The organism is Granulicatella sp. 20925_1_28, from assembly GCF_041433575.1.
Taxonomy (GTDB): domain Bacteria; phylum Bacillota; class Bacilli; order Lactobacillales; family Aerococcaceae; genus Granulicatella.
The window spans coordinates 1-115,343 of sequence record NZ_JAPWBS010000003.1 but is presented as its reverse complement, the minus strand read 5'-3'; the positions used below and the strand labels follow the sequence as shown (position 1 = coordinate 115,343).

General features: G+C 40.5%; 110 protein-coding genes, 1 other RNA gene, 1 pseudogene and 1 other annotated feature (1 of these 113 running past the window's edge). Of the genes and pseudogenes, 29 read left to right on the top strand and 83 right to left on the bottom strand.

Translation table 11 applies throughout. The annotated features are described in order from the left end of the window. Positions 1-1,860, bottom strand: the 5' portion of a protein-coding gene (gene mfd / locus O3793_RS03130) for a transcription-repair coupling factor (protein ID WP_371445566.1). Its footprint begins 1,680 nt before the window's first position; 1,860 of the gene's 3,540 nt are visible here — the first part of the coding sequence; the start codon lies at positions 1,858-1,860; its stop codon lies off the left edge, out of view. A 70-nt stretch (positions 1,861-1,930) separates the two neighbouring features. Further along, positions 1,931-2,491, bottom strand: a complete 561-nt coding sequence (pth, locus tag O3793_RS03125) for an aminoacyl-tRNA hydrolase (RefSeq protein ID WP_371445564.1) — start codon at positions 2,489-2,491, stop codon at positions 1,931-1,933. A gap of 200 nt (positions 2,492-2,691) precedes the next feature. On the opposite strand from pth, the gene O3793_RS03120 reads away from it, so the two are divergent. Beyond that, positions 2,692-3,666, top strand: a complete 975-nt coding sequence (locus tag O3793_RS03120; protein ID WP_371445563.1) for an L-lactate dehydrogenase — start codon at positions 2,692-2,694, stop codon at positions 3,664-3,666. Between the two features lie 57 nt (positions 3,667-3,723). Here the strand turns inward: O3793_RS03120 and O3793_RS03115 are convergent, their stop codons facing one another. The 19 genes from O3793_RS03115 to O3793_RS03025 all read right to left on the bottom strand — a co-directional run bounded on the left by O3793_RS03115 (position 3,724) and on the right by O3793_RS03025 (position 24,983). Further along, the gene (locus O3793_RS03115) at positions 3,724-4,413 is read right to left on the bottom strand and encodes a DUF554 domain-containing protein (RefSeq protein WP_371445561.1); all 690 of its coding nucleotides are present in this window, start codon (positions 4,411-4,413) and stop codon (positions 3,724-3,726) included. Positions 4,414-4,465: 52 nt separating this feature from the next. Beyond that, positions 4,466-4,846: a single-stranded DNA-binding protein gene (locus O3793_RS03110; RefSeq protein WP_048712365.1), complete on the bottom strand. Its 381-nt coding sequence runs from the start codon at positions 4,844-4,846 to the stop codon at positions 4,466-4,468. 50 nt (positions 4,847-4,896) lie between these two features. Further along, positions 4,897-5,847, bottom strand: coding sequence for a DNA-binding protein WhiA (whiA, locus tag O3793_RS03105; RefSeq protein WP_285251531.1), 951 nt, complete (start codon positions 5,845-5,847; stop codon positions 4,897-4,899). Positions 5,848-5,919: 72 nt separating this feature from the next. Further along, a complete protein-coding gene (yvcK, locus tag O3793_RS03100) occupies positions 5,920-6,951 on the bottom strand; it encodes a uridine diphosphate-N-acetylglucosamine-binding protein YvcK (protein WP_371445558.1) in 1,032 nt (343 codons plus the stop codon). Continuing rightward, positions 6,948-7,844 carry an RNase adapter RapZ gene (gene rapZ, locus O3793_RS03095; RefSeq protein ID WP_285251529.1) on the bottom strand — a complete coding sequence of 299 codons (897 nt, stop codon included), beginning with the start codon at positions 7,842-7,844 and terminating at the stop codon, positions 6,948-6,950. The genes yvcK and rapZ overlap by 4 nt, the downstream gene beginning before the upstream one ends. Positions 7,845-7,968: 124 nt before the next feature. Continuing rightward, complete coding sequence (locus tag O3793_RS03090; protein WP_371445556.1) at positions 7,969-8,967, bottom strand: sensor histidine kinase; 999 nt, start codon at positions 8,965-8,967, stop codon at positions 7,969-7,971. Next, positions 8,964-9,647 (bottom strand): response regulator transcription factor, encoded by a 684-nt coding sequence (locus tag O3793_RS03085; protein ID WP_048712357.1) that lies wholly within the window; start codon positions 9,645-9,647, stop codon positions 8,964-8,966. The genes O3793_RS03090 and O3793_RS03085 overlap by 4 nt, the downstream gene beginning before the upstream one ends. A 50-nt stretch (positions 9,648-9,697) precedes the next feature. Beyond that, entirely contained in the window at positions 9,698-10,369 is a 672-nt protein-coding gene (locus O3793_RS03080; protein ID WP_371445555.1) for a hypothetical protein, read from the bottom strand. A gap of 384 nt (positions 10,370-10,753) precedes the next feature. Further along, positions 10,754-12,310, bottom strand: coding sequence for a bifunctional UDP-sugar hydrolase/5'-nucleotidase (locus tag O3793_RS03075; RefSeq protein ID WP_371445553.1), 1,557 nt, complete (start codon positions 12,308-12,310; stop codon positions 10,754-10,756). A gap of 54 nt (positions 12,311-12,364) precedes the next feature. Next, entirely contained in the window at positions 12,365-12,916 is a 552-nt protein-coding gene (locus O3793_RS03070) for a DUF1697 domain-containing protein (protein WP_371445551.1), read from the bottom strand. Between the two features lie 827 nt (positions 12,917-13,743). Then, the gene (locus tag O3793_RS03065) at positions 13,744-15,045 is read right to left on the bottom strand and encodes an extracellular solute-binding protein (protein WP_048711377.1); all 1,302 of its coding nucleotides are present in this window, start codon (positions 15,043-15,045) and stop codon (positions 13,744-13,746) included. A 27-nt stretch (positions 15,046-15,072) separates the two neighbouring features. Next, positions 15,073-16,365, bottom strand: a complete 1,293-nt coding sequence (locus O3793_RS03060) for an MBL fold metallo-hydrolase (protein WP_371445550.1) — start codon at positions 16,363-16,365, stop codon at positions 15,073-15,075. After that, complete coding sequence (locus tag O3793_RS03055; RefSeq protein WP_371445548.1) at positions 16,349-17,167, bottom strand: carbohydrate ABC transporter permease; 819 nt, start codon at positions 17,165-17,167, stop codon at positions 16,349-16,351. Before O3793_RS03055 ends, O3793_RS03060 begins: the two co-directional genes overlap by 17 nt. Before the next feature lie 4 nt (positions 17,168-17,171). Next, positions 17,172-18,047, bottom strand: coding sequence for a carbohydrate ABC transporter permease (locus O3793_RS03050; protein WP_048782190.1), 876 nt, complete (start codon positions 18,045-18,047; stop codon positions 17,172-17,174). Beyond that, positions 18,047-19,126, bottom strand: a complete 1,080-nt coding sequence (locus tag O3793_RS03045) for an ABC transporter ATP-binding protein (RefSeq protein ID WP_371445546.1) — start codon at positions 19,124-19,126, stop codon at positions 18,047-18,049. Before O3793_RS03045 ends, O3793_RS03050 begins: the two co-directional genes overlap by 1 nt. A 238-nt stretch (positions 19,127-19,364) precedes the next feature. Beyond that, complete coding sequence (locus tag O3793_RS03040; protein WP_371445545.1) at positions 19,365-21,326, bottom strand: FtsX-like permease family protein; 1,962 nt, start codon at positions 21,324-21,326, stop codon at positions 19,365-19,367. Then, complete coding sequence (locus O3793_RS03035; RefSeq protein WP_371445544.1) at positions 21,319-22,086, bottom strand: ABC transporter ATP-binding protein; 768 nt, start codon at positions 22,084-22,086, stop codon at positions 21,319-21,321. Before O3793_RS03035 ends, O3793_RS03040 begins: the two co-directional genes overlap by 8 nt. A gap of 166 nt (positions 22,087-22,252) precedes the next feature. Then, complete coding sequence (locus O3793_RS03030; RefSeq protein WP_371445542.1) at positions 22,253-24,223, bottom strand: FtsX-like permease family protein; 1,971 nt, start codon at positions 24,221-24,223, stop codon at positions 22,253-22,255. Next, positions 24,216-24,983 carry an ABC transporter ATP-binding protein gene (locus O3793_RS03025; protein WP_048782198.1) on the bottom strand — a complete coding sequence of 256 codons (768 nt, stop codon included), beginning with the start codon at positions 24,981-24,983 and terminating at the stop codon, positions 24,216-24,218. Before O3793_RS03025 ends, O3793_RS03030 begins: the two co-directional genes overlap by 8 nt. A 289-nt stretch (positions 24,984-25,272) precedes the next feature. Then, positions 25,273-25,493 (top strand) — a binding site (T-box leader). 66 nt (positions 25,494-25,559) lie between these two features. Between O3793_RS03025 and O3793_RS03020 the strand changes: the two genes are divergently transcribed. Genes O3793_RS03020 through O3793_RS03010 form a run of 3 tightly spaced genes read left to right on the top strand, consistent with a single transcriptional unit; the run spans position 25,560 to position 27,668 of the window. Then, positions 25,560-26,033: an S-ribosylhomocysteine lyase gene (locus O3793_RS03020; protein ID WP_371445540.1), complete on the top strand. Its 474-nt coding sequence runs from the start codon at positions 25,560-25,562 to the stop codon at positions 26,031-26,033. Between the two features lie 54 nt (positions 26,034-26,087). Beyond that, a complete protein-coding gene (locus tag O3793_RS03015) occupies positions 26,088-26,972 on the top strand; it encodes a MetQ/NlpA family ABC transporter substrate-binding protein (protein ID WP_371445538.1) in 885 nt (294 codons plus the stop codon). A gap of 3 nt (positions 26,973-26,975) precedes the next feature. Further along, complete coding sequence (locus O3793_RS03010; RefSeq protein WP_371445536.1) at positions 26,976-27,668, top strand: 5'-methylthioadenosine/adenosylhomocysteine nucleosidase; 693 nt, start codon at positions 26,976-26,978, stop codon at positions 27,666-27,668. A gap of 201 nt (positions 27,669-27,869) precedes the next feature. Here O3793_RS03010 and O3793_RS03005 read toward each other — a convergent pair whose 3' ends face one another. The 4 genes from O3793_RS03005 to O3793_RS02990 form a co-directional block, all read right to left on the bottom strand. Continuing rightward, positions 27,870-28,796, bottom strand: a complete 927-nt coding sequence (locus O3793_RS03005; RefSeq protein ID WP_371445533.1) for a 2-dehydropantoate 2-reductase — start codon at positions 28,794-28,796, stop codon at positions 27,870-27,872. Positions 28,797-28,814: 18 nt separating this feature from the next. After that, positions 28,815-29,873, bottom strand: coding sequence for a PTS transporter subunit IIC (locus O3793_RS03000; protein WP_371445531.1), 1,059 nt, complete (start codon positions 29,871-29,873; stop codon positions 28,815-28,817). 634 nt (positions 29,874-30,507) lie between these two features. Then, positions 30,508-30,969 (bottom strand): DNA starvation/stationary phase protection protein, encoded by a 462-nt coding sequence (locus O3793_RS02995; protein ID WP_371445529.1) that lies wholly within the window; start codon positions 30,967-30,969, stop codon positions 30,508-30,510. A 125-nt stretch (positions 30,970-31,094) separates the two neighbouring features. Beyond that, entirely contained in the window at positions 31,095-32,033 is a 939-nt protein-coding gene (locus O3793_RS02990) for a nucleoside hydrolase (protein ID WP_371445527.1), read from the bottom strand. Positions 32,034-32,201: 168 nt separating this feature from the next. On the opposite strand from O3793_RS02990, the gene brnQ reads away from it, so the two are divergent. Both brnQ and O3793_RS02980 read left to right on the top strand, forming a co-directional pair. Then, positions 32,202-33,518: a branched-chain amino acid transport system II carrier protein gene (gene brnQ, locus O3793_RS02985; RefSeq protein WP_371445525.1), complete on the top strand. Its 1,317-nt coding sequence runs from the start codon at positions 32,202-32,204 to the stop codon at positions 33,516-33,518. A gap of 435 nt (positions 33,519-33,953) precedes the next feature. Continuing rightward, positions 33,954-34,562 (top strand): class I SAM-dependent methyltransferase, encoded by a 609-nt coding sequence (locus tag O3793_RS02980; protein ID WP_048782208.1) that lies wholly within the window; start codon positions 33,954-33,956, stop codon positions 34,560-34,562. Between the two features lie 734 nt (positions 34,563-35,296). On the opposite strand, the gene O3793_RS02975 is transcribed toward O3793_RS02980, so the two are convergent. Both O3793_RS02975 and O3793_RS02970 read right to left on the bottom strand, forming a co-directional pair. Next, positions 35,297-38,752: an FtsX-like permease family protein gene (locus O3793_RS02975; RefSeq protein WP_371445523.1), complete on the bottom strand. Its 3,456-nt coding sequence runs from the start codon at positions 38,750-38,752 to the stop codon at positions 35,297-35,299. A 14-nt stretch (positions 38,753-38,766) separates the two neighbouring features. Beyond that, positions 38,767-39,468: an ABC transporter ATP-binding protein gene (locus O3793_RS02970; RefSeq protein WP_371445521.1), complete on the bottom strand. Its 702-nt coding sequence runs from the start codon at positions 39,466-39,468 to the stop codon at positions 38,767-38,769. 137 nt (positions 39,469-39,605) lie between these two features. On the opposite strand from O3793_RS02970, the gene O3793_RS02965 reads away from it, so the two are divergent. The 3 genes from O3793_RS02965 (at position 39,606) to O3793_RS02955 (ending at position 41,714) form a co-directional block, all read left to right on the top strand. Next, positions 39,606-40,151 carry a TetR/AcrR family transcriptional regulator gene (locus tag O3793_RS02965; RefSeq protein WP_371445519.1) on the top strand — a complete coding sequence of 182 codons (546 nt, stop codon included), beginning with the start codon at positions 39,606-39,608 and terminating at the stop codon, positions 40,149-40,151. Positions 40,152-40,163: 12 nt separating this feature from the next. Continuing rightward, positions 40,164-40,577, top strand: a complete 414-nt coding sequence (locus O3793_RS02960; protein WP_371445517.1) for a peptide deformylase — start codon at positions 40,164-40,166, stop codon at positions 40,575-40,577. A gap of 396 nt (positions 40,578-40,973) precedes the next feature. Then, a complete protein-coding gene (locus O3793_RS02955) occupies positions 40,974-41,714 on the top strand; it encodes a MerR family transcriptional regulator (protein WP_371445515.1) in 741 nt (246 codons plus the stop codon). 39 nt (positions 41,715-41,753) lie between these two features. Here O3793_RS02955 and O3793_RS02950 read toward each other — a convergent pair whose 3' ends face one another. Next, positions 41,754-42,467, bottom strand: coding sequence for a YaaA family protein (locus tag O3793_RS02950; protein ID WP_371445514.1), 714 nt, complete (start codon positions 42,465-42,467; stop codon positions 41,754-41,756). Positions 42,468-42,574: 107 nt separating this feature from the next. On the opposite strand from O3793_RS02950, the gene O3793_RS02945 reads away from it, so the two are divergent. Genes O3793_RS02945 through O3793_RS02925 form a run of 5 tightly spaced genes read left to right on the top strand, consistent with a single transcriptional unit; the run spans position 42,575 to position 44,417 of the window. Then, positions 42,575-42,955, top strand: coding sequence for a hypothetical protein (locus O3793_RS02945; protein WP_371445512.1), 381 nt, complete (start codon positions 42,575-42,577; stop codon positions 42,953-42,955). 15 nt (positions 42,956-42,970) lie between these two features. Next, positions 42,971-43,303 carry a glucuronide permease gene (locus O3793_RS02940; RefSeq protein WP_371445511.1) on the top strand — a complete coding sequence of 111 codons (333 nt, stop codon included), beginning with the start codon at positions 42,971-42,973 and terminating at the stop codon, positions 43,301-43,303. Positions 43,304-43,333: 30 nt separating this feature from the next. Continuing rightward, positions 43,334-43,660 carry a hypothetical protein gene (locus O3793_RS02935; RefSeq protein ID WP_371445509.1) on the top strand — a complete coding sequence of 109 codons (327 nt, stop codon included), beginning with the start codon at positions 43,334-43,336 and terminating at the stop codon, positions 43,658-43,660. A 23-nt stretch (positions 43,661-43,683) separates the two neighbouring features. Beyond that, positions 43,684-44,034, top strand: coding sequence for a hypothetical protein (locus O3793_RS02930; protein ID WP_371445508.1), 351 nt, complete (start codon positions 43,684-43,686; stop codon positions 44,032-44,034). Between the two features lie 35 nt (positions 44,035-44,069). Further along, positions 44,070-44,417, top strand: a complete 348-nt coding sequence (locus O3793_RS02925) for a hypothetical protein (protein WP_371445506.1) — start codon at positions 44,070-44,072, stop codon at positions 44,415-44,417. Positions 44,418-45,589: 1,172 nt separating this feature from the next. On the opposite strand, the gene mscL is transcribed toward O3793_RS02925, so the two are convergent. The 3 genes from mscL to O3793_RS02910 all read right to left on the bottom strand — a co-directional run bounded on the left by mscL (position 45,590) and on the right by O3793_RS02910 (position 48,663). Beyond that, positions 45,590-45,970, bottom strand: a complete 381-nt coding sequence (gene mscL, locus O3793_RS02920; RefSeq protein WP_371445505.1) for a large conductance mechanosensitive channel protein MscL — start codon at positions 45,968-45,970, stop codon at positions 45,590-45,592. A gap of 93 nt (positions 45,971-46,063) precedes the next feature. Further along, positions 46,064-47,185 carry an NAD(P)/FAD-dependent oxidoreductase gene (locus O3793_RS02915; RefSeq protein ID WP_371445503.1) on the bottom strand — a complete coding sequence of 374 codons (1,122 nt, stop codon included), beginning with the start codon at positions 47,183-47,185 and terminating at the stop codon, positions 46,064-46,066. An 11-nt stretch (positions 47,186-47,196) separates the two neighbouring features. After that, positions 47,197-48,663 (bottom strand): amidase, encoded by a 1,467-nt coding sequence (locus O3793_RS02910; RefSeq protein ID WP_371445501.1) that lies wholly within the window; start codon positions 48,661-48,663, stop codon positions 47,197-47,199. A 347-nt stretch (positions 48,664-49,010) separates the two neighbouring features. On the opposite strand from O3793_RS02910, the gene O3793_RS02905 reads away from it, so the two are divergent. Further along, entirely contained in the window at positions 49,011-50,765 is a 1,755-nt protein-coding gene (locus tag O3793_RS02905) for an LPXTG cell wall anchor domain-containing protein (protein WP_371445500.1), read from the top strand. Positions 50,766-51,209: 444 nt separating this feature from the next. Beyond that, positions 51,210-51,572 (top strand): lipopolysaccharide assembly LapA domain-containing protein, encoded by a 363-nt coding sequence (locus O3793_RS02900; protein WP_371445498.1) that lies wholly within the window; start codon positions 51,210-51,212, stop codon positions 51,570-51,572. Positions 51,573-51,579: 7 nt separating this feature from the next. Here O3793_RS02900 and O3793_RS02895 read toward each other — a convergent pair whose 3' ends face one another. Then, entirely contained in the window at positions 51,580-52,896 is a 1,317-nt protein-coding gene (locus tag O3793_RS02895; RefSeq protein ID WP_371445496.1) for an ISL3 family transposase, read from the bottom strand. A 206-nt stretch (positions 52,897-53,102) separates the two neighbouring features. Then, complete coding sequence (locus O3793_RS02890) at positions 53,103-54,149, bottom strand: Fic family protein (protein WP_371445494.1); 1,047 nt, start codon at positions 54,147-54,149, stop codon at positions 53,103-53,105. Between the two features lie 433 nt (positions 54,150-54,582). Between O3793_RS02890 and O3793_RS02885 the strand changes: the two genes are divergently transcribed. Both O3793_RS02885 and O3793_RS02880 read left to right on the top strand, forming a co-directional pair. Beyond that, positions 54,583-55,935 carry an MATE family efflux transporter gene (locus O3793_RS02885; RefSeq protein WP_371445492.1) on the top strand — a complete coding sequence of 451 codons (1,353 nt, stop codon included), beginning with the start codon at positions 54,583-54,585 and terminating at the stop codon, positions 55,933-55,935. Between the two features lie 429 nt (positions 55,936-56,364). Continuing rightward, positions 56,365-57,528, top strand: a complete 1,164-nt coding sequence (locus O3793_RS02880; protein ID WP_371445490.1) for a galactokinase — start codon at positions 56,365-56,367, stop codon at positions 57,526-57,528. A gap of 194 nt (positions 57,529-57,722) precedes the next feature. Here the strand turns inward: O3793_RS02880 and O3793_RS02875 are convergent, their stop codons facing one another. Beyond that, the gene (locus tag O3793_RS02875) at positions 57,723-58,313 is read right to left on the bottom strand and encodes a hypothetical protein (protein ID WP_371445488.1); all 591 of its coding nucleotides are present in this window, start codon (positions 58,311-58,313) and stop codon (positions 57,723-57,725) included. Positions 58,314-58,327: 14 nt separating this feature from the next. Further along, entirely contained in the window at positions 58,328-59,047 is a 720-nt protein-coding gene (locus O3793_RS02870; RefSeq protein WP_371445486.1) for a hypothetical protein, read from the bottom strand. Between the two features lie 142 nt (positions 59,048-59,189). On the opposite strand from O3793_RS02870, the gene O3793_RS02865 reads away from it, so the two are divergent. Continuing rightward, positions 59,190-59,954 carry a class I SAM-dependent methyltransferase gene (locus O3793_RS02865; protein ID WP_371445485.1) on the top strand — a complete coding sequence of 255 codons (765 nt, stop codon included), beginning with the start codon at positions 59,190-59,192 and terminating at the stop codon, positions 59,952-59,954. Between the two features lie 645 nt (positions 59,955-60,599). Here the strand turns inward: O3793_RS02865 and O3793_RS02860 are convergent. The 18 genes from O3793_RS02860 to O3793_RS02775 all read right to left on the bottom strand — a co-directional run bounded on the left by O3793_RS02860 (position 60,600) and on the right by O3793_RS02775 (position 81,351). Continuing rightward, positions 60,600-61,409 (bottom strand): hypothetical protein, encoded by an 810-nt coding sequence (locus O3793_RS02860; protein ID WP_371445483.1) that lies wholly within the window; start codon positions 61,407-61,409, stop codon positions 60,600-60,602. Between the two features lie 381 nt (positions 61,410-61,790). Then, positions 61,791-62,795 carry a hypothetical protein gene (locus O3793_RS02855; RefSeq protein ID WP_371445482.1) on the bottom strand — a complete coding sequence of 335 codons (1,005 nt, stop codon included), beginning with the start codon at positions 62,793-62,795 and terminating at the stop codon, positions 61,791-61,793. Positions 62,796-63,041: 246 nt separating this feature from the next. Beyond that, positions 63,042-67,406, bottom strand: a complete 4,365-nt coding sequence (locus O3793_RS02850; RefSeq protein WP_371445480.1) for an Eco57I restriction-modification methylase domain-containing protein — start codon at positions 67,404-67,406, stop codon at positions 63,042-63,044. A gap of 3 nt (positions 67,407-67,409) precedes the next feature. Beyond that, positions 67,410-68,102, bottom strand: coding sequence for a methylase (locus tag O3793_RS02845; RefSeq protein ID WP_371445478.1), 693 nt, complete (start codon positions 68,100-68,102; stop codon positions 67,410-67,412). Between the two features lie 242 nt (positions 68,103-68,344). Continuing rightward, positions 68,345-68,578 (bottom strand): DUF2922 domain-containing protein, encoded by a 234-nt coding sequence (locus O3793_RS02840; protein WP_371445476.1) that lies wholly within the window; start codon positions 68,576-68,578, stop codon positions 68,345-68,347. 121 nt (positions 68,579-68,699) lie between these two features. Continuing rightward, positions 68,700-68,915: a multiprotein-bridging factor 1 family protein gene (locus tag O3793_RS02835; RefSeq protein WP_371445474.1), complete on the bottom strand. Its 216-nt coding sequence runs from the start codon at positions 68,913-68,915 to the stop codon at positions 68,700-68,702. A 22-nt stretch (positions 68,916-68,937) separates the two neighbouring features. Then, positions 68,938-69,204 (bottom strand): tryptophan synthase alpha chain, encoded by a 267-nt coding sequence (locus tag O3793_RS02830; RefSeq protein WP_371445473.1) that lies wholly within the window; start codon positions 69,202-69,204, stop codon positions 68,938-68,940. Positions 69,205-69,347: 143 nt separating this feature from the next. Continuing rightward, entirely contained in the window at positions 69,348-70,466 is a 1,119-nt protein-coding gene (locus O3793_RS02825; RefSeq protein ID WP_371445472.1) for a glycoside hydrolase family 38 C-terminal domain-containing protein, read from the bottom strand. Continuing rightward, complete coding sequence (locus O3793_RS02820; protein ID WP_371445471.1) at positions 70,459-71,928, bottom strand: hypothetical protein; 1,470 nt, start codon at positions 71,926-71,928, stop codon at positions 70,459-70,461. Before O3793_RS02820 ends, O3793_RS02825 begins: the two co-directional genes overlap by 8 nt. A 12-nt stretch (positions 71,929-71,940) precedes the next feature. Continuing rightward, positions 71,941-73,176, bottom strand: a complete 1,236-nt coding sequence (locus O3793_RS02815; RefSeq protein WP_371445469.1) for a PTS fructose transporter subunit IIC — start codon at positions 73,174-73,176, stop codon at positions 71,941-71,943. Between the two features lie 16 nt (positions 73,177-73,192). Continuing rightward, positions 73,193-73,510, bottom strand: a complete 318-nt coding sequence (locus O3793_RS02810; RefSeq protein ID WP_371445467.1) for a PTS fructose transporter subunit IIB — start codon at positions 73,508-73,510, stop codon at positions 73,193-73,195. 12 nt (positions 73,511-73,522) lie between these two features. Beyond that, entirely contained in the window at positions 73,523-73,948 is a 426-nt protein-coding gene (locus tag O3793_RS02805; protein WP_371445465.1) for a PTS sugar transporter subunit IIA, read from the bottom strand. Continuing rightward, positions 73,935-75,725: a transcription antiterminator gene (locus tag O3793_RS02800; protein ID WP_371445463.1), complete on the bottom strand. Its 1,791-nt coding sequence runs from the start codon at positions 75,723-75,725 to the stop codon at positions 73,935-73,937. Before O3793_RS02800 ends, O3793_RS02805 begins: the two co-directional genes overlap by 14 nt. Before the next feature lie 430 nt (positions 75,726-76,155). Then, on the bottom strand, positions 76,156-76,527 hold the full coding sequence (locus O3793_RS02795) for a Rid family detoxifying hydrolase (RefSeq protein WP_371445461.1): 372 nt from the start codon (positions 76,525-76,527) through the stop codon (positions 76,156-76,158). 1 nt (position 76,528) lies between these two features. Next, entirely contained in the window at positions 76,529-77,731 is a 1,203-nt protein-coding gene (ilvA, locus tag O3793_RS02790) for a threonine ammonia-lyase (RefSeq protein WP_371445459.1), read from the bottom strand. 15 nt (positions 77,732-77,746) lie between these two features. Further along, a complete protein-coding gene (locus tag O3793_RS02785; RefSeq protein WP_371445457.1) occupies positions 77,747-79,174 on the bottom strand; it encodes an amidohydrolase in 1,428 nt (475 codons plus the stop codon). A 1-nt stretch (position 79,175) separates the two neighbouring features. After that, on the bottom strand, positions 79,176-80,615 hold the full coding sequence (locus O3793_RS02780; protein ID WP_371445455.1) for an MFS transporter: 1,440 nt from the start codon (positions 80,613-80,615) through the stop codon (positions 79,176-79,178). A gap of 22 nt (positions 80,616-80,637) precedes the next feature. Continuing rightward, positions 80,638-81,351, bottom strand: coding sequence for an alpha/beta hydrolase (locus O3793_RS02775; protein WP_371445453.1), 714 nt, complete (start codon positions 81,349-81,351; stop codon positions 80,638-80,640). 205 nt (positions 81,352-81,556) lie between these two features. Here O3793_RS02775 and O3793_RS02770 point away from each other — a divergent pair, with 205 nt between their 5' ends. Then, the gene (locus tag O3793_RS02770) at positions 81,557-82,390 is read left to right on the top strand and encodes an AraC family transcriptional regulator (protein WP_371445452.1); all 834 of its coding nucleotides are present in this window, start codon (positions 81,557-81,559) and stop codon (positions 82,388-82,390) included. Between the two features lie 95 nt (positions 82,391-82,485). Here O3793_RS02770 and O3793_RS02765 read toward each other — a convergent pair whose 3' ends face one another. The 15 genes from O3793_RS02765 to O3793_RS02695 form a co-directional block, all read right to left on the bottom strand. Beyond that, entirely contained in the window at positions 82,486-83,388 is a 903-nt protein-coding gene (locus O3793_RS02765; RefSeq protein ID WP_371445450.1) for an alpha/beta hydrolase family protein, read from the bottom strand. A 123-nt stretch (positions 83,389-83,511) separates the two neighbouring features. After that, the gene (locus O3793_RS02760; protein WP_371445448.1) at positions 83,512-84,198 is read right to left on the bottom strand and encodes a YjjG family noncanonical pyrimidine nucleotidase; all 687 of its coding nucleotides are present in this window, start codon (positions 84,196-84,198) and stop codon (positions 83,512-83,514) included. 24 nt (positions 84,199-84,222) lie between these two features. Beyond that, positions 84,223-84,687 (bottom strand): hypothetical protein, encoded by a 465-nt coding sequence (locus O3793_RS02755; RefSeq protein ID WP_371445446.1) that lies wholly within the window; start codon positions 84,685-84,687, stop codon positions 84,223-84,225. Between the two features lie 11 nt (positions 84,688-84,698). Beyond that, positions 84,699-85,205, bottom strand: coding sequence for a hypothetical protein (locus tag O3793_RS02750; RefSeq protein WP_371445445.1), 507 nt, complete (start codon positions 85,203-85,205; stop codon positions 84,699-84,701). A gap of 11 nt (positions 85,206-85,216) precedes the next feature. Continuing rightward, a complete protein-coding gene (locus O3793_RS02745; protein WP_371445443.1) occupies positions 85,217-85,690 on the bottom strand; it encodes a hypothetical protein in 474 nt (157 codons plus the stop codon). 9 nt (positions 85,691-85,699) lie between these two features. Then, positions 85,700-86,728: a hypothetical protein gene (locus tag O3793_RS02740; RefSeq protein WP_371445442.1), complete on the bottom strand. Its 1,029-nt coding sequence runs from the start codon at positions 86,726-86,728 to the stop codon at positions 85,700-85,702. Positions 86,729-86,781: 53 nt separating this feature from the next. Beyond that, positions 86,782-87,738, bottom strand: a complete 957-nt coding sequence (locus O3793_RS02735; RefSeq protein ID WP_371445441.1) for a hypothetical protein — start codon at positions 87,736-87,738, stop codon at positions 86,782-86,784. A 28-nt stretch (positions 87,739-87,766) separates the two neighbouring features. Then, positions 87,767-88,246, bottom strand: coding sequence for a hypothetical protein (locus O3793_RS02730; protein ID WP_371445439.1), 480 nt, complete (start codon positions 88,244-88,246; stop codon positions 87,767-87,769). Between the two features lie 20 nt (positions 88,247-88,266). After that, entirely contained in the window at positions 88,267-88,752 is a 486-nt protein-coding gene (locus tag O3793_RS02725) for a hypothetical protein (RefSeq protein WP_371445438.1), read from the bottom strand. Continuing rightward, on the bottom strand, positions 88,749-89,714 hold the full coding sequence (locus O3793_RS02720) for a hypothetical protein (RefSeq protein ID WP_371445437.1): 966 nt from the start codon (positions 89,712-89,714) through the stop codon (positions 88,749-88,751). Before O3793_RS02720 ends, O3793_RS02725 begins: the two co-directional genes overlap by 4 nt. Before the next feature lie 34 nt (positions 89,715-89,748). Beyond that, positions 89,749-90,237: a hypothetical protein gene (locus tag O3793_RS02715; protein ID WP_371445435.1), complete on the bottom strand. Its 489-nt coding sequence runs from the start codon at positions 90,235-90,237 to the stop codon at positions 89,749-89,751. Between the two features lie 12 nt (positions 90,238-90,249). Beyond that, complete coding sequence (locus O3793_RS02710; protein ID WP_371445433.1) at positions 90,250-91,185, bottom strand: hypothetical protein; 936 nt, start codon at positions 91,183-91,185, stop codon at positions 90,250-90,252. 12 nt (positions 91,186-91,197) lie between these two features. After that, on the bottom strand, positions 91,198-91,665 hold the full coding sequence (locus tag O3793_RS02705; protein ID WP_371445431.1) for a hypothetical protein: 468 nt from the start codon (positions 91,663-91,665) through the stop codon (positions 91,198-91,200). Beyond that, complete coding sequence (locus tag O3793_RS02700; protein WP_371445430.1) at positions 91,658-92,038, bottom strand: TIGR02328 family protein; 381 nt, start codon at positions 92,036-92,038, stop codon at positions 91,658-91,660. Before O3793_RS02700 ends, O3793_RS02705 begins: the two co-directional genes overlap by 8 nt. A 10-nt stretch (positions 92,039-92,048) precedes the next feature. Then, complete coding sequence (locus O3793_RS02695) at positions 92,049-92,495, bottom strand: hypothetical protein (protein ID WP_371445429.1); 447 nt, start codon at positions 92,493-92,495, stop codon at positions 92,049-92,051. Positions 92,496-93,310: 815 nt separating this feature from the next. Between O3793_RS02695 and O3793_RS02690 the strand changes: the two genes are divergently transcribed. The 8 genes and pseudogenes from O3793_RS02690 (at position 93,311) to O3793_RS02655 (ending at position 97,083) form a co-directional block, all read left to right on the top strand. Beyond that, positions 93,311-93,745: a hypothetical protein gene (locus tag O3793_RS02690; protein ID WP_371445427.1), complete on the top strand. Its 435-nt coding sequence runs from the start codon at positions 93,311-93,313 to the stop codon at positions 93,743-93,745. 270 nt (positions 93,746-94,015) lie between these two features. After that, entirely contained in the window at positions 94,016-94,468 is a 453-nt protein-coding gene (locus tag O3793_RS02685) for a tetratricopeptide repeat protein (protein WP_371445425.1), read from the top strand. 92 nt (positions 94,469-94,560) lie between these two features. Continuing rightward, positions 94,561-94,872, top strand: a complete 312-nt coding sequence (locus O3793_RS02680; protein ID WP_371445424.1) for a hypothetical protein — start codon at positions 94,561-94,563, stop codon at positions 94,870-94,872. 295 nt (positions 94,873-95,167) lie between these two features. Further along, entirely contained in the window at positions 95,168-95,644 is a 477-nt protein-coding gene (locus tag O3793_RS02675) for a hypothetical protein (RefSeq protein ID WP_371445422.1), read from the top strand. Positions 95,645-95,712: 68 nt separating this feature from the next. After that, complete coding sequence (locus O3793_RS02670) at positions 95,713-96,030, top strand: hypothetical protein (RefSeq protein WP_048713494.1); 318 nt, start codon at positions 95,713-95,715, stop codon at positions 96,028-96,030. Positions 96,031-96,143: 113 nt separating this feature from the next. Beyond that, on the top strand, positions 96,144-96,494 hold the full coding sequence (locus O3793_RS02665) for a hypothetical protein (protein WP_048713496.1): 351 nt from the start codon (positions 96,144-96,146) through the stop codon (positions 96,492-96,494). 35 nt (positions 96,495-96,529) lie between these two features. Then, positions 96,530-96,628, top strand: a pseudogene (locus tag O3793_RS02660) (RHS repeat-associated core domain-containing protein); the annotation flags it as partial. A 152-nt stretch (positions 96,629-96,780) separates the two neighbouring features. Further along, positions 96,781-97,083, top strand: a complete 303-nt coding sequence (locus tag O3793_RS02655; RefSeq protein ID WP_371445421.1) for a hypothetical protein — start codon at positions 96,781-96,783, stop codon at positions 97,081-97,083. Positions 97,084-97,692: 609 nt separating this feature from the next. On the opposite strand, the gene recR is transcribed toward O3793_RS02655, so the two are convergent. The 15 genes from recR to guaB all read right to left on the bottom strand — a co-directional run bounded on the left by recR (position 97,693) and on the right by guaB (position 114,085). After that, positions 97,693-98,289 (bottom strand): recombination mediator RecR, encoded by a 597-nt coding sequence (gene recR, locus O3793_RS02650; RefSeq protein WP_371445420.1) that lies wholly within the window; start codon positions 98,287-98,289, stop codon positions 97,693-97,695. An 18-nt stretch (positions 98,290-98,307) separates the two neighbouring features. Beyond that, a complete protein-coding gene (locus tag O3793_RS02645; RefSeq protein WP_048713938.1) occupies positions 98,308-98,625 on the bottom strand; it encodes a YbaB/EbfC family nucleoid-associated protein in 318 nt (105 codons plus the stop codon). 17 nt (positions 98,626-98,642) lie between these two features. Continuing rightward, positions 98,643-100,367, bottom strand: a complete 1,725-nt coding sequence (gene dnaX / locus O3793_RS02640) for a DNA polymerase III subunit gamma/tau (RefSeq protein WP_371445418.1) — start codon at positions 100,365-100,367, stop codon at positions 98,643-98,645. 62 nt (positions 100,368-100,429) lie between these two features. Further along, positions 100,430-102,574, bottom strand: coding sequence for a UvrD-helicase domain-containing protein (locus tag O3793_RS02635; protein ID WP_371445416.1), 2,145 nt, complete (start codon positions 102,572-102,574; stop codon positions 100,430-100,432). A 69-nt stretch (positions 102,575-102,643) separates the two neighbouring features. Next, an RNA gene (gene ffs, locus O3793_RS02630) (signal recognition particle sRNA small type) lies at positions 102,644-102,743 on the bottom strand. A gap of 559 nt (positions 102,744-103,302) precedes the next feature. Beyond that, the gene (locus tag O3793_RS02625) at positions 103,303-103,527 is read right to left on the bottom strand and encodes a hypothetical protein (protein ID WP_371445414.1); all 225 of its coding nucleotides are present in this window, start codon (positions 103,525-103,527) and stop codon (positions 103,303-103,305) included. 347 nt (positions 103,528-103,874) lie between these two features. Next, positions 103,875-104,420, bottom strand: a complete 546-nt coding sequence (locus O3793_RS02620) for a DUF6609 family protein (protein WP_371445413.1) — start codon at positions 104,418-104,420, stop codon at positions 103,875-103,877. A gap of 349 nt (positions 104,421-104,769) precedes the next feature. Beyond that, positions 104,770-105,036, bottom strand: a complete 267-nt coding sequence (locus O3793_RS02615; RefSeq protein WP_371445412.1) for a SemiSWEET family transporter — start codon at positions 105,034-105,036, stop codon at positions 104,770-104,772. A gap of 122 nt (positions 105,037-105,158) precedes the next feature. Continuing rightward, the gene (tadA, locus tag O3793_RS02610) at positions 105,159-105,653 is read right to left on the bottom strand and encodes a tRNA adenosine(34) deaminase TadA (RefSeq protein ID WP_371445411.1); all 495 of its coding nucleotides are present in this window, start codon (positions 105,651-105,653) and stop codon (positions 105,159-105,161) included. 4 nt (positions 105,654-105,657) lie between these two features. Further along, positions 105,658-106,953 (bottom strand): hypothetical protein, encoded by a 1,296-nt coding sequence (locus O3793_RS02605; RefSeq protein ID WP_371445409.1) that lies wholly within the window; start codon positions 106,951-106,953, stop codon positions 105,658-105,660. Next, on the bottom strand, positions 106,940-108,061 hold the full coding sequence (locus O3793_RS02600) for an AI-2E family transporter (RefSeq protein WP_371445408.1): 1,122 nt from the start codon (positions 108,059-108,061) through the stop codon (positions 106,940-106,942). Before O3793_RS02600 ends, O3793_RS02605 begins: the two co-directional genes overlap by 14 nt. Position 108,062: 1 nt before the next feature. Next, positions 108,063-108,515: a low molecular weight protein-tyrosine-phosphatase gene (locus tag O3793_RS02595; RefSeq protein WP_048711039.1), complete on the bottom strand. Its 453-nt coding sequence runs from the start codon at positions 108,513-108,515 to the stop codon at positions 108,063-108,065. Positions 108,516-109,039: 524 nt separating this feature from the next. After that, complete coding sequence (locus O3793_RS02590) at positions 109,040-109,552, bottom strand: hypothetical protein (protein WP_070438454.1); 513 nt, start codon at positions 109,550-109,552, stop codon at positions 109,040-109,042. Positions 109,553-110,010: 458 nt separating this feature from the next. Further along, entirely contained in the window at positions 110,011-111,819 is a 1,809-nt protein-coding gene (glmS, locus tag O3793_RS02585; RefSeq protein WP_288294778.1) for a glutamine--fructose-6-phosphate transaminase (isomerizing), read from the bottom strand. A gap of 787 nt (positions 111,820-112,606) precedes the next feature. Then, positions 112,607-114,085: an IMP dehydrogenase gene (gene guaB / locus O3793_RS02580; RefSeq protein WP_371445406.1), complete on the bottom strand. Its 1,479-nt coding sequence runs from the start codon at positions 114,083-114,085 to the stop codon at positions 112,607-112,609. Positions 114,086-114,285: 200 nt separating this feature from the next. Here guaB and O3793_RS02575 point away from each other — a divergent pair, with 200 nt between their 5' ends. Next, positions 114,286-115,038 carry a D-alanyl-D-alanine carboxypeptidase family protein gene (locus O3793_RS02575; RefSeq protein ID WP_371445404.1) on the top strand — a complete coding sequence of 251 codons (753 nt, stop codon included), beginning with the start codon at positions 114,286-114,288 and terminating at the stop codon, positions 115,036-115,038. The last annotated feature ends 305 nt before the right edge of the window (positions 115,039-115,343 follow it).

Below are 115,343 nucleotides of genomic sequence, written 5' to 3'. Positions count from 1 at the left end.
GTATGGGAAGGCTTGTTCGAATTCTTGTTGTTCCACCGTATCACGGCTAAACGCATATCCTTTTTCGGCGTCACGTTTGGCATATAATTCGATGAGTTCATCGGCGATATCTTCAATCTTAGCAGTAACTTTACGTTTCGTCTTCGCCCATTCCGTACCGCCCAATTTATTGAGTTTTGGAACTTTAGCATCAGACGACACATATTTTTGAACGAGCTTAATTTGAGAAACTGGGACAAATAGATTCCCACCATCTTGGTAGTGAATCGACATGTAGTCTTGGTGGATGCCACCGATTTCGAGCGTCTCCATTCCTTGGTACACACCGACCCCGTGATTCACGTGAACCACATAGTCTCCAACAGCTAATTCGGTATAACTCTTCAAACGTTCTGCGTTCGAGATTTTTTGATTTCGTGGCGCACGTTTTGTGAGTTTATTGAATAATTCGCGTTCTGTTAAAATGGCAAATTTATCTTCTGGCAGTTCAAATCCATTGTGCATCTTGCCGACCATGATTTGCAGTTGCCCTTCCAGTACCGTCCCGTTTGAAATCACTCTCTTGATTTCAAAATCGGCAAAGGTTTGTTCGACCTTTTGCGCGCGTTTCGCATCATCAACTAAAACGATAACTGTTGCGCCTTGTTTTTTCCAGCGGTCCGCTTCGACTTTCACCATCGGCATTTGCGAGAAGAACTGTGTCATCGTGCGCGTCGTAATCGGATGAATCGCATCGAGCGCGAGTCTTCCGAGCCCTTTTTGGAAAATCGCTAAATACGTTCTCGAGAGCGGACTTTCTTTTAACACTTTTCGTCCATCTTGAACAAGAGACAATCCCGAAGCAATCGCACCCGTTTCGATATGGTGCGTCTTCCAATAGCCTGCCTCTTCTTCTAAGGTTTTACTCTTTTCGATAAAACGAGCGTAGTCATCAATAATGAGGTACGCATCTTTAGCAACATAATCTAATAAGCTAGTCTTCTCAGGATAAATACATTCCAAGAAGTATGTTAAGTTTGATGGGATTTCCCCATTTTCTAATTGCGCATCGATGGCTTGTTGAATATTTTTAACTTGATCTTTTCGTTCTTCACTTTGAGCCGCCTTCACGTCCTTTTCATAAAGCGCATGAATTTTGGCTTGCGCCTTCCAGACAGCTTCCTTTTGCAGTGGTAAGTCTGTGGCTGGTAAAATGCGCACCTCTTGAATCACATCCATTGAACGTTGTGTTTCCGCATTAAACGTACGAATCGAATCCACTTCTGTATCAAAGAAGTCCAGACGTAGTGGATATTCTTGGTCTAATGGATAAATATCGACGATACTTCCACGAAGCGCAAATTCACCAGGAGTCGCGACCATATTTTCACGGCGATACCCTAATTCCACTAACTGCTCTACAAAGGCATCCATCGATTCGATTTCAGACCCCATTGCGAGTTCAATCGAGCTCTTCTTCCATACCGCTGCTGGCACTAAGAGCTTTTGAACCCCAGAGAGCGGCACGATGACAATCCCTTTTTCTCCACGACTTAAGAAATCGAGCGTGCGAATACGTTGGCTCACCACATCTGGCGACACTACAGAGAAATCCGCCGCAAGTGACTCTTCTACCGGGAAGAGATGGACAACCTCATCGTCATACCACTCTGATAACTCTTCGTAGGTTTGCGTTGCTTGTAAGAGCGTTGGCGTCACAATCACTAATTGCTTGTCTAATTTCTCAAATGCGCATGACTCGGCCAAATGTTTTACAGACCCACTAAGCCCTATCACAAGTTGACTCTCGTGAAGCGAAAGTGTATCCAACCACCCTTTAAATCCTTTCAGTTTACTAATGGTTTGGTGCAATAATTGCATAATGTTCTCCTTTTTCCAACGACAAAAAGAGACCGCAAAAAAATTTGCAGCATCTCTTTTCCTCTATTTGTTAATTAAATTGATTCATTGTTTTGACGAAATCGCTCGTTTCAATCCACGAACGAATCGCATCGACACTCTTTTGCACTGCAAAAATAATGTCGTCTTCTTCCTCTTTTTCAAAACGGTTGAGCACATGTCCTACGACCGTACGCCCATCTTTTGGACGACCAACCCCAACCTTAATACGGTTAAACTCGCTAGTACCCAGGCACGAAATAATACTCTTAATTCCGTTATGTCCTCCTGCACTTCCTTTTTGACGAAGACGAATCTTTCCAACTGGCAGATCCATATCATCATAAACAACCAGCAAATCTTCAATTCCAATTTTAAAATAATTCATCAGCGGACGAATCGCTTCCCCCGATAAGTTCATAAACGTCAACGGCTTCATGAAGATGACTTTTTCGCCACCGATTTGTACCTGCGCAAAAACTGCATCGAAGAGTGCCTTATCAAAATCAAACTTCTCTTGATAGGCCACTTCATCCATTGTCATGAATCCGACATTATGTCTTGTCCCTTTATACTTTGCTCCAGGATTCCCTAGACCAACGACTAATTTCATACTTTCACCTATTCTTTTTTCTTCTATCTTGCTATTATACCATACCCCTACACCGTCCCGTTATTAATTCACTTTTTCACGAAATTGTGTTTTTTATGTATTATTTGTCATAAAAAGAGCCTTCTGAAAATCAATTTTCGAAAAATCGTGCTATACTTATTTATGGATATTCCATCACTAATTTTTTAGGAGGTATGAATATGGAAAAATCTCAAAAACATGGTAATAAAGTAATTTTAGTCGGTGACGGTGCCGTTGGTTCTAGTTATGCATACGCACTTGTATTACAAGGGATTGCAGAAGAACTAGGAATTATCGACATCAATTTCGAGAAAACAGAAGGCGATGCGTTAGACTTATCACATGCCTTAGCTTTCAATGCCCCTAAAAAGATTTATGCAGCAACATATGAAGACTGCCACGACGCAGATATCGTATGTATCACAGCAGGTGCTCCTCAAAAACCAGGAGAAACTCGCTTGGACTTAGTTTCTAAAAACTTAAAAATCTTGAAAAACATCGTAGACTCTATTATGGCGAGCGGATTCAACGGAATCTTCCTAATGGCGACTAACCCAGTAGATATCTTAACTTACGCAACTTGGAAATTCTCAGGACTTCCAAAAGAACGCGTTATCGGATCTGGTACTTCTTTAGATAGTGCTCGTTTCCGTCAAACAATCGCTGAATTAGTCGGCGTTGACGCTCGTAACGTTCACGGATATATCATGGGTGAACACGGGGATACTGAATTCCCAGTTTGGTCACATACAAACGTCGGCGGTTTACAAATTTATGAATGGGTTCGTCAAAATCCACACGTAGATGAAGAAAAATTAGTCGAAGTATTCTTCCAAGTACGTGACGCTGCTTATGAAATCATCGCTAAAAAAGGTGCGACTTACTACGGTATCGGTGCTACTCTAGCGCGTATTACAAAAGCAATCTTAAATAACGAACAAGCCATCTTCCCATTATCGGTATATCTTGAAGGTCAATACGGACAAAACGATATTTTTATCGGAGCTCCAGCCGTTATCGGACGTGAAGGAATTCGTCAAATCATCGAAATTCCTCTAGCTGACTCTGAACAAGAAAAAATGGACTTATCTGCAAAAACATTGAAATCCATCTTACACGATGCTTTCGAAAAATTAGAAGCAGAAAACAACTAATGAAATCACAAAAACACCGTACCAAGAAAATTTCTTGGTACGGTGTTTTTCATTTTCTTAAAATAACGCAAATAGCGGTACAAGTAGAATCGGCATAAAAATGGCTGGCAAGAAGTTTAATACTTTAATCTTCGTAATCCCTAGTAAGTTCATCGCTAAACCAACTAAAAGAACCGACCCAACCGCGGACATCGATACGGTTACCACATCATTCAAATGAGGAGCCACTAGTTGAGACAAGCCCACTAAAATTAACTCATATGCAATGACCGCCACTGCAGAAAGCCCTACTCCAATCCCTTCCGTTGCCGCAAGGAAAATTGAAGTAATCCCATCTAATACCGACTTCGTTTGAAGCAATGCTGGATCTCCAGTAATTCCTAACTGGATAGACCCCATTGTGGCAAGTGCCCCCACGCAGAAAATCATCACTGCCGCAACGAACCCTTCTCCGATATTTAAATTGTTTTCTTTGCCTTTTGAACCCTTCTCTTGAAGCCAGTCTGAGAACTTACGTACTCGCTCCTCCATTTGAAGCCCTTCTCCGACAACTCCACCGCATACAAGCGATAAAATCATAATCAAGCTATTCGGGATTTGAATCGCGCCTTTAATTCCAACTAGGAATACACATAGCGCTAACCCTTGCATGATATGTTGCGCAAAACGCTCTGAAATAATGTGTCGTAAAAACACACCCGCAAGCGCTCCGATGACAATTGCTGTTCCATTTATTAATATAATCACTCGAAAAACTCCTTCATTTAAACTGTCACGTGAAGGAATTTCTCTCCTTACACTATTCCACAAACAAACTTTGCGGATCTTCAAAAGGACTTGCCCCGTCCTCTTCAGTCTCGTGTTTTCTCTCTAAGAAGTACACTTCCTCAATCACCACTTCAGTCACATACACCTCTTGATGATTCTTGTTAGTGTAGCGACGGGTATTGAGTCGCCCTTCCACGCCAATGCGGTCCCCTTTTTTGACAAACTTGCCAATCCGTTCCGCAATTTTGCCCCAGGCGACCACTTGGATAAAGTGTGAATGATAGGAATCATCGCTGTTACGGTACACATTTTGCACCGCGATGGTATTATTAAACACACTCTTTCCGGAAGGTTGAAGCTGTTGCACCTCTACCTCTTTGACAACACGACCAATTAAAGATACTAAGTTCATAAGACGAACCTCCTATAGTTTTTTCTATGGTAAGCTACGCCCCACATCCTCTAATTGGCTTTTCCTTCTTCTCTTAATTTTTGAGAAAATTCTGAAATCTTACGCAGTCTGTGGTTTACTCCTGATTTTGAGATAGGGCCAGAAGGTAACATTTCGCCTAACTCTTTCAAACTAATTTCTGGATTCTCTAAACGGATTTTTGCAATATCCGATAATTTATCCGGCAAGGCATCTAGTCCCACCGTATCTTCAATATATTGAATCTCTTCGATTTGACGAGTGGCTGCGTTCACCACTTTATTAATATTGGCATTCTCGCAGTTCACTAAACGATTCGCCGTATTTCTCATATCGCGAATGATTCGGATATCTTCAAAATGCAGCATCGCCTTGGAAGCATGAATCACGGCAAGGAAGTCCGCGATTTTCTCGGCTTCTTTCAAGTACGTGATATACCCCTTACGACGCTCAATCGTTCTGGCATTCAACCCAAACGCATTCATCATCTGACAAATATCGTCGTTATGTTCTTCGTAAATCGAATAAATCTCTAAGTGATAACGGCTTGTTTTCGGGTCATTAATCGAACCGCCCGCCAGAAACGCCCCACGAAGGTAGGCACGCATCTTCTCTTCGTCTTCACGAACATTTTCTGGAACGCGCATATTAAATAAGCCGCTCGACTTGATATTCAAGTCTTCCAGAATCTCTTCTGTTCCGTGTTTTAAACGTACGATATACACATTGTTCTTCTTCAGTTTCATCTTACGGCGAACTAAGAGTTCACTTTCCACTTGATAATACTTCTTCAAGAGCACATAAATCCGTCTGGCAATCGTCGCGTTTTCCGTTTGGATATTTAAAATCAATTGACGATTCAAAATCCCAACCGCCCCATTCATTCGAATGAGCGCCGCAAGTTCATATTTTGAATAATCATATTGCACTTCTAGTTGCGTTAGTTCTTGTTTTGTTTCTGCAGCAAATGATAATAAGGACACAGGCCTCCTCCTTTCTCTTCTAGTCATGTTGAAGGAGCCAAGAGGAAGTCTTGGCTCCTATTTTATTTGTTATTATTCAATTCGTGCACTTTGTAGGAGTCGGAATAATTCATCGATGACTTTTTCACCATCATGGTATACGCCTTTTTCGCGTAATTTAATAAAGTCAGACGACACTACTCGGCATCCCTCATCGCGCAATCCTTGGAAGTCGTACTTCACTTGGTAAAGATACTCTTCGTTCTTTTGTTGATTTAAGTACTCTTCTGGCACTGCCTCTGTATTCACAAGAACAGTGTCAATAAATTTAGTTCCTAAATGGTCATGCAGCACGCGTACATGATCTGCATCGGTAAAGTGTTCCGTTTCACCAAGTTGCGTCATGATGTTACAGATGTACACCACTTCCGCTTTCGTTTCACAAACGGCTTGACCGATATCGCTAATCATTAAGTTTGGCAAGATACTAGTATAAAGACTACCAGGTCCTAGTACAACCATATCGGCTTCCATAATCGCATTGATGACTTCACGTGCCGCCATTGGAGTTTGGCTTTCATCGGGTTTACGATTTTCATCGTAACAATGCACGGAAACTCGCTTAATCTTCTTGCGATATTTAACAAGTTCCGCTTCCCCGTCCACAATCGTTCCATCTTGGAATTCAGCACGTAATAATAATGGCTCTTCAGCGGCAGGATACACATGTCCTTCCACCGCCATCATACGGCTTAGGAGACGAATCGCATCGAAAATATTTCCACGCATCTCTGTTAAGGCCGCAATAATTAAGTTTCCAATCGCATGTCCGGCGAAGAATTGATCGTCGGAATTGAAACGATATTGGAAAATTTCTTTTTGTAAAGCGTTCATCGGAGAAAGAGCAATCATACAGTTTCGAATATCTCCTGGTGGCACAACGTTCATATAATCTCGAATGATTCCTGAACTTCCACCATCATCGGCAACCGTTACAATCGCAGTCACATCCGCATCTCTCTTACGAAGATTTCTCAGTAGAACTGGAAGCCCTGTTCCTCCACCAATAACGGTGATTTTCGGGCCTTTCTTCCTCGGAGGGTTCGGTGTTACCTCGAACATCATGAGCGTCCATTCCCTTCTTTACGACGGTCTTTGTCACGATGAGAGATTTTCACGTTATAAGAGTCTGATAATAATTCGCGTCCGATACGTTCCGCAAAAGCTACAGAACGGTGTTGACCACCAGTACATCCGATGGCAATCGTCACGCTAGATTTTCCTTCTTTTTTGTAGCCAGGAATTGAGAAGTCGAGTAAGTCCATCAATTTGTGATAGAACGTCTTCGCTTCTGGTTGGCTCATGACATAATCATACACAGGTTCATCTAATCCAGTTAATGGACGTAACTCTGCAATATAGTGTGGATTTGGTAAGAAACGTACATCCATCACGACATCCGCATCGATTGGAAGTCCGTATTTAAATCCAAATGACATCACTTGAATTGTGAAAATTCCTTCGCTGCCTGTAGAGAAAGCTTGCATGATTTCTTCACGTAATTTACGAGGTGAAAGATTTGTTGTATCAATCACTTTTTGCGCACGTGTCTTAATGTCTTGCAATAAACGACGTTCCGCAATAATGCCATCGTAAATACGACCATCACTTGCTAGAGGGTGCGTTCTTCTTGTTTCTTTGTAACGAGAAACAAGCGCGTCATCGCTCGCTTCTAAGAATAAAATTTTTGTTGTAATAAATGATGTGTTATCAAGGCCTGCAATAGCGGACATGATTTCATCAAAGAATGCGCGTGAACGTAAGTCGATTACGAGCGCAATTTTTGTAATTTTTCCTGATTCTTTTACTAATTCCCAAAATTTTGGTAGAAGACTTGGTGGCATATTATCGACACAGAAATATCCCATGTCTTCGAAACTTTGCATTGCAACAGTTTTCCCTGCCCCACTCATACCTGTAATGACGACTAATTCTAGTTGATCTACTGCCATTGTCATTCTCCTATCTCAAACGATATTGTTATCTTTACAATTATAACACATCCGGGCGTGTCATTGTTAACTTTTTAGCGAAAACACCCCTTTTATCGCACAAAAAAACGAGGGTTCCCCCTCGCTTTCATTAATCTTTCACTTGCATCACTTCAGACGGAATCTGAATATGAACCGTTGTCCCTTCTCCAACAGTCGAGTCTACACTGAGTTTAACGCCTAATCGCTTGGCAATCTCTGCAGATAAGTAGAGGCCTAGCCCCGTCGATTGGTGGTTCACACGACCATTGTAGCCACTAAATCCACGTTCAAAAATCCGTTTAATGTCGTAAGGAGCAATCCCGATTCCCGTATCTTCAATCGTTAACGTATCTTCTTCAAAAAGAATACGAATCGTTCCCTCTTCAGGTGTATACTTCACCGCATTCGATAATACTTGCTCTGTGATAACGCCTAACCACTTTGAGTCGGTCACCACTTTTTTCCCTGTAGGATTATAGTCCAAATGCAATTTCTTCGAAATAAAGAAGGTCGCATATTTCTTCAATAGTGGACGAATCACTTCATCGATAGAAATCGTTGAAATCGATAAGTCTTGATGGAAACTTTCCATCCGAACATAATGTAGTGCTAGTTCTGTATAGGTCGTAATCCGAACGAGTTCTTGACTCAATAAAGATTTCTCTGACGTTTGCGGCAACTCACGAATCAGCAACTGACTCGCAGCGATACTCGTTTTAATTTGATGCGCCCATAAAGTATAATAGTCCACATCTTCCTTGCGAAGTTGCTTCATCTTTGTACTTAACCCTCGCATATCCGACTTTTCTTGTTGGATGGCCTCATATAAATGACTCACAACGGGCGAAAATCCATCCTCTAGCGTCGTCACTTCCTGCTGCAAACTTCGAACGACTTCTTTATACTTTCTCCAATCATGCCACAAAAGTGCACCCGCGACTACCAAAAGAAAAAAGGCTAGTAAAAATAAATAATAGCCGACTTCTGAACTTAGCCAATTAAAGACGAAGAAGAACCCAATCGAAAACACTTCGATGAAGACCAGCGCTCCAAGTAAGAAGGCATGCGATTTGAACCAAGTCATACTAAATTCCACTTTTGTTTTCATTCAATCACTTCCGCCAATCCATACCCGACGCCTTTTTTCGTCGTGATTAATTTTTCTAACCCGATTTCTCCCAGACGTTTTCGCAAACGAGCAACCGTCACGGACAAGGTATTATCATCGACAAACACATCACTATTCCACAATGCATTCATTAAATCTTCTCTTGGCGCAATGTCCCCTTGCTTTTCAAACAATACGCGCAAAATAATAAATTCATTCTTCGACAATTCAATAACATTGCCCTCATACGAAACTTTTCCGCTTCCCAGTTGCAAGGCAATCCCCTTATATTCCAGCCAGTCTTTTTGCTGAACGAACTCATAACTACGACGCATCATCCCTTGGATTTTTGCGACTAATACACTCGGCTCAAATGGTTTTGTCATATAATCATCCGCGCCCATATTGATCGACATCACAATATCCATCGCTTGATCCCTGGACGACAAGAACATAATCGGCACCTGAGACACCTTACGAATCTCTTGGCACCAATAATAGCCATTATAAAACGGCAATGTAATATCCAAAATCACCAACTGCGGATTAACTGCTAAAAATTGAGTGTACACTTGCGAAAAGTCTTCCACAGCAACGACTTCATAATTCCATTTTTCTAATTCTTGTACAATTGCATCTCGAATGACTTTTTCATCTTCGACAATCATTATTGTTTGCATACACTCACCTCGTTTTCATTGTAACATCTTTCCAATCCACAGAAAACCATCTATTTCCTAATTTCTCGTATCATTTCCCATAAAGTCGTTTGATTCTCTTGCTCTGTTCCAATTTCATATACGAAGCCATCGGACTCGTCACGACCAAAGATAAAGAGCTCTACCGGCTGCGACTCGTCGATCCCCAAAATCCGACTGACCACTGGAAGTTGAATGTTATATTTCAGATAAAATGTATTATCCCCAGTAGAACTTTCTTCTTTCTTTGTATAATTCTTATTTACCAATTTTGCCTTTGCCAAAATATCTTTATTCAATTGCAATTCCTGGAATACGAACTTTCCTTGTGGCCAGAGTTTTTTCGCCTCTTCTTCGTTTTCAAAAACAAACTGCCCATCCACATATTGGAACGGTATACTTTTCTCTTCTTCCTTAGTTTTAGAATTGAGCTGCTTAATCGTTCCAACTAGCAGCTTCCCTTTTTCCCTAGCCTCAAGATAAACAAATACATTCGTGTCATCGACTACACGCATCTGACTTACAGTAAATCCATTCGGAAACTGCTCAAATAAATCTTCAATATTTTTCGTCGGATAAACACGACTCAATTCTTTCCCCGCTAGCTCTTCAAGATACCCACGACTTTCGTGACCCTGGCATCCCACTAACATCGTCACGCATAACATCAATAGCCCAATCCACGACCATTTCTTTAACTTCACACACAAAACCTCACTTTGCAATTCAGTGCCTTCATCATACCATATCCCGCCTATACCGTAACATTCCCTAACAAAATCCTAAACTTTTAAAATTCTAACATAAGAATCTCCAATCCCTTTTAAGCACTTTCCCATTTCGAATGAAGGAATATTTGTTCTAACTTCATCGAATCAACACAACAACTTAAGCGCTAATAACACGGAAAACTCCTCAGAGGTTATAGAAAGCATTATAGGGAATCATAACCAATGTGAATTACAGTCTCTAGAAATTCATTTCGTAGAGACTGTTTGAAGCTTGGTAGGTTTGAGACCTAAGACTCAAACCGGTATCCTATAATGCTTTTCTATAACAAACTCTGAGGAGTTTGAAGTGTCTTTATATTATTTCACCACAGTCTTAAAGTTGTTGTTGACTGTTGCTTCGATGACTGGATGTTTGCGCAAGTATTCCGCAATGAGCTCCGTCATGTCAATCTGCACCTCACGCACAATCTTCTCTGGCTTAAACATACTATAGTTTCCGCCACCAACTGCACGATATTGGTTTGTCACTACTTCTAATTCATCCGTATCTTGAACAGGTTTGCCATGATACTCTAAGCGAGTTACACGGTCGCCGAATGGTCTAGTGAAGTCTAATGTGTACTCGATTCCTTCGTACATATCGTAGTTATAGAATTGAGGTTTTGGTTCCACATATTTAGGATTGAAGACCGCTTGTCCGTTTTCGACGATGAAATAAGTCGCCACACGCTCAAGTGCCGCTTTCAAGTCCGCACCGCTCACTTTTAGAACGGCTAAAGTATTTGGATAAATGTAGTTCGTAATCACGTCACGCATACGGATTTCTGAGTTGAATCCACGTCCGTCATTGTTGAATAATGCAGTTCCTGAGATATCCGCACCACTGGCTTCCATTTGAACCTTATTGATAAATTCAATATATGGATGCTCGCTTAAACGTGCTGCATGTGGATCTTTAATTGTCATATCTCCAACAACTTTTCCAACTGGAGTATCTAACCAATCTTCCACTTCCGCTTGTAAATCGCTAAACATTTCTAATACGACTGGATCTGCTGGCACATCTTCTGTTGGGTGAAGTTTTGCTTCGCTTGAGATGACTGTATACTTCCCGTCTACTTTTTCCACTTCTAAGCTGATTTCACCTACATATGCGCCGCGGTATCCTGGTTGAATCACTGGCACGCCATTCACTTTTTGTGCAATCACACGGTGTTGGTGTCCTGTCACTAACGCATCGATTCCTTCTACTTGCGTCGCAATCGCATACCCTTCGTTTTCTCCTGTTAAGAGTTCTGTTGGGTCACCGCATGAAAGGTCGCACTCGAATCCTCCGTGGTAAGTTACAACGACAACGTCCGCCACTTTACGCATTTCTGGAACGTATTTCTTCGCTGTTTCCAACGCGCTCACGAATACTAAATCTTTCACCGTTGCAGGTTGTTCCCAATTTGGAATATATGGCGTTGTAATTCCTAAAACTGCGATTTTCACGCCGTCTTTCTCGAACACTTTGTAAGGTTCGCCAAACGCTGGCTTGCCATCTTTTGTTAAAATGTTTGAGCAAAGAATTGGGTGGTTATAAGACGCAATCGCTTCTCTTAAGTAGTCCAACCCATAGTTAAACTCGTGATTTCCTAGAATTCCTAAGTCATAGTTTAAATAGTTCAATACTTTTGTTAAATCACTTGCTACTTTTGAATCTTGTTTACGAACATAGTAGCTTAATGGTGATCCTTGAATGAAGTCCCCATTTTCGATTTGAATCACAGGCCCGTTCGCTTCTTCTTTTAATCGACGAATCACAGTCGCAGCCTTCGCCGTACTGAATCCTAAGTCCATGTTTCTTTCTGTATAGTTTGTCGGTAACACGTACCCATGCATATCACTAGTTTCAATAATTTTAATTTCCATAATGCGCCTCACTTTCTACAAATTCACACACTATTGTACCATAAAAAAGCCCTATCACAAAGGTTTCTCTGTCTGCAGTATTTCTGCGATTTTATCAAATGTCTTCCCATTTCTAATCGTAATCGTCTTATAAAATGGTTGCTTCAAAATCTTTTTATGGTAAGTCGTTTTTTGATACTCTGCCTCATCGATTTTCGCCCAAAAGACTGCACATTTCCCGACATAGACTCTCTCGTTATAAAACTCAGACTCTCCTACAAATCGGATAACCTCACTCGCATCTGTCCCCCGTGAGAAAAACAAAATATCTTTTCTGGCAAACTCATCCTTCCACCAATCCGGAAGCCCCGCCATTTCTTCTAAGTATTCCTCTTTTGAAAGCAGCACAAACGGAATCGTAAAGTCGTAATTCTCTTCTAGCATCTTTTCAACCTTCAAAACGATATTTTCTACACTCTCATCGCTTGCAAAAAATAAGTTCCCGCTATTAATGTACGAATCCACATCGCTGAACCCTTCACGTCTGAGCAATTCCTTCAATTCGCTCATCACGACTTTATTTTTTCCACCAACATTGATGCCTCTTAATAAAAGCACATACCGCATCCGACTCACCTCTCTTGTCGCCCCATTATAGCACACTCTCCATGAAACGCGTTCACCCTATCCCCGCACCGGTCCTTCGTGAATGAGGAACACAATCTAAAGAAAGCCTCTCAACTTTCCTCAGCTTTGTTGTGTGGAAATCACTTCAGGAGGCTTTTAGGTGTACGCCTTGTACATCGATTGCGACGGAAACAGCGGTTTTGTTGAAAGATTAGTGAGAACATCCATTGAATGCGAATTAGAGACACTTACGAATCCATTCGTTAGTGTCTCTTTGAGGCTTCAAAGACGAGAGACTCAAGGCTCGAGTCGGTGGCTCACTAATTCTCTTTCAACAAGTAAAACCGCTTGTTTCTAAAGCAATCCCCCCCTCACCCTGCACCGGTCCGTCGTGAATGAGAAACACAATCTAAAGAAAGCCCCCAACTTTCCTCAGCTTTGTTGTGTGTAATCCCCTCAGGAGACTTTTAGGTGAATACCGAAACGTCCATTGCGACGGAAACAGCGGTTTTGTTGAAAGATTAGTGAGAATATCCATTGAATGCGAATTAGAGACACTTACGAATCCATTCGTTAGTGTCTCTTTGAGGCTTCAAAGACAAGAGACCCTAGGCTCGAGTCGGTGGCTCACTAATCCTCTTTCAACAATTAAAACCACATGTTTCTAAAGCAATCCACCACCTCACCCCATACACCTAAAAGCCTCCCCCGAAGGGGCCTTCCAGCACCTACTCACTATACAGCAATACACTCATCCCACACAAAAAGCCTGAGGAAAATTCCCCAGGCTTTCGTTGTGATTGTGTTGTGAATGAACTTATATGTGATTATTGATTCCACGCAGCATCAAATTGTGCTTTAGAATCTGTAACTAATTGATCTACATTTCCATTTTCAGTCTTGAAGATTTTTTCTAAAATCGTACGAACTTCTGAGTATGCAGGATCAGAGTTTTCAACTACAGGAATTGAGAATAAATTCTTAGTAGCATCTGCTAAGATTTTAGGAACTTTAGAACCTGAATTCTTGTATGCATCTTGTTCTAACACTGAAGCAATTGTTGGCATGTAACCAGTTTGTTGTGCCCAGTATAATTGAGATTCAGCTGAAGATAAGAATTTCAAGTATAAGAATGCTGCTGTACGTTGTTCTTCAGTTGTAGAACCTTCGAACATGTAAATATCAGTACCTTGTTGTAGGTCGTATTTTTCAGGACGAACAGCTACTCCGTATTCGAAACCAGCTTCTTTAGCACCTTTAGCTACGAATGATTCACCAGCTGTTGAACCAACATACATAGCTACTTTTTTGTTTTGGAATGGTGCTGATAAGTATTTATCTGAACCAGCAGTACGGAAGTATCCATCACGGATTCCGTCTGCATAGTATTTAACAACTTCTTTTGAAGCGTCACTTGCGAAGTCTAATTCTTTAGTGAAGTCAATGCCTTTGTTCTTCATACCAATTGCATAGTAGTTGTTTAATGAGTCGAAACCAGCACCAACAACTTCGTGGTTAGATTTTTCGTAAATTGTTTTAGCTGCTTCTTTTAATTCATCTAAAGTAGTTGGAACTTTAACACCGTATTGTTTCAATAAATCTGCATTGTAGAATAATACTTCTGTAGATTTGTTGAATGGAATACCGTATTGTACTCCTTTGATTTTAGCACCTTCCATTAATTCTGGACGGATTTCTTCACCTTTCTTGAATCCGATTGTTTCGTTTTCAATATATGGTTTGAAGTCTACCAATGCATCTTGCTCAGCAGCATTGTATAACCAGTTTGGATATGCTTGAGTGATTGTTGGTAAGTCTTTTGGTGAAGTTAAAGTTGCGTTAATTTTTGCTTGTAAATCTTTGTATTGAGATTGGTTTTGTAACTCTACTTTGATATTTGGGTTAGCTTTCATGAAGTCTTCTGTTAATTTTTGAAGAGCTTTTTCCTGCTGACCGTTCATAGCATGCCAGAAAGTGATTGTAGTTTCTGATTTAACCTCTGTTACGATGTCTTTTTTAGTTTCAGCTTGTTGTGAAGAGCCGTTGTTTGATGAGTTAGCTCCACACGCTGTTAACGCCACAACTGATGCTGTTGCTAGTGTCGCTTTTACTAAAGATTTGAATTTCATTTTTCTTCTCCTTTTGTTATATAGTTTTTACAACACAATTTTTTCGCCGCGGTACGGCAATATTCTGTCACCATACGGATTCACCAGAAGTTCTGGTTTTAACGTATGAATTGGAACCAAACATTTAGGCTCAATCATCGCAATAATGCGGTCTAAGTCGTCCGGTTTTGCGTGACCTGAGCAAGATAGGCGTACAAACTCAATGTGTTTTTCCGCCAATAAATCTAGAAACGGTTGATAGTTCGGATCAAAGTCCCCCAAAGGCTGCGCATCGCTGTGGATGTATAAGCTTCCCTCTTGCAAACGTTCGAAATGGTCGACGGCTTGCCATAGGTACTTCGAAGTATCCTCTAACAACGTTTGATATGAAATTTCTAAAGTAGGATCAAGTTCGTCGAGTTTTGGAGCGCCTTCTCTATAGTAGTAATGAGCATCCTTTTGGAATACTTCTTTAAGAAGTGCAGCCATCGTTGCTTCAAGAACAACAGTACGGCTTGTTCCTTCGACGATTTTTTCAAAACGACGCACATTCGCTGGATAGCCATTAAATGTGATTTGTCGATTTGGATTTTCTTGTTCGAGGCGAGCGATATGACGAATCACATCTTCCTCGTTTTCAGGTTTAATTTCGTCTTCAACCTCTTTACGGTCCCCGAAGCTAATCGATACACCTTCCATCATTAAGATGTCCGTATGTTTTGCCTTCTTACAAAACTCAATTGTATCTTCAGCGTTATGCCCGTGAAGTCGTAAGTCCCCTGTATACGTAATATGATGTCCAGGTGTTTTAATGATTAAAGCAGCAGCCCCATACGCATCATGGTCGACACGCACGATTTCTACTTCGATTTCTCCAACTTTAATCACGTCGCCTGCATCTAACCCAATCATCTCTCTTGTAAATGTATCGTCTTCAAACGGCGATGGTAGTAAGAACACACCATTGCGGTTGAGCGAATTTACAATCATTTTTGTTTCCTTCAATGTATATAAAGGAATACTTGGGTCTAAATAATTCAACATTCTTGTATGATCCAAATGCGCATGTGAGATAAAGACCGCCGTATTGGCATAGTCTTTATCTTCATCCCCTTCGTATTTGTAAGGGATACGTGCATCGTACATATTTTTTAAATGTGGAATCACTTTATGATCTGTGAGTGTTTGCACCGATTCATCGGGCAATTCTAATTCTGGTAAAAACTCAGTCCCGAAGTCGAAGAAGATATGACTATCTTTATAGGCTACTTCGATGACCGTTCCACCAATCGTTAAAATACCGCTATGAAAGGTAATCGATGTTTTATCCTTTGATACCATTCTTCGCAACCCCTCTAATAATTTCTTTTCTGAATACAAAGTAAATTAACAGAATTGGGATAACCGTTAGAGTTGCTGCGGCCATTTGTAAGTGAACATCACTTCCGGATTCTGTCGTGAAGGCAGAAAGTCCGTTGTTTAATAGACGGAATTCTTTCGTGTTTGTAACCAATAATGGCCATAGGAATGAATTCCAGCTTTGGATGAATGTTAAAATCCCTACTGTTACCAATGCCGGTTTACACATTGGCACTAAAATACGGCGGATGTATTCTAAATCACTCGCACCATCAATTTTAGCGGCTTTGTAGAATGTACTTGGGATTCCTTTTAAGTATCCGTTCAAGTAGTAAATATAGAAGATACTTGTTAAGAACGGAATGATTAACGCTAGATAAGTGTTTAATAACCCTAATTGAGCGATTGTTTGGTAGTTTGTAAAGATGATTGATTCGTAAGGAACCATTAATAGAGAAACTAAAATCATCATTACGATGTTTTTCCCTTTGAACTGTAAGCTTGTTACGGCAAAGGCTGCTAGTAATGAAGTAATTACTGTTGCCACTGTTGTAAATAGAGACACGAATAATGTGTTTCCGAAGTAACGTAGGAATGGCGCACGGCTAAATACTTCTAAGTAGTTACTAAATTTGAATTCGCTTGGGATGAATGACGGTGGAATACTTGTCGCTTCTGCGTATGTCATTAACCCGGTCAACACCATGTAAATGAATGGGAATACTGTAATCAACGCTAAGAAAATTAAAAGCGTGATTGAAAATACGTTAAATACTTTTTTCATCTTCTTATCCCTCCGCCTTTCTCAAGAATTTATTTTGGAGGAATGTTGCAAAAAGAATGATTGCAAACAAGATTACAGTTGCTGCCATGGCAACCCCTGGTCTTCCTGCCACATGGAACTTGTCGTAAATATAGTACACAGCTGTTGTTGCTGAGTTTGCTGGACCAGCAGTTCCGCCAAATAATGCGTACACTTGTGTATACACTTTGAATGCCCCGATTAAGTTAACCGTTGAAAGGAAGGCAATTGTTGGAACTAATTGCGGGAATGTAATACGCCAGAAGATTTCACGGTCTGTCGCACCAAACATTTTCGCAATCTTGAAGTGCTCAGGATCAATATTACGTAATCCTGCTAAGAGGATAATGATATTGAACGCTAAACTTGTCCAAACCCCGAAGATAATCAGTGTTGGCATACTCATGTTTACGTTATCCAACCAGTTCACAGCTGGAATACCAATCAAGCCAAGGAAGAAGTTGATAATTCCGTAGTCCCCATTGAAGAAGTAACGGAACACAATCCCGATAGCGATTGTACTTGTAACGTAAGGCATGAAGAAGATTGTTTCGAAGAAGCTTTTACGTTTAATCTTCTCGAAAATAATCCATGCAATGATGACTGAGATTAATAACGCTACTGGCACTACTGCGAATGCATACAATGCTGTGTTGAGTAACGCTTTATGGAATACAGGGTCTGCAATTACTTTTTGGTAGTTGTCTAAACCAGTGTATTGTAATTTTAATAGTGACCCTTTTTGGAAACTCATCCAGAACGAACGAAGTAATGGATAAATGTTAAAGAGAAGAATCACTCCTAAAGATGGGAGAAGGAATAACCAAGCTTTAGGTTGGTTCTCTGGGTTATATTTTCTCATTAGTAAACACGCGCTCCATCTTTATCGAATAAGAAGATTTTGTGTTTTAGTAATTGGAATGAAAGTGTGTCTCCTTCTTCAATCTTATGCTCCACACTTACAATTGATTTCAAGAATTGTTCGCCTAATGGGAAGTGAAGAATACGTTCACGTCCGATTAATTCTACGCCGCTAATGGTTGTTGAGAATAGCCCTTGTTCACCTTCAGCTACTGGAACCACGTCTTCAGGACGCATTCCTAAGTAGTAGTGACCATCTGCTAATTCTTGGCGTTTGCGGTCTTGTGATAATTCAGAAGTTGGTAAGTTAAATGCTGGGTGAGTAATCACGCCGTCTTTAATTTCCACTTCTGTAATGTTGATGATTGGGTTACCGATGAATTTCGCAACGAATAAGTTACTTGGCTCTAGGTATAAGTTTTGTGGGTCATCATGTTGTTGAATGTACCCTTCGTTTAAAAGAATGATTTTATCTGAGATTGATAAAGCTTCTTCTTGGTCGTGCGTTACGAAGATTGTTGTGATTCCTACTTCTTTTACAAGACGACGGATTTCTTCACGGATTTTCAAACGTAAACGAGCGTCCAAGTTACTTAATGGTTCATCAAGTAGAAGTACTTCAGGTTTTTGAACAAGCGCACGAGTGATGGCCACACGTTGTTGTTGCCCCCCTGATAAAGTACCAGGTTTTTTGCCTGCTAGCTCTTCAATGTTTGTTAATTGCATATATTCTTCTGCAATCTTTTGAGCTTCTTCTTTAGAGATTTTGTTTTTACCAACTGTCAGTGGGAACATGATGTTCTCTAACACTGTCATATGCGGATATAACGCATAGTTTTGGAATACAAATCCGATGTTACGGTCTTTAGGTTCTGTCGTAACAACTGATGATCCTTTAAATTGGATGTCTCCTCCTGTTGGTGTTAATAATCCTGCGATTAAGTTTAAAATTGTTGATTTCCCGCAACCACTAGGTCCTAGTAAACATACTAAGTCTCCTTGTTCAATTGAGAAATTTACTGACTTTAATGCTTCAAAGCCGTTATCGAATACTTTGTTTAAGTCAATAACATCGATCATGACGAATCCTCCAGTTTTTCTTTTACTTCAATACATTCTATTCTACCATGTTTTTTAGAAACTGAAAACTGAAAAAGTAAAATTTATGAAAGCTTTTTATTGTGGACAGTTATCCCGTTTTTGAGCACAAAAAAAGGACGAGAAAACCTCGCCCTTTTTACGAATTTTCGAACTTATACAAACCTTTTTAAAGTAGGGTTTCCTACTAAAACACTTCATGGTTTGTGAACAAAATCTATTAACGTTTAATAATTTTATAGTAGCTACGTGACGTGATTTGGTACACGATGAGATACACCACTACGAAGATGGCACCAATCACAATTGTCGCGTTTAGCGTTACGTTACCGTCAACCCCAAAGAGCTGAATAATCTTACGATACATCTTGAAGGCAAATGCGGTATGGATAAACGCTGTCACAAGCGGCAAGAAGAATACGATTAGCACTTGACGGTTGATGGATTTCTTGATCGTCTTTTGGTCGATACCGAGTTTTTGTAGGATTACGAAACGATCACGGTCTTCGTACCCTTCAGAAATTTGTTTGTAGTAAATGACAAGAACTGCACCGATGAAGAACGCAACGGAAAGAAGTGCCCCTACAAAGAGTAAACTTCCCATAAATCCGTAGATGTCTTTGGCCGCATCCTCTCTACTTCCAACCGTGATGGAATCGTCATTGCTTGCTTCAATCACGTTGGCGTAGGCCTCAAACTCTTCTGTTTTAGCCGATGTATCTGTCGATGTATTCCACAATGCATAATAGAATCCACGGCCAAGTTTACCGTCTATCATCTTTGTCGGATCCTTTACAACGGCTACATAAACGTTGTCCGCAACATATGGCAATTGTGGCAATTTTTCTTTAAAGTCGCTAGTAGCCATCATCTCTTTGACTTGAAGCGTTAATTGTCCGTTCACACGGATTGCCGAAACATTTTTGTCGTCTCCTTTGACAAGACCTAGAACGGCTTCGTTGTCATTTGGATGATAGTTCGTTCCAAAAATACGATTGTAATCATCCGCAGAGAGGAAAGTAATGAACGCAGCTGGGCTATCTCCCGGATATACCCCCTCGATGTCCACACCGCCCTCCATACTCTTTGCAGCACGAAGCACGCTAAGATAATTCATTTCATTGGTAACGGTGCCTTTCGATTGCGCCTTCATCTTGCTGATTTGTTCTGAAAGTTGGCGAATCGTAGAAGCATCTTCGACGAATGCCGTTGCCGAATAATCTGTTGGATAGCTTTTCTTTAATAAATCGGCTGTCCCTGTTTGCAAAGCGACCGTTGTAGCTAATGTGACAAGTACCATCGTTGATAAAATACAAATACTTGCAAGACCCGCCGCATTTTTACGCATACGGAATTTTAAATTCGAAATCGAAATAAAATTCGTTGGTTGATAAAAGAGACGTTTGTTCTTCTGCAAAAGAGTTAGGAGCGCGATCGACCCTGCGTCAAATAAAATATACGTTGCTAAAACAACTAATAGAACCGCTACGAAGAAGGAATATAGCGCTGCAACAGGTGCTTCAATCGTTTGCGACATATAATACGCGCCCCCGAGAAGCCCTGCACCAATGAGTGCGCGAAGAAGGATAAAGCGTCCCTTCGTTTCTCCTTTTTTCTTTTCAGAAAGCATTTCTAACGGACGGCTCATGTACATCTTTGTCGCATTTAAGAAGAAGACAACTCCGAAAATAAACGCCATCGAAACCAGTACAAAACCGACGCTACCGAGTTGCATCGAATACTCGATGCCGATTGGAATTCGAATGAGCTTCAATAAAACGGCAAACGAGAAGCGATGGAACACGATTCCAAGCACAATCCCTAGCCCCACGCTGACCACTGAGAATAGAAGCAATTCAATGAAACTTAACAATTGAATGTTTTTTCGGTCGAGTCCAAGGATGCTATATAGGCCGTATTCTTTTAATCGATTTTTCGTCACGAAGGCATTCGCGTAAAGAATCGTTAAGAGTGCCACGAGCTGAACCACGATAACCCCAAAGCCCAATGTTTGCGCAATGGCTCCCCCTCCACGAAGAGTGGAAAGTTCCGGCATCGCAGATAAGGCGTGTGTGATATAGAGAATCATCGTTACCATTATGGTCGTCAGTGCATACGGCAAATATAACGAATGATTCTTTTTTAGATTCGATGTCGCCATCGAAAAAATGAGTTTAAACATGGATTTCACCTCTATTTGCCATCGCAGTTAATGTTTCTGAGATCAACTCGAACATTTGTTGATCACTTCTTCCTTCACGGTATAACTGATTATAAATCAAGCCGTCTTTAATGAAAAGAACTCGTTTGGCACGACTAGCAGCAACCGTACTGTGCGTTACCATTAAAATCGTTTGTCCGTTTTGATTAATTTTATCAAATAAATCGAGAGTATTGCTAGCTGATTTTGAGTCAAGCGCTCCAGTTGGTTCATCGGCTAATAACAAACTTGGATCTGTGATCATCGCACGGCCAATCGCCACACGTTGTTGTTGCCCGCCTGATAGTTCATAAGGATATTTCTTCAGTAAATCTTTAATCCCTAGCATTTGCGCAATCGGTTCGACCTTTTGCTTCATTTCTGAAATCGGACGACGAGCGAGTACGAGCGGCAACACCATATTATCATAGACCGATAAAGTTTCTAATAAGTTGAAGTCTTGGAACACGAACCCTAAATGGTCGCGGCGGAATTCCGTAAGAACTTTAGAAGAGATATTTTGAATATTTTCTCCGTTTAAAAAGACTGTGCCAGAAGTTGGACGGTCAAGTGTCGCTAAAATATTTAAGAGCGTTGTTTTCCCTGAACCCGATTCCCCCATCACGGCTACATATTCGCCTTCTTCAACCGAGAAGCTGATGTCTTTGAGCGCTGTTACTTCAGCTGCTCCAAAGCGCGTTTGATAGTTCTTTTGTAAATGTTGTACATCTAATAATGTCATTGTTTTCACCCTTTACTTTGATTTGTTGACCTTAGTATAGTCCACTCGTAAAGGGAAATCATGACACTATCCTATCATTTTATCCCCGTTTCTTACATTTTTGTCACTTTGAAAAAAACACAAAAAAGAGGCTTCGCACGGAAACCTCTTTTGGAGTTGGAATTGATTAACGTTTAATAATTCTGTAGTAACTACGTGAAGTGATTTGGTACACGATGAGATAGACGACTACGAAAATCGCACCAATCACAATTGTCGCGTTTAATGTGACGCTGCCGTCAACCCCGAAGAGTTCGATAATCTTACGATACATCTTGAAGGCAAACGCTGTATGGATAAACGCTGTGACAAGCGGTAAGAAGAATACAATTAACACTTGACGGTTGATCGATTTCTTGATGGTCTTTTGATCGATACCGAGTTTTTGTAGGATAACGAAACGGTCACGGTCTTCGTATCCTTCAGAAATTTGTTTGTAGTAAATGACAAGTACTGCACCGATGAAGAATGCGATAGAAAGAAGTGCCCCTACTAAGAGCAAGCTTCCCATGAAGGCATATAGCGTTTTAGCCTCTTCATTCTTACTGCTTAACGACATGGCATCTGCCTTGTATTGACTCTTCACGCTCTTATACGCAGCCCATTCAGCATCACGTAACTCAAATGGCGTATTGGTATTCCAAGTAAAGTAATACATCGCTTGCCCAGCCACTGGGTTTAAGTACTGCATTGGATCTTTTACAATCCCCACATACTGATTATCCGCCACATAAGGTAATTGCGGCATCACTTTTGCGTATGGAGTCCCATCAATCATCTCTTTGACGGTAATCGTCGCGTTATACACAACCGAATACGTCTTTACTTCTGAAATTTGTTTAACGTCCCCTTTAATATGGCCGACAATCATTTCTTTATCGCCAACCGTGTAGTTCGTCCCAAACATCTTATTATATTGGTCCACTGAAACAAGGGTGAACATCGCTGCAGGACTATCTCCTGAGTTCACATTCGCAAAGTCGAATCCATTCTCCGTACGTTGACCGAAACGAAGCACGTTTAAGAATGTCTTCTCGTCTTTCAATTGACCTTTCGTTTGTTCCTTAATCTTTTGAACGATTGGAGGATATTGATCCATATCCTTTTCTAAAACAAAGTAAGCAACAGCAGAGTAATCTGTTGGATAGTTGCTATCGAGTCTGGCTGTTGTCCCACGTTGAAGCGCTACGGTTGTCGCCATTGTAACAAGTACCATTGTAGAAAGGATACACACGCTGGCAAGTCCGGCAGCATTTTTACGCATACGGAATTGCAAGTTTGAAATCGAAATAAAGTTCGTTGGTTTATAGAATAACTTCTTATTCTTTTGCAAGATGGATAGAAGCGCAATCGAACCCGCGTCGAATAAAATATAAGTCGCAATCACTACTAATAATACGGCTAAGAAGAAGTATAAAAGAGCTTTAACCGGAGACTCGATGGATTGAGACATATAGTATGCATACCCTAGAAGTCCTAGACCGATAATGGCACGAACCGTAACGGCGCGGCCTTTCTTCTCCCCTTTTTTCTTTTCTTTTAATAACTCAAGCGGACGGCTCATGTAAATCTTCGCTGCATTTAAAAAGAACACAAGAACGAAGATGGCCACCATCGTTAACAGAACGGCAATAATACTTCCGAATTGGAACGAATATTTAATACCGATATCGTATTGAATGAGTTTCAATAGAATCGCAAATGATGCCGCATGGAAAATCACACCAAGGATTAACCCTAGACCGATGCTTAAAGCGGCAAAGACAACTAACTCAATCAAACTGAGCAATTGAATATTCTTACGGTCAAGACCGAGAATGCCGTATAAACCGAATTCTTTCGCACGGTTTTTCATCACGAAGGCATTCGCATAAAGTACGACCACAAGGGAGACGATTTGAACAATCACGAACCCAAAGCTAAGTGTTTTGGCCATCGCTGACCCACCTTCTAGATGAGCGAACTCTGGCGTTGCAGCAAGGGCGTTCGTTACATATAGCACCACCGTTACCATTACGGTTGCGAGTGCAAATGGTACATAGAGAGCACGGTTCTTACGTAAGTTCGTAATCGCCATGGAACGCAGTAGATTAAACATGTTCCTCACCTCTGTTTGCCATCGCAGTTAATGTTTCTGAGATTAATTCAAACATTTGTTGGTCCGTTCTTCCTTCACGGTATAATTGGTTGTAAATTAAACCGTCTTTAATGAAAAGAACGCGTTTGGCACGACTTGCGGCAACTGTACTGTGTGTTACCATTAAAATCGTTTGTCCGTTTTGATTGATTTTATCGAATAAGTCTAATGTATTGCTGGCTGATTTTGAGTCCAACGCCCCTGTTGGTTCATCGGCTAACAGTAAGCTTGGGTCTGTAATCATCGCACGGCCGATTGCCACACGTTGTTGTTGACCTCCAGATAATTCATATGGATATTTCTTCAATAAGTCCTCGATGCCTAGCATTTCAGCGATTGGTTGAACTTTCTTTTCCATTTCGTCGATTGGACGACGTGCTAACACAAGTGGCAATACCATATTGTCATACACGGATAATGTTTCTAATAAGTTGAAGTCTTGGAATACGAACCCTAAGTGGTCACGACGGAATTCCGTTAATACTTTATCAGAAATCTTTTGGATGTCTTCCCCGTTTAGAAGCACAGTTCCATCTGTTGGACGGTCTAGTGTCGCTAAAATATTTAATAGCGTTGTTTTACCAGAACCAGATTCCCCCATGACTGCCACATATTCGCCTTCTTCTACTGAGAAGTTAATGTCTTTTAACGCAGTCACTTCAGCGGCTCCAAAACGTGTTTGATAAACTTTTTGTACGTGTTGTACATCTAATAATGTCATTGTTGTCACCCTTCATTGTTTTATAGATAGCTTCATTATACTGTATAGCGTGAAACTTTTCACTCTATTCTATAATCTTTCCAATCTAGAGATTTTTTTTGCGTAAAAATTAATAAAATTGACAGCACGCCAACCAAACTCAACCAAAACACGAACAAAACAATTTTTAAATCTAGTTTTTCGTTATAAAAATTAAGAATAGCGAACTATAAATAATAAATATACCAAAAAGTATGTTTTTCACATTGACTTTTCACCCAGATACCAGTATCCTGTTTTTATAACATATCGAAACGCAATGAAAAGAAGAGTAAAAAATAAAACTTCATAGAGAGCTTACGGTTGGTGCGAGTAAGCAAGTCGTTATTTTTGAACATAATCTTTGAGCAGCTTGTCCGAAACTTTAAGACAATCCGGGTACTCCCGTTATCAACTATCCGTCTAGACGGAAAAGGTCTTCTCCCCCGAAGACGAACAAAGGTGGTACCACGACTGCAACTCGTCCTTTTAGCAAGCGCTAGAAGTACGGGCTTTTTTATTTTCGTTTCATGAAAACACACTTAGGAGGAAATCAACATGGCTGAAGTAGAAAGCTTTACACTAGACCATAACAAGGTGATTGCACCTTACGTTCGCTTAATCGCAAACGAACATGGTAAGAAAGGCGACGTCATCTCAAACTTTGACATCCGATTCTTACAACCAAATAAACAAGAAATGCCAACAGGTGTCGTTCATACATTCGAACACCTACTAGCGGACCTCTTACGTGACCGCTTAGAAGGCATCATCGATATCTCTCCATTTGGATGCCGTACTGGTTTCCATTTAATCCTTTGGGAAGAACGTTCTCCTGAAGATATCGCACGCGCATTGAAATCAACACTTGAAGAAATCGTCGAAAAGATTCAATTCGAAGATATTCAAGGCGTCTCTGCCGTACAATGCGGAAACTACCGCGACCACTCATTATTCGGTGCGAAAGAATATGCTAAACAAGTCTTAGAACAAGGCATCAGCATTGACCCATTCGTTCGCAAAGTTATTTAATCAATTGTCATTCAGTAAGAAACATTAGACACCTAGACTGGAGGAACCCCCAATATGAAATTAAAAACTATCGCTAAATCACTAATCGCCCTTTCTACTGCATTCGTCTTAGGCGCTTGCGGAAACAACGCTTCAAGTTCACAAAGCTCACAAAGTTCGCAAGCTTCTGAGTCAGGACTTAAAACAGTCAAAATCGCTTCTGTAGGCTCTGATGCAGACATCTGGAGATACATCGCTGAGTCTGAACAAGCGAAAAAAGCAGGTCTAAAAATCGAAGTCCAAGAAATTAACGGCGGTGTGCCATTAAACGAAAGCGTGGCTGACGGAACAGTTGACGCCAACGCCTTCCAATCTATCGGTTACTTAAAAGGATTTAACGAAGCCAACTCAAACAAAGTCGTTCCAGTTGGCACTACGTATATTGAACCAATGGGGCTTTACTCTAAAAAGGTAAAATCACTAAACGACCTACCAAACGGTGCGAAAGTGGCTTTACCAGACAGTCCATATAACACTACTCGTGCGCTACGCTTATTAGAAAGCGCTGGTTTAATTAAATTACCAAGTGACTTCAAAGATGGCACTGGCACTCCTAGCGACATCGTAGAAAACAAGAAAAATCTTGAATTCTTACTGATCGATGACACTACAAGCGTACGTGTATTAGACGACACTGATTTAATCGCTATCGGAAACACCATCGCCCTTGAAGGTGGTTTAAACGTATTGAAAGACTCCCTTTTCTATGAAAAAGCAGACGCATCTACGATCACAAGCATCAACGTGATTGCCGTGAAAGCAGAAAATGCCGATAAAGAAGAATACAAAAAATTAGTGGACCTCTACCACGACCCAGAAATCCAAAAATACATTTCTGAGAAGTTTGCAGGAACAAAAGTGGAAGTGAAGAAACCTGTTTCTGAAGTGTGGGGTAAATAATTCATGAAGATTGCTATCGTTGCAGCGATGAAAGAAGAGTTGCATCCGTTCGACGAACATTTCGCACCAGGCAAAGTGGTCTTTGAAAAAGGCCCTATCCGACTCCTAGAAGTACACGAGAACTTATATCTTGTACAGTCAGGTATTGGAAAAGCCAATGCCGCTGCCGCTGCTGCATGGTTATGCGACAAAATTCATCCTGACATCATTATTAACACTGGGACAACAGGAAGCTTTAATCCAGCATTCGACTTGGCCGATGTCATCGTTTCTACAAAATTCGCCTATAGCGACGTGGATGCAACTGGCTTCGACTACGCGTGGGGACAAGTCCCTCAGATGCCAGCCGACTATCCTGTAGATACTTATTTACACGGAAAAATTGTAGAACTTCTGCGCGAAAAAGTGAGTGGATTTAACATCCAAACTGGCTTTATCGCAACAAGTGACTCGTTTATGAGTTCGGTAGACGCCGTTACTACGATTCGCGAAAAATTACCAGACATCGTCGCAAGCGATATGGAGGCTGCTCCTATTGCACAAGTGGCTAGCTTCTATAACATTCCCGTACTAAACGTGCGTGGTGTGAGCGACCATGTGGGAGGAGATGCCCCTGATACCTTCGAGGAAACACTCGAAAAAGCATCTCAAAACGCATTCGAAGCAGTGCGTATTATCGTTGAACATTTCCTATAAATCTCCCTAGATTTACGCAACTGCTAAACATAAAAAGGAGCGCAGGCTAATCCTCGCTCCTTTTTGTGTGTTCTTTGTCTTACTGTAAGTTGATGCAAAAAAAAGAATCAGTTGATTGAAAGAACGGGAGGCCCTGGCCGGTGCCCACTATGACTCTTTCAATAACAAACTGATTCTTTGAGTTGTTCTTTTATTTCTCTACTATTTTACTTTCAAAATATCTTCTTTTGCGTGGATAAGCTCTGTAATCAATTGACAGTAAGGTGTTGGAATACCATATTCCTTCCCTTTTCTAGCCACAAATCCATTCAAGAAGTCCACTTCAGTATAGCGGTGGTTTTGAATTAAATCTTGGTGCATTGAAGGATAGTGTCCGCGAACTTTATTAGAAGCCGTATACACATAATCTTTCATCGCAGCTGGATCAAGATGCACGCCTTCTTTTTCCGCAACGGCAACGAATTCACTGATGATTTGCGTTACGATAGCTTCGGCAGTTGAAGTATCGAATACTTCGCCGATATTTGCATCTAAGATGGCACATGTCGCGTTCATCGTACCGTTCACGCACGCTTTACGCCATGTTGAGAAATGAACGTCTTCGCTGTAGCTTGCGTTCAAGCCTGCTTTGTCCATCACTTCTACTAATTCTTTAGCAATCGCAACACCACTTGGGTCCGCCGCTTGCATTTCCACCGTACCAGTTCCGCCTAGACGCGCTACCCCTGGTTCGATTAGCCCCGCAGTCCAAATCGTTACCCCCATAATAATGTTTTTACGAGGAACGTATTTCGCCATAGTGTCTTCGTGTCCTAGACCATTTAAAAGACAAAGCACTTTTGTATCTTCATGGATAATTGCTTTAATCTTTTCAAGCATTTCGCCTAGTTTCATTGATTTTGTAAATGCTATGACTACATCAACTTCTTCAGTTGCTTCTTCTGGACGAATAATTTTGATATCAATCGTATCCGTGTTTTCTCCATCAACGACTTTCAATCCATTCTTTTGGATGGCTTCGATATGCGCTGGCCATTCGTCAATCAACGTCACCTCTTGCCCTGTTTTTGTTAACATGTACCCGAAACGGCACCCCATTGCTCCTGCACCCGCAATTGCGATTTTCATTTTAACTCCCCTTTTCTATTAAACGGTTAATTTGTAATCTTCTGGTTGAATCCATTTTAACACTTTTTCGAATAAATGAACGAATACGATGTTCAACGCGATTGGCGCTACGACGAAAATGAGTATCACGATAACGATATTCATCACACTCCATCCACCCTCTGCTAAGTTCAACGCATTGATGGGCCCTACTAGTCCGCTGAAACCGAACCCTGCACTTTGAGGTGTTCCTTGGATGTTAAATAAAGCTGCTAACACACCAAGTACGGCAGATGTACACATCATTGGTAATAAGATTTTTGGCTTTGCCAACACATTCGCCATTGACATTTTTGGTGAACCGATGAAATGCGCAATCGCCGTTCCTTTTGAATTCACTTTCCATCCAGCAATCGCAAGACCGAACCCAGCTGCACAGATTCCAAGGTTTGCTGCCCCTGAACCTACACCGCTAAGACTAATTGCCACGGCAATCCCTACTGTTGTAAACGGAGAAACAATTAACATACAGAAAATAACGGCTAATAATAAACACATAATAACTGGTTGTAATGTTAATAATGTTGCGATTCCTTGTCCTAATAATGTTGTTAAAGTTTTGATGTATGGTAAAGCAAGACGTCCCGCCCCACCAACAACGACTAATAACACCGTTGGAATCACGATAATAGAGTACGCTTTGGCTTTATTGCCAATCCATAAAATGACTGCTGCTCCTAATGCTGCAGTAAGCCCCATCGTAATGATGTCCCCTGTACCGCTAAAGATGATTCCTTTAACGTCAGGATTGAAAGTTGCTACACCACCAGCAAATAAAACGGCTAGTGCAAGTGCTCCTGTTTGAATTGGGGTGAATTTGAAGAATTGGCCGACCATCAATCCGATGATTGCCCCCATTAATGTATTGGCCACTTGGGTTGCTTGGATGATTAATTGGCCTTGTGGGAATACTGGTAATAATGCCTTCACTAATTCACCAAGTAATGCTCCTGGGATAAGTGTAACGACCACGCCTAATGCAAGTGCGTTAAGGACGTTCATCGTGAACTCTTTCCCGCTGTATTTCTTTTGTTCCATAAACCTTCCACCTTTCATAAGATTGGCTTTATTATAGCATACCACCCCGCTTCTATTGTGATATTTTTAGCTAAAAATGCAAAATAAAACAAAAGACCGTAGGTCGTTACATTTTTCTGCAAAAAATAAAGTTAGTATTCATAAAAGAAGATTTCGATTACTACGAATCAGTACGGATGTTTCCATAATCGCTGTAGTGAGGTACCGGTTCGAGCCTTAGGTCTCTCACCTTCAAAGCCTCAAAAAGGGAGTAAGGAATAAATTCCTAACTCCCTTTAGTTCGCATTTGATACGATTCCCCACCACTGCGATTATAGGATCCGTATGATTCTTCGTAATCTCTGTTTAGTGAATTTATATTCGTAAAACGCCTACGGTCTTTTATCTTGATTCTTCTGAAAATATCACTGTGCTGCGAAGGATGTTAAAGCCAAGCTTATAAAAGCTTCGTTATGGTGGGATAAGTTCCAAGAGAAAGAGTGCTTTCTAACGATTTGCTGATTAGGTGGGGTTACACTTCGGAACATTACGTTGGTGAATTTATCATATATGGTAATTATCATATATGATAATTTTCAAAATTTGGGCAAAAGAAAAAGGCTGGACAAATTGTCCAGCCATGGATTCTTTAGAATTATAATCCTGGTGCTTCGTTGATTGTTGCTGAAAGCATCCAAACTAATTTTTCTAATGCGCCTTTTGCACCAATGAAGATATCTTGTGTTACATCGTCGCCTTCTTCACCTGTTACGTCGATACCTTTTTGGTAAAGGTCGATTAAGTAACGGTAACCTACTAATAAATGACGGATGCGGTCTTCCATACTGTCGCTGTAGTTTCCTTTGGCATCGGCAATCTTAGTGTTATCGGCAAATTCACGTAAAGTTGAATAAGGAGCTCCACCTAATGTGATTAAACGTTCTGAAACTTCATCTAATTGAGCGTCTAATAATTCCATGTGTTGATCCATTAATGGATGCATTGTTATGAATGTTGCACCGCGCATGTACCAGTGAGCTTGGTGTACGATTACTGATTGTTGGCTTAAATCAGCCACTAATTGATTTAATACTTGTTTTGTTTGTTCTTTTGACATATTTATTACCTCCTGTTTCTAATTTAGAATTATTCTAAACTATGAATATAGTATACTCCCGTTTTGGAACGTTGTCAATAGAAATACATGAAAAAGTACAGGAAATTTTCCCTGCACTTTCATCATTATTTTTTCGCTAAATCAGTGATGTAGTCGAAGAAGGCATCGCGGTCGACGTGGTAGACAAGGTCGACTGGACGGCCATTTTCGGCTTTGACGGTACGGCCACGGCTAGCACCTGCCACAATTACGTCGCTGTTCACAACAGAACGTTTTACAAGGTCTTCTTTACCGAATGAAGCGGTTGTTAATACGTCCCATAAGAAATAAGTTGAGTTCGTTACGTAGTGAGTGAGCGGCGGAACGATGGCGTAACATTGACCTAAGAAGTCAACACCTTCGATGGCACGTTCTTTTGCCCAGCGGTCGCGAACATCTAGAGACAATGGCACCATGTTTGTACTTTCAAGCGCCACAAGTTCGATTTGGATGCCTGATTCCCAAACGCGTTTTGCCGCAAATGGATCCCAGTACACGTTCCACTCTGCAGTGCCGTCGTGTTCAGGGTCTTCCACGTTCCCCATATCAAGGAAAGTTCCACCCATCCAGTACAGTTTACCGATGTTTTCTTCGATGGTTGGGTCTTGGTCTAACGCACGTGCCAAGTCTGTTAATGGTCCTACGAATACAAGGTCCACTTTCTCGTTGGATTCTTTTAAGGCACGGATTAAATCTTCGTGCGCTTTTAATGGTGAATCTTGCACCGTAATTGGTTTATGTTCGTTTAAGATTGGAAGTGCGTCCACTGTGAAGGCATGCATTCTCCACTCTTTCGGGAATGGGTTCACAGGGCGTGAGTCTGAAGAAGCGACTTTCAATTGTTTGTCCTTTTCAGAACCGAACTTATGAATAATCTTCTTGCTGGCTTCCACCGCTGGTAATAAATAGCAGTCTGCTTCGATAACGCCGACTCCTACTAATTCCACGTCTTCCATTTTTAATAGTAAATATAATGATACTAAATCATCTACGCCACCATCGTGGTTTAAATAAACTTTACGCATTTATGAGTTACGCTCCTTTAAAATGGTTTTCTTGCACGCTTTATTATACCTAAAAACGAACGATAAATAAACTATTTAACATAATGTTTGGTTTTATTTTTTAGTGCATTCGAGAGAAGTTTATGGTACACTGTTTCTAATCATTTTTTAATGTTAGGCTGTGACTCAATGAAAAAGAAATTATTAGATACGATTATTATAGGATTTGCCCTGTTCGCCATCTTCTTTGGTGCCGGAAACTTAATCTTCCCACCTTACCTCGGCGTAACAGCTGGAGAAAACTGGGGAATTGCGACCCTTGCCTTCCTCATTAGCGACCCACTATTATCGATTATTGCCGTGATGGTTGTGGCGGCTCTTGGCGGAAGTGCACTAAACGTCGGACGCAGAGTTCATCCACTTTTTGCTAGCGCCCTTGCTGCAATTTGTGTCCTCCTCATCGGACCGATTTTCGCCGTTCCACGTACCGGAGCATCCACGCACGAAATCTTCGTACAATCGTATTTCCCAAGCGCACCACAATGGATCACTTCGCTCGTATTCTTCGGGATTGTCCTCTGGATCACGTATAAGGAAAACTCCGTAATGGATGCTATCGGAAAATACTTAACACCGATACTTCTATTTATCCTCTTCTGTATTTTCGTGGCCGCTATCGTTCAACCAGATGCAACATTTGCCACAACAGACGGAACTGGATTATTTGCTCAAGGATTTAAAGAAGGATATCAAACCATGGATGTACTCGGAGCGCCCCTCTTAGCCGGAGTCGTGATGAAAGATATTACGCGCCGTGGGTATTTAAACAAAAAAGAACAATTCAGAATGATGTTCGGCGTTGGAATCGTGGCGTTCATCTTACTCGCATTAGTGTACTCAACACTGGCATACAGCGGAGCCAGCATGAGCACTGTCATCGATTCAACTGCGCAACGTGCCGCAATGCTGACAACCATCGTGAAGAACTTACTCGGATCATGGGGACAACTCGCGATGGGACTGGCTGTCTGCTTCGCCTGCCTCACAACTGCGATTGGACTGACAACCACTTGCGGTCAGTATTTCGAAGAAGTGTCTAAAGGAAAAATCTCCTACAAGAAAACGATTCTTGTCACTGTAGCAGTGGAATTCATCATCTCACTTGTCGGGGTGGATTCACTCATCAACTTAGCTGTTCCAGTGTTGACATTTATCTTCCCGATTATGATTGCCTTGATTCTCTTCTCTGCCTTCGACCAATACATCCCATACGATTGGACGTATCTTGGAGCAGTAGTTGGAGCCGGAATCGTCGGCCTCGTACAAGGAATCAACACCCTCTCACAACTTTTAGGTGGAAAACTACTAGGAGACGCAGTCAAATTAATTGGCACCTTCCCACTAGCCACATATGGCCTAGAGTGGATTGTCCCAACCTTTGTCGGCGCCCTTATCTTTACAATTCTAGCCGCCATCCTAAAACCAAAACAACTTGAATTTGATTAAAAAACGGAGCCTCTCAGCTCCGTTTTTTTACTATTTGTATAGAATTTTCAAAAAAATAATGCTCCCACTACAAACTGTAGTATTTTTTCATAAAAAAAGTTTATAATAGTTTCTATGAAGATTATTAAATGACTAAAGGAACTAGGAAAAATATTATTAACGCATTTTTGAGACTGGCTTTTAAATTTCCAAATCAATCGCTTTTTTCGTTTCCTGAGATTGCAACTGAGGCATGTATCGCAAGATAAACAATTTATAAAAAGCATTTTAATAACCCAGAAGAATTAAAATCATATCATTTAACATTACCTAAAGAAATGTTAAATGATATATTTGTGACCATGATTTTAGCAACTATACAAGAACTACTATCTACATATTTTGAATTTTATCTAATATTCTTTCAAAAATCCCCCTAAAGGAGAGGTATCTAAAATGTTCATTCAATATCTTATTAATCAATCTAAAAAACCTAGTGGTATTGTAGGCCAGGTGATTGCGAAAATTTGGACTTCCTATTTTAAAAAGCTTAGCCTTTGGACAATAAAACAAACTACAATTATAGATAATAGTCGAGTTTTAGAAATCGGCTATGGAGGTGGCAGCACCATCAAAAATCTCCTTGCTTTGAATAAGCATCTTGAAATTCATGGCATTGACATTTCTAAGGAATCTTATCAAGTTGCAAAACGAATTAATTCAGATGCTATACAAAATGGTGATGTTCATCTTAGGATTGGAAATGTAGACGCGCTACCTTATCAAAATGACTACTTTGACCTTGTATTTGCCATTCAAACACATATTTTCTGGGATGATTTAAAAAAAGGCTTTCTGGAGATCTATCGGGTCATGTCTAGCCACTCCACTTTAATTATTGCTTGCGAAAAAGAAAAAATAAATTATCATATGCCAGAATATACTGCAACTCATGCGTTGGATAATATTTTAAAAAATGTTGGCTTTGCAAAAATTGAAGTGAGGCAGAATCAAAATTGGGTTTTATACATTGTGTATAAAGCTATCAGCGTTGATGCTGATTAATTTATAGTTATTTAATAGAGTTATTTTCTTCCATTTGTCAAGTCTATCAAGGCTTTAAGTAAAGAAAGAGATAAGACAGTAGCTATTCTGGCTCTCTGTCAACTGTAGCGGGTGACGAAAAGCTAACATCTAGATAGGTACTGATAGGGAGCCCACTGAGAAAGTCATCAATCGATGGCTTCTTTTATTATACTAAACTCGAGGTGATTATACGCTTGATAATCTGTCAGCTTGATTGGGATATGGGAATTATCATACGCAACACCTTCAAGTCTGTGGAAGCTTTGCGGTGACGAACGGAATCCACAGCCGCCCCTCTCTTTAAAAAGGACGGTTTGTATATCGTTGCCTTGCAGTATATGCGAACCCTGCTCCAAATGCAGAACCCCAAGTCTGTGGCATAAAAAGAAGCAAAGAAAAAAATCTACAGCTCTCCTCTTAAAAAAAGGAGGATTTGTATCTGTCAACTTGATTGGGATGTGGGAATTATCATACGCTGTGCCTTCAAGTCTGTGGAAGCTTTGCAGTGACGAACGGAAAAACTTGCGGATCAATCATAGTAGTTGTACGGAAAAGCAACCAATGCGAAATAGAGCCACAAGGCAATTGATTGCCCTGTGGCTCTTTGAGGCTTGGTAGGATTGAGACCTAGGCTCAATCCGGTGCCCGACTAACTACTATAATTGAAATATCCGCAAGGATTTTTGACGTTCGTCACAAAAGCAAAGCTTTCCCTAGTCCACAGACTTGAGGGCTTCTAGCATATCGATGCGTTGGAGGAGATGGTTCACCATATACCCTAGCGCAACCAAGATGACAATCACAATCACACATGGCAACACATATACAAACCATCCGACAGCGGGATTGAACATGACAAACCCCGGTGCCACCGTCTCAATAATCACCCTATGCAGCACTCGCCCAAACAAAATGCCAACACCCATCCCGATGACCGATAATAAAATCGTTTCGCGGTAAATATACATCGTCACTTCTTTGTTCAAGAACCCGAGCACCTTAATCGTCGAGAGCTCGCGGATTCGTTCAGCAACGTTGATGTTGGTTAAGTTATATAGGATAACGACTGCTAATAAAATCGATACGGCCGTTAAAATCATCATCACACGGCTTAATGAAGCGACAATCGTATCAATACGACTCACCATGGACGTATTTTGCACGACGGCTTTCACACCGCCTAGGCCCATTAAGTCCGCGGCTGCCTTTTGTACGCTAGCAGCGTCTTTGTCTATAAACTGTACGAAAATCGCGTTGTCTTGCGGCACTGCTCCGTATGTCTTGGCGTACACTTCTGGTGTCATTACGATGAAGTGGCCAGCGTACATTTCCACGATACCTCCAACCGTTAACGTCACATCCACACCGTCCTTATTCGGAAGCGTAAAGTTGTCGCCTGCTTTCACGTTTAAGAGTTTGGCTAATTTCTCGGAAATCAACACGCCCTCTGCAGGAAGCGTCACGACTTTTTTCGACTTCGCATCATTCAAATGAAGATACGGAGAAATGCTGGCTTCTTTGCCAACAAGCACCGTCACGGACTGCTCATCATCCACGCCTGGCACTTCACGCGTTACCGACTCGCTATAAACATCGCTATAAGAAGTCACGCTTGAAGAGCTTAAATAGTTGTGTAAAGCCGCTTCTTCTGAGGCCGTTAACACCGTGTCTTTTGAAACAATCGCATCATACGTAATAATTTCCTTGAACTGGCGATCGGCAATTCCATCAAGAGACCCGAGAATTCCACGCCCTGCAAAGAGAAGCGCCACGCTCCCAGCCACCCCGAAAATCGTCATGAGCATGCGTTGTTTGTAACGGAAAATATTCCGTGCCGTCACCTTATGCGTGAAGCTGAGACGATTCCAGATGAACGGAATGCGCTCAAGGAGAATCTTCGCCCCAGCCACGGGAGCTTTCGGCAAGAGAAGGGCGGCCGCTTGCTCATGAAGTTCGCGGCGAGCAATCCATAATGGAGGCACCACGCTACAAATGAGCGAGCAAACAATCGCAATCACGGCGATGAGTGGATGGAAATTCAACTGGATACTTGGCAATACCGTATCCTTCATCAAGGTCGCACCCAATGCACTTGGCAAGGCGTACGTTCCTAGTAAGATTCCAAGGACCGTGCCACTAACCCCTGCTGTAAAACCATACACGGCAAATTTCTTCATCACGTCTTTTGTTTCATAGCCGAGCGCCTTCAACACCCCAGCGTTGATTCGTTCTTCGTTTACAAAACGCGTCATCGTCGTTACCGTCACGAGTGCGGCCACGGCATAAAGCACAATCGGGAAGAGGTTCCCCACCGACGTAATTCCTTCAGCTGTCGTCTTCATATTGAAGAACCCTTCGCTTCCAAGCATCGTCGAACGTGTATAGACAGAGTATTTCGGTTTCGTAAGTTTTGAAACGTCCACTTCCGCCTTTTCGAGTTCGGATTCAGCCTTCTGGATATCCTTATCGGCTGTTTCTTTCTTCTCGTTGTAGGTTTCTTCGCTTTCTTTCAGCTGCGTTTTGGCATCCGCGAGTTTGGCTTCACCGTCCGCCAACGTCTTCTTGGCTTCGGCTAGTTTGGCCTTGCCTTCTTCTAATGTTCCAGCGTTAGCTTCAAAGGCTGCCACTCCTTCGCGGTATCGGTCAAGGCCATCCACGTACTGACTGTAGCTAGCGTAATACTTCGCTAAACCTTGTTGATACGCTTCTTGCCCTGCGACTAATTGTTGCTTCTTCAATGCGAGTTCGGCTTCAGCGTTTGAAATCGCCGTTTGCCCCGCTACAAGTTCTTGTTCTTTTTGAGCGAGCACTTGTTCTTTGGCATTCAGTGCCTGTTCTGTTTGAGTGAGCTGGGCTTCCACCTGTGTTAAAGCCGCCTCCATCGCTTGAAGGCTTGCTTCGGTAATGCCTTGTGCCGCAGCAGCATCCGGGTCGCTCGCTAGAAGCGCCTTCCCTTGCGCTAAGGCTGTCTTCTTCGTTTCGAGGTCTGCCTTACCTGTTTCTAGTTGCGCTTTCGCCTGCGCTAATTGCGTTTTTCCGGCTTCAAGCTGCTCCCGGCCACTTGCAAGCTCCTCTTTTTTGGCAGCAAGTTGCGTTTCAGCCTCTGTTAACTGGGCACTTGCATCATCTAGTTGTGTTTTCTTTTCGGCTAAAGTCGCCACGGCTTGTTCGATTTGCACACGGGCACTCTCGAGCTGCACACGGCTTGCTTCCAACTGATTCCACGCCGCGTTTAACTGCGCATCTCCTGAAGCAATCGTTTCTTCATTGCTACGCACTTCTTCTTGCCCGTCTGCAAACGTCTTTTCGTTCTTTTCGATTTCATTCTTGCCGTCTGCTAATTTCTTCTCGGCGTCCGAGAGTTGCGATTTGGCATCGGCGATTTTTTCTTTTCCTTCTGAAATCTTATCGTCGGCCGCCGTCTTTAACGAATCTAAGCGCGCCGCTCCATTGTCGGCCAACTTTTCTTCTAGCGCCTGTTGCAACTCCACTACCTTATCCGAGTACTCACGGCTCGTTGTTTTCCATTTGCGTAAATCCGGATAACGAAGTCGCGCAATCGTATAAACTTCAGAATCGAACGCGTCTTTTGGCACTACGGCAAACCCACTAAGGTCACCGCTCCCCGCACTCGACACTCCTTTAATCGTCTTCGAGAGTAGCTCGCTGGATTGTACAAACCCAGTAATGGTAAATTCATGTTCTTTCAGTAGAGTGTTACTTCCGGATTCATTCAAGCGAATCGTATCGCCAATCTTGTACTGATCCGCCATCGTTTGGGCAAGCACCACTTCACCTGATTTCGTAGGAAACTCGCCACTCACCAACTCGAACGTCGAAATATCCTTCGTCTGTGAGAACAAACGAATCGCACTCGGCGTATCACCAACCACCGTATCGACAAAATAGCCAAACTCCACTTCGGCGTTTTCTTCTTGAATCTCGGCTTGGTCTTCCGAACTCAACCCATAGCCTGCCACCACGAATAAATCCGCAGCATTGGCCTGCTCCATATAGCTGTTCAAGGTGTCTTCAATATCTGGACCAGACACTTTCAATCCGACCAAACTGAACGCCCCTAGCATCATGAGGAGCATAATAGAGAGGAAGCGTCCCTTCGACTGGCGAAGGGCGTTGCGGATATCCTTGTTTAATGTCTTCTTTTTCACTATCCTCACCCCTTCTAATATTCAAGCGTTTGAATATCTTGTGGATTTGGGTTACATTCGATTTTCTTCACGCGCGCATCATGCATATAAATCACGCGGTCCGCAATAGGCGCAAGCGCAGAGTTATGCGTCACGATAATGACCGTCGCCCCTTGGTTACGCGACATATCTTGTAAAATTTGAAGCACTTGTTTCCCTGTATGGTAGTCGAGCGCTCCTGTTGGCTCATCGCAAAGCAAAAGTTTTGGATTCTTCGCAACCGCACGTGCGATGGAAACGCGTTGTTGTTCCCCACCCGATAATTGCGCTGGAAAATTATTGATGCGGTGTCCAAGTCCGACTGCCTTCAAGGCTTCCTCTGCATCTTGCGCGTCTTTTACGATTTCAGCCGCCAGTTCCACATTTTCCTTTGCCGTTAAGTTCGGCACTAAATTATAAAATTGGAAGACGAAACCAACATCATCTCTTCTATAATAAGTGAGTTGTTTTTCATCAAAAGCGGAAATGTCCACGCCGTCGACAAACACATGTCCGTCATCGTTCGTGTCCATGCCTCCTAAAATATTGAGGACCGTCGATTTCCCTGCACCACTGGCCCCTAAAATAATGACTAACTCTCCTTTTTCAATTTCAAAATTCACATCATTATTAGCGATAATCTCTGTATCGCCGACTTGATACCGTTTATAGCTATTCTTCATTTCGATATACGCCATGTCTATCCCTCATTTCTCTCAACACTGTTAAATGAACAGTGTGTTGATTCTTGTTCGTCTATACTTTATAATAGGACTAGCGAAAAAACAATACACAATAATCAACAATATGTTGATTTAAGAAAAGAGTTTTAAAAATGCCAACGCAAAAACGAAAAACCACAACGAAAAGCGATTTAAAAGAAGCACTCACCCGATTACTGAGGGAAAAAGACTTCGAAACCATTAGCGTCAGTGACATTACTAAAGAAGCCGGCGTGAACCGCGGAACCTTCTATCTCCATTATGTCGATAAATTCGATATGATGGACCAGCTCATCGACGAGATTTTGCAAAACATCTTGACCCTATTAAAAGAAGGCCAGCCAAAAAATAAACAAGAGGCCTTTCCTGGTATCGTGAAAATCTTCGAGTATTTAAAGGAAGACTTCGATTTTGTTCACGCGATGACCTTGAATCGATTCAACTATACGGCTAAACTCGTCCACGACTTTCTGCTGGAATTAACGCGCCAAATTGGACCGATTAAGAAAAATATCGAGATGGTCTATCCGCTGCCAGACGATTACGCGCAAGAAGTGTTTATCTATAGCAATAGCGCGATTTTCTTCCATTGGATTCAAAAAGGCGGCGTGGAAACCCCTGAAGAAATCGCAAAAATCTTTTTAAGAATGACCGTATAAAGGAGAAAACTCATGCAAAAGACTATTATGAAAGACCCACTCTTCCTGAGCCAAAAATCAACGGCTGCCGACCCGAAAATAGATGCGCAAGTGGTCAGCGACCTGCAAGATACGCTTCGTGCGAACCGTGAACGCTGTGTAGGGATGGCAGCGAATATGATTGGTGTGAAGAAGAACATTATTATTGTAGCGATTGGTCCGATGGATTTGGTGATGCTGAACCCGCGTATTACGAAAAAGCAGGGACCATATGAAACGGAAGAAGGATGTCTGAGCCATACGGGCACGAAGAAGTCGACGCGCTATCAAACGATTGAAGTAGCCTACACCGACCCGAGCGGCAAGAAGCATACGGGAACGTTCACCGACTTCACGGCGCAAGTCATCCAACATGAAATGGATCATCTAGAAGGTATTCTCATATAAAATTCGCAACTTCAGTTGCGTTTCCTTCGAATCGTGACGGATTTCTTCATAGAAGCGATAATGGGGCACCGGTTCGAGCCTATAGTCTCTCACCTTTGAAGCCTCAAAGAGAGCGTACGAAATCAATTCCTACGCTCTCTTATTCGCATTCAATGCGATTCCCCACTATTGCTTCTATAGAATCTGTCCGATTCTTCGGAAACGCAAACTTCCGTAATCGTATTTTTTGCGCTTCTTAATGGACGAGGATGGAGGCTTGTGCCGGGAAGGCGGGATGTGCTCCTTGCGACGGCGGTGTAGTCATCTTCTTCGTTTCGTATAGTAAGAAAAAAGAGAAAAGAGTTGACTCTGACGTAACGTAATAGGTTACACTATCTAGTGTTAGGAGTTGAGGTTATGTATTTAATCAAGCAAGTAAGTGAAATCAGTGGTGTATCGGTGCGCACTTTACATCACTATGACGAAATTGGATTGCTTTCCCCGAAGAAACAGGAAAATGGATATCGCTACTACAGCGACGAGGAATTGTCCCAATTGCAGACGATTCTCTACTATAAATATTTGGGATTTCCGCTGAAAGAGATAAAGTCCCTCATGAAGCAAGACGAGGATAATCTGTTGCCACACTTAAAACATCAATTGAATTTAATGCAGAAAGAAAAAGACCGTCTTCTAACATTAATCGACACATTAGAAAAGACGATTGCGTCTACGGAAAGGAAAATGACGATGACAACCGAAGAAAAATTCAAAGGGTTCACCTTCAAGGATAACGAGAAATATAAACAGGCCGCGACTGAAAAATACGGCGAAACCGTGATGAACGAGGCCGAAGAAAGACAAAAAGGCAAGGAAGAAATCGTTGCAGACGGCTTCAACAACATCTTCTTCGCATTCGCGGATAATATCGAAAAAGGCCTACCAGCAACAGCTGCCGAAAACGTGGACTTAGCCAAACAACTGCACCAACACATGTGCACTTATGCCTTCGACTGCTCGATCGATGTCTTCTCGAGCATCGGATTCGGCTACGCGAAAAACGAAGAGTTCAGAACGAACTTGGATAAATACGGCAAAGGCGTTGGACAATACGCTTGCGACGCGATTCAAGCCTATGTCGCACAGGAGAGAAAATAAGCAAAAGAGGAGTAAGACACTTGTCCTACTCCTCTATTTTTATCTTACAAATACCAATTTTTCTGGTGTGGATAGTTCCGCATCATAAGCAAATCCGTCTTCGCTAAAAGCCTCCAACTGCTTCACGTCTGTTACTTGTTCGTGCATGGCAAAACCAACCAATAACCCACGCCCTTTTTTCGACGTCGTAGAGTGTTGTTTCAACTTGCCGTCTTTGCGTTCGTAAAATTCTACGTCCACCCAGTTGTAACGAGAGCGGTCGAGTAAGGTGCTGAACTCATCACTAGCACAATTCACCACCGTTTCACCTTCTTCGAACAACTCGGCCCACTCCGCTTTCCAATAAGCCTTCAAGCTCTTTCCGTCCACGCGCAATGGTCTCAGCATATCTAAACGATACGGCTTCACATAAGCATCAGGTGTCACAGCTCCATATAGCGCAGACAAGATGCGCACATGCTCGCTTCCATAGTCTAAGCCTTCTCTCCATCCCTCTACTTGCTTCAACCAGCGAAACGCCAGACCGTTATAGAGTTCAATGGCAGGCGCAGACTCTGCTACCTTCCACCCTTCGATAAACGCTTTGTTTTCGTCGAGCAACTTCCCTTTGACCCCTAGCACTCGCGCAAGGTCCTCTTCAGGCACCGCACGCACAGCTTCGACCACCTTCGCAGCAGCCGGGCTCACTTCCCAGTCGCGTTCCTCTAATGCGTCACAATTCATTTCCTTTGCAGGCGATAGTATTAATTTCATCTCGGCACTCCTTTTCATTGTCCCCCTTAGTGTACCCTACCCGCCGTATTTTGACAAAACACAAGGAGCAATTTATACTGAATACTATCAACTAAAAGGAGAATTCTATGCACGTTATCATCAATTCCATCGCCTTATTTTACTTATTACCATTCATCAGCGTTGGAGTCTATACGATTGGAACGCAAAAATATTCACTTGCAAACTTCCTACTATTCTTTGGAGGAGTCACTGCTCTTCATTCCGTCCGCCTGATCTATCAAAAATCAGTTGGCGGATATATCATCTGGATTATAGCTTGGGCAGTCATGTTATACGCGTCCTATTGGAACAACCAGCACGAAAAATCCTATAAAACAGAAAACCAAATGCTTGAGTTTGTTGTCTGCTTTGTCAATAGAAATCCATTTCCAGATAAAATTAAAGACCCAAACAAAGCACGTGCCATCGTTGCACTCGTTATTACATTTTTAATGATTATCGCTTAACAAGGAGGGCCTCCTATGGGCTATGTATTCATCATCTTCTTTATTCTTAGTTTCTTTATCGTCACATTCGCGCTCATCCATCTACTTGCAGGAGGAGCCGCTCTTCTAAAAGGAGACAAAACAACAGGAAACATCCTCATTTTTGCAGGAGGGCTCATCGCACTTCCTACAATCCCATTACTCGCAGTGTTACCTGGAATTCCATTCCTAACATGGATCCTTGGGGCAACGCTTTGCTGCGTGGGAGCCTATATGAACGGAAAAGAAAAAGGAAACATCAACAAATCACATCACGCTATCCGCATCACTATCGCAGTCCTTCTCACACTTGGATTGGCGCTCGTTTAATGCGGTTTGCATCTTAGGGAGGATTTTTTTATGTGGGATTTATTAATAAAGTTATTTTTCTTAGTACTCAGTATCATTATTTACACTCTTTTCAATTTATTCGCTTTTTTCAGAACAAAGAATACGCCTGGAAACGACTATATTTTCCTTAGCGCACTCTGTTCTATCATCACCCTTCCAATGCTATTCGGTTCCTATCCGCTTTCAATAGTGACTTGGATTGGCGGACTGGTATTGTATTTCATCGGATCTAAAAAGAATCATGAAGCAAACGATGATTCCGATCCAACGTTTTACTTTATTATTGTAACTTTCGGAGCCCTTATTGCAGTCTTTCTGCTGTTACTTAATGCATGATGGGATAGAAAGGAGGTCCTTTGATGATAGGCTTTGAATTGGATGTTTTATATAACTTAATATACATGATTATCGGTTACTCCCTATTAAACTTAACTATTAGCTTAATAGCTAATTTTAGAAAAAAGAATACGCCTGGAAATAACTATATTTACATGAGCATACTCTGTTCTTTCGGTACAATTCCATTGCTATTTCTTTACTATCCTCTCTCGTTAGTAGCTTGGTTTATCAGCATAGTGTTATATTGTCGCGGAGCTGAAATGAATCATGAAGAAAAAAAAGATTACATTCCACTGTCTTATTTGTTTAGTATGACGGTTGCAGCGATTATTACATTGGCACTATTTTCGATATTTTCACTTCATTCATGATTGAACTGTTAATTGTTTAAAGAAAGGAACTTTATATGCTCGGATTAATCATAAGTTTACAAGAGCTTGCTGTTATCGCTTTTTTCTTCGGAGCATTCAATGCTTCGAAAGGGTTAAAAATGTTTTCAGAAGATTATGGGGCGCCACAAGGCTACTTGATGTGCATCGGCGGAGCACTCACCGGTTTGTCTGCTGCAATGTTTATGCCCATTAAACCAATGGGAATCATTCTTTGGATTATCGGTTCTATCTGCTGTTTCATCGGAGTTAGTTGGTATGATAACACTCATAAAGATACGATTTCCGGACAAATCATCCGTATTTTCACGATGGTTTTTGTCCTTGTGATTCTTTATTTCTCCTACAACATCCCATATCATTAAAAAAACGGGTCTTCCACTGCTATTTCATTTATAATAGAGTAGAAGACCTTTTTAGTACGCTTCGCACATTTTATATTTGGAGATATGATTATGATTTTACTATTCTATTATATTTTTCTTTTTGGATTTATTGTCTACGTCTTTCCTCTCTACCATATACTCTACGGATTGATAGCAGTTTTTATCCTCAAAAAGCCTAAAGCTGGCTTATGCCTCATTCTTGGCGGCGCAATCCTTGAAGCACTTGCTTATTTCGTTTTTTATAGTTCTAATACTATTCCCTGGCTTAAACAATACCTTACTATTCCCTGGACGATCGGTTGCCTCCTATGCTATACCGGCATTTATTTAGTTGATAAAGAAAAAAATAAACTAAACCTCTTCTTCTTTTTCATCCAAACTATATGCTTCGCCTTCTTCCACTACGCCTTATCCAACTAACTTTAAATCAACCAAAGACTCGCGTGGCGAGTCTTTTCCTATTTCTAGCACCCCACTAAGCAGTTTAAAAAGTTACAGCACCCCATGTCGCGGATGTTCCGTAGTTGAACTCAGGCTCACAGGCCAGACGTCCATTTCCTGATATGTCCGCACGACTCGTTCCGAGTCCCTTGCGGCATATCAGTCCAATGATTCTGGCCTAAGCGTTCGCCTTCGTATCCTGTTGTTAGCGACGAATCACCACCTCAATGAAAAGCACCCTCTGTCGCGGATGTTCCGGTGGTTGACGAAGTAAATTAATATCGTTCAAAAGCCAGACCCTCTCGTTTTTTGTAAATTTGTATTGAATAGATTTATAACCCATTAATCTATTTATTTCTTTGGATTCTGCGAGAACTGGTTTGGAGGATAAACGAAAAGAATCAGTTTATTGAAAAAATAGTGGGACTAAGCATTAAAACGAATTAGGGGACGTAGGAATTTTATTCCGTACGTCCCCTTTGAGGCTTTAAAGGTGCAAGACCAAGGCTTGCACCGGTGCCCCACTATAACTCTTTCAATAATAAAACTGATTCTGAACTCGGTTATCCGCCAATGCACTCATTTCTTCTTATCCAAAGAAATAAAGCTTCGCTTTATCCTCTTATTCATAAATCTATTCAATGTACACTAAGCACATACAAAATTTTTGCACACAAAAAGCCGAGAGGATTCTCGGCTTTTCAAGGCGATTATTTGTTTGCTAATAAGTCGCGGATTTCTTTTAAATAATCTTCTGCAGTTGGTGCAGCTGGAGCAGCTTCTTCAGCTTGGTTGCCCTTAGCTAATTCAGAAGCTTTGTTCATACCTTTAATGATTAAGAACAATACAGCGCCAACGATTACGAAGTTGATGATTGCAGCGATGAAAGCACCGATACCGATTTGAGCAGAACCTAAACGGAATGAAACTGCTGCGATATCTCCTGTGTTTGCTACCATAGCGATGATTGGTGAAATAATATCATTTACTAATGAATCAATGATTGCTTTGAAAGCTCCACCGATGATAACCGCTACTGCTAATTCAACGATATTCCCGCGCATTAAAAACTCTTTAAACTCTTTTAACATAAATGTTTTCCTCCTTTGTTTTTTAGGTTAAATAATTACCTTAAACAGAATACTAAAATTAAAACTAAAATACAACTAAAAACATTCAGAAATTTACACTTTTCGTACATAATTTTGCGGAGTGTATTTTTCTACCGAAAATCCGACTTCTTCCCCTGCTGCCATGCGAGCCAAACATTCGCCAATCCAGACGCCACTTGCAAGCCCTGAAGAGCCTAAACCACTTGCTACAAAGGCATTTGTCGTATTTGGCACTTCGCCAAAGAACGGTAGAAAATCGGAAGTATACGCACGCGTTCCTACGCGCACCCCACTGCGTTTGGCATTTTTTAAACTTGGAAGACTCGCACACGCTTCTTCGTACATGCCGTTTAAGAGTTCTTCATCTGGAACCAAATCGAAACCTTGCGTATTTTCGTGGGTCGCTCCGACTAAAATCTTGCCATCTGGGAATGGAAGAATATCAATCTCACCATGCAACATGCACACTGGCCATTTCGATGTATCTTCGGTCGTCTTTAAGGTAAGTTCAATCAACTGGCCCTTTTGCGGACGGACATCCACGTAGTAGCCAAGCGGTTCGATGAGTTCTTTGACCCACGCACCACTAGAAAGGACCACCGCATCAAAGGCTTGCACCTCTTCGCCAAGAAGCACACGGACCTCTTCGCCAACAGCTTCAAGAGTTACTTTTTCACGGACCACACGAGCCCCGTTCTTCTCTGCTTGTTCTAATAGAAGTGTCACAAGTAACTCGCCGTCCACTCGACCACCGCCGCTACAATAGAGCGCACCGTCTGGATTCGACCAGCCCGGAATCACACACGCCACGTCTTCTGGAGTTAAGGCACGCACATCGCCAATCATCGGCGCATCCACGCGTCGCTCCACGGCCATCTCTTCGACCTTCGCCAATTGCTTCTCGGTATGCTTGAAAATATACGCCCCGACTTGCTCATACGGCAATTCACTGACACCGTCCTCGCGTAGCTGATCCATCAACTGCGGATAGTACGCCGCTCCATGTGACACGAGCTGGTACCAGTCTTTATTGCGACGTTGCGATAACCATGGGCAAATAATCCCGGCAGCCGCCTTCGTTGCTTGGCCCACGCCCGCGTCAAATACCGTTACATCGATTCCTTTTTTGCTGAGCTGATACGCCGCAGTCGCTCCGACAATCCCAGCCCCTACGATTGCTACTTTCTTCGTCATCTTCTTCACTCCTAGCTGAAGTCTCTTGTTTCAAATTGCCCTTCGCGTTCAAACCATTCCGCCACTGTTAACAGTAACGCCTCTTGCCCACGTGCTGCCATCAACTGTACGCCAATTGGGAGGCCTTTTTCGGTTAAAAAGACTGGCAAACTAATCGCTGGTGCGCCTGTAATATTGGATAATTGCGTAAACGGTGTCAGCGCAAGTGTTCGGTCAAACATGCGCCAAATCACGCTTTGTTGTTCCGGCACACTTAGTTCATCCATATGCTCCAACGCTTGTCGCACCGATTCTTCCATCGGGAATTGCCTATGAAGCGGAGCCACGTCGCTCACACTCGGCGTTAAAATGAGGTCGTACTGCTCATGCACTTTTTCCATCGCATGCGCATATGTGTCCCATTTCGACAGAGCCGCGCTATAATCTTTTGCTAAAATGCGTTCCCCAGACTGGTATATCCCCCAAGTCATGAGTTCCATATCGTCTTTGGTGAACTTACGGCCAAAGCTTGCCTCCATGCCTTGGAACATCGCCGCCGTCTCCACACTATTCATCACATAGTAGTTCTTCATCACTTCTACGCCGTCAACGGGCCAGCCAATCGGTTCGACCACACAGCCAACACCTTCTAGGAAATCCACAGCCTTACGAAGCGCCTCCTTGGCTTCTGGAGCGACAAAGCTTTCAATAGGAGATTTCTCAATCACTCCCACTCGAAGCGGACGGTTTGGCAGAGCGTCCCAGTCTTTAATAAGCGGTGTTAAAAATGGACTGTCTTTTTGCTCGACTTGCATCCATTTCAACAACTCACGCGTATCACGAACCGTCTTCGTCATCGCAAAATTCACCGAAGCACCTTGCCAGCCACGATAGCTACCAGGGCCAACAGGAATGCGCCCACGACTCGGCTTCAACCCGATTAAGCCCGTAAAGCTCGCTGGAATCCGAATCGATCCACCGCCGTCACTCGCCCCTGCAATCGGAACGATGCCTCCAGCCACGGTAGCCGCCGCACCACCGCTAGACCCACCGGCATTGCGATTCAGGTCATATGGATTATTGGCGGTGCCCCAGAGTTGCGGCTCCGTCATATTCTTAAAGCCAAATTCCGGCGTATTCGTACGTCCAACAATGATAAAACCCGCTGCTTCCAGACGCTTCACGAAATTATCGGTACGGTTTACTGGAATTCCCTTCAAGAGCTTACTTCCCGCACTCGATGGTTCCCCTGCTTGATTTTGCCCGAGGTCCTTCAAGAGAAGCGGTACCCCGCCAAACGGCAGCCCTTCAAACGAACGCGACCCTGCTTCTTCTAGCGCACGCTCCGCTTGCAAGTGCACAACCGCGTTTAGGCTTGGATTTCGTTGTTCAATTTTCTCTAATGTCTCTTGGACTAATTCCTTTGGAGATACCTCGCCACTAGCGATAGCCTCTCTCATCTCGATGGCGTCTTTCCACATAGTTTCACGTCCCTTCATGTCTTCCTTATTGTACAGTGAAACGGAAAGTCGGTAAAGGCTCATGCAGTCGCAAAGCATTGAGTACGCCTAAAACGCTAGAATTTTTTGGAAACAAATTCAGAAAAAACGACCTCTGTTACCGTTTACTCCTGACTTTTCCAACGCGATTTTGGAAATTGAAGAAAATATGAAGAAACTATTGAGAAATATATAAAAATTAGTAGTAAAAATTTACAGTTGTGATATAATAATAAATATAGATTTAACCGAGAACAGTAACTAGAAGGCTTTTTGCAAGGGTTGCTCTATTTTTTTGGAGATTTTAGTTAAAGTTCTCACAAATTAATACCTTTAGGAGGAAAATAATGAAAGATTTCATCAAAGGAAGACTCTCGAAGTTACTCTTCGTATTGTTCATCCCGATGTTATTATTCATGCTGGCCCCTCAATCAGTGGTGAACGCAGCAGACGTTAGTAATAACATCAGTTCATTGACGGTCTCTTCAAGCGAAATTACAGACGGTGGACAAACGACCGTTAAATTTACGTTTGACGAACACGCCCAAAAAATCAAAGCTGGAGACACTCTTGAAGTGACTTGGCCAAGTTCAGGCACTCTTCACGGGACTGGATTTAAGAAAACCATCCAATTGACCATCGACGGCAAATACGTTGGGGACATGGTCATCAAAGACGGTTCTGCAAAAGTAACATTCAACGACGGCATCACTGGCCTTGAGAACGTTCGCGGTTGGGGTGAATTCGAAATCGAAGGTCACAACGACACAGCAACAGACAAAGAACACGTTGGTAAATTCACCATCGTGAGTGGAGACAAATCTGTCGAATTGAACGTGAAGAAAATGGCGACTGGTGTAAACAACGCTCCATTCTACTTAAAAGCTGGGGATATGCACGCTGACGACCCTGACAACATTCTTTGGGCAGTAACGATTAACGCGATGAACTTAGAAGTAGACGGCGACGTTCGTCTCGAAGACGAAGTGCAAGGCGGACACAAATTAGACCCAAACAGCTTTAAAATTACAACAACAGGAGCAAAACCTGGCTACTATTCAGGCGCTACTGCGATTGAAGATTTCAAAGCAGCATTCCCTGGATCAACATTTACAGTGGATGCTTCAGGAAAATTCGTAGTGACGATTCCTAAAGACCAAATCAACAAGACTGGCGTTCTTATTTTCTATCGTACAAAAGTAGAAAATGAAAACCAAAAAGAATTCAAGAACAACACAAAAGTTTGGTACCAAGTCAAAGGTGAAGCCGCTGTTGTGGCAAAAGAAGTAAACGCATCTGTTGCAAACATCAATGCAAACGGTGGTGTTGACGGAGACCAATCACTTCCATCAATTCCAACAACGACAACAGTAGCAACAACTACTACTACGACAACAGAAGCTCCTACAACAACTACAACTACAACTGAAGCTCCTACAACAACTACTACAACAACAGAAGCTCCTACGACTACTACGACTACAACGGAAGCTCCTACTACAACAACAACGACAACAGAGTCTACAACGACTTCAACAACGACAACTGAAGCGCCAACGACTACTACGACAACAACAGAGTCTACAACGACTTCAGCAACGACTACTGAAGCACCAACGACTACTACGACTACAACGGAGTCTACAACGACTTCAGCAACGACGACGGAAGCTCCTACGACTACTACGACAGAAGCTACGACAACAACAGCAACTACAACGACAGAGTCTACAACAGCTGCGACAACAACTACCGAAGCTACGACTGCTTCTACGACAGCTGCAACAACGACTACTGAAGCAACAACTGCTTCTACAACAGCAGCGACAACAACGACTGAGGCGACTACTGTTTCAACAACTGCCGCTACAACAACATCTGAAGGCTCTTCTACTACAGAAGGCTCAACAACAGGCGTAACGACAGGTGAAACAACAGACGCTACAACAGTAACTCCTGCACCAGAAACAACAACAACGACTGTTACACCAGACCTACCAAACACTGGTACAACAAGTAACACAGCCGTAATTCTAGCAGGAATCATCGTAACAATCTCTGCGATGTTCGTTCTAGTTTCTAAAAAAGCAGAACAAAACTAATTAGACTTTACTAAAAAAGCAAGCAGCTAATGCTTGCTTTTTTCTTTGTTTAAACCGTCCTCCCCCTCCCCATAAATTTGTAAAAACTTTTCATATTGAAAATAAACAAAAATGTTGAAATATAGCTGTTTTTAGGGGAATGCTTTTAGGTATTTTCAATGTCAGGATTTAAAAATGGGGCAAAAACGAATGCCTCGCATTTGGTTTGAAAACCTATAATCCCTAATGATTATGCTATACTAGATATATAGTGTTGTTATTAATAAATGTCAGTGCGAGATCAAATCGGGATACTGTCAATAATTATGTGTAAACACTCAAGTAGAGTTACGGAGTGTTAATCCAATAATTATTGATAATATCGAATTTTTTTGGTAAGATAACTTTATTAATACCTAAATGGTGTGTAATTTTCTATCAACATAGTCAGGAGAAAAGGAACTTATGCTAAAAAAATTTAATGAATTGTCACTGAAAGATAAGGCTTATCTAATTGGTGGTTTGATCTTATTAGTCATTGTGATCGCCTTTGGTCTGCTCAATAGTCAAACAGTAACTGTCAGTCTTGTCTTTACACAACTATCTGCTCCCTTGATTTGGGTGATTTTTACTTGTCTAGTAATCGGGATCATTGCTGGTAGTGCTATTGGTATTAGCTATCACCATAGCAAGACTCAAGATCTGAGAAGCCGCATTGCTGAAGCAAAAGCGACTATCAATATAAAAGACAAGGAGCTTGTCCAGTACGAGGAACAGGTGCAACAATTAAAAGGCTCTTTGTCAAATAGTGTTGATGAAGAAATTTAGGAAGGGATTAAGCAACTAATTGTTGCTTAATTCCTTTTTGTTTTGGGCCAAACATTTTTGTTATTAAGATAATCCTGTTTCTAAAATGGTAATAGTTTTTAAAACCGTAGGCATTTCTTTTAAGCACTTTTATTTTATTGTTTATTCCTTCGATAGGGCCATTTGTTCTAGTTGGATACTCACAAGTATTTTGAATATATGGCAAGTAAGTCATAAGAGTCTTTAATACTCTTTTTAACCCAGGAGATAGGTCTAATTGCGTAGCTGCTTCAATCGTTTCCTTGAATTCTATATAATCTCTATCCTGTATACATTCACGAAGTGAATGTACAACCTCATAATCATGTTTAAGAGATGGATTGTTTTCTAAGATATAATCCACAATTCCTTGGGTTGTCATAAAGCTTTCAAAAAGCTTATAACGATTATATTTATAGTTCTGAAGTTCATTAGGATTCTTTAAAATTAACTTCCAATAATGTTTTAACTTTCGATATAATTTAGCGTCTTTATAACGATGTTGATTCATGACACGTACCCGAGTTCGATTTAATTCTCTATTTAAGGCTTGTGCGATGTGAAAAGGATCAATGATAATTTTAGCGTTAGGAAACATTTCTTTTATTAATTGAATGTACGGTACGTACATATCGATAGAGATAGTTTTTACCTTTAATCTAGTCTTAGGCTCAAAACGATAAAAATATTGTTTCAAACTGTAAGATTTTCTATCTCGTACAACATCGACCAGCTTGTGTGTAGTGCTATCACAAATAATGAAGCTCATATTACTATCGGAAGATTTGACGGATTTAAATTCATCAAAACACAGATGCTCAGGTAAATCGTGTAATGGTTTAATGGTCAATAATCGTGCTGTATCATCTATAATACGTCTTACAGTATGAACTGAAACATTTGTTTCTTTTGCGATATATGTTTCAGATACTGTTTCACTAATTTTTGATTTGATTTCATTTTTTAATCGTTTAGAGATATGACAGTTTTTTTCTACGATTCGACTAGTGTCTGCAGTAAATGAAGAGCCGCATTCTCTACAGAGAAATCTCTGCTTGCGTAGATTTAAGTAGGCCGGAAGGCCTGAAACAGAACAGAGAGTGATACGAGATGTTTTCGTGCCGTTTTTAACGATATTATTATTCTGACAAACACATCCACAGACAGTACAAAATTCTGGTTTATGCGTATATGTAGCTGAATAAAATAAAGATTTTCTCTTTTTAAATATCTTCTCTTGAACTTTATTATCCCAAATAATGTTTTTATCTTTGATTTGTAGCGTAGCTTCTAGTATATTGTTCATATGGTCATCATCCTTTTGTATTAGGTTTAGCGATTTTAATATAACGGATGTTGGCCTTTTTGTATACACTAAAATAGGGTTGTGGAAAATTTCCATCAACCCTAGAAATTATAGAACCAAATAAACGCATTTAAAAAAACTAGCAGAAAAACTGCTAGTTTTTTTGTATCTAATAAAAGTAGTACATATCAAACGAGATGTTAAATTTAGTCATTTTTTACGTAATAGGTTGTTCTTCCTTTTCCATATCGATTAATATAGCCCTCTTCGACGAGTTTTTTTAGCATATTTTCAACGGTTGCTTTACCTATACTTGGAACTAATTCCATGATATCTGATTTAGTAAACTTGCCCAATTTTTTATTGACTGCTTTTCTAACCAGTTCAATAGAAGGGAGCTTTTCATCTACATAGTCAACTCTCTCTTCAAAATCAATATAAGCTGCCAATATTGTTCTAAGAATATATTTTATAAAAGGAGTCACATCTTCTTGACCATCATGCCAATTCAAACCACTTTTTCTTAAAGATGAGTAATAACCCTCTTTATTTTGCTCAATTTTACTCTCTAAACTAATGTACTTCCCAATCACATACCCTTGTCTATATAAAAGAAGTGTCGTTAACAATCGACTCATTCGACCATTTCCATCATTAAATGGATGAATACACAGAAAATCATGGATAAATATCGGGATTAACAACAACGAATCTACTTCATTTTTATCCAAAGCTCTATTAAGTTCTCTACAAATATCTTCAATTGCTTTCGGTGTCTCATATGGAGGTAATGGCTTAAATATTTCTATAACATTACCATTTTGATCCTGTTCAACGATAGAATTTTGAGTGTTTTTATATCTTCCTCCAATTCCTTTTTCACTATATTTATACAATTCTCTGTGGAGTTGTAAAATATAATTGCTATTGATAGGAATATACTCATAACTTTCGTGTATCGTATTTAAGACGTCCCTATATCCTAAAATTTCTTCCTCGTCTCTGTTTCTCGGTGTTGTTTTATGAGCCATTAACTCCTTAATTCTCGTTGTTGTCGTGATAATTCCTTCTATTTTATTCGAATCTTCCACGCTTTGAACTTTAGCAATTTCTACCAATTTATCTAAAACAGCAGGTTTTTGTTTCAAAAACAGCTCTTGTTTACCCTTATGTTCATGAATTTTTGCTAGAAGATTAATCACTTCAACATCCCATTGACTTTGCGATAATTTTTCATAATCAAAAACTCTCATTCGCCTACCTCCTTCTTTTTTCTCCTAATTATACATTGTTTTTAGGCGATTTAAAAGTAGTTAGGCGATTCTATCCACCTCCAAGCACCTCTCTCCCTCCGCCGCGGGATTCCAAATGCAATAACGCTCTGTCTGCTAAGCTAACCCTGTTTTCATTGCCATTACACTCCATAAAAAGCACATCTAAAAGCCGACGAAGAAGCCTGCGGATGCTATACAAACCGTAACGTGTTTAGCATTACATGCGAATTAGTTGGCGTAGGAATTTATTCCTCACGCCAACTTTGAGGCTGTAAAGGTGAGAGACTCTTCGAGGCTCGAACCGGTGCATCGTTATGGTATGTATAGCAATAATCCGCTGGGCTTCGAAATCGGCTTTTAGACCTTCGGTCTATCCTTGACCTATTTTTTTATGAAGAGTATAATTGACCTTATGAAAAAAACAGCGATTAACTTAACAGACGGGCCGATTTTGCGGTCCATTATTGCATTTGCAATCCCAATTATAATTTCAAACATATTCCAGCAACTATACAACACCGCTGACATCATGATTGTCGGGAGGTTCCTTGGGCAGGATGCGCTGGCAGCGGTTGGAGCCACAGCCGCCATCTTTGAACTCATCGTCGGGTTCTCGCTTGGAGTCGGTAACGGGATGGGCGTTATTATCGCACGCTATTATGGGGCCAATAACCATCGCCTTTTGAAACGTGCCGTTGGAGCAACTCTTGTCATCGGAGCCTTTCTCAGTCTTCTTGTGGCGATTATCGGAAGTTTCGGCATGTATCCTCTCCTTCAGTTTCTTGGAACGCCTGAAAGTATCATCGACCAGTCGTATGAGTATATCTCGATTGTCGTGATCGGTATTGCCGTGACCTTCGCATATAACCTCTGTGCGGGTCTGCTTCGTGCAGTCGGCGACAGTCAGGCGGCACTCTACTTCCTGATTTTCTCAGCGGTAGTGAACGTGTTTTTAGATATCTTACTCATCACAACGTTCAACATGGGCGTTGCGGCAGCAGCGATTGCGACGATTATCGCACAAGGATTGTCGGCCGTACTCTGCTTTATTTATATTAAAAAACGCGCCAGCTTCTTGATTCCAGCAAAAAGTGATTTCGTACGCGACGACGAATTATACATGGACTTACTCAGCCAAGGCCTAGCCATGGGACTCATGTCGTCCATCGTATCGATTGGATCCGTGATGCTTCAATCTTCTATCAACGCACTCGGACCAGTCATCATCAGCGCGCAAACGTCGGCTCGACGCATCTTCGCGTTCTCGACACTCCCATTCGCGGCGATTGCGGCAGCGATGACGACGTTCACTTCGCAAAACTTCGGAGCAAACAAACCGCACCGTATCGCGAAAGGGATTCGTCAAGGAAGTCTTGTAGCGTTCGGCTGGGCGATTCTGGTGTGCATCTTCTTGTTCTTTGCAAGTCCTGCGTTAAATGAACTTATCTCTGGTTCAAGCGACCCTGTACTTCTGGAAAATGCGGCGCTTTATAACCGTATCGGGTCAGTGTTTTATATCCCGCTTGCGCTTCTATTGATTTTACGAAATAGTTTGCAAGGACTTGGGCAAAAGGTAACGCCATTGGTTTCGAGCTTTATTGAGTTGGTGGGGAAAGTGCTTTTTGTCATCTTCATCATTCCGCACACCGGCTATCTTGGAGTTATTTTCTCTGAGCCAATCATCTGGTGTTTGATGGCAATCTATCTTTCATATGCTTTCTTACGTCATCCGCTTATTAAAGAAGTAAGGCATGAGATTTTTTAATAATAAAAGAGACAAAATAATACCCTCGGTTTCTTCATAGTGTTGATGGTAAGGACATCGGGCTGAGCTTAAATCTCAGCCCTACCAAGCTTCAAACTGACTCTACGGGTCTTACCCTAGAGTCAGTAATTCACATTGGTTGTTCTTCCTTACCATTCACACTATAGAACCGAGGGATTTTTGTCTCTTTTCACCTCTTCTTACTCTGAGAGATGACGCAAAAAGGCTTATTGTGCTCTCTACTTTAGATAATCGGCACAGAGGGAAACTTCCAGTTAGCCAGTGCTTCAAAAGGATGCTGTCATAGACGGAATGCTACTGGAAGATTTTTAGGTGCTGTTGGATTTCTTTTTGGAAATCCACAACGCCTCTTTTTTTACCAAGATTTTAGCGTATAATGAAGGGGAATAAACAGAAAGCGGTGATGAGATGGGACAAATTACAGATCAATTAAGACAGACGTTTATGGAGGTATATGGCACGGAGCCGGAGGAAAGCTTTTTTGCGCCGGGGCGTGTGAACTTGATTGGGGAGCATACTGACTATAATGGTGGGCATGTCTTCCCTTGCGCGATTACGTTGGGGACTTATGCGTGGGTGAAGCCACGTACGGACAAGAAGCTCCGTCTCTATTCGGACAATTTTCCGAAGGATGGTATACGCGAGCTCGATATGACGGACCTGGCTTACAGGGGCAGTGACTCGTGGGCGAACTATGTCAAGGGCGTTTTCGTGTACTTGGCGGACCTCGGCTTCGCTTTTCCGCACGGTCTGGACATCGCATTTTACGGAAACATCCCGAACGGCTCGGGTCTCTCATCGTCAGCCTCATTCGAGCTGCTCGTGGGCGTCATCGCTCGCAAAGTATATACTCTAGACATCGACACGCTGGGTCTCGTGAAGGTTGGGAAACGTGTGGAAAATGACTTCATTGGTGTGAATTCCGGCATCATGGACCAGTTCGCTGTGGGGATGGGCAAGAAGGACCACGCCATCTTCCTCGACTGTGCAACGCTAGAGTATGAACTCGTTCCTGTTAAACTCGGCGACTATCGTATCGTGATTATGAACACGAATAAACGCCGCGAACTGGCCGATTCGAAATACAACGAACGCTTTGCCGAAACGCGCATTGCCTTGAAGGAACTACAAGAACACGTGGCTATCGAAAGTCTGGGAGACCTCACCATCGATCAGTTCGATGAGTTGAAGCATCACCTATCCAGCGAACTCATTGTAAAACGTGCTCGTCATGCCGTCAGTGAAAACGAACGGACAGTGCTTGCGACTCGTGTCTTAAAAGAAGGTGACCTCGCCCACTTCGGACGTCTGATGAACGAGAGCCATCTCTCTACAGAACTCGACTACGAAGTAACCGGTAAGGAACTCGACACTCTGGTGCATACCGCTTGGGAACAAGCCGGCGTTCTTGGTGCTCGTATGACAGGTGCTGGATTTGGCGGATGTGCCATCGCACTGGTGCATAAGGGCCATATCAAAGCTTTCGAGGCCAACGTTGCCAAAGTCTACACTGAAGAGATTGGCTACGCTCCAAGTTTCTACATCGCGGAGATTGCGGACGGCGCACATTAAAAATGAAAAAGAGACAAAATAAACCCTCGGTATCTTCATAGTGTTAGGGTTCCCAGGGCTTCCATGGCCCTTCGCGGATATCTTCATAGTAAAGGAAATAACTGTACCGGCAAGAGCCTAGGTCTCTTTGCCTATCGAACTTCAAAGGGCGTCAAGTTGATAAAATCAACTGACGCCCTTTTAGTTCTTGAAAACTATTCAGGAGTTCTATTTACTTTAGTAATAATCTTAATTATTTCATTTTCTTTTACCTTATTTACTCCTAAATCTTTTCTCATAGCATTTATAAGTATTTCAACAAAATGTAATGTTCTTCCAGTGTCTTCGGGATCATCAATATTATTTTGTTTGAATTCCTTCCATGCATTGAGTACTGAGGGCGAGCCCCACAACAAGATACTAGCTTGAAATTTATTTATATTCTCAACAATATCATTTGTTTTCATATTTGGATTGACAATCATTAATTCATACATGAAATTTACAAATTCTAAATAGGCATCTTTTCTCTTCTCAGAAAGATACTCTACTCTTTTCATGTATGTTGAATACACAACCCCTACGATTGAAATAGTTCCCGTTATAATTGCTACTATAAAAACTTTATCCAAGTTAGATACATACTCAAAAATACTTGGAAGTAAAAATATTATTTCTAAAACACCTGAAATCACAAAAGAAAATGCTGCAATGTTAATCAGATTTTTAATAATACCCCAACTAATAAATTGTTGTGCAATAGATAATACTGTCAGAACTCCTAAAGACCCAATCATTATACCCAATATCATATTTCTACTTACTCTCCAATCAAAGTAATTTTTTTATAGTTCGGTAAAAAGTCCGGGTAAATATTGGGAATAAAAACATTGAATAATATTTTGTCTTTATCCATATACATTCCTAAATCTCCGTCCTTAACTTCAACAGCTTGCAACCTTATCCCTCTAGGTACTACTTCATCTTTTCCATACACAAGTTTTGCTCTATAAAAATATTTTTTCCCAGGTTCTAATACTTCCATTTCTAAATAACTTTCATAATATGATTGATTATCGACGGATTTCTTTCCCAAATATACACTCCCTCTATTTGATAACTCAGTTTGAGGGTAAATATTATTTACATTATAATAATTTAGACAAATTCCTGTAGTAATTCCTCTGAATAACCTCTGTGCAAGAATGTGCCCTGAATGAAATATAGTAGGTTTATATCGTTTCTTTTTATTACGTTTACTTTTCCCAATAGTGTTAGCATCAACAATTCCGTATCCACCAACTGCCCATCTTTCATTTAGATCTCTAAACGCTGAAAAGTAATTGGTATCATTAAGCACCTTGACTTTTTGATCTATTAGTTTATTAAATTTTTCATCTAAATCATCTATATCTTCAATTAGATGTATGGAAAAATTTTCTAAATTGAAATTTCTATCATCGCGAGTAATTCCCAACTGTTCCCATAAATCTCCTTCTTCAATTAATTGTGTTATTATTTCTTTGTAAGCACTACACATCTAACTTCCCTCCTTTTGCTCATTATATCACTAGATTCTAGTGTTTAACAGCTCTATTCCATCACATTTCTCCAAATCACCTCTTTTTTTACCAAGAATTTATCGTATAATGAAGGTGACGAAATAGAAAGCAGGATGAGAGATGAGCAATTATTTAAAAGCAAATCAAGACAGATGGAATAATGTAAACAATGACTATACTGCGCCAGTGACACATGAAGAATTAGAAGAAGCTAGAAAGAAGCCCATTTCTGTGGCATTAACGGTTGGAAAAAAAGTTCCGGAAGAATGGTTTGAAAAAGCCAAGGGGAAAAAGATATTAGGTTTAGCTTGCGGCGGCGGACAGCAGGGTCCCGTTTTTGCCGTGAAAGGTTATGACGTCACCATCATGGATTTTTCGACATCACAATTACAAAAAGATGAGATGGTGGCTAAAAGAGAAGGTTTAACAATCAACATCATTCAAGCCGATATGACAAAACCATTCCCATTTGAAGATGAAACCTTTGATATTATTTTTAATCCCGTTTCGAATGTCTATATAGAAGATTTAGAAAACATGTATAAAGAAGCTGCTCGAGTGTTGAAAAAAGGCGGACTGTTGATGGTCGGGTTTATGAATCCTTGGATATACATGTACGACGCTGACGTTGTATGGGACCAACCCGACGATGAATTACTGTTAAAATTCTCCATCCCTTTTAATTCAAAAGATCTGGAAGAACAAGGCAAAATCACCATCAATCCAGAATACGGATATGAATTCAGCCACACCTTAGAAACTCAGATTAGAGGGCAATTGAAAAACGGTCTCGCGATGATCGATTTTTATGAATCATGCGACAAAAGACATCGATTGTCACGATATGGCAATGACTATATATCGACACTCTGCATAAAACTGTAATGTGATAGAACAAATAATAAAAGGCTAAGCGACAGTCTCGCTTAGCCTTATTTTTCTGGTTGAAAATATCAAAACACCTATTCAACACCTGCTTGTGAAGTGTTATACTTATGGTAGGCAACTAGCCTCGTAAGGAGGTGAGGCTTTAGTGGAAATGTTCATTATATATTTTCTTGCTCCCCTGCATGTGGGACTAATTTTAATATTAGTAGAGTATTTGCTGAACTCTAGCAAGAAAAAATAGTTGCCTTAGCACCAGAACGTTAGATACTATATAACGAAAAAAAGAGCATTGGATGTACGAGATCCAATGCTCTTTCTGGCTTTAGTGATTTGAAATATTCACTATTTTCTTGCTCCTTTAATATACCATAAATTTCTTTAATGTCAAGATAAGCTCCATTCAAGATAAAAGAACGGTGAGATTCCACTCATACATGAAAAAGGTGAGGCAGTTTAAAAAAAAGACAAAAGGCCCTCGGTTCTATAGTGTGAATGGTAAGAAGAGCAACCAATGTGAATTACTGACTCTAGGGTAAAACCCGTAGAGTCAGTTTGAAGCTTGGTAGGAGCCAAGACGCAGGCTTGACCCGGTGCCTTACCATCAACACTATGAAGATACCGAGGGTTATTTTTTGTCTTTTATTACCTTTGAACCGACACAACTTCGAGGTCGCCATTTTCGTTCTGAAGGACGCGGAACATAATCTCGTCGCCTTCTTTTGGCCCTTCTGGGTGCTTCGAGTCCATCAAGAGTGTGCCGAAACATTGGTTGCCTTCCACGCGCGAGATGCGGACCCATAAGCGTTCGGGTTCCTTCGTCTTGTCTTCGTAGTAGAAAGCTACACCAAAGTCATCGGGATGCTCGCGGCGGCGGAATCGGTCGAGTCCTTGGAAGGTACGTGTCTCTTCTTTTTCTTTGCTCTTCGTGTCATAGACTTCCGCAATGACGCGTCTTGCACGGTCAACGATATATGGATCCACTTCAATCCATTTCATCGAACAGAACTCGCAGTCATCGAGGTTTGCTAGACGAATGAGATACATCGTCTCTTCTGGAATGAGTCGCATGTCTAGCGTCGATTCGCCTTCTTTTGCGATCCATAGCGGTTGGAACGAAACGCCGGCCTCTTCGTCGATATATCCGTAGAGGACAAGCCCCGTGTCGCCTGGTTTGGCTACTTCTGGCATCACGTCTTCGATGAGCGCCACGCAGCGAACGTAGACGAGTTGATGGTAGAAGCTTCGGAATGAGGCGTCTTTTACTTTTTGCATTTGACTTGCGATTGGAATTTCATTTGGGAAGAGTTCGCCTTTGATGTCCAGTCCAGGCGCAAAAGCGCAGCGGTCAAGCCACTCCGGACTTGTCACCTCTGGAATCGGTTCGGCGTGGGCCTTGGAGGCGAAACGCTCTCTGCTATCGGCCACGATGTCCACCGGCAGGTCTAGATTCACATGCTCCATCCATTTCCAACGATAATCGTCCGGCAAATGCAAGAGGAGAATCTGCGTCTTCCCTTCATGCTCGTAAATGTCCAGCACCTTGAAGTGGCTGTCGCGGTTCGCAACGTGTAGCCCCCAATTAGTGCCGTGCTCCGCCTTCGTCAAATCAAAAAGGTGGTTGGATAAAATGCTGAAGCGGTGCGTTGTCACCATGCCCCCCACGCGACTCGTCGCATCGGTAAAGGCTGCGTTACGCACGATCTGCCCCACCTTAAACTTCGCTACTTCTTCCGGCGTTAGGTTGATGTCTCTAGCAAAGAGCTGCAATCCCGGCAGCATCTCATTCATTAGTTGTTCGAGTTGTTGTATTTCTGTCATTCTACTTCTCCTGTCTTACCACAATGCACGTTCTAGTGTGTCGTTCTCGTACGGTTGGAGGTTCACGATGCTCGACTTGATCGTTCCATCCGCTTTCTTAGTCGTCTGTGGCTCTGATTCGCCGATTAACAGCACATTGATTCCTTCTTTTTTGGCAAATACGATCACCGATGTCCCTGATTCAGACACATAACACTCCACGATTTCATACGAGTCGCCTCCAGATTGGAAAGTCAGCCCTGCCCACTTGAAGTTCGCCTTCTCGCCATCGACCGTAGCATATTTGAAAAGCTGGTCTGGAACGGCTAAATCATAGTACTCCCGCTGGGTCGCTGGACTCGTGCGCTCATAGATTTCGCCTCTTTTACGCGCATAAATCGCCATCGCATCCGCAACCGATTGATTCGCAGACGCATCAGAAGTTGCTTTCCACGTCGCATTGTCGGTAAAGCCTTTCAGTAAATCAGCGTCCTTCACAACTTGAAACGCTGCTTTTGAGAGTGTCTCACGCGTCACATTGGTCGCACGAAGAACGATTGGCTCGCCGTCTTCGTAGGCAAAGAGGAACGCCTCTTTCTTCGTCGAATCCAGATACGCTTCCACCACCATCACTTCGTAGTCGTTTGAGCCTACAACACCCATCATATTCCATTTGACCTTATCGCCATTGATGGTCGCAGCATCCATGTGAATCGCTTCGTGCAAAGCCTCGAAATGCTGCCCAGTAGACGCATTCCACCGCTTCATGAAGTCGCTAAATCCAGTCGCATTAAAACGAACCAAGAGCTCCAAGTCCGAATAGGCATAGTCGATGTCATCCTTGTCGCTTGGAAATTGCGCAAACATCTCGTCACGCACCTTCTTGGCCGCGGCTAACCCTTCTGTGATATCGGCATCCTTGGCCGCCACATTATACGATAAGAGCAACATCTCAAAATACGTCGCATGCTCAGTCTGGACTACCGTCGTCTGTGCCACAGTCGTCACTTGAACCGTCGTAGGCGTCTGGGTCGTCGTCACTTCTTCCGGCTTCTTGTTGCAAGCCGCCAGCGCCAATACACAAAGCGCTGATGCAAATAATTGTTTCCCTTTCATACTCTCTCCTCCAATCATGAAAACCTTCTCTATTCAAGATTATTATAGCATAGGTGGGAAAGAAAAAGCAGGTGATGTTGGAGATAAAAAAAGGAATTAAGCAGAGGGTGTCTGCTTAATTCCCATAAATATAAATCTTCCAAAACTATTGTATTATGAAATATTTTGAATCTAATTCATTTCCTTGACTTTGCTTTCAATGAAGTTAATCTCTTCCTCCGTTAACTCATACTTTCTATATAGTTGCTGATCTATATCACTAATTGATTGAGTCCAATCAATGTCTGAATTTGATGTAAAGTCTTGAAGAGGTACTTTATCCCACGTATTTCTAGAATTATGCTGAGTGATTTTTAAAACTCCCAACATAAACCGACAGAATTTTGTTTTGACATACTTTAGACAACTATTTACCTCTTCTTGTGTATCAAATGCACCTATAGATAAAAATGTATCTGTATGTCCAGTAGACGGCTCAGCAATCACGGGTTCTCCAATAATAGGAGTCGACTCAACTTCACCTATAGAACCGCTTCCGTTAGCTTCAGGAACTAAAACATTATATTTATCAAAAATATCAGGTGTTTCTAAATAGTCTTTTTCAATATATCTATATACTCTTTCTGACCCAATTCTCCCTAATAACTTTGCAGCATTAGGTGTTTTTTCTTCAGAAAATACAAACTCTAGGTTTTGTAACGACTTAGAAACAATTTTTGATTTTGTTCCTTTCCCTTGTAACCCTTCAGCATGAGGATATTTTTCAAAAAAGTATGATGAAAATCTATAAATCCCCTGAGGATATACTAATTTAGAAAATGATTCGAATTTTTTTGAGTTTTCTACTTTTTCTACTATGTTATAAATCTCTTTATGAGCCGTAAATACTCCTATTCCACCAAAGTTCTCATTTATATCACGATAAGTAACAACAACTCCACCCATAATTGCCGTATTAGGAAATACTTCTTCTGATTTTTGTGCATAATAAACTACTTTCAGATGATTATCTTCTAACATTTTCTTATTCCAAGCCTTCGGAGTCTGACCTGCATTAAAAAGGAAACGAGCAGGTGTAATTAAGACCGCCTTATCCGCAACATTATAAGCTAATTCCATAAAATGATGATAAATCGGCTCATTTCTTGCCTCTCCTTCTTCTTGGTATGGAGGATTCCCTACAACTACATCAAATTTCACGTTCTTAAATACCTCCTCAATTGTTTCTTTCCCTTTCTTAAGGTCATCTTTTAACATATCTGTTAGATTCTCTATAAATACTACATTCGTTTTATAGTTACGATACCCTGCTAGCGTACGCTCAGTAATTGTCTTTGCCATTGGAGTTTTAGCAACTGCATAAATATTATTCGCTAAAATCTCTTGATAAATTCTATCAGCTTCGAAATAATTATCATCATTTTCTTTAATTCTTTGATAATAAAGACTAATAGCACTATGAAGTGGATACAGTCCAGTTTTCGAATTAACATCTATGATTCTAGTATTTTTATTATAAACAGTAACAGTATTTTTATTCTCTACCCAGTGTAAATTAGAAGTTGCTCCATCTGTAACAGATTCATAGTTATCGTCGTAAAAGTTTAAGCCTCCTACAGACTTATTAACTTGGAGATTCACTACACGCCATGGTGTCAAGACGGTTTCTTTATCTGGATTTTTAAAAGTTCCAAAAAGTTCAGCGATTCTTTCAGCTCTATTTATAAAATCCAATGAATCAAATGACTTCGCTCTTTGACGGATAATACGACCCGCTTCAATAAAGACTTCAGCATCATAATATTTAGCAATTTCACTGAACATCCCTTTAGTAAACCCTTTGGGCATAAATTCTTTCCACGATTCTTCATCTACCTGATTTACAAAATCCTGAATGGTAATATCCTTAGATAAATCCACAGTCATTCCATAAATCATCATTGGAATTCGAATAGATACTCCTCGCAAAATAGATATCATTGTCTTTCGCTGTTTTCTAGCCTCCTTGACTTTCTCAAGAAGTTCCAATTCTTCTACAGTTCTTTGCTTCGCAGGTTTCTTTTTAGCTTTCTCTGCTTGGTCATATTGCTCATCAGTTAACCCATTTTCATTTACTATAATTTTTTTAGGAGTTTTCTGATTCTGAGTCTTTCCAACTATGGCATTCAGTTGATTAAACATACTTGCATCTTCAGCAGTGAGTGTCAATAAATTGTCATTATAAATACTATCATCTTCAAATCCTGACCGCACCGCTTTTTCAGCATAAACTTTTTTTAGCTGAGTCAACATTCTATCAACATTGAAAGTCTTCATACCCGTATCGCTATTTCCTAATATCGGCATAAAATTCAGCAATTGAGCCATTGCTTGCTTCTGTTCTTGGGTATTCTTCTTACCAACGCCTGAATTGATTTGCGCGCTCTCTGCCATAACTGTTAATGCTCTATCTGGTGCAAAATCAAAGATATAACATCTTTTCTTCATTCCAAGTTTTTCATGAGAGAACGGCGTTTGAGCTCTAAAGGCAGCTTGAAGATAATTCATTGCACTATTAGTATTTGACAAGAACATTACAGCTGTCCATTCCGGAATATTGACTCCTGTCGTTAACCTACGGACAGTCAGAGTAATCGTTTTTGTTTTCGATGGATCAGCTATTGCAGTACGGACCTTTTCAATATCCGCGTCATTCGCAATCCCATCATCATCAATATCTCTTTTAACAACATTTACAATCTCATAATCTATACCAAAAACTGGGTGTTCTGTAAGCATTTTTTCCAGTGCATTCGCTTCCTTAACACCAGGCATAATCCATAGAGTATGTCGTAACTCTTCACGGTATTCTTTTGTTGAGAATGGATAATTAGTTTTACCTGCTGGATTAGTAATATTATCTAAAAATTTACGAACATCTTCCTTATGAACAAAATCCCCATACTCATCTACTCTGAAAAACTCTCTAAAATTAAAAGCTTTTGATTCATCTGCGAATTTTTCCTTATTTCTCATTTCAAAAGTATACATCAACACTTTAGGCAATGATTCATAAGGGTTTGGTTTGTCTGGATGCTCTAACTCCCACTTTTTCTTGGCAGTCTGCTCCATAACATAATCCCAAGTGTACACCTGTTCCTCATCGAACTGACTTAAAATATTAAATGGAGTTCCTGAAAGTTCAAGAATTTTTGTATTATGTTTAACCAGCCCTTGCAGTACTTTATTGCTCAATTCAGTCTGAGTTCCTTCATGCGCCTCATCAATAATAATTAAATCCCAATCTACATCAGAAAAATCTTGTAAGTTTGTTTGCCCATTATTATATCGAAGCAGTTGAATAGAAGCGAAGTATATAAAAGGTTTGTCACTTCGTTTCAACGTCTCCAACTTTTCCCCTTTATTAATTGAGCCGAAATCATATCCAGCGTCATTCATACGCATTTTTTTAAAATCATCAAACCAAGAGTCTGAAACTACAGGTCTATGAGTCACAATTAGAACTCTTTGGAATTGTTCGTTTTTTACTAGTTGCAAAGCGGTTAGAGTTTTTCCAAAACGCATTTTTGCATTCCAGAGCATTCTATCTTTATCTCTAAATACTTTTTGAGTTTGTTTCACTGCATTTTCTTGCTCAGGACGAAGTTGAATTTCAACTCCATCTATAAACGACTCCTCAATAGAAGAATTTATATAGTTTCTTCCTTCTTTAACTGCCTTTATTGCTAATTTAGCAGTCTCTAAGTCCGTTTTAAACCATTCTTTTCCCTCTAGCTTTTCTGCGTTTGGAATTCCGGATCTTCTTAAAACAGCATGAACATCATAGTCATGGAACCATGTTTTAGTAGATTTCTTATACGCAAGCTCTACCCATCCTAATATATATGGAAGGCCCGAGGTTTTCATATATTGATTGATTCGTTTTGGCGCAATTTTTCTTAAAAAGTCACTATTTGGAGACCAGTCTGCCTCTACATCTTCCTGAGAAATAGTTCCTTCTCCAATCTTATGAGTTCCCTCAAATGCATTAAACAAACCATCTTCATTTTCAACCGTTTGAATATAAATAAATTTTCTTTCAGCTGTTGTATACATTTCTTCAGCTTTAGGTTCTAAAAATCTACCAATAGCTTCTTCTTTGACGTCCGGGTTAATATACGTCAACATCACCCATGCTAAAATATCAAAGACTTGTTTAAGAGCCTTTAATGCATTCTCTTTTGTAGCGTCTTCTGGATTTAGAATATGAGAGGAATTATTTCCTCTTCCTTTAATTTCGTAGAAATAATCGACGATAGTTTGATTAGATATGAATCTTTTTATATCTCTTAAGACTTCACTAAAAGTAGCTCGTTCATGTACCTGCAAATATTCTCTATCAGCAATCAACTTAGCAGCATTTTCAGCCACTTTTCTTACTTTTGTAAGAGTCCCCTCATAGTCTCTATGGCTATAATTCTCCTCTGCCATATTAATAGTACGAAAGAGCTCCGCCGTATCCATATCAATAGTTAAAAAATCAAAATTTGACTCCATTACCTAATCCCCCAACAAATAAACTTTCTGAATATTGATTTCTTCAAACAAAATTGGTTTTTCTTCCGATTTACTTTCGATAGAAAAGTCGTCTAGATCGAATAAACTTAACTGTCCCTCTACAACATTCCCATCATCCGTCGCATTTTTGCCCAATAGTTCAGAAAGAGCAAAAGGAATTCTTCTTACAGTACTGGGATGACCTTTCACGATTTGCCATTCATTAAACCAAATTTCAGTCCCGGTAACTGGATGTTTTTGGGTTAATGTATCTCCACGAACAATATTTTTATGAATAAGATAATAAGCCGATTTATAGATGTCATTTCTACTAGTTGGTCGAACCCCAAAATTCTTTTCATACCACTTTAAGTAATACACAAACATCCGCGATTGTGCTAAAGATAAATTATCACGGAGATACTCAATTCCATAAATAGATGATAATGCAATTAAGGATTTCGTTTTCCAATTCTTTTTGTCATATTTTCTTGTAACAGCATCCAATTTACGTTCTAAAATAGCCAATAAAAAATTTCCATCTCCAGCAGCTGGCTCTAGAAAAGTAGCAGAAACATTTTCACAAGCTTCTTTTACTCCTGGGACATCGAGCATCTTCTGAACCATCCACGATGGTGTAAATACTTCCCCATGCTTTTGAACTCGATGTTTTGATTTAATCAAATTTTCCTTCACTTTATTTCTCCTTGAATATTATCCAATTTTATTATTTTCTACACTTAAAAAATCTTTATAAATATACCTTTTAAGTATAACATGAAAGCATTTTCTGAAAAAGAATTAATATTAATAATCCGCTTTTTAGTTAAGTAATTTATTATTTTTCTCTTCTCTACAAACTAGTTTATTTAATACCAAAAAGTGCTGCTGTAAAATTTCAGCAGCACTTTTTATTCCTAATCGCTTATTTATCATTATTAAAAAAACACGTCCACTCTACGATTCTTATAGCAAGCATCTCTTCGAACTTTATACAATTGGACTCCTTCTTTTTCAAAAAGATTAGTTTCCACAATTTTATCCATTGCCATATTTGCTGTAATCTTCTTCAACTTTTCATCAGGGTGTGCAATAATCAGGTTCTTTGCTTTCCTGTCACTCCCTTTGAATCTTAAATATAGTTTTTTCTCGACAATCGTTTGATGCGCCATGATTCTTCCTCCTCATTTGTGTTCATAGTCCAATAATCCCTACACTTATAAAAACAAATTTAGGAGTTAAATTGCTATGCTCTGAAAGGACTTTTCTGTGCATCATTGTAACGTTGTGATTCTATTGAGGAAATTTTTTCTTTTTCACCTTCACTTCCACTTCGTAACCACAACGATAGGCTAAATCTAACAGAGTTAGGATTGTTGGATTATGGTCTCCACTCTGCAATCTAGAAAGATTTGAAGCTTTAAGATCGACTTCTTTTGCAAAGTCTTCCAAAGAAAGTCCTGTCACTGTTTGTAACTTAGTCATCTGCAACGCAACTCGCTGCTTCATTATTTCCTTTTCTAAATCATACTCAAACGTCGGATATTCTGATGAAAGCTTGCAAAGTTTTGAAGTTAGGTACGTCCCCATCGTCTATATCCTCCTTAACATTTTTAGAAAGGTTTATTAACAATCCGTGTTTCCCTTTATACCATCGTCCCCATTTCTGAATCATCTCTTCTGTTAGCCCATCTTCTTGCAGTATTTTTAATACAGCCGCATATTTTACCTTTTCTTCGTATGAATACTCATCTAGCTTATCTACCATATCCTTTTTGATTTTAAACTTGCGCTTCATCTCTCCCACCTCCACACCTTAAGATTATCATATATGATAATTATCACATATGATAATCTTGCTCTTTTATAGTATTATTTTGCTCAAAAAAGAACCCTCTCCATTCGGAAAAGGGTTCTACTCTAAATATCAATTAAAACTTACTAGTCTATTAGCAAATCGTCAAACTGACACGTCTTCAATTCTACTGTTTTGTTATCTACGCTAGCTTCTGCACGTTCGCTTCTCTTTGGATTATAAAGACGGATAATTGTCCCACGTGAATCCTTCTTAACCGTTGAACAGACAACCTTTCCTTCTACTTCAACGAGTGAATGCGTTGGAGGAAGATTCATTTCGTCCGCAATCGAAAGTACAAACTCATCCGTATTATTACGGAACGATGCAGCCTGATAACCAATCAATGGTGTTAACATTTCTTTTGCAAACTGAGCGCAGCTATACTCATCATCTGCTGCTCCTAGAACTCTTAAATAATATCGAGCTTGGATTAATTCATTCATATGACGAGTTCCTTCTGTTCTCACTTTAGTTCCTGATTCACGACCTGGACGATCCTGTAAATCTGATTTTCCTAAGTACGGAACTGAACGATATACTGTCATTGCTATTTGAGCATAGTCTTCACCAATAAATTGATACTCTCTCACCGCTTCTGTCACAATCTGCAAATCACACGCGTCAAATCCATTTGTAACATAGGATAGAAGAGGTTCAATTGTACGAGGCTTTTCATCCCAACGTTCTTCTTTCCACTGTTCAACTTGTGGCAAATAAGTTGGCCGCTCGATTGTACCAAATTGAATATCCGCATAAGATTTTTCATTCTTTTTATGAGTGTTAAAGACGACTCTCAAACGATGTTCATCCGAGATATTAACCGTTCGAATCTCAACACTGATACTTTCTTCTAAGATATGGTGATTGAGCACGATTTCTAGGTTCACTTCTTGCTGAACGGTCTCACCCTCGTTAGCACGACTTTCTAAATCAATCGGCAAGGCTATTGTCCCTGTTAATTTCATGGTACTTTTAAGAGCCTTTTCAACGATTTCGCAGCCTAGAAATTCCGCTCCTATCTCTTTATTATCAAACGGTTCTGAGTAGTCATAACTATCCCCTTCATCGCCATCATCAATGACAGAGATGATATTTGGATAATTTGCTTGATTGACTTTGTCGAACAAATGAATTTGCCCATCTTTGAACTCAATGAGATAGTGACTATTTTCAATTTGATTTTTTGTATTCATATTATTCATCACCTATCTCCTTAAAGTAATACGTTTGATAGCCCATTGATGGGAGTTGTTCTGCACAAAGCGTTAACTGAACACGGTATAATCGATTAATTTTGTTTGGCCAATCTGCCTCTAGTTCATTATTAACACCAATTTCTTTTATCGATTTCTTCAAGTAACTATCTGTCACTTCATCCACCTGATTGACAACAAATTTCGATTCTACTCCATTAGCATCAAGAATCGTAAACTGCTTGTACGGTGTATATAGCTCAATATCGATAAATCCTGACCGTTCATTTGGCAGCAAGTTATACACTTGAAATTGTGTGAAATCGAGTTGTTTTACTTGTTGTCCCATTTTACGCATCTTAAACTCTACGAGCTCTTCCGCTAACGATTTTGCCTTCACATATCGTGCTTTAATGTCTTCATTCGTCCAATCCGAGTTGCAATTGCCGATGGAATCATGAGCTGAATTTAATAACATTAATTTCCAGATGTTATCTATTAGAATTGATTCATATTTCGAACCAGCATCGCTCGCTAAAACAGATAATGGTTCAACAATATTGCTCAAATAATTTTCTAAGTGATTATTTAGTTGTTTAAGGTCTACCCTTGTTGAAAAGATACTCTTATGCGTTCTGCTAAATTGCCCAAATGTAAACTCACCGTTGTAAGTTGGTAATGGTAATTGTTTCTCCAAATATTCTTGTTGAATACTTGCTAGCGCATTTTCTAAAGTATCTATTTCTATCGAGTACTCGCCACTCTCATTCCCAATTCTCACTAATTCCGGAAGATTTTTTCGAATTGGTTTTTGATCTTCTCCGTTATAAAGTAATACGGTGTCAGACAATGAAGAATCCTCTAGTTTATCAATCATTTCTTGATAATACGCTTTGACTTCTTCTTTTCCATTGGGTGGATAAGCCATATTCCCATAATGGTGAAGATTATGTGTAAACATCTTTGTTCCATCAGGAGATTCCCACATAAACTCTCTATTATCTACGAGATGTTTTGCAATGCCTCGTCTGAAAAATGCGTATTTCAATCCCATATGATGATAGATTTGTGGCATTTGACTCGACATTCCAAATGAGTCTGGAAGATAACCAATCGATTGATGTCCGCCATATTTTTCAGACAGTTTCATCCCAATCTCGAGATTTTTTAGTAGACTCTCTCCAGAAACAACAAGTGTGTCTGGTTGAGTATACCAAGGACCAATGATTAATCTTCCTTCTTTTACTAATCTAGCGAATTGTTCTTCACGTTCGGGATGTAGTTCTAGATACTCTTCCACAATAGACAGTTGCCCATCTAGGTGAAAGCATTTAAAATCTGGATCTGCATCTAATATATCTAGCACTTCATCGAAATCCTTTAATGAATATACGAGAGAACGCGCAGAGGTAAAATACCATTCTTTATCCCAGTGCGTGTGTGGGATTATTTTTATTTTTTTCTCAGCCATCTATTTACCTTTCTATAACACTTCTAATTTTCCAATCTTAATAAGGTGATTACGATAGTAAATATTTACAACTGCAATGAAGAGTGAACCTACTGCAATACCTAAAACATAAGGGAAGATGTTTGTAATTAAAGGCCATGCCCAAATTGCTGATTCTGGGAACCATTGAACTGCTCCAAGTCCAACCCCTGTCATCGCACCGATAATAGATCCGACTACGTAAAGAGGGATTGTGAACATTGGGCGTTCTAACGCAAATGGAATCGCACCTTCTGAAATACCCATAAATGCTAGGAAAATAGAAGTTTTACCTGCTTCATAGAATTGTTTGTCATATACACGACGACGAACTAACACTCTGTCTAATAATGTAGATAATCCTAAACCGATACTTGGTGTAACAATCGCAATACATCTTGCTGTTACTGGTAAAATCTTGTCGGTAGTAAATCCTAATGCAACGAATCCTGCCGCTTTATTTACTGGTCCACCTAAGTCAAATGCTGTTGTTGCTGAAAGAATTAATGCATACACAAATTGTCCTGATTTTCCAGCTGCTTCTAGAACTGATTTAATCCATCCATTCACAAGTCCACCAAATGGAGTAATGATGTAAACCATCAAGATCATTGTTACAATTGCTGCAATAAGCGGAATTAAGAAAGTTGTCTTGAATGCCAACCAATTCTTTGGAAGTTTAATTTTTTCATTAAGGAATTTAACAAAATATCCAATTGCAAATGCAATGATAATCGCACCTAGGAATCCAGAAGGAACAGGCGCCACTTCTTTCCATTGGCCATCTTGAAGAACAAGAGTTGCGATTGGTTTAACAGCAACATAACCGCCAATGAATCCTGTTGCAAAAGCTGTCTTGCCTCCGATTGAGAAAGCTGTGAAGGCCGCAAATAGCGGAATTGCAAATCCAAATAAAGTAAATCCAAACGATTGCATTAATTGCGCTATTTTCAACAACGTAAAGTTAAATCCTGTATAATTTCCACTATTAATTGCATCTAAAATACTAACATCTGGACTTAAACCAAAAATAACATAAGGGATAATTTGAGAGAATGCGCCCACTAATCCCCCCATGATTAATACTGGAATCATGTAAGAAATACCAGTCATCAAGTGTTTACTAATTTCAGTCCAAACTCCTGTTTTTTGTTCGTTTGTCTTAGGAGCCTCTGTTTTAGGCGCTCCTTCTGAAGAACTTGTGTTAACTATTTTTTTCTTTACTACCATTTCCTTCTACCTCCTCTTAATTATTTAAATCTTCTTCGATCTCATCAAAAATACCACTGACATTTTTAATGATTTCTTGTAACCCAACCTCATAAACTTCTTTTCCATCGAAACGTTCCATCTCTAAAGGTGTAACCGCAATGGCATGAATAATAAAATCAGCTTCGTCAATGTCATTTCTTGTTAGTTTATTTTGAACACCATCAGAACCTTGTGTTTCTACCTTATATTCATATCCTCTATTCTTTGCTTCCACTTCAATCGCTTCAGCAGCCATAAATGTATGTGCTAACCCCATTGGGCAGGCACATAGTGCAACCATTTTCTTTGTCATATTGTTTTCCTCCTACTCTTCAAACGTTAATACGTCTACGACTTCTTGTTCACTACTTGCATTAAATAAAGCTTCTCTAAATTCTTTATGCATCAATTTTCTAGAGAGCTTAGCCAGTATCTGCAAGTGAGTATCCGCACCTTCCAAAGGTGTTAAAATTGCTATGGCAACCTGAACCTCCTCCCCATTCCAATCTATTTTATTTTCACCTTTAAATACAAAAACTCCTGGATGTAAAACATTGTTAGACTTTGCGTGTGGAATCGAAATTCCAAATCCAATCGCCGTTGAAAATTCTTCCTCTCTTCTTAAGAAATCTGGGACAAGATCTACTTTGGAATATCCTAATTCCAACACTCTATTAGAGAGCGTCTGTAAGACTGCATCTCTATTCGATTCTTTCCCGAATATCACATGATTTGTTTCAATGAGTTCCATGACTTTCTCCTTCCAAATACTCTGTCAGTACTTCAATTTTTTGTTCTTTAATTAATTTGTTCACTCGCTCCTTATCCCGTGTAAAATTATAGATTTTTCTAAACAATATATTCTGGGATGGTTCGTTTTTAGCGAACACTATTAAGAAGACTAAGCGAACGATATCGCCTTCCCAAAGGATTCCTTCGTCTTTTATTCCAACAATAATCTTGGTTTCATCTAACGAGTCTAGAATCGTATGAGGAATTGCAACGGCATTGCCTATAGCTGTCGACGTTATCTTCTCTCGTTCTAATATTTGTTGAAGAATTCGTCCTTGCTCCTCTTGAGGAACGGTTAATTGTCCTAGCAACTCCGCTAACACATCTTCTCTAGAAACTGATGCTAACTGATGAACTGCCTTAGGAAGTAACTGACCTCCTTCTATAGAAGACTGGCGAACGTCTCTAAGTTTCTCTGCAATAACATCTAGCGCATTTTCTGATAATGGATCTAAAATTTGAATACATTCTTTATTTTTGAGAATCGCATTCTTAGTGAGATTGATGATAACTTCATATTCATCTAATTCTCTTTCTTCCATTTCCCATTCCGTTAAGACCTCAACAATTTCTAAATCTGCTTCGATGGTTCGAACTCTTTCTCTAAATAGGAATCCTGTACTTAAGCTATTGGAAATAATAACGCCTTTAATATTTTCTCCATTCAAATCCTTCTTCTTGTTTAGAGTGGCCAAGTATAAAGCGATAAAGCCAACATCATTTTTGTTGAGCTGAATATCGAAGGCTAATTCAATCTGATACGCTAGTAACCCTGACACTTGATATTCCAGTGCATAGTCTTTTTTGATCGTATCTAATAAATTGTTTTTGATATTAATCGAAAACTGTTTTTGTTTTACGAGAGATATCAAATGCTTATTTAACCGTTGGAAATAAGCTTCTTCATCTTTCTTCTCATTTGCATTGGTAAACAAAAGATACGTCAGTGATGTCTGAACAACTTGGGCCAATACGTTCTTAGTCTGCGTAGAATTTAAAACATTCAGTATCCTTACGATTTCTGTAATATCCTCAAAATTTTCAAGATGTAATTGGATACTCTCAACCTGCCTACCATACTGCTGGCAAACAATTACAAACGCGCTCCACTCGATAATTTTACGATCAAATACGGTGTATCCTTCTTCTAATATTTTCTCGCAATCAATATTCGCGTCATTATTTTTTATGAATGTCTTTTTTAACTGAAAGATATCTTTTAACCCTTCTTCATGGTTCAATTTCATAGATAACAATTGCCCCACAAAAAATATCGTACGTTCTAATAAATTACCTTTCAGTACAATATTCGCAGAATCAATTCCGACTCTCGCCCCACTATTTTGTTCTAGACTGTTGATTGATTGAAGAACTCTGTGTAACACTGATTCAGAAATATAAAATTTAGAAAGAACTTCTTGAATACTTACTCTTTCATTGAATAGCAGCTTTTCTAGCAAATAGTGAATGACATTGTTAGAGAACGCACTCTTTATATTTAAAGGGCTTACATTTTCAGTTAAATGAAAACTATTCCCGACAAGCTGATATCCTAAACCAGGAGTCGACACAATTTCTACTTCTTGAGCTTTTAAGTCCTGATTTACTGCTTTTATATATCTATAAACGGTTCTTTCAGAGATTCCTAACAAATTCGCAATTTCATTTGCAGTAACATACTTGTTAGAATTTTTTTGTAGTATTTGTAATACCGATAATTTCTCGTTTAAACTCAAATCTATCTCCCCCATTCTTATTTTAAATAATATATTGACGGTTTTATTATCATTTTTTGTCAGTACCTACTGCCAAATACAGAAGCGTTAGATACATATATGCAAAAAGAGTCCTAGATTCCCTAGAACTCTTCCTTAAAATTATATATCCCTATGCAATTAATATTAGCATTTTCTTTTATTATATCCGGATAAATTCGTGTTATCAATAGAGGATATGCCGAAAACTGAACACTAATCCTATTCTATTTTTTAATTCTATATATTTTCTTTTATTCTTTAGAATTATTAACAAATACAGCAAGTGCTAAACCGTTGTTTTTTAGGCTTATCCCAAACTTCTCCTCTAAATCTTTTGTTTGCCCAGAAAAAAAGACGGTTAATAAAATAAAAAACGAATTCTCAGGTTAGAGAATTCGTTTTTTATATTCTATTTCCCTACAATAGCGTCAATTTCAACAAGAGCATCTAGAGGAAGCTTTGCTACTTCAAACGCTACCCTAGCTGGCTTATGTCCATCCATAAAAGTTTCGTATACTTCATTAACACTCTTGAAGTTGTTAATATCTTTCAAATATACTGTACATTTTAAGATGCCCTTCTTCTCAAACCCCGAACCTGTAATAATAGTGTTTAAATTTTCTAATGCTTGTTCAGCTTGATCAATGACTCCTTCTCTTAATGCATTCGTAACTGGATCTAACCCTAATTGTCCTGACACATATAATGTATTTCCATGTTCAACTGCATGAGAGTATGGTCCGACCGCTTTTGGCGCTCCTTCAATAAAATGAACTTTCATTCTAATTTCTCCAATCTAAAATATAATCTTTTTGTTTCAATTCACTCTCCAGCACACGTGCATGATCATTATCTTTTACTTCAATATCGATACTGGCAATACAATTTCCAATCGACACATGATCACTTCTTCGGTCATGACGAATCTCCACAATGTTTCCTTTCAGGCATCCAATATCAGAAATAAGTTTTGAAAGTTCTCCTGGGGAGTCTTTTATCTCTACATCAATGGTGATAATTTTTCCACGATTTCTTAAGACGTTCTCTGTAACTTTCTTAAGTAAAGACATATCCACATTCCCGCCAGAAACGACACAAAGCGTCTTTCCTTGTTGTACTGGAACCTTATTAAAGAGGCAAGCAGCAACTGCTGCTACTCCAGCACCTTCTGCTAATAAGTGTTTCTTTTCAAGAAGGAAAATCATGCTTTCTGCTAACTCATCCTCTTTTACTGTCACAATTTCATCTACATATTTTTTTACATATTCGAGAGTTAAATCACCTGGTTTCTTCACTGCAATTCCATCAGCTATTGTTCGTAGTGATACAACTTCAGTAACCTCTCCACGAGATACCGATTCTCTCATCGATGGGACACTCTCAGCCTCTACACCATAGATTTTACATGAAGGTTTAAGAGTCTTGATTGCAAGAGCAATACCACTAATAAGACCGCCACCCCCGATTGGAACAACAACACTTTCTACAGAAGGTAGTTGCTCGAGGATTTCAAGTCCAATTGTCCCCTGACCAGCAATAATCGCATCATCATCATACGGATGGATAATTGTTAACCCTTCCTCCTTCTGGATTTCCATTGCTTCCGCTTTTGCATCTTCAAAATTTCCATTCGACAAAACGACTCTTGCTCCGTAACTTTTCGTTGCTTCAATCTTCGACATAGAGCCTAAAGAAGGAATACAAATTGTCGCTTTCACCCCTGCCTTCTTAGCTGCTAAAGCAACTCCTTGAGCATGGTTTCCTGCCGACCAAGCAATTACCCCATTCTCTTTTTCTTGCGTAGACAATTGAGACATACGATAAAGTGCACCTCTGACCTTAAAAGATCCAGCTAGTTGTAAGTTTTCGCATTTCAAAAATATATTTGTTTCTTGATTGGGTAATTCTAATTCTACTACAGGCGTATGAGCCACTGTATCTCGAATTACTTCTCTAGCTTTTTTAATTTCTTCGATTGATATCATGAATACCTCCCCTAATTAATGAGGTTTTGCATTATCTAATAACATACTTTGGAATGGTCGACTTTCCTTAAATTGAGCAAATTCATCTTTAACTTCCTCAAGTACATCTGGTTGATTAATTAAATCCAATGCACTGAAAGCCAAAATTTGACCTGCTTTTTCAATCCCCTTATGTGCTATTTCAGATTTACCATTTGCAACCCATTGCCAAGAATGAGGTGCCGTTCCGAGAGGTTCACATCCAAAGTTAAATTGTCCAGTTGGAACTACCCAGCTAACATCACCCACGTCCGTTGAAACCATCATTGTATTTCTTGCTGGAGTTGTAGCTACCTTGCTACAAAGTGATAGTTTAGATTGTTTTTCAACCCAGCTTGCTGTTTCCGTTCCAAATTCAGAAGTTAATTTTCTCTTCATTTTTTCTACTTGTGAGCTTGTTAGTGTCATACGATATCTAGTCGCATATGCTAAATCAAATTTATCGTATTCTGCATCACCATATTGTTTTAAGTTTTCAAAAATCAAATCTGTTAAGCGTTTATTCGGTACATAATTCATACATGCAGAGTCAAAATCAACACTTAATTTTGTTTCCGTCATTAAGGCTGCACCTTGAGCAATTTTTTTCACTCTTTCAAAAACATCCATTGCCACTTTAGGTTCTGTTGCACGAATAAAGTAATGTAGTTTAGAAGATGCTTGTACAACATTTGCCGATTCTCCACCTGCATCAATATACGCATAATGAAGACGAACGCCTTCCGGAATGTGTTCTCTTAAATAGTTCACACCAACATTCATCAATTCTGCTGCATCAAGAGCACTTCTTCCCAACTCTGGGTTTGTTGCTGCGTGTGCAGCAATCCCTTCGAAGCTGAAATATGACTGAACTACAGCTAACGTTCCTTGATACCATGGACTGGTAATGTCAGAAGGATGCCAAGCTAGCATTGCATCTACTCCTTTGAACACTCCAGCTTTCGCAAGATATGCTTTCCCATATCCAGATTCCTCAGCAGGGCATCCGAATAAAATGATTGTGCCTCCAGTTCTTGTTTCAATCAAATAATCCTTCAATGCTACTGCCGCTGCCAAGCTTGCTACACCAAGTAAATTGTGCCCACATCCATGACCAGGTTGATTTTCCGTTTCACTTTCTTTATGGCCAAGATCTGCAATCTGATTCATATTAGAGAGGGCATCATATTCTGCCAACAACCCAATAACAGGCCCTTTGCTACCAAACGTAGCTTGAATCGCATTGGGTACTCCCGCAACATTCGTTTCAACTTTGAACCCTTCTTTGTCTAACATATAGGCAAATCGTTCTGCAGCCTTATCTGTTTGAAAACGAAGTTCTGGATTCTCCCAGATAAAATGACTTAATTCAATATATTGATTCATCTTACTGGAGATAAGCTCTTTTAAATGTTCCTTACTCATGTTATTTTCCACCTTCCTCGCTAGTACTAATTTTTCTATCAATAAAGACTAGAATAAATGCAAGAGCGCAGAATAAGAATGAAACAAAGTAAACTACGTGCATTCCTTGTACAAACAATTCTGGTTTGTCTGGAAGATAAGTATCTACTTTGGCACCTTCGATATGACTCATTGCAGCAAATAAAATTTGCGATGCTACTAAACTACCTGCTGTTAAAGAAAGATTTCGAATCAAACCAGAAACTCCACTGGCCATACCAATTTTATCACGCGGTACCGAGCTCAAAATCATTGCATTATTTGGAGTTTGGAAAACTCCACTACCAATCCCTGTTAAGATAAATGTAGCAATTAACCCTGGAATATTTCCTTCTACTCCATAGAAGTAATATGTCAACTGAGAAACCGCCATTAATCCACAACCGATAAGAATCATATTTTTCGCGCCATATTTATCGCTAAGTTTCCCTGCAAAAGGAGAAACAACAGTAATTGTAATTGCAATCATAACCGTCATTAAACCTGCGATTTGAGGCTCAATTCCTAACGTGTTTCGTAAGTAAAATGGCATTAAATATCCATTGAAACCAGAAATTGTATAAACTAACAGTAAACTTACAAGATAAATAACCATATGTTTATTTGAAACAACCGATAAATCTAAAACAGGTTCTTGTTGACGGCGCTCATACAAAATAAATGCCACTAACGCTACAATTGATACAATGAATAACGGACCCGCTGTTGGTCCAAAGAACCCTTGTTTCTTAGCTAAGTCAATTCCAAAGAAGAAACATGCGATAAATCCTGCTAACAACAGAGCACCAATCCAGTCGATTGATTTTCCAGTAGCAGTTCTATCTTTTGGAAAATATTTAAGTGCCAACAAATAGCAAATAACACCAACAGGAACACCTAACCATAAAATAATGTGATATCCAAAGTTCTTAAGAATCATCCCACTAAAAACAGGTCCGAAAATTCCTCCTCCAGAAAGGAATGAAGCAATTGTACCAATAGCCTTTCCTCGTTCTTCTCGCTTAAAGAGTTCCTCTGCAATCGCAAAGTTAATTGACATCGAGAGCACGGATCCAATCCCTTGAATCACACGAGAAATAATTAATACTTGGAAACTACTCTTGAATCCACCTAACACGAGTCCTAACGTTAAAATAATAAGTCCAAGTTTAAACATCTTGAATTTACCAAAGGAATCCCCTAATTTTCCTGATAAGACCATCAAACATGTACTAGTTAACATAAATGCCGTTTGAACCCATGCAACATCGAGTCCGGTAATACCATAGTCTGTTACGATATTTGGTGTTGCAATCAGAATCGCATTAAACGTAAATGCTGATAAGGCTGTCCCAACCCCTACGATGAGTAATATGATCCATCTTTTCGCTTGAATCGTCTGATCCTCAATATAACTTAACATTTTTATTCCTCCTTATTTCTGATTATGAATATAATTTTACAACCCATTCTATTGCCGAAGATAATTTCTCCGGAATACGATCACGATGATCTCCTTCATGCGTCACAAAAGTTACTAGCTCTTTACCTAGAGTATTCTCATAATGCTCTTTAGCTTCAAAAGTATATGGAACTTGCATTTGATTAATCCGTGGTGAGGTTTTCCCTTCAACATCCCCAACGCTCATATATAAATGTACTTGTTTTTTTAATGAATGATTTAGTACATAGTCTAAGAATTTTGGATACCAAAAAGAAGTTGAGCAACTAAGAATCGCCCCAAAATCCGCATTGATATATCCTGAATATAAACTAACTAAGCCTCCGAATGAATATCCACCAATAATTCTATGCGTTACTTCTCTAGAAACAGGGTAATTCTCTTCGACATAGGGAATTGCACGACTTACTAACCATTGAATATAATCTGAAGCTTTTCCACCGAAATCAAAGGGCATTCCCTCTGGCGCCTTCTCCTTCCATGGTGAATACTCATCCCAACGATTTTTAGGTTCTATGAATACAATTACTAATTGTGGAACTTTTTCTTTTAACCACTCTTCTAAATCGTTTAAAACTTGCTTTCCATCTTGTAAATAAACGGTCGGTAATTGTTCTGAACCTATTTTCTTTGGATGATATGCGACACATTCATAACCATCTAACTGAAATGGTTGAAATACTACTTCTTGATTCATAAATTTTCTCCTTTCTATTTTTTTATCTCAAGAACAGTTTAACAATTTTGTTTGCGTTTTCATATTTTGTTTTTCTACATTTTTTATCTGATTTTCCATCTAAATGTATTTTTTTAATATAAAATATCTCTTTTAAAAATGTTTTATTGACTACGCTTACATTTCTTCTTATACTAATAGTAAGATTATTAAAAGGAGTTTTAGCATGCCTACTCAAGAATCCCATATGTTCCATAATATCTCATGCATTGATTTATATCCGATTCAGTTCGGTAAAGAAACTTGTTCCCCATTGCAACGATACGGTCCTGTTAAAGCAAATCATTTTTTATTCCACTTCGTAATTGATGGAAAAGGTGAATACTGGAATTTGGACACTCAGAAAAAATATACAATCGATAAAAACAAAGGATTCTTTATGACTCCAGACACTATCGGTACCTATACAGCAGATTCTGAAGAGCCTTGGTCCTATTTATGGATTGAATTCGATGGTATTAAAGCAGCTCCTTTTTTAAAAGAGGCAGGTATAAATACTAAAAACCCTGTTTTTCAATTAAAAAACCAATTATTCTTACCAAATATTGTTGAACCTTTAGAAACAATGATTCAGTATTCACACAAACATGAAACATTTATCCTCGCCCAACTTTATTTGTTAATGGATCATATCATCTCTTTTTCTTCAAGTGCTACTTCCATTCGACAAAGTGATTTAACTAATTTTTATATTCGGGAAGCAATTCAATTAATTCAAAATCATCCTCAACACAATCCTACTGTCGAAGAATTAGCAAATGTTTGTCATTTAAATAAGAATTACTTAACTCGACTTTTCAGCCAAGAACTAGGAGTCACTCCTATTAAATTTATTATCAATTATCGACTTAACGATGCTTGCCAGCAGTTAGCATCAACAACAAAATCTATAGCGGAAATTGCACAATCAGTTGGATATACAAATCAATTCAACTTTTCAACAGCTTTTAAAAAGGAAAAAGGCCTCACCCCATTCGAATGGCGTTCTTTATACCGTTAGAAAAATACGATTAATAACAATTTACACCTATTACTTCTTATAAAACAAAAAACCAGGGCCCTCGCCCTGGTTTTTCGTATCCAGTTTTTCTGCTTTTATTTCATCCCATTATAAATCTCATCCGCGATTTCAAAGCCGATTTGTGCTTGTTGCTCTGGTGTCAAGGCGTGGCCTGTGTCCTCCAGCGTTGTGAGGCGTGCGTCTTTTAGGCGCTTCATTGCTTTTTGTGAGGCGGTGAGTGGCACGATATTGTCGTCTTTGCCGTGATAAATATGCACAGGCATCATTAGCTTGTCTAGGTTTGCGTAGGCGTCCATGTCGTAGATGTCCGTGATGTATTTTTTGCCGATTTTCGTGCCGAGTAAGTTAAAAGTCTCGGGTACTTCATCTAGTTTCGGGAAGCTACTTCGAATATCATCCGGCAGTGAAAATGCAGGATAGAACAAGAAGAGGCCTGCGATATTGGTGACTTCCTCTGCCGTCAGTGCTGAGACGAGTCCGCCCTGGCTACTTCCCATGAGATAAATTTTCTGCGGATCGGTATATTCCATGCCGCTTGCGATGCGAATCGCGTCCTTCAAGTTTTGCACTTCGGTTAGAACAGACATCTCAGTCGTTAGTCCCTCACTCATCGGAGCTGCGGATGACGATCCTCCTGCAAACTCCAAGCTGAAGACCGCAATGCCGGCTTTGGCTAATGTCTTCTGCACTTCTTCCTCGTGTTTGACGTTGGCGCCCAGTCCGTGGCTAAAAATCACGAGTGGCCCCCGTCCGCTCGCGTCTGGCACAAAGGCACGCGCGTAGAGATTCTTGCCATTACTTTCGAAGTCATATTCTTTTACGGTATACGTGCCGTCTGTCTTCACTTCGACATGCACCTGTTGTGTCGTTTGCGGCGTCTGCGCGGTCGCATTTGTCGTGTTCGTACCGTTTGTACTAGTCGTTCCACACGCTGCGAGTAGCATCGCCACGCCAATTCCTAATAATCCTTTTTTCATTTATTTCCAACTTTCATTTTTGGTCGGGTCTTTGCCCTTTTAAGTAGTCTACCCTCTAAGTCTTGGGACCTCAACTTTTTTGCATAAAAAAAGACTGCAAGACGTGCCTGCAGTCGGTTCATGTTATACTAAAAATTCTAATAATTCTGCGTAGCTTCTTACTTCCACGGTTGGCTTAATGGCAGTTCTGTTTTCTTTTGCCGCGAGATTCATCCAAATCGTATCGATGCCTGAGTTGATGCCGCCTTGGATATCGGCTGTCAGTGAGTCACCGATGATCACGGCTTTGTTCTTATCGTAGTCTGGAATCGCACCAGCTACTCGTTCAAAGAAGACTTCACTCGGCTTTTGCGCACCGACTTCTTCCGAGATAAATACTTTCTTGAAGTATTTGGCAATCGGTGAGTTCGATAAGCGCCCCTTTTGAATCGTCGTGATGCCGTTTGTGGCAGCGTATAAGTCATATCCTGCGTCCCGTAATGCTTGAAGCAACGCCTCTGCCCCTTCGTACGTTTGCCCTTGCGTCGAAAGGATGGCTTCATACTCTGCCGCGAGTTCTTTCCCGTCTTTTTCAAAACCGAAGTGGTCGAACAACTTTGCAAAGCGCGTTTCAACGAGTTCCTCACGCGTGATTTCGTCCTTTTCCAACGAACGCCACATGGCACGATTCATCGGCACGTAGACGTCGATATACGCCTCGACATCCTCCACGCCTTGCTGTTCCAAGAGCTTTGTCAGCGCGTAATTCTCCGCCGAATGAAAGTCCCAGAGCGTTGAATCCAGGTCGAATAATAGTGTTTTATAAATCATGTTCCTAACCTCTTTTTTGGTTAATTATAACCCGTAAGTTTTGTATTTTTTAACGAGCAACTGTGCACGTTTGACGTAGTCGTTCTCATTTCCACTAAGTGCCTCCAGTGCTTCTTGGGCAACCGGCAAGAGTGCGCGGATGTCTTTTTGGATGAAGAGCTGGTTACGTGCGTCTAACGCCTTTGCAAAAAATAACCCGAACATCCACACGATTACAAGCGGGAAGAACACGAGCATTTCTTCGTTACTGAGGGTAATCATAAAGTTCTCTGATTTCCCACCGTTGACATAGAAAATAAATGCCACGAGTCCAATCGTAAGGAGCACGAGGATACCCACGAGGACGTAAAAATACTTCATGAGATGCTGCACTCCCGGACTTTCATACGGCAGCTCGATGTCTAGACCGCTCTCTCCAACAAGACGCTCGGTCAATGCACGAAACTCTTGTGCTTCATTTTTTCTGTATCGAATTCTTTGTAAATCCATAATGCTCCTCCTTAAACACGTTCCACCAATGTCACGATACGGCGAACGTCATTGTAGCCCTCCACGAGTCGTTCGGCGCGTTTCAATTCCAATGCTAAATAACTGCGGTCCTCTTCGCGTAACACGATAATGGCTTCATCGATAATGTCCAGCAGCGCAGACAGTTCCTTCCAGCGCTTGTTTTGCTCCTGACGATATAAAATGACTGTGAAAATCAGTAACACCGACCAAATCAGGAGCAGTGCGGAAAAACCAAACGCCAAAATCCCAACTACTTGCACGAACCCGACAATGTTTCCACCGATTTCAACAAATAGATAGACTAGTCCTGCCACTAGGAGCGCTGCGATAATCGATACGACTCCGAGTAAGAGCGATAGGAACACCCCTCGTTTCGTTTCTTCTGGAAATTCGGCAGGAATGCCGCTTTCCGTTACGAGTCGATCGGCAACGGTGCGCACTTCCTTCACTTCTTTTTGATTCACTGCGAGTCTTCTTGGATATCCTAAAATAAGCATCTACTTCCTCCTTAGAACCGGTAATTTCGTTGTAAGTCGTCGACGTAATTTTCTAAATTGATGACTTCTTGTGAAACAACGCCATTACCTTCTTCATATTGGCGCGCGATTTCGTCTTTCGCGTGTTCGAGTAAGAAGAGTGTTTCTTTTACAAGGGAACGACGAGCCAGCCAGAGAATGAGGATGAAAATCGCAATCAATGCCACCCACAAAATCGGCATCCACCAGTACGGTAACATCCGGTCCATGACTGCTGAGGATTTTCTTGAAAAGAGCATATAGATTGAGCCAAGGATGGCCGCCAGGAAGCCTGTCGTCATAATCGTATAGAGCGTGATGATTCCAAAGAAAAGCATGCAAAAGAGACGAATCTGACGATTATCTCTTGGTAGGACGCGCGGTTGTTTGCTTCTACGGTTTACAATGCGAATGAGTTCACGCAGTCTTGTCGTTTGCGACTGCCAAATCGTTTTTTTATAGTTCATAATGTCCTCCTAATAGTACTTATGTGCTTTTTTCAAAAATTTTTGTAACTCTGCCACTTCGGCTGGTACGGCTGTGGTTTGACTCCATGTTTCTACTTCGCGGTCTGCCAGTGCCAATAGTTCTTTCCATTCCTTAAACGTTTCTCTGCGGTGCCAACCTAATACTGCAACGAAGGCGGCAATCGGTATGCACCAGATAATGACAAATGGCCAAATGAAGGCAAGATATCCAAACGCGAAGTTCCATTGCAATGTCACTAGGCAGGCGATGAAAAGTTTCAAATACGTAAAGAATCCAGAAACTAGTCCAATGACGATGCCCGCAATTGCGACTGTAATCAGAACGTAGATGCGTAGCCAATAAGAGCTTTTTGGAAGCTGTTCTCCTCGTCCACTCATTGCCAAGACGGGCTTCAATAGTCTTCTTAAGGCGCGAACTCGTGAAGCTTCGACGCTGGTTAGGCGTTTCTGTACTTCGTGTTCTTTGCTCAGTTTCTCCATCGCAGCCCCGACACCCGTAGCGGCAGCTTGTACTGTTTCCTTCACCCAGGAAGGTTTGCCAAGCGCTGCATGTTCCTGTAAATACGCCTCTAGCGCTTCGACGGCTTCGCGGCTGGCTTCTTTTGAAGAGGATTTCCACATTGCCACTTCTTCATTTCCACGAGCCACGAGCTTTTTCCATTCCCAACGAACGGATCTGTGGCAGCAGTAGAGAATGACCGCTAAAATGGCAAACAGGATGACAAAGTGAAGCACTAGGCCAAAGAAGACCTTGCTTACATCTAAGAGAGCCTCTGAATCCCCCGTCGAAAACACCAATCCGAGCGATGGAAAGAAGTCCGATTCGACTAACAGCGCGCGTCCTAACACCGCCACTGCGCACACCACCCCAGCGACACTAAGGATTGTTATCAAGACGCGTAGTGGGAACAAGCTCATTGGTAGTGTGCCTTCTTCCCCGTTTTGCTCGGTCACTGCTCCAATTAGCTGGCGCAGTTGTCTTACATTGCGTTCCTTCACTTTCTGTTTCTTTTTCATTGTCATTCCTCCTGACGTTCAAAGGTTGTATCTTTTATCCCCAAAGATTCTTTTTAAACCGTCATTCCGTATGATTCCCTAACTTCATACACACAATCATCCAACTCTTGAATCAACTCTTCTGAGAATGCTAAAGGTCGTTTCTTGATTCTTTTCGCATCTACCCTTGCAAGTTGTAACAATTCCGCAAGCTCTTGTTTGACTTTCTTCTTCTGGAACTGAAGCAGCCATATGTAAATAATGATTATTCCTATAATCAGTATAGCGAACAAAACCAATCTCACTTCGATTGGTAAGAACATAGAACTGCTAAACATCATAAGATAGCAAAGAACAAAGCCCAAAATAACATCTGCTATCACTATCCTTTTTTGAATAAGTTGTAGCCTTCCCCATTTCAATTCCGGTATATCTGTTCTTTTTGGGTTTATCTTTCGTAACAGTTGTTTTAGTCGACGGATTCTGAAATCTTCTCTTTGTTCTTCATTTTGATAAAAACCAATCCCACTTTTCATAGCACTCATAAAGTATTTTAAGGATACCATCTCCTGCGAAAGAGCATCTCGAGGTATATTTTTGGAATTCATAATAAGCCAATTTGCCGCATTCATTAATTTATCTGTTTCTCTTTGCTTAGAAAATCGAATAAATCTATTACTAAAAATAAGTATTAAAAGTGGAAGTACCCAAACTATCAATACTATCGGCCAAGCCATTAGATTCATGAAAATTACATACTTTGCCCCATCTATATTTCCTAGTAATAAAGCCACTACAAAAATTAATGCCATTAGCGGAAAAGCACTGGAACAAAGTACAGCAATCATTATCAATTTGCCTAGAAAGAGAACTTCTCTCATTTTTCTCAATGAACGTGGCAATGATTGTGGCGGTCTATTTTTTATAGAAACCTTCTTCAATAGGTCTCTTAATCGATCAAGCTGATCTTCAGATAGGTTGTAGTAAGACTTGGGTATCTCTCGCTGTTCTTCTGTTCTAAAATCTCTCATTTTTTAACAACATTCCTTTTACTGATTTCTATGACAAATCGTAGTCTAATCGCAACTCCTCTAAATGATATTTTAATGCCTTTACAGCATGTGGGATGTCCGTAGATGGAGTTTCTTTCCATTTTGCGAGCTCTTCATCCGCTCTTGCAACGACTTCTCTCACATCTTGTTTTTGAAGATGCAGTTGCAAGAAATATAAAAAGAGCATCATTATTGGAAGAAATACGATAATGTAAGGTTCATATCTAACATATTCCAGCGCATACTTCACAGCATATTGATTTCCCTCGTACCAAACTTTCAAGAAATGAAAGATTCCTCCTACCTTCTTATTTAATGACAATAGATAAAATATTTCGAACAACATAAAAATATTAAATATAATCTTTGGAATATATCTATATGGTCGCACTTTAATTGTCTCTTCTTCCATACTAGATAAAGCCACGACCTCATTTACTAATTGTTGTAGTCTAGCAATTCTTTTCTCTTCAAATCTTCTCTTCATCTTTTATTTCCCCAAAAATTTTATTTACCCGATTTAGACTTGTTTGTATTTGTCTCTAGTTTCAACTCTTCCATATAGTACTGAAGTCTTTCCGCTTCTTCACTCATTGGAATCAGCGGCTCTTGTTTGTATACAGAAAGCTCTTCCGTGGCTAATTCATATAACATCCCAAACTCTTGATAATAGGAATCAATTATGAGACGATGAAACAGATATATTAGCCCAAAAACAAGGAGTAAAGTGCCAATCCCGACCAAAATCCCCCATATCAAAAAAATGGGATAAAATAAACCCATGAAGATTAAACCAGCAGCAGGTAACAAAATATCGGCATTTGTAAACACATAAAACAATACAAAGCCCAATATAACAAAAGCCCAACTTCTGATAATTCTTCCATCCTCGGGCAACTGATTTTCACTTCCATTTTGTTCTATCACAGCACTCAGCAATTCCCGCATCCGCGTTAATCGTCTTTGCCTAATCGCTTTTCTAAATAATTTCATTTCGCATCTCCCGATATATGATATTTCGACTCTAACACTGCTATAAACCTTTGAAGCTGCTTGATTTGTTCTGGAACATCTTCCACAGCAACATCCTTATACGTTGCAACTTCTGCACGAGCAATCTCAAACAGTTTATCAAAAGCTATTTTTCGTTTTTCATGAACGCTAGAAGAAATCTCAAAATAGAACATCCAAAGTAAACCTATCGGAAGTCCTAAGAAAATTAGAACGAAGATTGCCTCATAGTATGATGTAATGAATAACCTGATGATTAGCAAAGTGACACCCCCACAAATGCACAGTAATATCATTCGCACGATACTAACAAAAAGGTTCGGCATACCTGTTGGTAACTTTGAAACATCTTGCTGTCGTTCAGATAGAATGGTCACAAGCTGTTGGCGTAGTTCAGTAATATCTTCTTGTGAAACGTTTCTATGAAATAATCGTAATAATGACTTTATACCCGGTTCACGTGGCTCTTCGTTATTGAACACATCCTCATTTCCAGATAAATATTGCTTCAGTTCTTTCACACTGTTTAGAAGTTCTTCATCAGCGAAATTTTGCCATTCTAAAACTTCTTCTTTCGCTCTTCGTAAAATCTGTGCCTGCTCTGCTTTAAAAGCCTTACGTTCCCATAAAGAAAATACAAAGATAATCATTAAAAGGAAGAGCTCAGTTCTAAAGAACGGATTAAACTCAATTTGTTCCTGTAAGAACTTAAAAGGGTGTGTAATCAACTCCTGAAACCAAATAGCAAAACTTGGTAGAGCAAACAAGAAGATGAATACAGTTAATATCATCAAGTATAGTATTAAAATATTTTTTATAACCATTGGCATCACTGAAGGACTTGGGAGTGCAACAACTTTCCCTGAACGTTCTCGAATTGCTTCAATTAGCAATTCTCTTAGTCGTGCCAGCCGAATTTCTTCAATCCTTTTTTTCTTTTTCATATATCCCCCTAATCCCACAGTTTGTTCCTTTTTATCACATAAATTCCTCTATGTCATATTCTCTTCTTAATCCCTTTACGAGATTTCTCAAAGTCTTTGCCTCTGCTGATATTTCCTCATCCTCAAGATGTTTTCGAACATGCAATTCCTGATTAATAATTTTAAATAAGCTTCTCATTTCTTCTTTATACTCTCTTATTCTAATATACCGACAGATAAAGAATACTGTGAGCGGAATCCCCCATATAACGATAAACAAGGGGCCAACTGCAAAAAATGCAAAAAACATATATCGTATGAAATCCCCATTAAAGGTTATGATACTCATCCCTATTCCAAGTAGAAATAACGGAAAATACGAAAAACAAAGAATAACGACCATTACACATTGTGTGATAAAGAGATAGTTTCTTACCTTTCTTTTGCTAGGTGGCAGCACTTCAAACTGTTCATTCTCACGCTCTACCTGTTCCATCAATTCTCTGAGGCTCGTAATTTCTTCTTCACTAACTCTCTTGCCCAATACTGTTCCTCCCTACACTCCATATTTGATTCGTAAAAACAGCACGTAATCGTAGAGTGCTTTGATTGGCTCTGGAATCTTGTCCCAAGGAACATCCTTATAGGCGGAAATATCTGTACAAGCTATTTTTAACAATTGTCTGAAATGTCGTCCTCGAATAAAGTAAGAGACGGTCCATCCCATCCAACAAATAAACAGACCGACGAACCCTATCCAGAAATTCTGCCATAGGAGGATCAAAGCATGATCCAATTGATCAATCAATGTCAATACAAAAATCATTCCAAACGCAAAAAGGCATAAAATCCAGAAAATCAGCACTCCAAAAAACCGAAAGTCTTCATTCCAATCCTCCGAGCAGCCTTTCGGTAACGATGCTTTCTCCTCAGGATTTCCAGATGAATCATCCACAATCAGTTGACGGAGTGTTAAGAGTTCCTCTTGAGAGACTTTTGTCGGGATTAATACCTCCAATAGCGTATGTTGTTTTTTGACCGGCGCCTCCACTCCAAATGCAATCTTTTCTGCATTCCAACGGGGTGGCATTTCCTGCTCGTACGGTTGATTTTCTTGTGGATAACTTTCTTCAGAAATTAGCTCTGCCTCAACATCTGAATTCTTCATTTTCAATAAACTCTCCACTTCATTTTTATATAGTCTTTTTCGTATCCAACGAAAGACAAAGAACAAGATAATCGCTGTTCTCCCTATCGTTAACAAACCCGTATTTCTTTCTGCAAAAGAATAGTAGCTCATGGCGAACCATACTCTAAGTGGAAACAGTGTGACGATTAACAGCACCACCATGAATATTTCTCCATCGAAAAGAATCCTTCTGGCGAGTTTCCTTCCTGGTGGTAATGCTACAGGGGTCTTTCTCTGCTGTATTTTTTTGGCAATACGTGTCCGTAATTGCGTAATTTCTTCTTCACTAATCCTTTTTCCCAAGTCTATTCCTCCCTAGAACCCGAATCTCTTCTTATAATCCTCAATCAGAAATTCTGCGTCTTCGATATCCTCTTCTAAGTCGTCGCGTCCTGCTGCTTTCAGCGCTGCAATCGCACGTTCCGCAATTGGAATCAGTTCGCCAAGTTTACGTGTCAGTACTTTTTTAGACCAAATTCGGTATAGAAGAAAAAAGAATCCTAAAAACAAGTACAAAGAAACAAATGGTAAGAGTAGAAAAATCACATTCCCTTCTCCGACCAACGTGTTTATCATCAACTCAAGTGGTCTCCATAAAATCCCCGTACGCAACACTATGAGGAATAAAAACATCCCCGCAATCATTTTGATAGTTGCCGTTTTATCGACTAATTCCGGCAGTTCATCATCCATTCCCGCCTCTTTCATTAAGTAGCTTGTCAACTCTCGGAAGTTCACTACCATTTTTTTCGTCGCAACGTCTTTCAATAGAAGTCTAAACATGATTTTCTCCTTCCAGGATAATTCCTTTTTGCGCTAAATTTTCAATACATTCTTTGTAATACGCATCATCGTGTTCTTTGTATAACGGACTCTTCCACGCACACGCTTCCACTTCGGTATACGGCGGGCAAACTTTTCCACGATACGAAGCCTCTTTCCACTCCGGCGTCACATTGTAGCCACGGCGCTCCATTTCATCCATAATTAACGTATGGTACTGATACAGCACATACGGGCTGTGAGTAAACACATAGTCCACCGTCGCATGCTTCTTGCCCCAACCATTGCCTCTGAGCGCACAACATTCGCGGTGCTGCCCCAAGAGTTGCGGACGCGGAAGCTTTGGTATCAGCGCTTCATGCCATAATCTCATCCCAGGCCTCCTATAAGTCGTATCGCTCGGTGTATTCGTTGATGACCACTTCTGCGTCAATCACGTCGTCTAAATTGTCATAGTCATATTCTTTTAAAACAGCCACCGCACGTTTGGCAATCGCCATCAACTCCTGTAAGTCCCGTTTTCTCTGCGGTTGTTTCCATAACTCATCTAGCCCATTTAAAATCGGAAGGTAAACAAAGAGAAACGCTAACGGCCAAAACGAAAGAAGTGGAAATTGATCAATCAGCGGTTTCGTCACACTTTTGAGCCAATCACTAGAAGAAAGCCATAATATGAAAATTAATCCTAGGATTGACGGAACCCAAGGCACACTTTCATCCTCTTCAGGCACCACTTCATCGGTCCCCGCCATTTTCACGAGCGTCTTCGTCAACTCACGAAAACTATTCACTCGCTCTTTTGAAATAAAATTTCTAAACAGTTGGTCCATTCTTTACCTCTACACAATTACTTTATTCCCATATTATACCATTTCTTGCGCCCCCCGCCTATTCCCTCACGAATTTATGCGATTGTTAAGCAATACGCCACACCCCATCGAAACGCACTCTCTCCCGTGCCGTTGAAGCAAAAAATAAAATCTATTGATTCAAAGCGTATCGTTGGCTTAAAAAAAGCCCTCGGGGACTCTATAGTGAGAATAGTAAAGCCAAAGCAACCGATGTGAATTAGCAAGAGTTAGGAATTTATTCCTTACTTAAAAAACTCTATAGAGTTAGACGCAGTAGCTGATTGCATTAAGCTTCATCACTCGTGATTCGCTTAATCCTAATCAGCCTTGCGGGGGTAAGACTACAAAGCAAAAAGGATTCACACTGTGAATCCTTTTTTGTCTTTGGTCATACTCCCGGTAGGATTGAGACCTTGGCTCAATCCGATGCCTTTACTATCATCACTATGAAGATGTCCCCAGAGGGCGATTTAAGACAACGTCTTAACCATCATTTTCATTGAATCAATAGATTTTCTCTTCGTCCTTCGATGGCAAGGAATGGTTGACATATCTGAGTCAAGAGGATATTCTTTTTTCAAAGACAAAGAAATAACTATTTGCCATGAAAATAGTAGTTATTTGGAAGAATTAATGGTTGATTCTATAAAGAATATTACTAAAGTTTAACTTAAGAAAGTGCGAATGGTTGAATCAAGATCCTACAGATAGAACAAATGCAGAAAAAAGGCGAAGAAGGAAATTTGGGGGATTTTAATGTTAATTCACCTATATTTACAATAGAGAGGTTTGTTATGTTAGATAATGATTTTAAGGAGTATCTTAATGATGAATTTGGTAGAATATTCCCAGAAAGTCAGGAGGAATATCGTAAATTATTCAAAGGGTTAGGTTTTGGGGAGGTAAATCATGACTTCATTGAATTTTGGGCAACATATAGTGATGAAATTTATGGGAAAATTGGATATTTGGTTGATTTAGCAATGGACTTAGAGGATTTTTCAAGTAGCCAAACAGAAATTTTGAGAAAAAATATTGGCTTACCTGATAATTATTTTTCCCTGTTAAATAATGAGTTGGATGATTATATCCTGTATGATAAAAATACCGATGAGGTTTTTTATGTAGAGGCTCCCACTATTCAAAAGTTTATAGAAAATAAACAATTTAGCAAACATTGGGATAACTTTGAGTATTTTATTAAAGATTATCTAAATTATAATGCTTAAGATGTTTGAGCAGCCGTAGCCTGTATGAAACCTCCAATCCCGATGTAAAGAGTGCGCGGTAGGCACGAACGCGGCTTCTTCTCAGACGGCCTCGAAGAAGAAACCGGATTCGTTTGGGACGGTAGCCACCTCTTGCAAGAAGTCCAACCGGACGGCAGGTATACCTATATCTACACCAATCCCGACAGCTACAACCCTTGGCACAGGTACACAACCGGACCAACATAGTAATAAATACTCTTTAAAGAATGCACATAAGAAGGAGAAATTATGTATTTAGATCAAGTAAATTATGAATTAAACAAACAAATCAATGATTTTGTATGTAACTCAAATGATGCTACTACGCCGGAGGAACGCATTGATATTCTGAATCAAGCATGGGAACTTTTACCTAAACCAGCCACTCAATTCGTTGAGCCTACTTCGGCAATCGCCTGTGGTATTTCAGGAAGCTATAAAAAATTAGGTGATTATCCCAAAGCTCTTGAGTGGATGTTAATTGCACTTGAGGCACGAAAAGATGAACCTGCAGCAGGTGTGTTTATATGGACAGGAATCGTTTATTACGAATTGGGTGATATGGAAAATGCCTATAAATATTTTGACCTAACTTATAATGAGCTACGTTACACACCTTTCTCTATGGAAGACAAAAAATATTGGCAATTTTATAAGCAACGTAAAGAAGAATTAAATCCTAAGAAAAAAACCAAAAAGTAAGATTCGATATTTTCAGACGACCTTTTTTGTACCGTACTTAACCGCCGCTACGCCTACGACCCGGATGTAGTATAACTAGAGGGAAATATACTATGAAATATCATATTGAAGATTTAAGAGACCAATTACATAACCATAACTGGATTGTTTTGAAAGAATCAGAAGGAAATGATTTAGATATATCAGAATATTGGACTATTCGTCATAGATACCAACCAAACAAAACTTGTACTCTAGCTTTTGAAGGGATGGATGACTTGGAAGTTTTACCAATCGAAAAAAGTTATGTATGTTTTTTATCTGAAGAGCCAGCTATATCATTATACTTTTCTAAGAGCATTAAGTTATGGAAGAGAGATTTAAATACATTCATTTTAAATCTGAATTCTTTTATAATTTGCTAATTTTAAATCCTTTAAACTATATAAAGCTAATCAAAATCCAAATAACTGTAAATGTTTCTAGCAAGCGTAGGTTGGGTCAAGACCCAACAAAATATCAAGGTCGTCTGAAAAAGAATGAGCGGTTTACAAGAATGCTCACCAGCCCTTCCGATCGCAAAACACCCTCGTCCGCACTGGCATGTCGCTACTGCCAAAATGGATGGAAATCTTAGTCAAAAAAGAAATAATGGGAATGGTACATTTTCTTGGGAGGAATACAAAGATAATGTAACCGTACAACATAGGAAATAATATCATGACAACTTTAGAAAATAAGATCTTTACTTTAAAACAGAATCATTTAATGAAAAAAATGAAAGAAATTCATTTTTTAAATAATTTAATTTCAGATTCTGAAAAAATTATTCCATATCCACTCTCATGTGAAATAATAAATCGTACTTTTACCCCCTATAGAAATATAGAATTATCAAAAGAAAATTTTAGTTTATCGATAAAAAATGAAATATTAAATCTTTTTGCACCAGAGGAAAATGATATTGCTTATGTATACTTTTATGGAGGGATAAATGATTCGGCTGAAATACCAATAGAAGTATTCCCCTTGTTTATTATCAAAATAAAAAATATTAGCAATTGGCTAGAATTAATAAACAAACCTAATTTTTATTGTTTAAAATTCTTTAGTCATAAAATAGATCAAGTTATCGATATATCTCTACTCGACAATGAGGAAGATGTATTATCTATTTCTATTGGACTGAACGCTTAACTTTAAAAATAAATAAACTATTCCAGCAGAAGCAATTCTTTGCTTTGTATAACTTAAAGGAGTTTCCCATGAAAGAATTATTAGAAAAACTTGAAAATAATCGTTTTATTTATAAGGTCAGAATGGATCTTGAATTCGATGTAAAGGACTATCAAGAATTATTAAAAATTTTAAATGAAATAAAGCATTATACTCATAATCATAATCTAATTGAAAAAAGACTAGCATCTATTTTATATGAAATACCGAAATTAACACATATTTGGTATCTCAATTTAAAAGACGATCCTAATAAAAATGAATCTTCTATTGTTAATCAACTTGAAGATGCATGGATAGAGTTAGATGCAATAATTGGAGAGGAAATTCTTGGTCAAGGACAATAAACTCCTCTTAACAAACATAGATCATGGCTTAAACTTAACAAACAGTAGTCGTAGGTTGGGTTATTCCTGCTTCGTTAGCTAAGAAAATTAATAAATTAAATGGTAAATATATTATGAAATCTATTTTAAGTTCAATTTTATCTCTAATAGGATCCTCCTCTTCTAAATTACCTTATGTTTCACATTACTCATATGATTTTCAACATGGCTGGTTAAATATAATTGTATCAGAATATAATAGTCAAAAAACTTGTGGAGACATAGGTATAAGTAATAATGAGTTACAATATAAGCTTTTTTGTGGAAAAGAAAATGGAAAAGGAAAGATTCCGTTAAGTAAAATAAAATTCAAATATGAGAAAGATATTTTTTCTGCTCAAAGTATTATAAGTGGAAAAATACTTTTTTCAGTTAAATGTACACAAGAGCAATACAGATATATAGAAAAATATATTAAGAAATAAATAGCAAGCCGTAGCCCGCAAGAAACTTCTTCAGGTATTACGAGCCTGATGTAGGTCGATTTGCGAATCAGGATCCGATTGGGTTGGAAGATGGAGAGAATTTATATGCTTTTGCGCCGAATTACAATTTATAGTGCATTCAGAAGAGGTTCAAAAAGTTAAATTGAAAAAATTAAAAGAAAGGGTAAGTTTTAGAAATGTCTAAGTTAAAAATTTTGAATGAAACTCCTTTAGACTTTCAAAAAAATTTTTGTTTGACAATTGGGAAGTCAGTTACCTTGATTTGATGGAAGTTAATCAAGGTTCTCCCCTAGTTGGAAGTCTGTCCATTAACGGTCAAGTTATTATTCAAGAACAGGGGTTTGGAGGGCCGTTGTTATATTTCAATAGAAAAATTATTATTCCAGTTTTCATCAGACGATTTTGCGTTGTTGGATTTAGGCTTGCAACATTAAATTTAGATGATCTATCAATTGAGTATATTGGAGGTATCGAAGACCTGGTTTATCTGAAAGAGATAAAAGATAATAGAATTTATTTCTATACAGATATATATAAAAGCACAGAAAAGAATTTAACTTTATATTAAATATCTCAAGAATATGCTCTGCAAAGCATGGATAAAGCAATCGATGTGAATTAGAGGGTGATTTAAGACATTCGCATTGTTTCCTTTCCAAGACCGGAAGGCAAGCTCTACCATGACCTGTCACCTCATAAGCCTCAGAGAGTAACGCCCTGCCCATCCCTAGCTCCGCACCTCATCGAAACGCACTCTCTCCCGTTCTTTCGAAACAAAAATAAAACAGGTTGACACTGCACGATTGGAAACGAACCATCCTCGGATTCTATAGTAACAACAATAGCGAACAGTAACCGATGTGAATTAGAGGGAGTTATGAGATGCTCCTTATGGAAAATACTTTATCCAGATAGACGCAGTAGCTGATTGTATTAAGCTTCATCACTTGTGATTTGCTTAATCCTAATCAGCTTTGCGGGGGTAAGACTACGAAAAAAACTGGACTCACACTGTGAGTCCAGTTTTAATTTCTGTCTTACTCCCTCTTTGAAGCTCGGTAGGATTGAGACCTTGGCTCAATCCGGTACAGCTATTGTCGTTACTATGAAGATATCCGAGGAAACGGGAGTTTCCAATTCTCATTTATCTTAGCAGTATCAACCTGTTATTTTATTTTTATAGTTCTCTTCGCCCTTCGATGGCACGGAAGAGAGTCATTTCGTCTGCGTATTCGATGTCGCTGCCGACCGCTAGCCCATGAGCCAGACGCGTTACTTTAATGCCCGCTGGCTTGATGAGACGTGACAAGTACATGGCAGTCGCTTCACCTTCCGCTGTCGCATTAGTGGCGATTATAACCTCCTGGACTTCCGGATCCTGCAACCTCGTAATCAGTGACGTAATATTAATATCATCCGGCCCCGTCCCTTCCATCGGAGAAAGCACCCCGTGAAGCACATGATAGAGCCCTTTGTATTCCTTCATTCGCTCCATACTCATCACATCTCGGGCGTCTTCCACCACAAGAATCTTCGTACGGTCACGCGTAGTATCCGCACAAATTTCACACGGATCTTCTTGCGTCACATTTCCACAAACGGAACACATATGCAGGTCACGCTTGCAGCTGATGAGCGAATTCGCAAAATTTAAGACGTCTTCTTCACGCATATCCATGCAGAAGAAGGCAAGTCGTGCAGCCGTCTTCGCACCAATTCCCGGCAGCTTCATAAAGCTATCCATCAATCGTGCAATCGGTTCTGGATAATGCATGCTCAAACCTCCAATCGATTAAAATCCTGGGATGTTTAATCCTTTTGTGAATTGACCCATTGTTTGGTCGTTGGCTTTTTCTGCTTGCGTTAACGCATCATTTGTCGCCATTAACACTAAGTCTTGTAATAATTCTACATCGTCTGGATCTACCGCTTCTGGTTTGATTTCCACGTTTAAGACTTGGCGTTTCCCGTTTACAGTCACTTTTACTAAATCACTTTGAGAAGTTCCTGTGTATTCTGTTTGGTTTAACTCTTCTTGAGCTTGCGCCATTTGTTTTTGCAATTTTTGCATTTGTTTCATCATGCCTTGCATATTTCCCATTCCACGCATCGTTAATTCCTCCGTCTCTATTCTTCGATTTGCACGATGTCTTCCCCGAAGAGTTCAATCGTGTCGTTTACTTTTTGTTCAAATGCTTGTTCTTCTGGTGTGAGGGAATCTTCCACGGCCGGTTCTTCCGTCACGATGGAAACAGCTTCCTCTTCTTGGTTCTTCTTGCGTTCTTGTAAGAAATCCGCACGAATTTGTGGCCATTGATGTTGTGTCACTGCCACGAACGTCCCACTGTAGCCACCGAGGCGTTCCAGATGTTCTTGGATGACCTCACGGAATCCTGGTCTTGTTTCGGAAATGTCACACAAGTGGTCGTAGGCAAATCCGAGAACGAATCCATTTGGTCCCGCCGCGTTCACCGTTGATTGGCTCAACAGCGCTTGTTCTTGCGGGTTCAAGCAACTGAGTAAGTCGCCCCACAACTCGCGTACCTTCAACAAGTCTTCGCGGGTTGCTTCCGTCAAGATTTTTTGGATGGCCGTCGTGTTTGGCTTAAAGGCCGCACGCGTTGGTCTTGGCGCCGACGTTTTTGGTGCTTGTTGCGCTTGAGGTGCGCCGCCTTGCAACAACGCGTTCATTTGCTGTTGCATTTGCGCGATTTGTTGTTGCAACTGTTGCACTTCTTCGCTACTTGGCAACGCCGGTGCACCAGAACTGGTTCTTGGCGTCAATGTATAAGGTTGCGCCATTTTAATCGTCAACACTTCCAGCGAAATCGTTGGTTTTGTCGTGAAGCGCATTTCTTGTTGCGTTTGATTTAACGCCTCTACAAAGCGGTATAAGAATTCCGGTTCCACTTCGTCTTTGAACTGTAGGAATCGCTCGCTACGACCGATTGCCTCGCCACTTTGTTTCGCGATAAGGAGGTCTCTAGCAAATTCCAACCATTCTTCTACGAGGCGGCTGGCTTCTTTCCCGATTTTGAAGAGCTGTTGTAATTTTTCAAGGGCTTCTTCAGCCTTTGTTTCTTGTAAGTCTTTCACGAAATCAATCATCAAGTCGTCTGTCAGACTTCCCGACACTTGAATCGCTTCGTCTAGCGTCACCTTGCCGTCGCCAAATGAAATCATCTGGTCGAGTAAACTCAAGGCGTCACGCATACCACCGTTGGCACATCTTGCCACCACGCTTAAGGCATCCGCTTCGTACGGGGTTCCTTCTTGGCCTAAGATATACGCCAATCGGTCGATAATTTCTTGCGACGTAATGCGTCTAAAGTCAAAACGTTGCGTACGCGAGATAATCGTTGCTGGAATCTTATGCGGTTCCGTCGTTGCGAGAATGAAGATGACCTTTTGAGGCGGTTCTTCTAAAGTTTTTAACAGTGCATTGAAGGCTCCTGTTGAGAGCATATGCACTTCGTCGATAATATAAATTTTGTATTCGGCTTGCGTTGGTGCATAACGCGCCTTGTCACGAATATCACGGATTTCTTCGACACCATTGTTGCTGGCAGCATCGATTTCGATGACATCGCCAATTGTTCCGTTCGTGATTCCTTTACAGATCTCACATTCGTTACACGGTTCACCGTTTGTTTGATTTGGACAGTTAATGGCCTTTGCAAACACCTTCGCGGCACTCGTTTTTCCTGTCCCACGAGGTCCTGTAAATAAGTAAGCATGACTCGTTTTGTGATTGCTAATCGCGTTCTTCAATGTATGCGTGACCGCACTTTGCCCGACCATATCATCGAACGTTTGAGGACGCCATTTTCGATATAATGCTTGATAAGCCATTTTACTTCCCTGCCTTTTTCAAAATTTTACAGTTCTATTCTAGTATAGATTTGCTAAAAATTCTACTGCCCGATTCGCTTCATCGGTGCTTTCGAATTCTTGATAAAGCGGCTCTCTTTGCCTGCTTGCGTGATGAGTGAGAGCTGGTGTTTTGCACGTGTACATGTGGTGTACAGCATCATCTGTTCTTTCATCGTATGATACGCTTCATCCGTCGCGTTCCAAATGATCACTTCGTCGAACTCCATCCCTTTAGCGACTTGAATCGTCGTTAACACGAAGCGGCTGCCCAGCGACTCACTGCTATCTTCCAGAAGCGCAATGTCGTCTTGGTCGAGTTGTTGGTACAATGCTTTGGCTTCGTCCATCGTACGGCAAAGGATTGCTGTCGTATGGTAGCCTTTTGGACTTTCTTCTAGTAACGTGTTTAAGCGCGCCATTTCTTTGCCTTCTTGTTCTAAGTATACCGATACTTCTGCCCCTGAACGTGGGAACACATTTTTATCAAGCTCCCACCCTAGAATCCCGTTTGCAAAACGTGAAATTTGCGCCGTACAACGGTAACTAATCGCTAAGTTGCGGTGTGTTAACGTGCGGTTTGCAAAAATCAAGTCCACGAGTTCTGGGTGTCGTTTTTCCAATGTGAAAATCGTCGTAGCCGTTGAGAACGATTGGAAGGTATCTCCCACTACCGTGAATTTCGCACGGAAATAATAGTTGGATAAGGTTCCAAGCCATAAGAGTGACACGTCTTGCACTTCGTCGATGAAGAGGTGGCTGAAGCCTGTGTAGTCACGAACTGGCGTCACGCGTGTTGCGACATATTGCAACAGACGGATTCCTTCTGCAGTGACTTGCATGCGGCTGCCTTCAATCTTCTTCAATGGAAGTGGCGCGTTGTCCGTCTTACCGAGTTCTTGGCGACGAATTTTTGCTTCGGGCATCCATTTCACCACAAGTGCAGCAATATCCACGAATGCGAACATTTCCACTTGTTGCGTTACTTCTTGTACTTCCTTCTCGAACACTTTTTGTCCAAGCACTTGGTAGTACTCTGTCTCGCTCTTTGTCTCCACGTCTTTCATCAACACTTCGATTTGCATCGCGTTCATTGATTCATAAACTGCTTTTGCCTTTTCAGACATAAAGAACTTCGTGAGACGGCGTTTCAACGTACGCTCGAGCACGGTTTGCATTTGCGTTAATTGTTGTTGCAACGGTAGTGCTGTATTCACGCTTTCGACCAGTTTTTGATAGTCTTTCATCGTAAATACGGCTTGCCCTTTTATCCCGATAGCACGGTATGGCAAATCTTTTGCCGATAAGCCTTCGATATTACGGTGTACAAGCGCAATCCACTCGCTGTCCGTTAAATACACTTTGCGCGTTGGCACTTGGCTAAGCGCCGTTGTTTTATGCAAATACATTTTGCGATAAAGCTCGATGGTATGTTGTGCTAATGTTTGTTGGTACAATTCACTTCCCGTTAAGCTTGGGATCACGTGTGAAACGTATTTCGCAAATAATTGGTTACGCGACAATAGGAGCATATCGCTCATACGCTTGTCTTTTGCTTGGTACATCAAGTACGCAATGCGTTGTAGTAAAATCGTTGTCTTCCCACTTCCGGCACATCCATTCACGATGAACCAGTCTTTTGGATTTAAACGAATAATTTCATTTTGTTCTTTTTGAATCGTCGCCGTGATTCCTTCTAGGTGTCCGTCACGGTTTGTTGGTGCGCTTAAGGCATCCATCAATAATGATTCTTCATTTTCAATGTCATAAACAGATTTTAATTCACCCTTACGGATGACGATATCGCGTTTTAAGAAGGCCTGAGCTTTCTCGAAGCCATTTGGTGTTTCGTATTGAAGCTCTCCTAATGTTCCTTCGTAAAATAGGCTTGCGATTGGAGCACGCCAGTCATATACTTGCACATTGTCGTCTTCGTCAAAGAAAGTTGCAGGTCCGATGTACATCTTCTCAACTCTCTCGTCTTTTTCAAATTGAACGTCAATTCTTCCAAAGTATGGAGATTCCAATTGGTTTTCTAATTGTTGGATTCCATACTGAATGGTATCTTGTCTAGCGATATCCAGGTCGCGTTCTTGCAATCGGTTCTTCTCGATCGCCACTTTTTGTTCCATTAAGTCTTGCACGATTTCTAAGTGCTGCACTTCTTCTTGGAAACTCTGATTTTTCATGCGACTATTCTCCCTCCACTGGATACTCTTTTCATAAAAACAGGCTGAACCGTTGGTCCAGCCTGATTCTTCTTCTATGTACATACAGCACATAGCGAACGTTACTTATAGCTGCTTCCTTCCGGACCTGACTCGATTCATAAGTTCGCTATTGCCATACGGCCTAACGGCACGTATTATTATACAAAACTTCTCCTCGAAAAGCAAGCAGATTTTGCTTGAAAAAGAAATTAACAAAACTGCTCCACATAGAGAGTGCGGATGGGGCTATCCCAATTGGTTTTTGTGGTTAGATGCTGGGAGTAATCCATACATAGTTCTCTCTTCTTAAAAATGCACCCTTTCGGGTGTTGATTTCTTCGAATGCTTGCGGATTATTTTTATAATCGCTGTTACAGGGCACCGATTCGAGCCTCCATGAGTCTCTCACCTTCGAAGCTTCAAACGAGAAGTACAGGACCAGTCCTTACTTCTCGTAATTCACATTCGATGCGATTCCCCGTTACTGCGATTATAGAATCCGCAAGCTTCTTCGAAATCAACGTGAAGAAAGAACATGTCTGCTCCCTACCGCAAACGATGGAGTTCGTACTTTGCTATGGTTTGTTTCTTTTTCAAGTGAATCTGCTTTGTTTTCTAAAATCAATACGTGCCGAGGGATGGCAAAAGAGACACTAAAAAAGATAGTCTCTCCAGAAGGAAAAACTATCTAAGATGTTCGCTTGTGCTTACCGGTTGTCGGCTTTTTTATTTTTATTAGCATCCTCTGCTAGGTACATAATTGGGAGAAGGATAAAGATAAATTGGCTTGTGATTACAGGGATTAATGCTTGGCCTGTAATAATGTTTAGAACCAAGTGCATGACAAGGGCTAAAGCATTGACGACGAGCGCTATAACCATTAGGTCTTTTGTAAGTTGGTTTGTGTCTTGTTTTTTGATGTTAATTTTCATGTGAATCGCTCCTTAACTGTTTTCCTTGTCTTTATTAAATCATTTTAAGGAGTCGTACAACAGGCACTTTTGTCATTCATTTACATTACTAAAGTAACGGTTCGCTTGATTTCGTAGGAACAGCGGATTCTATAATAGCAGTAACGTGTTCCGCATTAAATGTGAATTAGCAGGAGTAGTCTGCTTGCGGACGTACTCCTGCTTTGAAGCTTTAAAGGGGAGAGACTTCGGCTCGAACCGGTGCAACGTTACAGCTATTATGAAGAAATCCGCAAAGTTCCGAAGAAATCAATCCTATCAAAAAACAGCAAACCAGATTGATTTGCTGTTGGTAAATGGTAATGAATTTATGCTTTGGATGGTTTGGATAAAAAGAATAGGTAAAGTCCAAAGGCTAATTTAATAAAGGCATCGATATAGGCGATGGTCACGAGGGAGCTTTGTGGAGAAAGGTATCCGACCGCTGCATTGATCACGCATGCCAATCCTAGGAAGATCATTGATTTCCCATGAACGAAATAGTACGGGAAGAAATGAATCCCTGTCGCAAGAAGCGCGCCTAACCAGATGAGTCTCCAGTTTTCTGTTTCGAAGAATGGACCACCTAAGAGTACAAGTAAAATAAATAAGAGAATTACTGAGTATAACGACATTTTGCGTTGGAAAGGTGTTGAAGGGCCGTCCGAAAACTTATGAAGGACTTTTTTATTCAGATTGATAGAAAAGAAGCTCACCATATAGCCGATACTAAAGACCTGCATATTAATGATTTGTTCTCCACCTACAACCGTCGCGAGTGCAATCACGAATGCGACCGCGATGAGCCATAAGCCACACGCTTTTTTGTAGTTGAATTCTAACGTTTCTCCTTTGTTATAACCTAAAAATGACATACGTATTCCTCCAGTTAACTTTGAAACTTTTAACGACATTTTCTATTCTACTCCTGAAAAAATCGGATTTCAAACATCGCACTTTTTATAATTGATTTGATTTACAAGAGTTGTAGCAGGATTGATTTCGAAGGAACTGCGGATTCTATAATAGCAGTAACGTGTTCCGCATTAAATGTGAATTAGCAGGAGTAGTCCGCTTGCGGACGTACTCCTGCTTTGAAGCTTTAAAGGTGAGAGACTTCGGCTCGAACCGGTCCAACGTTACAGCTATTATGAAGACATCCGCAAAGTTCCGACGAAATCCAAAAAAAGCACAACTTCATCGGTGAAGCTGTGCTGGTCATTATTATAATAATGCTGTTAAAGCAGATGCTAGACCGAAGAAGATTCCTGGTGCGTTTGCAGCTGCTAGTGGAATATCACGGTTTGGTTTGAAGATTCCGTAGTACACCCATAATGAGCAGTTCAATGCGGCAACGAGTGGTTGAATGAAGTCTCCTTTGTTTCCGGCTAAGTTATTCATAATTTGCGGAATATAAGCTACATACATAGCCACAGACATACATGTTGCGATCCACCCTAAGATTTGTGTTTGTTTTTCTGATAATTTCATATTTACTGCTCCATCCCTTTTTCGAACTATGTAAAATAATATATAAAAAGAAAATATTTTTCAAGAGTAGATAACCGTTTACAAGTATAAGTTTTTGTTAAGAACATTAAAAAGCACAGCCCCTATTCGGAAAGCTGTGCTTGTTTTCGTTGTTTGTTGCGTTCGCGAAGGCCTTTGAAGAAGGTTTGCAAGATTTCTTTGCATTCGTCTTCCAAGATGCCTTGCTCGACTTCGACTTGATGGTTGAACCGCTCGTCTTGAAGGAGATTCATAAAGGTACCGGCTGTACCGGCTTTCGGGTCGAAGGCGCCGAACGTCACCTTTTTGAGACGCGCGAGAATCATCGCTCCGCTACACATCGGACAAGGTTCCAGCGTGACGAAGAGTTCGCAGTCTTCGAGTCGCCAGCTTCCAAGGTGCTGGTTGGCTTGGCGAATCGCTTTAATTTCAGCGTGAAGAGTGGCGTCTTGTTCTTTTTCGCGTAAGTTATGGCCACGACCGATGATTTCACCGTTCAGAACGACAACCGCCCCGATTGGCACTTCCGCTTGGTCATAGGCTTTCTGCGCTTCCTTCAACGCTTCCCTCATAAAGAATTCTTTTTCCTGAAGTTCCATGTTCTTACTGATAGACGCGCTTGGTCACGACTAGACTGTGCGGTCTCTCAAACTCCTTATCTAAGTAATCTTGATACGTCCCTGGGGAAATAAATCCTCGGGCGCTTAAAATATCGGTTCCTGCTGTTCCGACAATTGTGTCTGCTAGCAATACGCAGTTAGTACTCATGACAAAATACGTCTTGAATTTTGAAGAGGTAAATTTATACAAGAGTGCATCTGCTTCTTGTTTGAGCTTGTAGGCATACATCGGTTCTTCTTTGTCGATTCCAGGACGCTTCGGTTTCACCATTTGCGGCGGATCCCAAGGCACTGTCAGCGACATCAGTTTGGCGATTTCCTTATCGACAGCTGCGAGTTGTTCCGGAGACAAGGCGAGACCATATCCCAGTAAGGTCTTATGGTTTTCGCGTTTACAAAATTCAATGTATTTTTCACGGTCGGCACTAAAAAGAACCCCATCCCCCATCGCTCCAAAGAGTCGCTCTGAATTCGTATCGTAGTTTCCGAATGAAATAATGCGTCCCTTGTAACACAGGTCGACATGCCCGATTGCCCCAAATCCGTCTTTTGTGACGTGAATAAACATTTCTAAGTTTGGTTCGGCATTTTCTTTAGCACGGTCGTAAATTTCTGAAGCCGTTTCGCCTTCTCCAAGTTCCAACGCATCATTGATTTTTTGCAGGGTTGCTCGAGGGATCAGTGCAGCAAATACAAGCGGCATCCCACGACGCAAACGTCTGCGAAGGACTTTCTTTCCAACTTCGGCCTCAAAGAACCAGCCGTCTCGAATATTGGTAATCCCAAGCCCCACGAAATAAAGCGAAAGGAAGAACATTTGCAAGTTGCCGTCGCCCCCAAGAGCCAGTAAAGTCGCTACCCCGACAACTGAGAGCCAAATGGTATCAATGAGCAAGCGCAGTCTCGGACGGATGCCGTCTTTGACATAAATATAGTACGTCACACCACTAATTCCCGCGTTCATCACTTCATTGAGCCCCATCAAGAAGCTTACAATCGCAACCGGCAATGACAGGAAGAATTGATTTCCTGCTAAAAATCCGTAAAGGAAAAATTTAGCAACATTCAGCCATAATGGATCTTTTGCCGCCGCCTTACTAAACCAACGGAACAAGAAATTCCATAGTTCACGAGCCCATAAGAATGTTAAAAACAGACGTAACATCAATTCTGGGAAGTTTGGTCCGTAGATTAGGAGCAACACCCCAGCAATAAGGAATGCAATCCCTTCAATTAGGAGCTTTTTCCCTGTAATCCCTAGTTCACTAATTTTCTTCATCAATTATACCTCCTACAGCTACCACTGAAGCAGCTTGTTCATGTTTCTCCACCCATTCTTTCACGAAACGGTAAATCACGGCAAAAATTGGTATGAAGAAAATCATTCCTACTAAACCAAAGAGATTTCCACCGATTAACGCAGCAGCAAGGGTTAGAATCGTTGGCAAACCAACGGAACTGCCGACAACCTTCGGATAGACGACATTTCCTTCCACTATTTGAACGATCATAAAGACGACAAGTGAAATGAGTGCTTGAATTGGGCTTTCTGTAAAGGTGAAAAGCATTCCAATTCCGCACGCCATAAACGGCCCGATATACGGAATGAATGAGAGTACTCCGGACAGCACCCCAACAAGTCCTGCATATGGCAACCCTACAAGAGAGTATCCAGCAAAAATCATAACCCCAAGGATTCCCGCCTCGATGATTTGACTCATCAAGAAACGGTCATACGTATCCACGATGACTTCCCCAACATAAGTAATGTGCTCGATTTTATCTTTTGGCAAGACCACATTAAGAATGCGAAGCGTTAAACGTGCGAGCATTTCCTTACTTGCGAGAATATTAATCATGAAGAAAATCCCCATAATTACAGAGAACACATTTGAGAAGAGCCCTGAAATATTCGTTGTAAATCCGCCAAGGAATGTAATGACAGACGATACGATATTGCTTTGACTTAGTGAGTCGGTAATCTGACTCACTTCACTGGATTGCATTAATTTTGAATGTTGTACAAAATCCGCAACCACGAATAGTAAGTGATTTACACTATCGCCCAGTTGTGACACGGTTTTAGCAATCATCGGCGCAATAATCCAAATCAACAGCGAAATAATCAGAAGCAGAATCACAATAATGCTCAGGATTGCGACACTTCTACGCAGCTTTTGCGGGAAGTTTATCTTCTCCAACACTTGTTCAATTCGCTTCATTGGCACGTTTAAAACAAATGCCAAAATCATCCCTAAAATAAGCGGGAACATCATCCCAATAAATTCGGAAATCCATGTGAGGATGGCGCTAAAATTCAAGACGACAAGTAACGAAACAGCCGCCAGAGCAATCATCACTGCCCAATCTTTTCTAATCTTATCCATACTATAATTCCTTTTTTAATTGTTCTAAGAGCGCATTGCATCCCAATGTCACATCACGGTACGTCGCATCAAAGTCTCCTGTATACCACGGATCGGCAATATCGCGCGGCACTCCTGCCACTTCTAACAAGCGAGCCACCGTCGCATCCGATTTTCCATCGACAAAAGCGTGAATATTACGCACATTCGACGCATCCATTCCAAGAATGTAGTCTGCGTCCAGGTCCGTCGCATCCAACGTCCGTGACACAAGCCCTTTTGCGGAAATGCCGTGCTCCTCGAGTTTCTTCCGAGTGCCGTGATGCACCGGATTCCCATGCTCCCACGTACTTGTCGCAGCGGAATCAATCGTAATTTTATCTTCCAATCCTTCTTCATGAACCATTTTTCTAAATACAGCTTCTGCCATCGGAGAACGACAAATGTTGCCCAGGCAGACGAACACAACCTTCATGACCGTCCCTCGCTTTCCATTCTTTCCCTTCACTATAACATACGAGCCACCCCCTTCGCAAAAAAATGTCTGTGTGGTGTTATAGCTTACTCGAACGAACTAAATTTTCTAAAATATCCCCTGTAGAAAACAAAGACAAGATTCCTTCAAATCCTTGCGGATTTTTTTATAATCGCTGTAATGGGGCACCGGCTTGAGCCTACGTCTCAAGCACTTTCGAGATTCAAACGGACTCTAAAAGAGTCCGGAATTCACTTCGAATGCTATCCCACATCACTTCGATTATAAAATCCGCATGATTTTCCGTAATCTTGTCTGTAATCTTTACTAAATTTCTGCCTTAGTTTTTCGTTCGAGCTAGCTTCTACACTTTTTGAAGGCTTGCTCGTCTGTTACACTGCGAGAAACATATGAACGCATGTCACGTCCCTTCATCACCGCACCCCTGCAGCGACGATTTTTCCTGCACCCAACTCTTATTTCTCTTCTCCCTTTCTTTCGAATGAAGGCAAGATCCACATTAGTTATCTACCTAATTGTTCTTTCATTTTATCTAGAAATTGATTTAATTCCTTCTGAACTTTCTGTAATAACTCTTTTTCTTGAGAGTCAGTTAATTTAACTTCTTTCCTCGTATTGTCTTCTCCAATCGTATGGTAGCTTGAATAAATGATATTCCATTCTTTATCTAAAAAGAAAGTCCCGTTTATTTTCTTTCCATCATCCACCGTTGAAAAAAGAACAAGTATTTCGCTATCATCAGGACTTGGAACTCGTACTTTTAAATTCAATTCTCCATCCATTTCAAGCATATCGATACCACCTAAACGTCTAATAACTGAGTCTGATGGGATTCCATATCCTGCTTCTCTAATCTTGTCCGCATTACGATTTCTTAGCACGTGGGCAATCAATTCAATTTTATTATTAGATGAAAAGTCCGGAACTACTTCATCCTCATGAAATAACCAATAGCCAAAACCTATCACTGCGATTATTAGCAGTATCACTCCTGCTTTCTTTTTAGAAATCGACATTCTATTAGCACCCCTACTCACTTTTTAACAAATCATTTCTTTGATTAAGCCAATTATACTGCACGGTATCCATCTGCAGCAGGAATCTTATGATAATCTTTCCATATCATTTTTCTCTCCCTTTCTTTCGAATAAAGGCAAAATCCATTTGAAATAAGGCACAAACACAGGGATAAAAAATAAACGGAATACCCTTCGGATTCTATAGCGGCAATAATAGCGATTGTAATCGATGTGAATTACTGACTCTGGAAATTTATTTCCTAGAGTCAGTTTGAAGCTCGATAGGGAGCGAGACCCTAGGCTCGCCCCGGTACAGCTATTATCGCAGCTATGAAGATATCCGAAGCGGTATGAAGTTTATTTTTTAGCCCCTTGGGCTATATTCTCTCTTCTTTTCAAATGGATTTTGCATCCTTCGAAAACAAAAAATGGTGGACAGCCGTCCACCATTTTTTCTATTCTACTGTAACCGATTTGGCTAAGTTACGCGGTTTATCAACGTCTAACCCTTTACCTAGAGAAGTGTAGTACGCGATTAATTGCGTTACCACAACTGATACGATTGGTGCTAATAAGATTGGCACCGCTGGAACGATGATATCGTCGCCTTCTTGCTCAACACCTTCCATAGCGATGGTTGTTACGACAGCGCCACGAGCTTTCACCTCTTGGATATTTCCGCGAGTGTGGCTTGCTACTACTGGTTCGCTTAACAATGCGATAACTGGAGTGCCTTCTTCGATAAGGGCGATTGTTCCGTGTTTTAATTCCCCTGCGGCAAAGCTTTCTGTTTGCACGTATGAGATTTCTTTTAATTTCAACGCTGCTTCCATGGCTACATAGTAGTCTAAGTGACGACCGATGTAGAAAGCATTGCGAGTTTCTAATAAACGCTCTTGAACTAAATCTTGAACGGCTTGTTTGTCTGATAATACGCTCTCGATTGAAGCAGCAACGACACCTAAGTCGTGCTTCATGTCGAATGGAGCTTCTAATCCTTTAGAAGCGCGTAATGCGTCTGCTAAAACGGCCATTACTGCGATTTGTGCAGTGTAAGCTTTTGTTGAAGCTACGGCAATTTCAGGACCTGCGTGTAATAGTAACGTATAGCTTGCTTCACGAGAAAGAGTTGACCCTTTCACATTTGTGATTGTTAATGATGGGAAGTTTTGCTCGTTCACTTTTACTAACGCTTGACGGCTGTCCGCTGTTTCTCCACTTTGTGATAAGAAAATGAAGAATGGTTTTTGTGATAATAATGGTTGGTGGTATGCAAATTCGCTTGCTAAGTGAACTTCTACTGGGATTCCAGCAAGTTGTTCTAACAACGCTTTACCTACCCATCCTGCGTGGTAGCTAGTTCCGCAGGCAATCACGTAAATGCGGTCGCTTGCTAAAATGCTGTCTTGGATTTCTTTATCGACTTGTAATTGACCATTTTCGTCTTGATAGTTTTGGATGATTTTACGTAATACAACTGGTTGTTCATCCATTTCTTTCAACATGTAGTGAGGGTAAGCCCCTTTTTCTAAATCGTCTGCATCTAATTCTGCAACGAATGGTGCACGTTCTACTGGTTCGCCGTCGATTGTTTCGATTTCTACAGATGTGTCTGTTAAAGTGATTAACTCTTCGTCTTTGATTTCGATGTAACGGTCTGTTTCAGCGATTGTTGCCATTGCATCTGAACAGATCACGTTGAAGCCTTCGCCAACCCCTACTAATAATGGGCTCTTATGTTTTGCTGCGTAAAGAACGCCTGGTTTTTCGCTATCTAATAAACCGAATGCGAATGATCCGCGGATTTCTTTTAACGCGCGACGGAACGCTTCTTTCCCTGATAAGTTTTCTTTATTTGCAAAGTATTCTACTAAGTTTACGGCAACTTCTGTATCTGTTTGAGATTTGAAATCAACGTCGCTTAAGAATTCTTTTTTCAATTCGTCATAGTTTTCGATTACGCCGTTATGCACTAATGTGAAACGACCTGATTGTGATTGGTGAGGGTGAGCGTTGTTTTCTGTCGCTGGTCCGTGTGTTGCCCAACGAGTATGCCCAATCCCTGCAAATGCTGGAATTTCTTCATCCACTGCATCACGAAGATTTTGAATACGTCCAACACGTTTTACTAATTGTGTTGATCCATCTTCGTCCATAATAAATAATCCTGCTGAGTCATATCCACGATACTCAAGCTTTTCTAATCCGTTTAATACTACTGTTTGGATTTTTCCGTGTCCAATACATCCTACGATTCCGCACATAATGTTTAACTCCTTTTATAAGAGGTCCCTTTTAGTCCTCTTTTTATTGTAATTTTGATTATGTTTCTGGTGCTGTTTCAATTTTGTCATTTCCTTGCAAAAATGGTTTGTATGAAACTGTAGACTGCACTGCCTTGAGTCATCCGCCGAGTATTTCGATAAACTCATTCCTCGTCACCTGTTTTCCAACAGGCCTGGCGCTATCCTTGTTGCTTCCTTTCAAAGCTTTCATAAATTTTCAGAAACATGTACATCATAACCGAAGAGCACACCAAAAACAACTAATTTTCCTTTTTCCTAACCTTTTCCAAACCAAACCTTAACCCTACCCCTCCTCAAACCGCATTCTTATTGCATTTTTAGGAACCGAACTCGTAAGAACCACTTCCCCAATCTTTCCTAACTCTTCAATATTAAAACTCCGAAACTTTTGTGTTTTATCTCCCTGCACGAATGAAGTTGTTAGCCGTAAAAAGCACACATGACGTCTTTTCCCTCCCTGCCTCTCAAAGAGACTACCAGTTTGTCGTATGTAGTGAAAAGCACACATGATGTTCATTTTCTTTTTAGTGAACTATTCACTTAAAAAAGCTATTAACTGGGTTTTGGATTCTATAATAGCAATAATAGCGAGTGTACTCGAAACGAATTACTGCCTCTGGGGATTTTATTCCCTAGAGGCAGTTTGAGAGTCGAGAGGAACTGAGACCTTAGGCTCAGTCCGGTACAGCTATTATCGCTATTATGAAGATATCCAAAAACCTTCGGTTAATAGCTTTTTTATCTTTTATGAAATTGAATAGTTTGGTGCTTCTTTAGTAATCTGAACATCATGCGGATGGCTTTCTCTTAGCCCCGCACCACTCATACGCACAAACTGTGTATTCTCGCGAAGCTCTTCTAAATTATGCGCCCCAACATACCCCATACCAGAACGCAATCCGCCAACCATTTGGAAAATAATATCCGCCGCAGAACCTTTGTAGGCAACACGCCCTTCGATTCCTTCTGGCACGCGTTTGTTGGCTTCGTTTTTCGCTTGGAAGTAACGGTCGCCTGAACCATTTTCCATAGCTGCGAGACTTCCCATTCCGCGATATGTCTTGAAGCGACGTCCTTGGAAGATTTCGAATTCACCTGGAGATTCGTCTGTTCCGGCAAGCATGCTTCCTAACATCACCACATGTCCACCCGCTGCGATAGCTTTAGCGATATCTCCTGAGTATTTAATTCCACCGTCTGCGATGATCGCTTTGCCAAATTCTTTTGCTACTGTTGCGGCATCGTAAATCGCTGTGATTTGCGGAACCCCTACACCGGCAACGACACGAGTTGTACAGATAGAACCAGGTCCGATTCCGACTTTTACAACGTCCACGCCTACTTCGAATAAAGCACGTGTGCCTTCGCCTGTCGCTACGTTTCCGGCAATCAATGTTGCATCAGGGAACATTTCGCGGATTTCTTTGATTTTCCGAATCACGCCGGCACTATGTCCGTGTGCAGTATCGATGACGATGGCGTCCGCACCTGCGTCGAGTAATGCTTTTGCTCGTTCAAATGTATCTGAAGTAATCCCCACTGCTGCGGCTACGAGTAAACGTCCGTGTTCGTCTTTAGCAGAGTTCGGAAATTCAATCACTTTCTCGATGTCTTTAATCGTAATTAAACCAGCGAGGCAACCTTTATCGTCTACTAAAGGTAGTTTTTCGATTTTATGTTTTTGAAGAATGGCTTCGGCATCTTTGAGGGATGTTCCTACTGGAGCCGTTACGAGGTTCTCTTTTGTCATTACTTCGTCAATTGAAATGGAATAATCTGAGATAAAACGTAAGTCACGGTTTGTCAAAATCCCAACGAGATAACGTGTTTCTAAGTCGTCTACGATTGGGACACCGCTAATACGGTATTTTGCCATGAGGTCTTCGGCGTCTTGTACTTTATGGGATGGAGTTAAGAAAAATGGATTGATGATAACGCCACTTTCTGAACGTTTTACTTTATGAACTGCTTCTGCTTGTTGGGCGATAGACATGTTTTTATGAATCACGCCTAATCCACCTTGACGCGCAATCGCAATCGCCATTGTTGAATCTGTGACGGTATCCATACTTGCACTCATTAAAGGAATATTGAGACGAATGTTTTTGGCTAATTGCACGTGTAAATCCACGTCATTTGGCAAGACATGACTCTCCGCTGGAATTAGTAAAACATCATCGAATGTGTATCCTTCTTTTTGAAATTTTGTTTCCCATTTTGACATAGCACAAACCTCCAGTGATTGAATTTATTAACGAATAATATACCACTTTTAAAAGAAAAAGCAAGCTTTTCTGTAGAAAATCCTGTTAATTCATGGAAGTTTCATCTTTCATTGTTCGTTTTTTAATGAGAGTTTAATTTTTCACAAAAAAGCCTCCCAAAGCTTCGGAATTATGCTACACTTATAGTGACAAAGAAAGGATGATTCCTGTGAAAAAACAACTCATACCAGCAGTTGCACTAAGCTTCATTCTCCTCGGCTGTTCGGGCAAGAACACGCCCGCTGAAACGACCACGAGTTCGATGGCAACGACTGCGCAAACAACGAGCACGACTACTAGCACAACAACGGAAACGACGGTTCAAAGTACCGAAGCGACTTCTGCGACTGAAGCAACTACGCAAGCGCAGGCTGCAAGTGGCAAGGCTGACCTTTCCCTTGGGTATGACATCATCGTCAATAAAAAACACGCGCTACCGTCGACTTACGCGCCCGGCGAAGATCCAACGGCTGGCCAACAAGTGCGCGCGTTAATTCAACGCATGCAAGAACTCGGCTATCCGATTAGCGACACGTACAGCGGATATCGTTCCTATGAATATCAAACCGAACTCTATAACGACTATGTATCCCGTGAAGGAAAAGCCGCCGCAGACACGTACTCTGCTCGCCCAGGATATAGCGAACACCAAACAGGGCTCGCCTTCGATATTCTCGATACCCATGGAAATCTACTCGATGGACCAGAGTATAGCGACGCCATCCACTGGCTTCATACGCATGCCCACGAGTACGGATTCATCGTCCGATTCCAACCTGGAAAGGAAGCCATCACCGGTTACCAAGCCGAAGCATGGCACCTAAGATACGTCGGTGACAAAGCCACTGCCATTTACCAATCTGGCTTAAGCTTGGAAGAATATTTTGGAGTTGAAGGCGGCGGATACGAATAGGATACGAGGCAGAAAGACAGAAGCCAAAAATGGATTCACAGTGTGAATCCATTTTGCTTCGTAGTCTTTCGCCCGCAAAGTTTATTAGACTTTCTTGAATCACGAGTGATGAAAAGAAAGTCAATAAACCACTGCGAAGAACTCTCAAGGCTTGAGCCTATGCCTTTTCGAGTTCAACTACATGGAATAACTACAAAAATATAAGCTACCTTGAAAAATTTCAAGGTAGCTTCTTTTAATACACTTCATAATTTGTAATCAGCTGAAACAAAAATAAAAAGCAAGGTGAATTCACCTTGCTTTTT

Coding starts and splice junctions, on each gene's coding strand:
- pth (WP_371445564.1), bottom strand. CDS start 2,491: ATGAAATTAGTCGTTGGTCTAGGGAATCCTGGAGCAAAGTATAAAGGG.
- O3793_RS03120 (WP_371445563.1), top strand. CDS start 2,692: ATGGAAAAATCTCAAAAACATGGTAATAAAGTAATTTTAGTCGGTGAC.
- O3793_RS03110 (WP_048712365.1), bottom strand. CDS start 4,846: ATGAACTTAGTATCTTTAATTGGTCGTGTTGTCAAAGAGGTAGAGGTG.
- yvcK (WP_371445558.1), bottom strand. CDS start 6,951: ATGATGTTCGAGGTAACACCGAACCCTCCGAGGAAGAAAGGCCCGAAA.
- rapZ (WP_285251529.1), bottom strand. CDS start 7,844: ATGACAATGGCAGTAGATCAACTAGAATTAGTCGTCATTACAGGTATG.
- O3793_RS03090 (WP_371445556.1), bottom strand. CDS start 8,967: ATGAAAACAAAAGTGGAATTTAGTATGACTTGGTTCAAATCGCATGCC.
- O3793_RS03085 (WP_048712357.1), bottom strand. CDS start 9,647: ATGCAAACAATAATGATTGTCGAAGATGAAAAAGTCATTCGAGATGCA.
- O3793_RS03075 (WP_371445553.1), bottom strand. CDS start 12,310: ATGGAAATTAAAATTATTGAAACTAGTGATATGCATGGGTACGTGTTA.
- O3793_RS03070 (WP_371445551.1), bottom strand. CDS start 12,916: ATGCGGTATGTGCTTTTATTAAGAGGCATCAATGTTGGTGGAAAAAAT.
- O3793_RS03065 (WP_048711377.1), bottom strand. CDS start 15,045: ATGAAATTCAAATCTTTAGTAAAAGCGACACTAGCAACAGCATCAGTT.
- O3793_RS03060 (WP_371445550.1), bottom strand. CDS start 16,365: ATGGTATCAAAGGATAAAACATCGATTACCTTTCATAGCGGTATTTTA.
- O3793_RS03055 (WP_371445548.1), bottom strand. CDS start 17,167: ATGAAAAAAGTATTTAACGTATTTTCAATCACGCTTTTAATTTTCTTA.
- O3793_RS03050 (WP_048782190.1), bottom strand. CDS start 18,047: ATGAGAAAATATAACCCAGAGAACCAACCTAAAGCTTGGTTATTCCTT.
- O3793_RS03045 (WP_371445546.1), bottom strand. CDS start 19,126: ATGATCGATGTTATTGACTTAAACAAAGTATTCGATAACGGCTTTGAA.
- O3793_RS03040 (WP_371445545.1), bottom strand. CDS start 21,326: ATGTTTAAACTCATTTTTTCGATGGCGACATCGAATCTAAAAAAGAAT.
- O3793_RS03035 (WP_371445544.1), bottom strand. CDS start 22,086: ATGACATTATTAGATGTACAACATTTACAAAAGAACTATCAAACGCGC.
- O3793_RS03030 (WP_371445542.1), bottom strand. CDS start 24,223: ATGTTTAATCTACTGCGTTCCATGGCGATTACGAACTTACGTAAGAAC.
- O3793_RS03025 (WP_048782198.1), bottom strand. CDS start 24,983: ATGACATTATTAGATGTACAACACGTACAAAAAGTTTATCAAACACGT.
- O3793_RS03020 (WP_371445540.1), top strand. CDS start 25,560: ATGGCTGAAGTAGAAAGCTTTACACTAGACCATAACAAGGTGATTGCA.
- O3793_RS03015 (WP_371445538.1), top strand. CDS start 26,088: ATGAAATTAAAAACTATCGCTAAATCACTAATCGCCCTTTCTACTGCA.
- O3793_RS03010 (WP_371445536.1), top strand. CDS start 26,976: ATGAAGATTGCTATCGTTGCAGCGATGAAAGAAGAGTTGCATCCGTTC.
- O3793_RS03005 (WP_371445533.1), bottom strand. CDS start 28,796: ATGAAAATCGCAATTGCGGGTGCAGGAGCAATGGGGTGCCGTTTCGGG.
- O3793_RS03000 (WP_371445531.1), bottom strand. CDS start 29,873: ATGGAACAAAAGAAATACAGCGGGAAAGAGTTCACGATGAACGTCCTT.
- O3793_RS02995 (WP_371445529.1), bottom strand. CDS start 30,969: ATGTCAAAAGAACAAACAAAACAAGTATTAAATCAATTAGTGGCTGAT.
- O3793_RS02990 (WP_371445527.1), bottom strand. CDS start 32,033: ATGCGTAAAGTTTATTTAAACCACGATGGTGGCGTAGATGATTTAGTA.
- brnQ (WP_371445525.1), top strand. CDS start 32,202: ATGAAAAAGAAATTATTAGATACGATTATTATAGGATTTGCCCTGTTC.
- O3793_RS02980 (WP_048782208.1), top strand. CDS start 33,954: ATGTTCATTCAATATCTTATTAATCAATCTAAAAAACCTAGTGGTATT.
- O3793_RS02970 (WP_371445521.1), bottom strand. CDS start 39,468: ATGGCGTATATCGAAATGAAGAATAGCTATAAACGGTATCAAGTCGGC.
- O3793_RS02965 (WP_371445519.1), top strand. CDS start 39,606: ATGCCAACGCAAAAACGAAAAACCACAACGAAAAGCGATTTAAAAGAA.
- O3793_RS02960 (WP_371445517.1), top strand. CDS start 40,164: ATGCAAAAGACTATTATGAAAGACCCACTCTTCCTGAGCCAAAAATCA.
- O3793_RS02955 (WP_371445515.1), top strand. CDS start 40,974: ATGTATTTAATCAAGCAAGTAAGTGAAATCAGTGGTGTATCGGTGCGC.
- O3793_RS02950 (WP_371445514.1), bottom strand. CDS start 42,467: ATGAAATTAATACTATCGCCTGCAAAGGAAATGAATTGTGACGCATTA.
- O3793_RS02945 (WP_371445512.1), top strand. CDS start 42,575: ATGCACGTTATCATCAATTCCATCGCCTTATTTTACTTATTACCATTC.
- O3793_RS02940 (WP_371445511.1), top strand. CDS start 42,971: ATGGGCTATGTATTCATCATCTTCTTTATTCTTAGTTTCTTTATCGTC.
- O3793_RS02935 (WP_371445509.1), top strand. CDS start 43,334: ATGTGGGATTTATTAATAAAGTTATTTTTCTTAGTACTCAGTATCATT.
- O3793_RS02930 (WP_371445508.1), top strand. CDS start 43,684: ATGATAGGCTTTGAATTGGATGTTTTATATAACTTAATATACATGATT.
- O3793_RS02925 (WP_371445506.1), top strand. CDS start 44,070: ATGCTCGGATTAATCATAAGTTTACAAGAGCTTGCTGTTATCGCTTTT.
- mscL (WP_371445505.1), bottom strand. CDS start 45,970: ATGTTAAAAGAGTTTAAAGAGTTTTTAATGCGCGGGAATATCGTTGAA.
- O3793_RS02915 (WP_371445503.1), bottom strand. CDS start 47,185: ATGACGAAGAAAGTAGCAATCGTAGGGGCTGGGATTGTCGGAGCGACT.
- O3793_RS02910 (WP_371445501.1), bottom strand. CDS start 48,663: ATGAAGGGACGTGAAACTATGTGGAAAGACGCCATCGAGATGAGAGAG.
- O3793_RS02905 (WP_371445500.1), top strand. CDS start 49,011: ATGAAAGATTTCATCAAAGGAAGACTCTCGAAGTTACTCTTCGTATTG.
- O3793_RS02900 (WP_371445498.1), top strand. CDS start 51,210: ATGCTAAAAAAATTTAATGAATTGTCACTGAAAGATAAGGCTTATCTA.
- O3793_RS02895 (WP_371445496.1), bottom strand. CDS start 52,896: ATGAACAATATACTAGAAGCTACGCTACAAATCAAAGATAAAAACATT.
- O3793_RS02890 (WP_371445494.1), bottom strand. CDS start 54,149: ATGAGAGTTTTTGATTATGAAAAATTATCGCAAAGTCAATGGGATGTT.
- O3793_RS02885 (WP_371445492.1), top strand. CDS start 54,583: ATGAAAAAAACAGCGATTAACTTAACAGACGGGCCGATTTTGCGGTCC.
- O3793_RS02880 (WP_371445490.1), top strand. CDS start 56,365: ATGGGACAAATTACAGATCAATTAAGACAGACGTTTATGGAGGTATAT.
- O3793_RS02870 (WP_371445486.1), bottom strand. CDS start 59,047: ATGTGTAGTGCTTACAAAGAAATAATAACACAATTAATTGAAGAAGGA.
- O3793_RS02865 (WP_371445485.1), top strand. CDS start 59,190: ATGAGCAATTATTTAAAAGCAAATCAAGACAGATGGAATAATGTAAAC.
- O3793_RS02850 (WP_371445480.1), bottom strand. CDS start 67,406: ATGGAGTCAAATTTTGATTTTTTAACTATTGATATGGATACGGCGGAG.
- O3793_RS02840 (WP_371445476.1), bottom strand. CDS start 68,578: ATGGCGCATCAAACGATTGTCGAGAAAAAACTATATTTAAGATTCAAA.
- O3793_RS02835 (WP_371445474.1), bottom strand. CDS start 68,915: ATGAAGCAGCGAGTTGCGTTGCAGATGACTAAGTTACAAACAGTGACA.
- O3793_RS02830 (WP_371445473.1), bottom strand. CDS start 69,204: ATGAAGCGCAAGTTTAAAATCAAAAAGGATATGGTAGATAAGCTAGAT.
- O3793_RS02825 (WP_371445472.1), bottom strand. CDS start 70,466: ATGAATAATATGAATACAAAAAATCAAATTGAAAATAGTCACTATCTC.
- O3793_RS02820 (WP_371445471.1), bottom strand. CDS start 71,928: ATGGCTGAGAAAAAAATAAAAATAATCCCACACACGCACTGGGATAAA.
- O3793_RS02815 (WP_371445469.1), bottom strand. CDS start 73,176: ATGGTAGTAAAGAAAAAAATAGTTAACACAAGTTCTTCAGAAGGAGCG.
- O3793_RS02810 (WP_371445467.1), bottom strand. CDS start 73,510: ATGACAAAGAAAATGGTTGCACTATGTGCCTGCCCAATGGGGTTAGCA.
- O3793_RS02805 (WP_371445465.1), bottom strand. CDS start 73,948: ATGGAACTCATTGAAACAAATCATGTGATATTCGGGAAAGAATCGAAT.
- O3793_RS02795 (WP_371445461.1), bottom strand. CDS start 76,527: ATGAAAGTTCATTTTATTGAAGGAGCGCCAAAAGCGGTCGGACCATAC.
- ilvA (WP_371445459.1), bottom strand. CDS start 77,731: ATGATATCAATCGAAGAAATTAAAAAAGCTAGAGAAGTAATTCGAGAT.
- O3793_RS02785 (WP_371445457.1), bottom strand. CDS start 79,174: ATGAGTAAGGAACATTTAAAAGAGCTTATCTCCAGTAAGATGAATCAA.
- O3793_RS02780 (WP_371445455.1), bottom strand. CDS start 80,615: ATGTTAAGTTATATTGAGGATCAGACGATTCAAGCGAAAAGATGGATC.
- O3793_RS02775 (WP_371445453.1), bottom strand. CDS start 81,351: ATGAATCAAGAAGTAGTATTTCAACCATTTCAGTTAGATGGTTATGAA.
- O3793_RS02770 (WP_371445452.1), top strand. CDS start 81,557: ATGCCTACTCAAGAATCCCATATGTTCCATAATATCTCATGCATTGAT.
- O3793_RS02765 (WP_371445450.1), bottom strand. CDS start 83,388: ATGAAAAAAGGATTATTAGGAATTGGCGTGGCGATGCTACTCGCAGCG.
- O3793_RS02760 (WP_371445448.1), bottom strand. CDS start 84,198: ATGATTTATAAAACACTATTATTCGACCTGGATTCAACGCTCTGGGAC.
- O3793_RS02755 (WP_371445446.1), bottom strand. CDS start 84,687: ATGGATTTACAAAGAATTCGATACAGAAAAAATGAAGCACAAGAGTTT.
- O3793_RS02750 (WP_371445445.1), bottom strand. CDS start 85,205: ATGCTTATTTTAGGATATCCAAGAAGACTCGCAGTGAATCAAAAAGAA.
- O3793_RS02745 (WP_371445443.1), bottom strand. CDS start 85,690: ATGAACTATAAAAAAACGATTTGGCAGTCGCAAACGACAAGACTGCGT.
- O3793_RS02740 (WP_371445442.1), bottom strand. CDS start 86,728: ATGAAAAAGAAACAGAAAGTGAAGGAACGCAATGTAAGACAACTGCGC.
- O3793_RS02735 (WP_371445441.1), bottom strand. CDS start 87,738: ATGAGAGATTTTAGAACAGAAGAACAGCGAGAGATACCCAAGTCTTAC.
- O3793_RS02730 (WP_371445439.1), bottom strand. CDS start 88,246: ATGAAGAGAAGATTTGAAGAGAAAAGAATTGCTAGACTACAACAATTA.
- O3793_RS02725 (WP_371445438.1), bottom strand. CDS start 88,752: ATGAAATTATTTAGAAAAGCGATTAGGCAAAGACGATTAACGCGGATG.
- O3793_RS02720 (WP_371445437.1), bottom strand. CDS start 89,714: ATGAAAAAGAAAAAAAGGATTGAAGAAATTCGGCTGGCACGACTAAGA.
- O3793_RS02705 (WP_371445431.1), bottom strand. CDS start 91,665: ATGTTTAGACTTCTATTGAAAGACGTTGCGACGAAAAAAATGGTAGTG.
- O3793_RS02700 (WP_371445430.1), bottom strand. CDS start 92,038: ATGAGATTATGGCATGAAGCGCTGATACCAAAGCTTCCGCGTCCGCAA.
- O3793_RS02695 (WP_371445429.1), bottom strand. CDS start 92,495: ATGGACCAACTGTTTAGAAATTTTATTTCAAAAGAGCGAGTGAATAGT.
- O3793_RS02690 (WP_371445427.1), top strand. CDS start 93,311: ATGTTAGATAATGATTTTAAGGAGTATCTTAATGATGAATTTGGTAGA.
- O3793_RS02685 (WP_371445425.1), top strand. CDS start 94,016: ATGTATTTAGATCAAGTAAATTATGAATTAAACAAACAAATCAATGAT.
- O3793_RS02680 (WP_371445424.1), top strand. CDS start 94,561: ATGAAATATCATATTGAAGATTTAAGAGACCAATTACATAACCATAAC.
- O3793_RS02675 (WP_371445422.1), top strand. CDS start 95,168: ATGACAACTTTAGAAAATAAGATCTTTACTTTAAAACAGAATCATTTA.
- O3793_RS02670 (WP_048713494.1), top strand. CDS start 95,713: ATGAAAGAATTATTAGAAAAACTTGAAAATAATCGTTTTATTTATAAG.
- O3793_RS02665 (WP_048713496.1), top strand. CDS start 96,144: ATGAAATCTATTTTAAGTTCAATTTTATCTCTAATAGGATCCTCCTCT.
- O3793_RS02655 (WP_371445421.1), top strand. CDS start 96,781: ATGGAAGTTAATCAAGGTTCTCCCCTAGTTGGAAGTCTGTCCATTAAC.
- recR (WP_371445420.1), bottom strand. CDS start 98,289: ATGCATTATCCAGAACCGATTGCACGATTGATGGATAGCTTTATGAAG.
- O3793_RS02645 (WP_048713938.1), bottom strand. CDS start 98,625: ATGCGTGGAATGGGAAATATGCAAGGCATGATGAAACAAATGCAAAAA.
- dnaX (WP_371445418.1), bottom strand. CDS start 100,367: ATGGCTTATCAAGCATTATATCGAAAATGGCGTCCTCAAACGTTCGAT.
- O3793_RS02635 (WP_371445416.1), bottom strand. CDS start 102,574: ATGAAAAATCAGAGTTTCCAAGAAGAAGTGCAGCACTTAGAAATCGTG.
- O3793_RS02625 (WP_371445414.1), bottom strand. CDS start 103,527: ATGAAAATTAACATCAAAAAACAAGACACAAACCAACTTACAAAAGAC.
- O3793_RS02620 (WP_371445413.1), bottom strand. CDS start 104,420: ATGTCATTTTTAGGTTATAACAAAGGAGAAACGTTAGAATTCAACTAC.
- O3793_RS02615 (WP_371445412.1), bottom strand. CDS start 105,036: ATGAAATTATCAGAAAAACAAACACAAATCTTAGGGTGGATCGCAACA.
- tadA (WP_371445411.1), bottom strand. CDS start 105,653: ATGGAACTTCAGGAAAAAGAATTCTTTATGAGGGAAGCGTTGAAGGAA.
- O3793_RS02605 (WP_371445409.1), bottom strand. CDS start 106,953: ATGAAGAAAATTAGTGAACTAGGGATTACAGGGAAAAAGCTCCTAATT.
- O3793_RS02600 (WP_371445408.1), bottom strand. CDS start 108,061: ATGGATAAGATTAGAAAAGATTGGGCAGTGATGATTGCTCTGGCGGCT.
- O3793_RS02595 (WP_048711039.1), bottom strand. CDS start 108,515: ATGAAGGTTGTGTTCGTCTGCCTGGGCAACATTTGTCGTTCTCCGATG.
- O3793_RS02590 (WP_070438454.1), bottom strand. CDS start 109,552: ATGTCGATTTCTAAAAAGAAAGCAGGAGTGATACTGCTAATAATCGCA.
- glmS (WP_288294778.1), bottom strand. CDS start 111,819: ATGTGCGGAATCGTAGGATGTATTGGACACGGAAAAATCCAAACAGTA.
- guaB (WP_371445406.1), bottom strand. CDS start 114,085: ATGTCAAAATGGGAAACAAAATTTCAAAAAGAAGGATACACATTCGAT.
- O3793_RS02575 (WP_371445404.1), top strand. CDS start 114,286: ATGATTCCTGTGAAAAAACAACTCATACCAGCAGTTGCACTAAGCTTC.